The organism is Pseudodesulfovibrio halophilus DSM 5663 (assembly GCF_059568665.1).
In genome coordinates, this window is sequence record NZ_JCANTV010000012.1 from 57,672 (window position 1) to 173,014 (window position 115,343).

98 protein-coding genes and 3 tRNA genes (1 of these 101 only partly in view) are annotated in these 115,343 nt (G+C 62.5%); 51 read left to right on the plus strand and 50 right to left on the minus strand.

All coding sequences use genetic code 11. From position 1 onward, the window contains the following. Positions 1 to 1,081, plus strand: partial view of a glutamine--tRNA ligase/YqeY domain fusion protein gene (locus BR24_RS10990; protein WP_496541531.1) — the 3' portion only. 683 nt of this gene lie to the left of the window's left edge; 1,081 of the gene's 1,764 nt are visible here — the last part of the coding sequence; the start codon falls outside the window, past its left edge; the stop codon is at positions 1,079 to 1,081. Between the two features lie 82 nt (positions 1,082 to 1,163). Here BR24_RS10990 and BR24_RS10995 read toward each other — a convergent pair whose 3' ends face one another. Beyond that, positions 1,164 to 1,370 (minus strand): hypothetical protein, encoded by a 207-nt coding sequence (locus tag BR24_RS10995; RefSeq protein WP_496541532.1) that lies wholly within the window; start codon positions 1,368 to 1,370, stop codon positions 1,164 to 1,166. A gap of 136 nt (positions 1,371 to 1,506) precedes the next feature. Here BR24_RS10995 and msrB point away from each other — a divergent pair, with 136 nt between their 5' ends. Continuing rightward, positions 1,507 to 2,628 (plus strand): peptide-methionine (R)-S-oxide reductase MsrB, encoded by a 1,122-nt coding sequence (msrB, locus tag BR24_RS11000; RefSeq protein WP_496541533.1) that lies wholly within the window; start codon positions 1,507 to 1,509, stop codon positions 2,626 to 2,628. 322 nt (positions 2,629 to 2,950) lie between these two features. Here msrB and BR24_RS11005 read toward each other — a convergent pair whose 3' ends face one another. Then, the gene (locus BR24_RS11005; RefSeq protein WP_496541534.1) at positions 2,951 to 5,230 is read right to left on the minus strand and encodes a cysteine synthase; all 2,280 of its coding nucleotides are present in this window, start codon (positions 5,228 to 5,230) and stop codon (positions 2,951 to 2,953) included. Between the two features lie 175 nt (positions 5,231 to 5,405). Here BR24_RS11005 and BR24_RS11010 point away from each other — a divergent pair, with 175 nt between their 5' ends. The 5 genes from BR24_RS11010 (at position 5,406) to BR24_RS11030 (ending at position 10,398) form a co-directional block, all read left to right on the plus strand. Further along, positions 5,406 to 7,169: a motility associated factor glycosyltransferase family protein gene (locus BR24_RS11010; protein ID WP_496541535.1), complete on the plus strand. Its 1,764-nt coding sequence runs from the start codon at positions 5,406 to 5,408 to the stop codon at positions 7,167 to 7,169. Between the two features lie 103 nt (positions 7,170 to 7,272). Further along, the gene (locus BR24_RS11015) at positions 7,273 to 7,470 is read left to right on the plus strand and encodes a hypothetical protein (RefSeq protein WP_496541536.1); all 198 of its coding nucleotides are present in this window, start codon (positions 7,273 to 7,275) and stop codon (positions 7,468 to 7,470) included. Between the two features lie 15 nt (positions 7,471 to 7,485). After that, positions 7,486 to 8,091 (plus strand): phosphatase PAP2 family protein, encoded by a 606-nt coding sequence (locus BR24_RS11020; RefSeq protein ID WP_496541537.1) that lies wholly within the window; start codon positions 7,486 to 7,488, stop codon positions 8,089 to 8,091. Positions 8,092 to 8,094: 3 nt separating this feature from the next. Continuing rightward, positions 8,095 to 9,735: an ArnT family glycosyltransferase gene (locus BR24_RS11025; protein ID WP_496541538.1), complete on the plus strand. Its 1,641-nt coding sequence runs from the start codon at positions 8,095 to 8,097 to the stop codon at positions 9,733 to 9,735. 27 nt (positions 9,736 to 9,762) lie between these two features. After that, a complete protein-coding gene (locus BR24_RS11030; protein ID WP_496541539.1) occupies positions 9,763 to 10,398 on the plus strand; it encodes a BON domain-containing protein in 636 nt (211 codons plus the stop codon). 77 nt (positions 10,399 to 10,475) lie between these two features. Here the strand turns inward: BR24_RS11030 and pheT are convergent, their stop codons facing one another. The 7 genes from pheT to BR24_RS11065 all read right to left on the minus strand — a co-directional run bounded on the left by pheT (position 10,476) and on the right by BR24_RS11065 (position 17,317). Next, entirely contained in the window at positions 10,476 to 12,872 is a 2,397-nt protein-coding gene (pheT, locus tag BR24_RS11035; protein ID WP_496541540.1) for a phenylalanine--tRNA ligase subunit beta, read from the minus strand. Between the two features lie 93 nt (positions 12,873 to 12,965). Next, on the minus strand, positions 12,966 to 14,021 hold the full coding sequence (gene pheS, locus BR24_RS11040; RefSeq protein WP_496541541.1) for a phenylalanine--tRNA ligase subunit alpha: 1,056 nt from the start codon (positions 14,019 to 14,021) through the stop codon (positions 12,966 to 12,968). Between the two features lie 2 nt (positions 14,022 to 14,023). Then, on the minus strand, positions 14,024 to 14,377 hold the full coding sequence (gene rplT / locus BR24_RS11045) for a 50S ribosomal protein L20 (RefSeq protein ID WP_018123816.1): 354 nt from the start codon (positions 14,375 to 14,377) through the stop codon (positions 14,024 to 14,026). Between the two features lie 72 nt (positions 14,378 to 14,449). Further along, positions 14,450 to 14,647, minus strand: a complete 198-nt coding sequence (gene rpmI / locus BR24_RS11050) for a 50S ribosomal protein L35 (RefSeq protein ID WP_018123815.1) — start codon at positions 14,645 to 14,647, stop codon at positions 14,450 to 14,452. Positions 14,648 to 14,697: 50 nt separating this feature from the next. Further along, positions 14,698 to 15,246: a translation initiation factor IF-3 gene (gene infC, locus BR24_RS11055; RefSeq protein ID WP_083909142.1), complete on the minus strand. Its 549-nt coding sequence runs from the start codon at positions 15,244 to 15,246 to the stop codon at positions 14,698 to 14,700. Continuing rightward, entirely contained in the window at positions 15,236 to 17,167 is a 1,932-nt protein-coding gene (gene thrS, locus BR24_RS11060; RefSeq protein WP_496541542.1) for a threonine--tRNA ligase, read from the minus strand. Before thrS ends, infC begins: the two co-directional genes overlap by 11 nt. A gap of 75 nt (positions 17,168 to 17,242) precedes the next feature. Next, positions 17,243 to 17,317, minus strand: a tRNA-Val gene (locus BR24_RS11065). Between the two features lie 156 nt (positions 17,318 to 17,473). On the opposite strand from BR24_RS11065, the gene BR24_RS11070 reads away from it, so the two are divergent. Beyond that, positions 17,474 to 20,647 (plus strand): putative bifunctional diguanylate cyclase/phosphodiesterase, encoded by a 3,174-nt coding sequence (locus BR24_RS11070; protein WP_496541543.1) that lies wholly within the window; start codon positions 17,474 to 17,476, stop codon positions 20,645 to 20,647. A gap of 97 nt (positions 20,648 to 20,744) precedes the next feature. Here BR24_RS11070 and BR24_RS11075 read toward each other — a convergent pair whose 3' ends face one another. From BR24_RS11075 to BR24_RS11115, 9 genes are all read right to left on the minus strand, one after another. Next, positions 20,745 to 21,140, minus strand: a complete 396-nt coding sequence (locus tag BR24_RS11075; protein WP_496541544.1) for a hypothetical protein — start codon at positions 21,138 to 21,140, stop codon at positions 20,745 to 20,747. Between the two features lie 306 nt (positions 21,141 to 21,446). Next, entirely contained in the window at positions 21,447 to 21,926 is a 480-nt protein-coding gene (locus BR24_RS11080; RefSeq protein ID WP_496541545.1) for a GDYXXLXY domain-containing protein, read from the minus strand. After that, entirely contained in the window at positions 21,919 to 22,872 is a 954-nt protein-coding gene (locus BR24_RS11085; protein WP_496541546.1) for a DUF4401 domain-containing protein, read from the minus strand. Before BR24_RS11085 ends, BR24_RS11080 begins: the two co-directional genes overlap by 8 nt. Continuing rightward, positions 22,869 to 23,795: a DUF2157 domain-containing protein gene (locus BR24_RS11090; RefSeq protein WP_496541547.1), complete on the minus strand. Its 927-nt coding sequence runs from the start codon at positions 23,793 to 23,795 to the stop codon at positions 22,869 to 22,871. The genes BR24_RS11085 and BR24_RS11090 overlap by 4 nt, the downstream gene beginning before the upstream one ends. 210 nt (positions 23,796 to 24,005) lie before the next feature. Further along, the gene (locus BR24_RS11095; protein WP_496541548.1) at positions 24,006 to 24,695 is read right to left on the minus strand and encodes a DVU0298 family protein; all 690 of its coding nucleotides are present in this window, start codon (positions 24,693 to 24,695) and stop codon (positions 24,006 to 24,008) included. Positions 24,696 to 24,729: 34 nt separating this feature from the next. Continuing rightward, positions 24,730 to 25,350, minus strand: a complete 621-nt coding sequence (locus tag BR24_RS11100) for a tetratricopeptide repeat protein (RefSeq protein WP_496541549.1) — start codon at positions 25,348 to 25,350, stop codon at positions 24,730 to 24,732. A gap of 16 nt (positions 25,351 to 25,366) precedes the next feature. Beyond that, positions 25,367 to 25,723, minus strand: coding sequence for a hypothetical protein (locus BR24_RS11105; protein ID WP_018123808.1), 357 nt, complete (start codon positions 25,721 to 25,723; stop codon positions 25,367 to 25,369). Positions 25,724 to 25,732: 9 nt separating this feature from the next. Beyond that, positions 25,733 to 26,566, minus strand: a complete 834-nt coding sequence (locus BR24_RS11110) for a YkgJ family cysteine cluster protein (protein ID WP_496541550.1) — start codon at positions 26,564 to 26,566, stop codon at positions 25,733 to 25,735. A 225-nt stretch (positions 26,567 to 26,791) separates the two neighbouring features. Continuing rightward, a complete protein-coding gene (locus BR24_RS11115) occupies positions 26,792 to 26,980 on the minus strand; it encodes a ferredoxin (RefSeq protein ID WP_496541551.1) in 189 nt (62 codons plus the stop codon). Positions 26,981 to 26,993: 13 nt separating this feature from the next. On the opposite strand from BR24_RS11115, the gene BR24_RS11120 reads away from it, so the two are divergent. The 3 genes from BR24_RS11120 (at position 26,994) to BR24_RS11130 (ending at position 30,465) form a co-directional block, all read left to right on the plus strand. After that, positions 26,994 to 27,200, plus strand: coding sequence for a hypothetical protein (locus BR24_RS11120; protein WP_496541552.1), 207 nt, complete (start codon positions 26,994 to 26,996; stop codon positions 27,198 to 27,200). 91 nt (positions 27,201 to 27,291) lie between these two features. Then, complete coding sequence (locus tag BR24_RS11125; protein ID WP_496541553.1) at positions 27,292 to 28,494, plus strand: aminopeptidase; 1,203 nt, start codon at positions 27,292 to 27,294, stop codon at positions 28,492 to 28,494. 18 nt (positions 28,495 to 28,512) lie between these two features. After that, positions 28,513 to 30,465: a molybdopterin biosynthesis protein gene (locus BR24_RS11130; RefSeq protein ID WP_496541554.1), complete on the plus strand. Its 1,953-nt coding sequence runs from the start codon at positions 28,513 to 28,515 to the stop codon at positions 30,463 to 30,465. Between the two features lie 21 nt (positions 30,466 to 30,486). Here the strand turns inward: BR24_RS11130 and BR24_RS11135 are convergent, their stop codons facing one another. Together BR24_RS11135 and argS are read right to left on the minus strand one after the other, a co-directional pair. Continuing rightward, the gene (locus BR24_RS11135) at positions 30,487 to 31,197 is read right to left on the minus strand and encodes an SPOR domain-containing protein (protein ID WP_496541555.1); all 711 of its coding nucleotides are present in this window, start codon (positions 31,195 to 31,197) and stop codon (positions 30,487 to 30,489) included. 15 nt (positions 31,198 to 31,212) lie between these two features. Next, complete coding sequence (argS, locus tag BR24_RS11140; protein ID WP_496541556.1) at positions 31,213 to 32,856, minus strand: arginine--tRNA ligase; 1,644 nt, start codon at positions 32,854 to 32,856, stop codon at positions 31,213 to 31,215. Between the two features lie 186 nt (positions 32,857 to 33,042). Between argS and BR24_RS11145 the strand changes: the two genes are divergently transcribed. Next, positions 33,043 to 34,017 (plus strand): ABC transporter substrate-binding protein, encoded by a 975-nt coding sequence (locus BR24_RS11145; protein ID WP_496541557.1) that lies wholly within the window; start codon positions 33,043 to 33,045, stop codon positions 34,015 to 34,017. Next, positions 34,017 to 34,802 (plus strand): ABC transporter permease, encoded by a 786-nt coding sequence (locus BR24_RS11150; RefSeq protein ID WP_496541558.1) that lies wholly within the window; start codon positions 34,017 to 34,019, stop codon positions 34,800 to 34,802. The genes BR24_RS11145 and BR24_RS11150 overlap by 1 nt, the downstream gene beginning before the upstream one ends. Positions 34,803 to 35,220: 418 nt before the next feature. Here BR24_RS11150 and gltX read toward each other — a convergent pair whose 3' ends face one another. The 6 genes from gltX to BR24_RS11180 form a co-directional block, all read right to left on the minus strand. Next, positions 35,221 to 36,624, minus strand: coding sequence for a glutamate--tRNA ligase (gene gltX, locus BR24_RS11155; protein ID WP_496541730.1), 1,404 nt, complete (start codon positions 36,622 to 36,624; stop codon positions 35,221 to 35,223). 86 nt (positions 36,625 to 36,710) lie between these two features. Further along, positions 36,711 to 36,935 carry a NifU family protein gene (locus tag BR24_RS11160; RefSeq protein ID WP_496541559.1) on the minus strand — a complete coding sequence of 75 codons (225 nt, stop codon included), beginning with the start codon at positions 36,933 to 36,935 and terminating at the stop codon, positions 36,711 to 36,713. Positions 36,936 to 36,990: 55 nt separating this feature from the next. Further along, complete coding sequence (locus BR24_RS11165; RefSeq protein ID WP_496541560.1) at positions 36,991 to 38,067, minus strand: HDOD domain-containing protein; 1,077 nt, start codon at positions 38,065 to 38,067, stop codon at positions 36,991 to 36,993. A gap of 67 nt (positions 38,068 to 38,134) precedes the next feature. Further along, positions 38,135 to 39,529, minus strand: a complete 1,395-nt coding sequence (locus tag BR24_RS11170; protein ID WP_496541561.1) for a sigma-54-dependent transcriptional regulator — start codon at positions 39,527 to 39,529, stop codon at positions 38,135 to 38,137. Further along, a complete protein-coding gene (locus tag BR24_RS11175) occupies positions 39,526 to 41,364 on the minus strand; it encodes a two-component system sensor histidine kinase NtrB (protein ID WP_496541562.1) in 1,839 nt (612 codons plus the stop codon). Before BR24_RS11175 ends, BR24_RS11170 begins: the two co-directional genes overlap by 4 nt. 263 nt (positions 41,365 to 41,627) lie before the next feature. Continuing rightward, entirely contained in the window at positions 41,628 to 42,137 is a 510-nt protein-coding gene (locus BR24_RS11180; protein ID WP_496541563.1) for a Spy/CpxP family protein refolding chaperone, read from the minus strand. Positions 42,138 to 42,426: 289 nt separating this feature from the next. Between BR24_RS11180 and BR24_RS11185 the strand changes: the two genes are divergently transcribed. Further along, the gene (locus tag BR24_RS11185; RefSeq protein WP_496541564.1) at positions 42,427 to 42,666 is read left to right on the plus strand and encodes an FmdB family zinc ribbon protein; all 240 of its coding nucleotides are present in this window, start codon (positions 42,427 to 42,429) and stop codon (positions 42,664 to 42,666) included. A 99-nt stretch (positions 42,667 to 42,765) separates the two neighbouring features. On the opposite strand, the gene BR24_RS11190 is transcribed toward BR24_RS11185, so the two are convergent. After that, on the minus strand, positions 42,766 to 44,037 hold the full coding sequence (locus tag BR24_RS11190; RefSeq protein WP_496541565.1) for a (Fe-S)-binding protein: 1,272 nt from the start codon (positions 44,035 to 44,037) through the stop codon (positions 42,766 to 42,768). Between the two features lie 226 nt (positions 44,038 to 44,263). Here BR24_RS11190 and BR24_RS11195 point away from each other — a divergent pair, with 226 nt between their 5' ends. Together BR24_RS11195 and glpB are read left to right on the plus strand one after the other, a co-directional pair. Beyond that, positions 44,264 to 45,847 (plus strand): FAD-dependent oxidoreductase, encoded by a 1,584-nt coding sequence (locus BR24_RS11195; RefSeq protein WP_496541566.1) that lies wholly within the window; start codon positions 44,264 to 44,266, stop codon positions 45,845 to 45,847. Between the two features lie 2 nt (positions 45,848 to 45,849). Further along, on the plus strand, positions 45,850 to 47,121 hold the full coding sequence (gene glpB / locus BR24_RS11200) for a glycerol-3-phosphate dehydrogenase subunit GlpB (protein WP_496541567.1): 1,272 nt from the start codon (positions 45,850 to 45,852) through the stop codon (positions 47,119 to 47,121). Here the strand turns inward: glpB and BR24_RS11205 are convergent, their stop codons facing one another. From BR24_RS11205 to BR24_RS11230, 6 genes are all read right to left on the minus strand, one after another. Beyond that, a complete protein-coding gene (locus tag BR24_RS11205; protein ID WP_496541568.1) occupies positions 47,122 to 48,147 on the minus strand; it encodes an HD-GYP domain-containing protein in 1,026 nt (341 codons plus the stop codon). Between the two features lie 136 nt (positions 48,148 to 48,283). Next, positions 48,284 to 49,384, minus strand: a complete 1,101-nt coding sequence (locus tag BR24_RS11210; protein ID WP_496541569.1) for a hypothetical protein — start codon at positions 49,382 to 49,384, stop codon at positions 48,284 to 48,286. 19 nt (positions 49,385 to 49,403) lie between these two features. After that, positions 49,404 to 50,339: a tetratricopeptide repeat protein gene (locus BR24_RS11215; protein ID WP_496541570.1), complete on the minus strand. Its 936-nt coding sequence runs from the start codon at positions 50,337 to 50,339 to the stop codon at positions 49,404 to 49,406. Between the two features lie 109 nt (positions 50,340 to 50,448). Then, the gene (locus tag BR24_RS11220) at positions 50,449 to 51,120 is read right to left on the minus strand and encodes a hypothetical protein (protein ID WP_496541571.1); all 672 of its coding nucleotides are present in this window, start codon (positions 51,118 to 51,120) and stop codon (positions 50,449 to 50,451) included. After that, positions 51,104 to 51,664 (minus strand): isoamylase early set domain-containing protein, encoded by a 561-nt coding sequence (locus BR24_RS11225; protein ID WP_496541572.1) that lies wholly within the window; start codon positions 51,662 to 51,664, stop codon positions 51,104 to 51,106. Before BR24_RS11225 ends, BR24_RS11220 begins: the two co-directional genes overlap by 17 nt. Continuing rightward, entirely contained in the window at positions 51,654 to 52,199 is a 546-nt protein-coding gene (locus BR24_RS11230) for an RNA polymerase sigma factor (RefSeq protein WP_496541573.1), read from the minus strand. The genes BR24_RS11225 and BR24_RS11230 overlap by 11 nt, the downstream gene beginning before the upstream one ends. A gap of 148 nt (positions 52,200 to 52,347) precedes the next feature. Between BR24_RS11230 and BR24_RS11235 the strand changes: the two genes are divergently transcribed. The 14 genes from BR24_RS11235 to BR24_RS11300 all read left to right on the plus strand — a co-directional run bounded on the left by BR24_RS11235 (position 52,348) and on the right by BR24_RS11300 (position 62,915). Then, entirely contained in the window at positions 52,348 to 52,866 is a 519-nt protein-coding gene (locus BR24_RS11235; protein WP_496541574.1) for a nitroreductase family protein, read from the plus strand. Next, a complete protein-coding gene (locus BR24_RS11240) occupies positions 52,867 to 53,487 on the plus strand; it encodes an MBL fold metallo-hydrolase (protein ID WP_496541575.1) in 621 nt (206 codons plus the stop codon). Between the two features lie 63 nt (positions 53,488 to 53,550). Next, entirely contained in the window at positions 53,551 to 53,757 is a 207-nt protein-coding gene (locus tag BR24_RS11245; protein ID WP_496541576.1) for a hypothetical protein, read from the plus strand. A gap of 4 nt (positions 53,758 to 53,761) precedes the next feature. Continuing rightward, positions 53,762 to 54,370, plus strand: coding sequence for a flavodoxin family protein (locus BR24_RS11250; RefSeq protein ID WP_496541577.1), 609 nt, complete (start codon positions 53,762 to 53,764; stop codon positions 54,368 to 54,370). Beyond that, on the plus strand, positions 54,367 to 55,098 hold the full coding sequence (locus BR24_RS11255; RefSeq protein WP_496541578.1) for a ComFC family protein: 732 nt from the start codon (positions 54,367 to 54,369) through the stop codon (positions 55,096 to 55,098). The genes BR24_RS11250 and BR24_RS11255 overlap by 4 nt, the downstream gene beginning before the upstream one ends. Before the next feature lie 78 nt (positions 55,099 to 55,176). Next, positions 55,177 to 55,488 (plus strand): 50S ribosomal protein L21, encoded by a 312-nt coding sequence (gene rplU / locus BR24_RS11260; protein WP_496541579.1) that lies wholly within the window; start codon positions 55,177 to 55,179, stop codon positions 55,486 to 55,488. 18 nt (positions 55,489 to 55,506) lie between these two features. Then, positions 55,507 to 55,776, plus strand: coding sequence for a 50S ribosomal protein L27 (gene rpmA / locus BR24_RS11265; protein ID WP_496541580.1), 270 nt, complete (start codon positions 55,507 to 55,509; stop codon positions 55,774 to 55,776). Between the two features lie 290 nt (positions 55,777 to 56,066). After that, positions 56,067 to 57,146 (plus strand): GTPase ObgE, encoded by a 1,080-nt coding sequence (gene obgE / locus BR24_RS11270; RefSeq protein ID WP_496541581.1) that lies wholly within the window; start codon positions 56,067 to 56,069, stop codon positions 57,144 to 57,146. Beyond that, positions 57,124 to 58,278, plus strand: a complete 1,155-nt coding sequence (gene proB, locus BR24_RS11275) for a glutamate 5-kinase (protein WP_496541582.1) — start codon at positions 57,124 to 57,126, stop codon at positions 58,276 to 58,278. The genes obgE and proB overlap by 23 nt, the downstream gene beginning before the upstream one ends. A 9-nt stretch (positions 58,279 to 58,287) precedes the next feature. Beyond that, positions 58,288 to 59,733: a sensor domain-containing diguanylate cyclase gene (locus BR24_RS11280; protein ID WP_496541583.1), complete on the plus strand. Its 1,446-nt coding sequence runs from the start codon at positions 58,288 to 58,290 to the stop codon at positions 59,731 to 59,733. Positions 59,734 to 59,807: 74 nt separating this feature from the next. Continuing rightward, positions 59,808 to 60,968, plus strand: coding sequence for an MFS transporter (locus BR24_RS11285; protein WP_496541584.1), 1,161 nt, complete (start codon positions 59,808 to 59,810; stop codon positions 60,966 to 60,968). After that, the gene (locus tag BR24_RS11290) at positions 60,965 to 61,909 is read left to right on the plus strand and encodes an Lcl C-terminal domain-containing protein (RefSeq protein ID WP_496541585.1); all 945 of its coding nucleotides are present in this window, start codon (positions 60,965 to 60,967) and stop codon (positions 61,907 to 61,909) included. The genes BR24_RS11285 and BR24_RS11290 overlap by 4 nt, the downstream gene beginning before the upstream one ends. 44 nt (positions 61,910 to 61,953) lie before the next feature. Then, the gene (locus tag BR24_RS11295) at positions 61,954 to 62,100 is read left to right on the plus strand and encodes a hypothetical protein (RefSeq protein WP_496541586.1); all 147 of its coding nucleotides are present in this window, start codon (positions 61,954 to 61,956) and stop codon (positions 62,098 to 62,100) included. Positions 62,101 to 62,189: 89 nt separating this feature from the next. Then, the gene (locus BR24_RS11300; protein ID WP_496541587.1) at positions 62,190 to 62,915 is read left to right on the plus strand and encodes a tetratricopeptide repeat protein; all 726 of its coding nucleotides are present in this window, start codon (positions 62,190 to 62,192) and stop codon (positions 62,913 to 62,915) included. 16 nt (positions 62,916 to 62,931) lie between these two features. Here BR24_RS11300 and BR24_RS11305 read toward each other — a convergent pair whose 3' ends face one another. Beyond that, complete coding sequence (locus tag BR24_RS11305) at positions 62,932 to 64,683, minus strand: chloride channel protein (protein WP_496541588.1); 1,752 nt, start codon at positions 64,681 to 64,683, stop codon at positions 62,932 to 62,934. A gap of 181 nt (positions 64,684 to 64,864) precedes the next feature. On the opposite strand from BR24_RS11305, the gene BR24_RS11310 reads away from it, so the two are divergent. The 5 genes from BR24_RS11310 (at position 64,865) to BR24_RS11330 (ending at position 70,960) form a co-directional block, all read left to right on the plus strand. After that, on the plus strand, positions 64,865 to 65,383 hold the full coding sequence (locus BR24_RS11310) for a hypothetical protein (protein WP_496541589.1): 519 nt from the start codon (positions 64,865 to 64,867) through the stop codon (positions 65,381 to 65,383). A 1-nt stretch (position 65,384) separates the two neighbouring features. Then, positions 65,385 to 66,698 carry an L-cysteine desulfidase family protein gene (locus BR24_RS11315; protein WP_496541590.1) on the plus strand — a complete coding sequence of 438 codons (1,314 nt, stop codon included), beginning with the start codon at positions 65,385 to 65,387 and terminating at the stop codon, positions 66,696 to 66,698. Between the two features lie 407 nt (positions 66,699 to 67,105). Next, positions 67,106 to 68,710, plus strand: coding sequence for a SulP family inorganic anion transporter (locus BR24_RS11320; protein WP_496541591.1), 1,605 nt, complete (start codon positions 67,106 to 67,108; stop codon positions 68,708 to 68,710). 510 nt (positions 68,711 to 69,220) lie between these two features. After that, complete coding sequence (locus BR24_RS11325; protein ID WP_496541592.1) at positions 69,221 to 69,652, plus strand: hypothetical protein; 432 nt, start codon at positions 69,221 to 69,223, stop codon at positions 69,650 to 69,652. Positions 69,653 to 69,718: 66 nt separating this feature from the next. After that, positions 69,719 to 70,960 (plus strand): molybdopterin molybdotransferase MoeA, encoded by a 1,242-nt coding sequence (locus BR24_RS11330; RefSeq protein ID WP_496541593.1) that lies wholly within the window; start codon positions 69,719 to 69,721, stop codon positions 70,958 to 70,960. Here BR24_RS11330 and BR24_RS11335 read toward each other — a convergent pair. The 4 genes from BR24_RS11335 to BR24_RS11350 all read right to left on the minus strand — a co-directional run bounded on the left by BR24_RS11335 (position 70,957) and on the right by BR24_RS11350 (position 75,470). Then, entirely contained in the window at positions 70,957 to 71,904 is a 948-nt protein-coding gene (locus BR24_RS11335) for an NADase-type glycan-binding domain-containing protein (RefSeq protein ID WP_496541594.1), read from the minus strand. The genes BR24_RS11330 and BR24_RS11335 overlap by 4 nt on opposite strands. Positions 71,905 to 71,973: 69 nt before the next feature. Beyond that, the gene (locus BR24_RS11340; protein WP_496541595.1) at positions 71,974 to 72,894 is read right to left on the minus strand and encodes a YitT family protein; all 921 of its coding nucleotides are present in this window, start codon (positions 72,892 to 72,894) and stop codon (positions 71,974 to 71,976) included. A gap of 191 nt (positions 72,895 to 73,085) precedes the next feature. Beyond that, the gene (gene ahcY, locus BR24_RS11345) at positions 73,086 to 74,513 is read right to left on the minus strand and encodes an adenosylhomocysteinase (protein WP_496541596.1); all 1,428 of its coding nucleotides are present in this window, start codon (positions 74,511 to 74,513) and stop codon (positions 73,086 to 73,088) included. Between the two features lie 48 nt (positions 74,514 to 74,561). Then, positions 74,562 to 75,470, minus strand: coding sequence for an ArsR/SmtB family transcription factor (locus BR24_RS11350; RefSeq protein WP_496541597.1), 909 nt, complete (start codon positions 75,468 to 75,470; stop codon positions 74,562 to 74,564). Positions 75,471 to 75,648: 178 nt separating this feature from the next. On the opposite strand from BR24_RS11350, the gene BR24_RS11355 reads away from it, so the two are divergent. The 7 genes from BR24_RS11355 to BR24_RS11385 all read left to right on the plus strand — a co-directional run bounded on the left by BR24_RS11355 (position 75,649) and on the right by BR24_RS11385 (position 81,414). Further along, the gene (locus BR24_RS11355; protein WP_496541598.1) at positions 75,649 to 76,542 is read left to right on the plus strand and encodes a universal stress protein; all 894 of its coding nucleotides are present in this window, start codon (positions 75,649 to 75,651) and stop codon (positions 76,540 to 76,542) included. A 66-nt stretch (positions 76,543 to 76,608) separates the two neighbouring features. Beyond that, positions 76,609 to 77,094, plus strand: coding sequence for a DciA family protein (locus tag BR24_RS11360; RefSeq protein ID WP_496541599.1), 486 nt, complete (start codon positions 76,609 to 76,611; stop codon positions 77,092 to 77,094). A 31-nt stretch (positions 77,095 to 77,125) separates the two neighbouring features. Next, positions 77,126 to 77,473, plus strand: coding sequence for a hypothetical protein (locus BR24_RS11365; RefSeq protein ID WP_018123755.1), 348 nt, complete (start codon positions 77,126 to 77,128; stop codon positions 77,471 to 77,473). A gap of 60 nt (positions 77,474 to 77,533) precedes the next feature. Then, positions 77,534 to 77,608 (plus strand) — tRNA-Gln (locus BR24_RS11370). A 6-nt stretch (positions 77,609 to 77,614) separates the two neighbouring features. Continuing rightward, positions 77,615 to 77,692 (plus strand) — tRNA-Glu (locus BR24_RS11375). Positions 77,693 to 77,893: 201 nt separating this feature from the next. Continuing rightward, positions 77,894 to 78,571 (plus strand): formyltransferase family protein, encoded by a 678-nt coding sequence (locus BR24_RS11380; protein WP_496541600.1) that lies wholly within the window; start codon positions 77,894 to 77,896, stop codon positions 78,569 to 78,571. Between the two features lie 392 nt (positions 78,572 to 78,963). Then, positions 78,964 to 81,414: a bacteriohemerythrin gene (locus BR24_RS11385; protein ID WP_496541601.1), complete on the plus strand. Its 2,451-nt coding sequence runs from the start codon at positions 78,964 to 78,966 to the stop codon at positions 81,412 to 81,414. A 72-nt stretch (positions 81,415 to 81,486) separates the two neighbouring features. On the opposite strand, the gene BR24_RS11390 is transcribed toward BR24_RS11385, so the two are convergent. Continuing rightward, complete coding sequence (locus tag BR24_RS11390) at positions 81,487 to 81,891, minus strand: hypothetical protein (protein ID WP_496541602.1); 405 nt, start codon at positions 81,889 to 81,891, stop codon at positions 81,487 to 81,489. 79 nt (positions 81,892 to 81,970) lie between these two features. On the opposite strand from BR24_RS11390, the gene BR24_RS11395 reads away from it, so the two are divergent. The 5 genes from BR24_RS11395 to BR24_RS11415 all read left to right on the plus strand — a co-directional run bounded on the left by BR24_RS11395 (position 81,971) and on the right by BR24_RS11415 (position 87,628). Beyond that, on the plus strand, positions 81,971 to 83,308 hold the full coding sequence (locus tag BR24_RS11395; protein ID WP_496541603.1) for a helix-turn-helix transcriptional regulator: 1,338 nt from the start codon (positions 81,971 to 81,973) through the stop codon (positions 83,306 to 83,308). Between the two features lie 78 nt (positions 83,309 to 83,386). Continuing rightward, positions 83,387 to 84,028 (plus strand): molecular chaperone TorD family protein, encoded by a 642-nt coding sequence (locus BR24_RS11400; protein WP_496541604.1) that lies wholly within the window; start codon positions 83,387 to 83,389, stop codon positions 84,026 to 84,028. Next, positions 84,006 to 86,258: a molybdopterin-dependent oxidoreductase gene (locus tag BR24_RS11405; protein WP_496541605.1), complete on the plus strand. Its 2,253-nt coding sequence runs from the start codon at positions 84,006 to 84,008 to the stop codon at positions 86,256 to 86,258. The genes BR24_RS11400 and BR24_RS11405 overlap by 23 nt, the downstream gene beginning before the upstream one ends. 12 nt (positions 86,259 to 86,270) lie before the next feature. After that, entirely contained in the window at positions 86,271 to 86,831 is a 561-nt protein-coding gene (locus BR24_RS11410; RefSeq protein WP_496541606.1) for a 4Fe-4S dicluster domain-containing protein, read from the plus strand. A 2-nt stretch (positions 86,832 to 86,833) separates the two neighbouring features. After that, on the plus strand, positions 86,834 to 87,628 hold the full coding sequence (locus tag BR24_RS11415; RefSeq protein ID WP_496541607.1) for a dimethyl sulfoxide reductase anchor subunit family protein: 795 nt from the start codon (positions 86,834 to 86,836) through the stop codon (positions 87,626 to 87,628). 113 nt (positions 87,629 to 87,741) lie between these two features. On the opposite strand, the gene BR24_RS11420 is transcribed toward BR24_RS11415, so the two are convergent. Then, positions 87,742 to 88,263 (minus strand): ferritin-like domain-containing protein, encoded by a 522-nt coding sequence (locus tag BR24_RS11420; RefSeq protein WP_496541608.1) that lies wholly within the window; start codon positions 88,261 to 88,263, stop codon positions 87,742 to 87,744. Positions 88,264 to 88,341: 78 nt separating this feature from the next. After that, positions 88,342 to 89,793 carry a catalase gene (locus BR24_RS11425; protein ID WP_496541609.1) on the minus strand — a complete coding sequence of 484 codons (1,452 nt, stop codon included), beginning with the start codon at positions 89,791 to 89,793 and terminating at the stop codon, positions 88,342 to 88,344. 350 nt (positions 89,794 to 90,143) lie between these two features. Between BR24_RS11425 and BR24_RS11430 the strand changes: the two genes are divergently transcribed. From BR24_RS11430 to BR24_RS11440, 3 genes are all read left to right on the plus strand, one after another. Next, positions 90,144 to 90,488 (plus strand): PAS domain S-box protein, encoded by a 345-nt coding sequence (locus BR24_RS11430; RefSeq protein WP_496541610.1) that lies wholly within the window; start codon positions 90,144 to 90,146, stop codon positions 90,486 to 90,488. A gap of 6 nt (positions 90,489 to 90,494) precedes the next feature. Then, entirely contained in the window at positions 90,495 to 92,936 is a 2,442-nt protein-coding gene (locus BR24_RS11435) for a PAS domain S-box protein (RefSeq protein ID WP_496541611.1), read from the plus strand. Positions 92,937 to 93,079: 143 nt separating this feature from the next. Next, the gene (locus BR24_RS11440; protein WP_496541612.1) at positions 93,080 to 95,179 is read left to right on the plus strand and encodes a methyl-accepting chemotaxis protein; all 2,100 of its coding nucleotides are present in this window, start codon (positions 93,080 to 93,082) and stop codon (positions 95,177 to 95,179) included. Positions 95,180 to 95,281: 102 nt separating this feature from the next. Here the strand turns inward: BR24_RS11440 and BR24_RS11445 are convergent, their stop codons facing one another. From BR24_RS11445 to pyrR, 3 genes are read right to left on the minus strand one after another with little or no spacing between them, the layout of a single operon-like run. Further along, on the minus strand, positions 95,282 to 95,881 hold the full coding sequence (locus tag BR24_RS11445; protein ID WP_496541613.1) for a hypothetical protein: 600 nt from the start codon (positions 95,879 to 95,881) through the stop codon (positions 95,282 to 95,284). Then, positions 95,878 to 96,414 (minus strand): homoserine kinase, encoded by a 537-nt coding sequence (thrB, locus tag BR24_RS11450; protein WP_496541614.1) that lies wholly within the window; start codon positions 96,412 to 96,414, stop codon positions 95,878 to 95,880. The genes BR24_RS11445 and thrB overlap by 4 nt, the downstream gene beginning before the upstream one ends. Then, positions 96,411 to 96,959 carry a bifunctional pyr operon transcriptional regulator/uracil phosphoribosyltransferase PyrR gene (gene pyrR / locus BR24_RS11455; protein ID WP_496541615.1) on the minus strand — a complete coding sequence of 183 codons (549 nt, stop codon included), beginning with the start codon at positions 96,957 to 96,959 and terminating at the stop codon, positions 96,411 to 96,413. The genes thrB and pyrR overlap by 4 nt, the downstream gene beginning before the upstream one ends. A 149-nt stretch (positions 96,960 to 97,108) precedes the next feature. Between pyrR and BR24_RS11460 the strand changes: the two genes are divergently transcribed. Further along, entirely contained in the window at positions 97,109 to 97,432 is a 324-nt protein-coding gene (locus BR24_RS11460) for an IscA/HesB family protein (protein ID WP_496541616.1), read from the plus strand. A gap of 156 nt (positions 97,433 to 97,588) precedes the next feature. Here the strand turns inward: BR24_RS11460 and BR24_RS11465 are convergent, their stop codons facing one another. The 6 genes from BR24_RS11465 to BR24_RS11490 all read right to left on the minus strand — a co-directional run bounded on the left by BR24_RS11465 (position 97,589) and on the right by BR24_RS11490 (position 115,300). Continuing rightward, positions 97,589 to 100,756 (minus strand): beta-phosphoglucomutase family hydrolase, encoded by a 3,168-nt coding sequence (locus BR24_RS11465; RefSeq protein ID WP_496541617.1) that lies wholly within the window; start codon positions 100,754 to 100,756, stop codon positions 97,589 to 97,591. 31 nt (positions 100,757 to 100,787) lie between these two features. Then, positions 100,788 to 101,999, minus strand: coding sequence for a trehalose 6-phosphate synthase (locus tag BR24_RS11470; RefSeq protein WP_496541618.1), 1,212 nt, complete (start codon positions 101,997 to 101,999; stop codon positions 100,788 to 100,790). Positions 102,000 to 102,009: 10 nt separating this feature from the next. Continuing rightward, a complete protein-coding gene (locus BR24_RS11475; protein WP_496541619.1) occupies positions 102,010 to 103,362 on the minus strand; it encodes a DUF4139 domain-containing protein in 1,353 nt (450 codons plus the stop codon). Between the two features lie 242 nt (positions 103,363 to 103,604). Further along, positions 103,605 to 111,674 (minus strand): CHAT domain-containing protein, encoded by an 8,070-nt coding sequence (locus BR24_RS11480; protein WP_496541620.1) that lies wholly within the window; start codon positions 111,672 to 111,674, stop codon positions 103,605 to 103,607. Next, positions 111,674 to 112,255, minus strand: coding sequence for a DUF1318 domain-containing protein (locus BR24_RS11485; RefSeq protein WP_496541621.1), 582 nt, complete (start codon positions 112,253 to 112,255; stop codon positions 111,674 to 111,676). The genes BR24_RS11480 and BR24_RS11485 overlap by 1 nt, the downstream gene beginning before the upstream one ends. Before the next feature lie 3 nt (positions 112,256 to 112,258). Next, positions 112,259 to 115,300 (minus strand): AsmA family protein, encoded by a 3,042-nt coding sequence (locus BR24_RS11490; RefSeq protein WP_496541622.1) that lies wholly within the window; start codon positions 115,298 to 115,300, stop codon positions 112,259 to 112,261. Positions 115,301 to 115,343: the final 43 nt, after the last annotated feature.

The following is a 115,343-nucleotide window of genomic DNA, read 5'->3' on the forward strand; positions in this document are numbered from 1 at the left end:
CATCACCCACTCCATCTGCACCCTTGAGTTCGAGAACAACCGCCCGCTCTACGACTGGGTACTCGACACGCTCATCGAATGCATCGACTCCGAGACCTGCGGCGAGAACGAAACCGAAGTCTTCGGTGGGGGCGCCACCCCGCAGGAGCGTCCGTACCAGTACGAATTCGCGCGACTGAACATTTCCGGCACCGTGCTCTCCAAGCGCAAGCTCATCCAGCTGGTGCAGGAGGGACACGTTGACGGCTGGGATGACCCGCGCATGCCCACCATCTCCGGTTTCCGCCGTCGCGGCTACACGCCCGAGTCCATCCGCGACTTCTGCGACCGCATCGGCGTTGCCAAGGCGGACTCCATGGTGGAATACGCCCTGCTCGAACACTGCGTGCGGCAGGACCTGAACGAACGCGCTCCGCGCTACCTGGGTGTACTCGATCCCGTGAAGCTGATCATCGAGAACTACCCCGAAGACGGAGAAGACGTTTTCGAGATGCCGCTGCATCCCGAAGACGAATCCGTGGGCACCCGCACAGTCCCCTTCGGCCGGGAACTGATCATCGACCGTGCCGACTTCATGGAGGACGCGCCCAAGAAATACTTCCGCCTGACGCCGGGCAAGGAAGTCCGGCTGCGCTTTGCCTACTACGTGACCTGCACCGGCTGCGACAAGGACGAGGACGGCAACATCACCGCTGTTCGCTGCACCTACGATCCCGCCACCCGCGGCGGATGGTCCGACGACGGCCGCAAGGTCAAGGGGACCATCCACTGGGTCAGCGCCGCGCACGCGGCCAAGGCCGAAGTGCGGCTATACGAACGACTCTTCTCCGAAGACAGGCCCGGCAACCCCGGCGAAGGGCGCACCTTCATCGACTGCCTGAACCCGGACTCCAAGGAAGTGCGCACCGAATGTTTCGTTGAACCGGCACTCGCCGACATCGAACCCGGCACCCACTTCCAGTTCGAGCGCACCGGCTACTTCATCGCCGACGCCAAGGATCACGCGCCGGGCGAAAAGCTGGTCTTCAACCGCACCGCCACCCTGCGCGACAGCTGGGCCAAGATCGCCAAGAAAGGCTAACCCGACGCCCTTCAGAGAAAACGAAAGCGGCCCCGCCGGATACGATCCGGCGGGGCCACTTCATTCGGAGCCTTTCTCGAAACTAGGCGGATCCAAGCGGGGATACCGCCGACTGTACGAGATTGGCTTCGGCGTTGTAGGTTGCGGTGGCCTGAGTCTTGACCAGCTCGCTGGCAACGGTCGGGTCCTTGAACACCTGACGCTGCATACGCAGCTTGGCAAGTCTCTTCATCTGTTCGGCCATATCCGTACCCTGATTACTGGGTGCTGCGATAGTGGTACCTTCCATGATGGTCTCCTTGCTTTTTTACCTTGCCTTACACGTCCCATCGGACGATACGCATTTTTCTTTACCCCCGACGTTGACTTGCGCCCGTATCCGGTTACTCTGTTTATGTGGTAAAAATTCTCAACTGGGAGAATCCATGAACAGACATACAGCCCTCTCCTTCATTGCGGCTCTTGCTTTCCTGCTCACCGCCGGGGCCTTTTCCTTTCCCATGGCGAAACAATCGGAGGCACGCATGCCCGGACAACAAAGTGATCTTTCCGTAGCCACCCTCGCTGGAGGCTGTTTCTGGTGCGTCGAAGCGGATATGGAAAAACTGCCCGGAGTCGCCAAGGCCGTCTCCGGCTACGCGGGCGGCGATCTCGAGAACCCGACCTATGAACAGGTCAGTTCCGGAAGCACCAAGCATCGCGAAGCCGTACAGGTGTACTTCGATCCGGGAGTGATCGACTACGAAACCATCCTCCAGTCATTCTGGAGACATCACGACCCCACCGACGAAGGCGGATCCTTCGGCGACAGAGGCTTTCAGTACACCTCGGCCATTTTCTATCACGACGAAGACCAGAAACGCGTCGCGCAGGAGTCCATACAGGCCCTGAACGAATCCGGTCGGTTCGACAAGCCCGTAGCCACGAAGGTTCTGCCCTTCTCCACATTCTACGAGGCTGAACAGTATCATCAGGACTACTACAAGAAGAACCCTGTGCGCTATAAGACCTACCGCTTCTTCTCCGGACGGGACCGCTACACGGAGAACAAGTGGGAAGGCGAGGAATCCGTCAGCGTCACCAAGCCCGAACAGCCCGAGAAAAAGGGGCAGTATACCATCCCGTCCGACGCGGAGCTGAAAAAGACGCTCACCCCGCTCCAGTACGAAGTGACCCGCAAAGACGGCACCGAACCGGCCTTCAACAATGAGTACTGGGACAATCACGAGCCCGGAATATACGTGGACATCATCTCCGGGGAGCCGCTCTTCAGCTCCACGGATAAGTTCGATTCCGGTACCGGCTGGCCCAGCTTCACCAAACCGCTGGTTGACGAGAACGTCACCGAACACGAAGACAACTCCCTGTTCATGCGCCGCATCGAAGTCCGCTCCAAGCACGCCGACTCACACCTCGGCCATGTGTTCAACGATGGACCGGAGCCAACCGGCTTGCGCTACTGCCTGAATTCCGCAGCCCTGCGCTTCATTCCGGCGGACCAGCTGGAAGAACAAGGCTACGGGGAGTTTTCACACCTTTTCAGGTAGCATTTAGAGTGTTTATTATAATAGCCTAAGGCGTAAAAGATCGGAGTATGTACTTGCCAAGGGCGAGTTTGTACGATAGCCTTGTATCTACAAGTCGATATGCGGCTTTACCGTGCAAACCGTCGCGGGATATCCGTCCGATCCATATCCCGCCAGGACAGCATGGCGTCATCTCGGTGCCCCTCACCCCCTCGTGGGGCACCCACAGGAAAACGGAGCCACTTCGGCGGCTCCGTTTTCTCTTGTCCTAGAGACCATCATTCATACGCCAAAGAGGCCTCCGGCGGGCAGGGCGCGCCCCTGCCCCCCCGGAGGCATTGCCTTAAATCCGGTATACTCTGGGGCCTTGGTTTGAGTCTTCCACTTTGAATCCCTTGGTGGCCAGCATGTCTCTGATCCGATCGGATTCGGCGTATTTTTTTCCTGCTCTTGCTTTCTGGCGGTCGGCAACGAGCCCTCGTACCTCTTCGGGGAGTTGCGAGAGCGAATACGGCAGGGCGTCATTGTCGAGAATACCGAGCACCTGGTCGGCGGACTGAAGTGCTTCGAGCAGCATCCGGGCGGTTTTTCCCGAAAGCTTTTTCTCTGCCGACAGAGTGTTGATGCTTTTGGCGAAGGTAAAGAGTGCGGGCCAGAAGTGATGCAGGGCCAGGTCGTCGTCCATGGCTTCGCGCAACGCGGCATTGAGGTCAAAGACCATCTGTTCTGCGCGGTCGTCGGTGTCGTCGCCGGGGGCGTCCTGCATGGTGGCGAGGGTGGCGGCGGCGTCCTGAACGCGGTGCCAGTTTCGGGCCCACATGCGCAGGTTTTCTTGGGTGGCTGTCAGGGGCTTGCGGTAATGGGTCGAGAGCAACCACATGCGGGCGGCGTGGGCGGAGCCTAGGGTCTCGATGAGTTGGGTCACCCCGTGGAGGCTGCCGCTGCCGGTTCTGTTGGCGACCATCCATGCCTGCACTTCGCGTCCTGCGCTGCTCCAGATGGCGCGCAGGTTTTCGAGATGCGGGAACCGATGGGATTCGCTGCCTATGAAGATATCGGTGCGTCCGGTGACATCCGTGGCGCAGGCGGCGTGCTGCAGGAACCAGCTCGGCCGGACGTTGCCCCACTCGGTTTCAAGCACATCGCCGAGTTTGAGATCCAGCAGAGTGGCTCGTTTGAGCAGGGTGAAGTCGAATGGATTGTCCTTGACGTAGGCGTCGAGATCAACGGTCTTTCCGGCGGAGAGATGTTCCGGGTCCTGCAGGCCGAAAGCTCCGTAGCGGGGGTCTCGGAATATGTCGAAATAGACGCTGCGGAGCTTTTCGTAGGCCAACCCTTTGCCGAGCATCTTGCGGCACAGGTCGAGGGCGGTTCCTTCGCTGTGGCCGGTCAGGGGGAAAAGCATGGTTTCCGAAACACCGAGCTCTTTTGCGGTATCCAGAATCGTCCGTCGGGTGCGATCGGCGAATTCGGCTCTGGATGCGTCTCGGGCGCGGGCCGCGGCGAGGGTGCGGTCGTCCATGTCGGACAGGCCGGCGACCGGGGTCACGTCCACGCCGCGCAGGGCCAGATGCCGGGACAGGACGTCGGCCACGAGAACACGCCGCCACGAATCCAGACCGCCCGGATTGTCAAGGCTCGGCCCCATGGTGTAGATGCCGGTGCCCTGCTCGGTCCTGACCAGCTCCTTTCCGGCGCGGGCCACGTCGTATACGCGTACGCCCTGCCGGGTGCGAGGCGCGAAAAGCGGGGTTGAGAGATAGCGTTCGCCGCCGTCCGGGAACAGGACCACGATGGTACCCTGCTCCATGTCTTCGGCCAGCCGAATAGCGCCGCCGAGGGCTGCACCGGAACTCATGCCCGCGAAAATGCCTTCTTCGGACGCCAGTCTGCGGCAGAGATCGAAGGCGGTCTCGTCATCCACGCGCAGCACGGCGTCCAGTTCGGACTTGTCATAAATACCGGGCGGGTAGGACTCATGCATATTCTTGAGGCCCTGAATCCGGTGGCCCTCATATGGTTCCACCGCGGCCACGAACACGCCGCCCATCTCGTGCAGGCGGCGGGCCATGCCCATGGCGGTGCCGGTGGTGCCGAGGCAGGCAACGGCGTGCGTCACCTCACCGCCGGTCTGTTCCCATATTTCGAGGCCGGTGCCGTCGTAATGCGCCTCGACGCAGGCGGGATTGTTGTACTGATCGAGCAGAACGTACTTGTCCGGCTCTTCACGAGCCATGCGGTAGGCCAGCTCGATGGCTCCGTCCGTGGCGAGATGGCCGGGGGTCAGCTCGATCTCCGCGCCGTAGGCCCGCATGATCATCTTGCGTTCCTCGCTGGCGGTCTCGGGCATGATGAGCCGGATGGGATAGCCCTTGACCGCGGCGACCATGGCCAAGCCGATGCCGGTGTTGCCGCTGGTGGCCTCGATGAGAATCCTGCCCGGCTTCAGCTCGCCGTTTTCCTCGGCCCGCCGGATCATGGCCCACGCCACGCGATCCTTGACCGAGCCGCCGGGATTGGCGGTTTCCAGCTTTGCCAAAATCCTGACGCGCGGATTGGGATTGAGCCGCTTGAGTTCCACGAGCGGCGTGTTCCCGATAAGGCCAAGGATGCCGTTTTCCATTTTATTCCCCCGGAATCATGAGCATTTCAGGCACGTTCAACGCGAGCACAATAGGCCAAAATCCGGCACGGCGCAACTGGCATGCTATTTGTAAACAGTGATGCGAGTTGTGGTGACGCGTGTTGATGCGGCGAGCAGAGACACAGCCCGGCAAACGCAAGCAAAGGACCTTAGGATGATCGGATTTCCGTTTCTGAAGGACAACATAGAAGGGTTCAAGGAAATGTGCCCGCCCGTGTATATGTGGCTCTCCGGCCAGAACTACGAGGCCGACGAACTCAACGAGCGGCTCTTCGAGAACTCGCACGGCATCCTCGACTGGCGGCTGGACGGTCTGGAAAAGGGCATGTTCGACGAGATGACGCCCAACGTGCTGTACCGGGACTGGATTCCTCAGAACAAGCCGCACACCAGCGCCACGCTGATCGTGGGCTGCAACGTGGGCTACGGACTCAACCACGTGCTCTCCAACTCACCGGATTCGCACAAGGTAATCGTTCTGGAACCGCGCCCCGAGATGCTGCTCGCCTGCCTGGGGCAGACCGACTACCGCCCCTTCGTGCGCTCCAAGAAGCTGCATTTCTGTCCGCCGGACGAAAATTACCTGTACGAGGTCATCAAGAACCTCGACCTGCAGTTCATCTACGGCAACATCCACCTGCGCTCGGACACCGCCAGCAGACAGCTCGGCCCCGAGTATGCCAAATGGGCCCGCATCTGCCGCGACAAGCTGGAAAACTTCTCACTGGAGCTGACCACCCTGCGCTATCGGCAGGACGTCATGGTCGGCAACGAGCTGCGCAACTTCCGCCGCGCCATGAGCGAAGGGTCTCTCAAGCCCATGGAAAGCCGCGGCACAGGCGTCGGCGCGGTTATCCTCGGCGCCGGCCCGTCTCTGGCCGACAACGCCCCGGCTCTCAAGGAAGAGCGTGGTCACGCGCTCTATACCACGGCTTTGCAGACCATGCCGGTACTCCAGCGTTACGGCCTGAAACCGGACCTGTGCATGGCGCTGGACTTCGACGGCTCCATGCGCAAGATCTACGATCGGCTCGATCCGGAGTTCGCCCGCGACGTACCGCTCATTTACTCCACCAAGGTGGACCCGTATGTGCTGGAGCACTACCCCGGCCCCACCATCCCGCTCTGGACCGTCGGCGGCCTCGGCACGTATCTGATGAAGGGACGCGAGCTGGTTCTGGACGCGGGCGGTAACGTTTCCCTGACGCTGGCCCGCCTGCTGCGCTGGCTGGGCGTCGGCCACATCACGCTCGTGGGGCAGGACTTCGCGTGGATCAATCAGCGCTCCCATGCCGAAGGCCACCACGCCACCAACCGGAATTTCAAGTTCAACCCCGCCAAGCACCAGAAGCTGCGCAACATGGACGGTCAGGAGATCATCTCCACGCCGCAGTACCTCAGCGCCAAGCGCGACCTCGAGGAGGACCTCAAGAAAGCTCCCTTCCCGGTCTACAACGTGTACGGCGGCGGCGCGCCCATCGCGGGCAGCCGCAGGATGACGCTTCAGGAAGCGTGGTCGCAGGGCGCTTTTTCTTCCGCCCCCGGCTCGGTGGAGCGCTTCATGGACGAGCTGTATCAGTGCCGCGCCATGAATCACACCATGCAGATACGGCCCGAGAGCCACGAGTGGTCCAACTCGCTCAGGCACATCGAAAAGCGCCTCGGCAAGCTCTTCCGCAACTGCAACAACAATCAGCAGGAGATTCACAAGGCGCTTCAGGAAGTGGATTTCTTCGTGAAGCAGAACCCGGTGTACCTGCCGTATCTCTTCAACGAAACGCTGAACCTCGCCGGGTTGACCCGCGCCAAGGCGAAGTACGAACCGCGCGACTTCGGCGAGTTCAAGCGCATCTCCAAATCCATCATCAAGAAGGTGCGGGAAGTGGATCGCTTCGTCTGCGGCACGCAGGCCGCGTAAGCATTCGGCTTGATAGCGAAAGCCCCGGCACGGAACGCCTCCTGCCGGGGTTTCGCTGTTTGCATCTTGAATTCCGGGCCGTTTCGTGAAATGGTCCCGACCCATGGACACTGGCAAACCCTACCTCGATGAAGACGGCGACCTCGTGATTCCTTTCGAGTGTGCCGAGCACGAGTACAAGTACTGGAAGAAGGAAGGCCGCGAACTGCACGACATCCTGCAGGAGCTCGGCGCTTCCCGCGAAGTCTGGGAACGCTACACCTGGGAAGCCTTCCCCGAAGGCGAATCCGGCACCGAATAACCCCACGGACAATCAATGAATCGCGCACGCCCTCTCGTCGACTGGCTGCTGACCTCGCTGCCTCTGCTGGTTGCGCTCGCTGCCACGGTGACACTGATCGGCACCGAAGCGGAAGTGGTCTCTTTCTTTTCCAGCTTCCGGGCCGAACACCCCGAAGTGACCCAGTTCATGAACTTCGTGACCGACTTCGGCAACCCGTTCTTCTACGCGGTCTTTCTGACCATGCTCATCGTTGCGTGGAAGCGCGGCGATGCGAGGACGAAGCGGTTCGTCTTCGTCTACATCATCGTGCAGTTGCTCATCGCATTGATAACCGTACGGTTCCTCAAGATGACCATCGGCAGACCACGCCCCGGAGAAGGAATGTTCTTTGATCCGCTCACCAACAGCGGCGCGAACCACTCGCTGCCGTCGGGACACACCACGGAGATTACCGGCGCGGCCGGGGCTCTCGCCCTGTTCTGCGGACGCCACTGGCTCAGTCTCGCCCTCGGCGTGGGTATCGGCCTGGTGGGCTATTCGCGCATCTACCTCGGCATGCACCACCCGACCGACGTCTTCTTCGGCTGGCTGCTCGGCTCCGTGTCCATTGTCGCAATCCATACCTTCTCACGGAAATAAGGCATGAAAAAACTGACCGCACGCATCTGGAACGCCTGCGAGCGCCACCCCTGGCTGGTCATGACCCTCACGGTCCTTGCCCAGACCTTTCATTCGCTCAACAATCGCGCCTTGTGGTTTTCGGACGAAGTCCGCTACGCCGACGCCTACCGCAACCTCGTCGTGAAGGGCGACTGGCTCGTGCTGGCCCTCAACGGCCAGCCCTACCCCGACAAGCCACCGGTATACTTCTGGTTCCTCTGGGTCATCGACAAGGTGACCCCGGCGGACATGCCCACGGTCTTTTTCATCGGCGCGGCCCTTTCGGGCCTACTGTTCGTTTATGCCGGCTACCTGTTGGCGCGGACCATCGGCGCGGGACGCGGCACCAGCCTCGGCAGCGCCCTGATCCTTCTCAGCTCGCTGTTTCTGTGTGCGCTGTTCCACTACTCCCGCATGGACCTGCTGTTCGGGGCCTTCATTCTCGCCTCGCACGCCGCCTTCTTCAAGGCCTACTCCACTGACAGGCCGGGGCTCTGGCCCGTGTGGGGCTTTCTGCTCGCGGGCGTGGCAACGCTGATCAAGGGGCCGCTCGGCTTCCTGTTCCCGCTGCTGACCACGCTGCTTTTCCTGCTCTGGAGCGGCAACCTGAAACGCTTCTTGCATCGCAACACGCTCATCGGCTTCGGCGCCATGCTCGGGATGCTGGCCCTGTGGCTGGGCGGCGTGGTCTGGGTCATGGGCGGCTTCGACTACCTTTTCGATCAGGTTCTGGGCAAACATGTGCTCAAACGCGCCACCAACACCTTCCATCACAAGGAAGGCTGGGAATACTACTTCATCGCCCTCCCTGCCGCCTGGCTCCCGTGGACGCTGGCACTCGCCGGGGCCCCTTTCCGCAGACTGCTCAAGGGGGCGTTCTGGGGCAACATCTGGCAAAACCGCAACAGCGCGGGACATCTGGCATACAGCTGGATCATGGCCGTAAGCATCTTCGTGTTTCTTTCGTCGCTTTCCGGCAAGGTGCTGATCTACATCCTGCCCATGTTCCCGCCCATGGCGATCATCACGGCGGACGCTCTTTCGCGTTGGTCGTCCGACAGGATTCGGCGCGTCTGGCTGGCATCGGCCGGGCTGTTCGCCCTGCTCGGAGCCGTCCTGCTTTTCGGCGGCGACCTGTTTCCGCTCCCGACCCAGCTCAGGGGCGCGGGCATCGCCGGGAGCGTCCTGCTGGCGGCAGCCGGCGCGCTCTGGTATGTCGCAGACAGAGGCTGGAAACCGGGACTGCTGCTCATGCCGCTCGTGGTCACCCTCTGGCTGTTGCCCGTGGGGACGCTTGTGGCCCCGTCCCTGGACAACGCCCTGAGTCCCAAGCGGCAGGCGCTGATCCTCAAGGACTATGCCGAGCGTGGCTATGAACCCATGGCTTACAAAATCTATTCGGGCATCTTCTCTTATTATTCTCAGCACGAACTTTTCGAATCCCACAACTGGGAGACGATCGAGGCGGAGCTGGAAGCCAACGACAAGGCCGCGCTCATCATTCGTGAGAAGCACTGGGAAGAGATCGACCCGAAACCGGAGTACCTTCTGCCTGTGGACAGGCAGATGATATCCGGCCAACGGTACCTGCTGTTCCTCAAGGACAGCCCCGAGCTGAACTAAACACCGCACGAGGTTGCGATGTCCGCCATGTCCAGACTGTTCGCCCTGCTGACCGCCTGCATCCTGACCGCATGCGCCACCCCTGCGCTGCAGATGGCCGGGATGGGCAAGACCGGGTACGACGTCGCAGTTCTGATTGACGAACATGCCCCGAGAGGACGCGTGGACTTCGACAGCAACTACGGCTGCATCGACGAGACTTTGGAGCGGCGTGTCCGGGAACGGCTGCGGATGAACGGCTACCTCGGGCTAACGGTTCATGTCTACAACGCGCACGGCTACCTCACTGGCCCGGCTCCGGACAGGCAATGGGCGGACAGGGCCATACGCATTGCCAGCTCCGTGCAGGGGCTGAAGCGCCTCACCTGCCGCTTTTTTCCGCCCTCGGACAACCCGATCCAGAACCGCGACCGCACGCGGAAGCTCGAATCAGCTCTGAACGACGCTCCGCTGCTGGAAGCACAGCGTATTCACGGCGGCGTTTACGGTGATACGGCTGTGGTAACCGGCCTCGTCAGGTCCGAAGAGCAAAAGCGCGCGGCACTCGACAAAGCGCGCGACATCAAGGGCGTTACTATGGTGGTGGATTACGTCAAAGTGGCCGTTCCGAAGGAATCCGATCCCGAAGACAATACTTCTGACAACGAGACAGTCGCCAAATAAACAAACACGCACTTTTGCATAGGATAAAAAAAGACCCCGCTTCGGCGGGGTCTTTTGTATTGATATGGATCGGAACGTTACACGCTGACCGGAAGCTTCTCGACCAGCTCGTCCACGAGACGTTTGTGCTGTTTGTCCACTTCCTTGTCCTTGAGTGTCTTGTTCGCATGACGGTAGGTCAGGCGGAAGGACAGGTTGCGGCGGTCTTCACCTTCGGGGATGAACTCGGCAACAAGCTCCACGGATTCCAACAGCGGCAGCTTCATCTCGTTGATGGTGTCCACCACGGTTCCTGCGTTGAGGTCCATTGGGCAGACGAGGGTCACGTCGCGGCGGCTCGGCGGGAACTTGGGCAGTTCGTTGAACTTGATCACGTGTTCGTCGCGAAGCTCTCGCAGCGCCTGTGCATCCACGTCGGCCAGCCAGACGTCCTTGCGGGCATGGTAGAAGTCCGCGATGTCGTCCTTGACGCGGCCCATGAAGCCAACCGAACGGTCGCACACGCGAACGTCCACGCAGGGTTCGAGGTAGGCGTGCCCTTCCACGAGGCTGAAGCAACAGGCGGGCAGCTTGAAATGATTGTCCAGCAGGTGCTCCACATGCCCCTTGAGGTCGAGGTAATCCGCATCCTCGGAGGGCCACGGCCATTCGTTGGCGTGGCGGGCACCGTACAGCAGAATGCCGAGGCGGAGGTTTTCGCGCGTCTGCGTGTCGGACTCGCTGTCGGCGATGAATTTGCGGGCCACCTCGAACACGCGGATGTGCGTGTTGCCCTGCGCGAGGTTGTGCTTGAGCGTGTTGAGCAGCCCCGGCGCGAGGTCGGAACGCATGACGTTCTGGTCCTCGGAGAGCGGGTTGGCGATGGGCACGCGGCCTTCCTCGGGCAGGTTCAGGCGGTCGAGGTCCTCGCCGCCCACAAAACTGTAGTTGATGGCTTCGTTCAGCCCCACGCCCATGCCCCAGTACTTGAGGGCCTTGACGAAGCCGTACTCGGTCTCGGCGGTGACGGTACCTTCGAGACTTTTGGCAACGCGGGGCAACTTGGCCTCGATGCGGTCCAGCCCGTAGACGCGACCGACTTCCTCGTACAGGTCCACCTCGCGTTCAAGGTCGAGGCGATGGGACGGGGTGTCCACCTTCCAGTTCGCGGGGTCGGAGTCGTCCACTTTGCAGCCTTCAAGGGTGAAGACCTTTTTGGCGAAGTCCTGATCGAGGTCCAGACCGAGCAGGGACATGCACTTGTCATGGCGGTACCCGAGGGTACGGTCCTGCCACGGCTTGGGCTCGTTCTTCGCCACGCCGGACATGACGCTTCCGCCGGCGACCTCGGCCATGAGCTGCGCCGCGCGGTTCATGGCGAACGAATTCATGACCTGATCCACGCCTCTCTCGAAGCGGTAGGACGCGTCGCTGGGCAGCGCCAGCCTGCGGGCGGTCTTGCGGATGGTGCCGGGACGGAATACCGCGGACTCGAGCAGTACGTTGGTGCTGTCGCTCTGCATCTCGGAGTTGAGTCCGCCCATGACCCCTGCGAGGGCCACCGGCTTCCTGCCGTCCCAGATGAGCAGATCACTGGAAAGCAGCTTGCGTTCCTGCCCGTCGAGGGTGGTGAAGCTCATGCCGTCTTCCGCCGGGGCCACGCGGATGGTGGCGTCTTCGATGCGGTTCAGGTCGAAGGCGTGCAGAGGCTGACCCAGCTCGAAAAGAATGTAGTTGGTGACGTCCACGATGTTGCCGAGGGGACGCTGTCCAACGGAAAACAGGCGGAAGCGCATCCAGTCCGGCGATTTGCCGACGGTGACGTTGTTGAGGACACGCGCCTGATAGAGCGGGCAGAGCTCGGGGTCGTCGATGAGAATTCTGACCTCATCGGCGGCGTTGCCGCCTGCTTCCTGCAGATCCAGCTTGGGCATGGTCAGCGGAAGGTCGAAGGCCAGCGCGGTTTCGCGGGCGAACCCGAGGATGGAAAGGCAGTCGGCGCGGTTGGGCGTGATGTCGAAGTCGAGGACGGTGCGCTCGAGGTTGAGCTCGTCCACGAGCTTGGCGCCGACCTTGAGGTTCTCAGGCAGCACCCAGATGCCTTCGTGATCGTCGGAGAGGCCGAGTTCGCGCTCGGAGCAGATCATGCCGAAGGATTTGACGCCGCGGAGCTTGGCCTTCTTGATCTTGAGGCCGTCCGGCAGCGTCGTGCCGACCTTGGCGACGGGAACGAGCTGTCCCTTGTCCACGTTGGGAGCGCCGCAGACGATGTCCACGGTCTCGTCGCCGAGATCCACCGTGCAGACCGAGAGTTTGTCAGCCTCGGGGTGCTTTGCGCACTCCACCACGTGGCCGACCACAATGTCCTTGATCGACTCGAACGGATCCTCGATGGAATCCAATTCAAGTCCGAGCATAGTCAGGCGATCGCCCAACTCCTGAGCTTCGCCCTCGAAGGGCACGAACTCACGCAACCAATTGAAACTGACAAGCATAGCTACACCGTAGAGCCTTGAAATATTGCAAACATGAAAGCGCGGCCCGGACGCCCGGGCGGGCAGGACCGGGCCGCGACTGATAGTCTCTCGCTAGGCGAACTGTTCCAGGAACCGGACGTCGTTCTCGAAGAACATGCGCAGGTCGCCGATGCCGTACTTCAGCATGGCAACGCGCTCGATTCCCAGCCCGAAGGCGAACCCGGTAAATTCCTCGGGATCGTAGCCGACGGACTTGAAGACGTTGGGATCCACCATGCCGCAGCCGAGAATCTCGACCCAGCCGGTGCCCTTGCAGACGCGACAGGTGCTGCCGTCCTTGTTGCTCCCCTTGCCGCTGCACATGACGCAGGAGATGTCCACTTCCGCGCTGGGTTCGGTAAAGGGGAAGAAGCTGGGACGGAAACGCACCTCGGTCCCGGTGCCGAACAGCTGCCGCACGAAGGCGGTCAGGGTGCCCCGAAGGTCGGACATGCTCACGCCCCGATCCACGAGGAGTCCCTCGATCTGGTGGAACATGGGAGTGTGCGTCAGGTCCGAGTCGCGGCGGTACACCTTGCCCGGGGCGATGACCGCCACGGGAGGCTTTCTGCCGAGCATGCTCCGGACCTGCATGGGAGAGGTGTGCGTACGAAGCACGATGCTCTCGGACACATACAGGGTGTCCTGCATGTCGCGCGCCGGGTGCTCGGGCGGGATGTTCAGCGCCTCGAAATTGTGCCAGTCGTTCTCGACTTCCGGGCCGCTTGCGTGCTCGAAGCCGAGTCCGGTGAGGATGTCGCAGATCTCGTCCATGACCAGGGTCACGGGATGAAGTGAACCGGCCCAGGGCTTGCGCCCGGGCATGGAGGGGTCGAAACGCTTGAGCTTTTCGGCGGCCTCTGCGGCCTGCAATTCGGCCTGCCACTGCTCCAGCATGCCGGCGATACGTTCCTTGACCTCGTTGGCCTTGCGGCCGGCCTCGGGCTTGAGGTCGTTGGAGAGCTTGCCGAGCACGCCCATGTTGGCGGCCAGCTTGCCTTTGCGGCCGAGGTACTCGACGCGCAGTTCCTCCAGTTCCTTCAACGAACAAGCCTGACCCTTGCGTGCTTCGCACTCGAGGGCCAGGCTTTCGAGACCTTCGACAAAGGTCTTCAGATCTTCATTCACGGTTAGCCAACCTGTGCTTTGGCGGCCTCGGCGATCTTCGCGAACGCTTCTTTGTCGCGAACGGCCATGTCGGCCAGGACTTTACGGTTCAGCTCGATTCCGGCCTTGGAAAGGCCGTTCATGAAACGGCTGTAGGAAAGGCCGTGCAGACGCGCGGCAGCGTTGATGCGCATGATCCACAGCTTGCGGAACTCGCGCTTTTTGCGCTTGCGGTCGCGATAGGCGTTGGTCAGGGCCTTTTCAACGCGCTCACGCGCGGTGCGGTACAGGCGGGAGCCTGCGCCACGGTAGCCCTTGGCCATCTTCAAATATTTCTTGTGCCGCTTGTGAGCGGGCACTCCGCGTTTCACTCTCATCTGGATACCTCCATCGCTTAGTACCCTCCGGGTCGGGAGCGACTCCCCCCGGCAGGGCGGATACGGTGCCTGCTAGCCGTTGGGCAGCTGGCGGCGTACGGCCTTTTCGTTGGTCTTGTCCACGGTGGTGGACTGGCCGAGGCGACGACGCCTCTTTGCATTCTTCTTGGTAAGAATGTGCCTCAGGTTCTTGCGGCGACGCTTGAACTTGCCGCTGCCGGTCTGGCTGAACCGTTTGGCTGCGGCGCGTCTGGTTTTGATCTTGGGCATTATGATCCTCCTGTATGTTAACCGGACCGAGCGAGCCCCGAATTCTTCGCCTAGCGCTTCACCGGTGCGAGCATCATGGTCATGGTGCGACCTTCGCTCGTCGGCTTGCTTTCCACCTTGGCGATATCCTCGGTGTCCTGCTGCACTCTTTCCAGCACCATGAGGCCGCGGTCCTTATGGACGATTTCGCGACCCCGGAAAAATATGGTCACTTTGCAGCGGTCTCCACCCTCAAGGAACTTGCGGATGTGCTTGAGCTTCGTATTGTAGTCGTGGTCGTCGGTCTTGGGACGAAACTTGACTTCCTTGATCTGGATGACGCTCTGGTTCTTCTTGGCTTCCTGCAGACGTTTCTTCTGCTGGTAGAGGAACTTCCCGTAATCCATGAACTTGCAGACCGGCGGGTCTGCGTTGGGAGCCACTTCCACAAGATCGAGCCCGCGCTCCTTGGCCTGAGCCAAGGCTGTACGGGTTTCCAACACCCCGAGCTGCGTTCCCTTTTCATCGATCACCATGATCTTGGGAATCCGAATACGCTCATTGCGCCGGGGGCCTTCATCTCTCCTGCCGCGACCGCGGTCATTACGCTTAAAAGCTATAGCTCATCCCTCCATTTTTGAATGGTTCCTCGGATGCATCCGTGATCAGGGCCGCCGCTTCTTCGAGCGAAAGCAGCCCGGGATCGTCACCGCCCCTCATACGAACATTGACGCATCCGGCTTCAACTTCCTTGTCCCCGATGACAAACATGTACGGGATCTTCTCAAGTTGAGCCTCGCGAACCTTGTATCCAAGCTTCTCATTCCGAAGATCCGCTTCGATGCGGATGCCTTTTTCCCGGAAGAATTGCAAGACTTTTTCCGCAAATTCCTTCTGATCATCGGTAACGTTCAGTATTTTGGCCTGCACCGGGGCAAACCAGACCGGGAACGCACCGGCATAGTGCTCAATGAGAATTCCCAGGAAGCGCTCCACGGATCCCATGATGGCGCGGTGCACCATGACGGGCCGGTGCCGCTCGCCGTCGTCACCCACGTATGTCAGGTCGAAACGCTCCGGCAGGGTAAAGTCCACCTGAATGGTGGAGCACTGCCATTCGCGACCGAGGCAGTCGGTGACCTTGACGTCGATCTTGGGGCCGTAGAAGGCGCCGTCGCCCTCGTTGATCTCGTAGGGCAACCCTACGGACTCCATGGCTTCCTTGAGCGCGTCGATGGCGCGATCCCAGTCCTCTTCCGATCCGATGGACTTTTCCGGGCGGGTGCTGATCTCCATGGAGTAGGAAAAGCCGAACAGGCCCATGAGGTCCTGCACCCACTTGATGACGCCCTTGATCTCGTCCTGCAGCTGGTCGGGGCGGCACAGGATGTGCGCATCGTCCTGAGTGAAGGAGCGCACGCGCAGCAGGCCGTGCAGCACGCCGGATTTCTCGTGGCGGTGCACCACGCCCAGCTCGAAATAACGCTGCGGCAGGTCGCGGTAGCTCATGAGCTTGCGATTGTAGATGAGCATGTGCGCGAGGCAGTTCATGGGCTTGACACCGTAAGCCTGCTCGTCGATCTCCGTGAAATACATATTCTCACGGTAGTTCTCGTAGTGGCCCGAGGTTTCCCAGAGCTCACGCTTGAGAATCTGCGGTCCGCGCACCAGCTCGTAGCCGCGCTTGATCTGCTCCTTGGTCACGAAATCTTCAAGGATGGTCCGGACCAGCGCCCCCTTGGGATGCCAGTAGACCATGCCTGCGCCGCCCGCTTCCTGAAAGCTGAACAGGTCCAGCTGGGTGCCGAGCTTGCGATGGTCGCGCTTCTTGGCTTCCTCGAGCTGATGCAGGTACTTCTTGAGCTCCTTGGGGCTGCCCCAGGCGGTGCCGTATATGCGCTGCAGCTGCTTGTTTTTCTCGTCGCCGCGCCAGTAGGCGCCTGCAACGCTGAGCAGCTTGAAGGCCTTGAGCATGCCGGTGCGGGGCACGTGCGGGCCGCGGCACAGGTCGGTGAATTCACCGTGCTGATAGATGGAATAGTTGTCTTCGCCCAGCTCGTCGATGAGTTCGAGCTTGTAGTCCTCGCCCTGCTCCTTGAACTCCGAGCGGGCCTGCTCGGCCGGAACGACACGGCAGGAGAACTCCTGATCCGCGCCGACGGAGCGCTGCATCTCCTTCTCGATGGCCTCCAGATCGTCCGGGGTGAAGGGACGCTCGTAGTCGAAGTCGTAGTAGAAGCCGTTGTCCACGGAGGGACCGATGGTCACCTTGGCGGTGGGGAACAGCTTCTTCACGGCTTCGGCCATGAGGTGGGCGGTGGAATGGCGGATGACATCCAGCCCTTCGGGCGAGTCGGCGGTCACCGGCTCAAGGGCGGTGCAGTCGGTGGGCACGGTGGTGGAAAGGTCCAGCAGGGTTTCGCCGCACCTTGCCACGACGACGTTCTTGAACTGCTTCTTGGAAAGGCTCTCTTTCAGAACCTCGCCGCAAGAAGCGCCCTCTGCGACTTCCACCGGCTTGCCGGCCACTTCGATCTGCATGGCTGTCCTCCTCCCGAGGCGTTTTGATATACATAAAAAAATAAGAGGGAGGCATGGCCTCCCTCTTTGATTTTCTGGTAGGCACGAGCAGATTTGAACTGCTGACCCCTTGCGTGTCAAGCAAGTGCTCTCCCCCTGAGCTACGCGCCTTCGTCGTTGACGAGGACGAATTTCTATACAGCACCCCCTCGATTGTCAAGCAGGAATTTTAACTTTTTTCATTTTTCCTCTCTACGGCACGCAACCATGCGCCATCATTCAAACCAACCGCTGGACAGCCCGCCTGCCATGAGGCAGAGTTCCCGAATGGCAATATCAGCCCACAGGCATCGCAAGCCCCCCACCCTCTCCACCCCGAAGCGGCTGGCCCTTGTGGCCCTGATATTCATGCTGCCCATCGTCGTGCTCTCGGTCTTCATGGAACTGAACTTCCGCCACGACGTGAACATCGCCCGCTCGGAGCTAGCCGGGACGGATGCCATTCGCGAGGCTCTGGAAACCCTCGGCGCGCTCCAGCGCCTTCAGACGCTTGAAGGACGCGCCCGACGGGGTGACACGGAGGCCAAACGCGTAATCCCCCCTCTCCAGATGGAGGTCGATCACCACATCGGCCGACTGGAAGAGAAACTCTCCGCCCCCATATTCACCTCGTTCCGCAATTCTTCCGGCTGTCCGACCACCACAACGCTTCGCAGCGCCTGGCAAAAGCATCTCCGCAATGCGCCCGGAGGACTCAGGCCGGTCATCGACGAGCTCCTGACCCTTTTCGAGAAAACCGCGAACTGCAGCAGGTTGAGTCTCGACCCGGCACTTGACAGCGCCATGCTCGCGTGGGCGACGATTCCCACGCTGCCGCACAACGCCGCCTTTGCCGGCGATGTCGAACATCTGGCGCGTAAGGCCATGCACAGCGGCGAGGCCTTCCTGTCGCGCTCCGTGCTGGATGAAAGCCTGTTGCTGCGCTCGGCCCGGACCAGCGATCTGCTGAAACGGTCACGGACCGCCATAGAAGCCGACCCGCTCTATTACGGCAAGAGCGCCTCCCTGAGCGGAATATACGCTGAACAGCTGGCCGAATACGTCAGACAGGTAGAGATTCTCATCAACGAGCTTGAGCGGTGGCAGCAGGGCGCCCCCGTATGGGACACCATGGCCGGTCAGGCCCGCGAAGTTCGCCGTGGAAGCGTCCAGCTGCTCTCCCGGGCCATGGATGAAATGGACAGGCTCATCCGCAAGCGCATCGACTCGTACCAGCGCTGGCGCATCATCGGCGCCGGCCTGAGCGCGCTGGCAACGCTCATCGCGCTGGGCTTTCTCGCCCGGACCGCCCGCGGCATCACGCAGGGCATCCGTCATGCGGTGGATTACACCCACCGCGTGGCCGGGGGAGACTACGACGCCGAGCCGAACTACAGCATCATGGGCCCGGGCATGCGTCGCCTGACCACGGATGCCGTGCACATGGTCACGGAGCTCAAGCACAAGATCGGCCACCTCAACGGCATTCTCCAAGCCATTTCCGTCCCCTGCCTCGCCGTGGACACCGAAGAGCGGCTGACCTACGTCAACCGCCCCTACCTCGACCTCTACGAGCGCGAGGGCGAGCCCGACGACTATCACGGCATGCACCTTGCCGAATTCTTTTACGGTGACCCGGCCAAGAGCACCATCGCGGGCCGGGCCATGGTCGAGGACCGCCCCTTCCGCAACCTGCATCTGGACACGCTCTCCGCGCGCGGCAACCGTGTTTTCGTGCGCTACGACGTCTCCCCGCTGCACGCCCTCGACGGCGAGACCATCGGCGCGTTCGCCGTGGTCATCGACCTGACGGAAATCCGCGAACAGCAACAGGAGATTTCCCGGCTGGCGGCCTTCCCGCGCGAATCGCCCGAACCCGTCATCTCGGCTGGCCCGGAGGCGGAGGTCGTCTACGCCAACCCCACGGCACAGAACCTGACCCGTGAAATCGGCGGAGATATAAGCCGCCTCCTGCCCGGCAACCACCGCGAGTTGGTCGCACGTTGCATCCGCACGGGCGAAAACCGCATCGGCGTGGAGAGCATCGCCGGGGAACGCATCCTCTCATGGACCTACCATCCGCTTCCCGAGCAGAATACCGTCCACATTTATGCCTCCGACATCACGCAGCGCAAGCAGGCCGAAGAACAGCTGCTGCACGACGCCTTCCACGACAGCCTGACCGGCCTGCCCAACAAGGCCCTGTTCGTGGACCGCGTGGGACAGACCATGCGCCGCGCCCGCAAGAACGGCCAGCCCTACGCCGTGCTCTTTCTGGACGTGGACAACTTCAAGGCCGTCAACGACTCCCTCGGCCATGCGGCGGGCGACTCCATGCTCATGGCTTTCGCCTGGCGCGTGGGACAGATCATCGGTCCGGAAGACACCCTCGCCCGCCTCGGCGGCGACGAGTTCACGCTGCTGCTGCCCACGCTTCAGTCCGCGGAGGAGTCACTCTCCATCGCCGAGGAAATCCGCGACGCCCTCACCGACCCGTTCGACGCGGACGGGCAGGAGGTCTTCCTCACCGCCAGCATAGGCATCGTCACCGGACCGGGGCAGTTCTCTTCCGCCGGGGACCTGCTTCGCGACGCGGAGACCGCCATGTACCGGGCCAAGGCGCGCGGCCGCGCACGGTCCGTGGTCTTTGACGAAGACATGCACCGCGACGCATCGGAGCGGCTCAAGCTCGAGACCGATTTGACCAAGGCCGTGGACAACGGCGAGTTCGTGCCCCACTACCAGCCCATCATCGACCTGCACACAGGACGCGTGCACGGCTTCGAGGCCCTCATCCGCTGGGAGCACCCCACGGAAGGGCTCGTCTCGCCGGGCGCCTTCATCCCGCTCGCCGAGGAAACGGGTCTCATCGTGCCCATGGGCGAATTCATGCTCGAGGCTTCCGCGCGACAGCTGCGCATCTGGCAGGAGCGCTATCCCGCATTCCACAACCTGACCATGAGCGTGAACCTCTCGGTCGAACAGATGAAGACCGAAGGCATCGTCACCCGCCTGAGCGACATCATCGACCGCTCCGGCATCCGGCCTGAGCTTATCAAGATCGAGGTCACGGAAAGCGGCATCATGGAGAACATGGAATACGCGCTGGAAGTCCTGAGAGAGTTCGAGGATCGCGCCTTCCACCTCTCCATCGACGATTTCGGCACGGGATATTCCTCGCTCTCCCACCTGCACCGGTTCCCCTTCCATTACCTGAAGATCGACCAGTCGTTCGTCGGAAACATGGAGCAGAAGCGCGAGAACATGGAGATCGTGCGCACCATCGTTTCGCTGGCGCACAGCCTCGGGAAAAGCGTCATCGCCGAGGGCGTGGAGGAGGAGTCGCAGCTCAACGTGCTCAAGGCGCTGGGCTGCGAGTACGGACAGGGATACCACTTCTCCAAGCCCCTGCCTCACGCCGAGGCCGAGGCGCTGCTCAGCGAGGCTCCCGTCTGGAAATAACCCCGGTCCGGCGTTGCTCCCCGACAGCATCAGCGGAGAGCCTGCCCTCGCGCACCGAAACACAGCCCTGCGGAAGCGGCACGCTCGCCGGTGCGGCTCACTCCTCGTCGGCGTGTTCCATACGGGCGATATCCACCATGTCGTAGAAAATGATGCTCAGGATGGCCGACCAGCCGACGCCATGGAACAGAATGTTTCCGGTGGCGTCCAGAGAGGTCTCGATGGTGTTCAGCACCGCGCTGATGAGAAAGACGGAACAGCTCAGCAGCAGCACCCCGAGCATGTGGCAGGCCAGATACATGACCCGGCTCCGCTGCTCCCGGTAGCTGATGGCCGTCCACATCTGCATCATGGTCGCCCATATGATGGGGATGGCCACGAAAAAAAGGAGCAGGTTGTTTTCATCCGGCAGCCTGACATCCAGCCAGAACTCGAAGAACCACACCCCGACCACGAAAATGAGAAGATCCCTGACAAGGACAAATGCTATCATGCGCGAAGGCTAATTGAGATCGAAGAGATGGGCAAGTCGCGCGATTTCACCACCGCCGGAGAGCGCTGCAACTGCCGGGGCTGACTTTCTCCGGCATTAGCGCGGCACATTTCCGGTTTTCATTTTCGTACGGATGCCCCTATGGACCGGTCCAGAGCTTGCCGCGGCGAAATGAGGTCGCTGGGGAAGAGGTGCCGTCGCACTCTCTTTTGCGGGTGCGGGAAAAACGATTGTAGAACAATTCGCCAACGAGACGCTCGTTTCGCATCATGCACACGACGAGCCGAAGACAAGTCGCAGGCGGACCTAGCCCCCGAGCGGATTGCCTTCGGCATCCAGCAGCCGCACCAGCACCACGGAACCGTCATCGGCCACGCGGAACTCGCCATATTCGGCTCCACTGAACTCGCCTGCCCTCCCCTCCTCGAAAAAGAACGCGTCCGGGCCGAGCCTGTACGACCGGTGATCCCTGCGGTAGCGGATGCGGTATTCACCCTCGGCAAGCGTTGAACCGTCGTCCACCCGGACCATCCGGCCAACGCCGTCGGCATCGTCCTTCATGACGACAGCGCCTTCGTGCGGCAACTCGTCGATCTCGCGGAGCGCGGAGGCCGCGTCGTAGGTCAGGCGCATGTAATCGCCCTGCATCAGAGAGCGGGGGTCGCGCGGCCCGAGTTCCAGCACCACCCGTCGGCCGCTCTCGATGAGTCGCTCCTTGCGCACGACAGCCATGACCGCCACCGCGACGATGATCGTCAGCCCCAGAAACACGAGAAGTTTACGCATGGACGCGCCTCCGCCGGAGCACTTGCCGGACACCGAGCAGCAGCAACCCGGCACCCATGAGCATGAGCGATTTGGTCAGGAGGCCGTAGCCGAGCCAGTAGTAGAACCAGGATACGAAAACCGGGACCCAGAGCAGCCCGACGCCCTCGAGCAATCTGTTGGCGTAGGCGTGGCCGAGAACGGCCAGCGCCGCGCCGAATCCGGCTCCGGGCGCGGCCAGGGAGAGAGCCGTGATGCACAGGGCTCCCAGCGCGGTCGGTGTCCTCCTCCAGCCATGCTCGCGCATGAGCAGCAGGACCGTCGCAAGCCCGAAGACTGCGGCAACCCATGAAGAGGCAGTCAGCGAGGCCGTGCTTTTCATCATGAAGAGAGCCCCCGGCCCCGCGAACGCCATGGCGTATCCGAGCGGACGCAAAAATCGCCGCTCCCGCCAGACGAAAAACGCGGCAAGAATACAGGTCGAGGCCACGGCCATGATCGCCGGAATGACATGGGCGACATCGTGAAACCGCACCAGCCATGTGCCCATGACCGCCAGCGAGAGGAGAAAACGGAAGAAGCGCCTGCGGACGAGGACGTATGCCGCCGCCCCGGTTCCGGTCACGTTGAGCGGCAGGGCCGCCCCTTCGACACCGGTGGCTTCGACGAGGGCCACGTTGACCATGGCGAACCCGAGCAGGGCCGCGGCGAGGGTCAGCTGAGAGAGAAACACTTCCCCCTTCTCCGGCATGACGGCCGCACCGATGAGCAGCCCCGCGCCCACAAGGCCGATGACGAGCATACTGTCTGGCAGAAAAGTGAATATGGGTGACAGAAACATGCCGGCGGCAAACCACGCGCCGATGCCCTGCATGGCCGCATAGTACCACGGGATCGGGGAAGTATCCGCACCCGCCCCGTCGGAAAGACCGTGCTCATGCAGATATTGCTTTCGGGAGATGCTCACGCCTCCCCCTTTTCCTGAACAAAACTCTTGATACGTATGATGCCGATGACCGGAATGGAAAGGCTGATCATGCCAAGCAGGCTGTTGGATATGGGGTCGAGCCCCATCTGCTTGACCATGTACAACACCCCTGCCGCAATGCAGAGATTCCAGAAAGCAAAGAGACAGAGCGCCATCCCGGCGGGGTCGCGACGCAGGACAGGCGTGACCAGACACCCGGCCAACAGCGGGACGAGCGCGGCAAACAACCAGTCGGTCTGCCCGGAGACCGCAACCCACGAGCTCCAGCATATCCAGAAAAGCGGCAGGGCGAGGAAAAGATACTGCCACCCGCGCCACCGGCCATAGTCGGTCCGGTGCCGACCGAAAAAGTCCATGAGCAGATAGCAGACGAGACAGGCCGAGGCCGCAACGACCGAAAACCAGTCGCGGTACATGAGGTAGCCTTCCTTCACCAGCCAGAGCATGGCCCATGTGTTGCCGAGCAGAATGACGAGGAGCCAGAGGGCGGAACTGCGCCCGACCAGCGCCCATGGGAGAAGCAGCAGCGTCCAGATTCGGAACATCTCCCATGCGTCCGCGCCGGTCTGATAAATCTGGCCGAACACGGCAAAGAAGACCCCGACGAGCACGCCGCCGCCAACCAGCAACGCCCGGCCTGCGCGTGAATCCATGTCCATGAAGACAGACAGCCCCGTGCAGCCGATGACGCCGCCGAGCACCAGCCCCAGCTTGAGGAAACGGTGCATGTCAGCCCAGTTCCAGGCGAAAAAGAAGATGATGCCGGAGAGCAGAAGCCCTGCCCCGGCGACAAGCAACAGAACGTCGAGCCAGCGGTGCCAGCGCGGCTGCCAGCCCGCCAGTGCCAGATCCTCCAAGCGTCGGGCGTGGGATATTGCGCCGCGCTGATACAGCGCGTCCACGTCACTTGTGGTCAGCGGCCTGTCGGCTGCATGCGGTGATGCTGATTCAGGGATCGTTTCTTCCTCCGATTATCGCGCAACTATCACAGGGCGGAAACCGGCGCAACGCAACCTTTTTGGCAACCTGCCGGGAGAACATCTGATTCGTACAACAGAAAACCGGGAACCCGCTGTGCGGATTCCCGGTCGGATCAGTTCACGGCGAACAGTTTAGTCCAGTTTGTCCATGGCTTCACGGGCAAGCGACGCCACCGTGGCGTCCTCAACTTCGCCGTCACGGAATATCTGGAGTTGCCCCGTGTCATCGAAGAGCGTTCCAAGCGCATCACGGGCCTCCTCGTACTGAAGAATACCCAGTGTCCAGGCGGCGAGCCCGCGGTTCCATGCGTCGGCGTCGCTCAAGGCGGTCATGAGGAACCGCGCATGGGGACGGACGTACTTGGGCCGCTCCTGAGCGAGTCTGCCCAGCGCCCAGAAGACGCCGCGCCGCAATTCGGGATGATCGAGATAGTTGCCGTCGCACTCTTCGTCGCAGAAGATGTATGAAGCGAGGATAGAGGCGAATTCGTCGGCGAGACGCTCGTCCTGCACCATGGCCTCGGCCATGGCCTCGGGCACGCCCCAGCCGAGGTTGCCCGACTCCTCGTTCATGTACCACATGAAGGTGCGCATGAGCACACGGGCCTTTTCCATGCCTGCGTCAGCCATGCGCTTTGCCACCAGCCCGAAGGCCCTTGCCGTGCGCCAGCGCACGCTCTGGTCCTTGTCGAGCCGAAGCGAAAACAGCGGGCCCACCAGCTGTCCGGGGGCCCACTGGTTCAATTCATCAAGTCTCGACTCCCATTCGGGGGAGGCGAGAATCTCCCTGACCGATTTCTTCGTCTGGCGGAAACGGGACATGTACTCCCTTCCTTCCGCCGGGACTTCCGGCGGGTTACAGGTTGGACTCGACTTCCTTCCGAAGATCTTCGGGCGGTTCGAATCCGGTTTCGGCGGCCTTATCGAGGCAGTCCTTGGCCTTTTTCCACTCCCCGTGATGCACGTTCACAATGGCGAGATTGTTCCAGGCCGGGCCGAATTTTTCATTGAGCTGCAGGCACTTGTCGAGATTCTTCTCGGCTTCTTCGTAGTCGCCGATGGCGATGTAGGCGCTACCGAGAGTGGCCAGCACCTGCACGAACTCGGGGTCGTACTTCAGGGCGCGCTTGAAGGTCTGGATGGCCTTGTCCACTTCGCCCTTTTCGAGCTGGATGTAGCCAACGTTGCCCCACGGCACGGCGAAGAAGGGACGAACCTTGGTGGCCTGAATGTTGTAATTCAGGCAGCCGTCGAGGTCGCCGCGCTGCAGCGCGATGCCGCCGAGCTGGACATAGGCCTCGGCCATGCGCGGGGATTCCGACACGCAGTCGAGGAAGTAGCGTTCGGCGTCCATGAACTCGCGCTTGGAGAGCAGGGCCACGCCCAGGTTGTACATGGTATTGGCGCAGCCGGCGTTCTTCTCCAGCTTGGCCTTGAGGTCGGCGATGTAATCGTCGAGATTATCGAATTTCTGCATGTTCCCGTCCTTGAAGTTATGGCTTGATGCCGCGCTTGCGGGTCAGTTCCTCGTACCAGAGGCAATACTCGTATATGGGTCGAACCTTCTCGAAGTTCATGACCAGCATGACGTTGAATTCGTTGATCGCGTCCACGAATTCCTGATTGAGCTGCGCACCCTTGTCGCGCAGGAACAGGTGCGTAAGCTGATGCGCCGTGTGACCGGTGGCGTCCGTGCGCAGATCGATGGGATCGAACGGCTTCTCGAACGGGTCCCACTTGTCGAAGCCGATGCGGTCCACGAACTTGCGCCGCCGCGGCGACATCTTGTCGTACATGAGCCGCTTCTGCTCTTCGCGCTCTTCGGGCGTGAGGGTCGCTTCCTGAATCATGGGGTCCCCCTATTCGTCGTCGCCGCCGAGCACGATGGAGAAGGAGTTCTCCTTGCAGCTGGCGCAGAGCGACTTGTCCGAGTCACAGGTGTTGCAGGCCTCGGAAGGGGCGTCCTCCATCTTGGGGATGGACGCTCCGGGGGCCTGAGGCTGCGGCGCGGGTTCTGCGGCTTCCGGCTTGGACTCGTCGCCGGGTTTGCGTACACCGAGGTAGTCCTCGTTGTAGTCCGTGACCAGCGCCATGGAGAGAGGCACCAGCATCTCGTGGATGGCCTTGTACTTGGAGCCGATGTGCTCGGCGATGTCCCGGCTGATGTCCATGAGGCGTTCGTGGATCATGTCCACGTGCACGGTGGGATATTTCTCGCCGCCCTTGAACCCGGACTTGGCGCAGGTGTGTCCCCTGCCTTCGATGGCGGTGGGGACGCCGTAGAGCCGGCAGGTGATGGGGCGCTTGTCGTACATGACGCAGAGGTCGCCCTCGCCGAGCATGGGACAGCGCATGCGGGTGCGCGCGACGGTTTCGAAAATTTCCTCGGTGGATTTGCCGGCCTGACTGGCCTTCCACAGTTCCCGCTTGAGGCGGAAGAGCTGGCGGTCGATGTCCGCCGCGCGTTCCATGATGTCGTTGCGCTCCAGTCCGGCGAAGCGTTCCCGGAAGTGGTGATTGACGTAGAGCGCTTCGACGAGGGAGAGGTCGAAGAGAGCGTAGCAACAGTCGCTACAGCCCTTTTCACAGCGGACCTGCTCCGGAAAATCGGTTTCGAATTTGTTGAAGACCGCGTCCACCTCGGACACGAGCGCTTCATACCGTTCAAAAAACTGGGTGAAATCCAAAGCCATGTATTTCGCTCCTTGGGCCGCCGAGGTGTCGTCTACGGCGTGTCGGTCTGGGATTTGACCAATGAAATAAGTCGTTGAGGCATATCGTCAACCCCGGCCCCGAGTAAAAAAAACCGCCCCGGAGGGCGTTGTCCCTGCCGTACGGGCGGCATGTGGCTTGTCGGGCGCAATAATACTGCCGGGGAGGCTGTCGCCGCCCCCGGCAGTTTGCGTACGATCCGAGGGCTAGTCTTCCTCGATGACGATGGCGTCCTGCTCGCAGACTTCCACGCAGGATTCGCAGCCGAGGCATTCTTCTTCATTCACGGCAACGGCCTTGCCGTCCTGAAGTTCGTACACTTCGGTGGGACAGACGTCGACACATTCGCCGTCGCCGTTGCACTTCTCAACGTCGATAGTAATCCTGTAACCCATGATTTCCTCCAAAATGAGTATTTTTCTTGATCCGCAACACGCACCGCTCTGCGGCGGCGCGTTGCAGGAGCATCCCTTAGCATTACGCTTCCGGCCGCGCAACACAAAACCCTTTGCGAAGGGCTTCGGGCACGCGCGCTTTGTGTCGGAATCGAGTTTTGCCAATAGCCCCAACCCCCGGCCCTGTCAAGCACCGACGCCTGTTTTCAACGGTTCATGATCGACAAACCGCTAACGCGCTGTTGAACTCCCTTGCCCGGTAGTCTATCCTGCCCGAACGACCTAAGAATCATTCAACACGGAGTTGCTCGATGTTCACGCCTGAAGAACTCAAGAAATATGCCCAGACCCTCTGGTGGGGGCTGGAAACCGCCCGCACCCGCCCGTACGAGAGAGGCGACATGGTCATGCTGCGCTACGACCTCGACGCCCTGCCTCTGGCCGAAGCGATGTTCGACCTGCTCATGGACAAGGGAGTCATCCCCGTCCCCCGCGCCAACCTCTCCACGAAGATGGAGAAGAGCTTCTACGGCAAGGGTGACGACCGGCAGATCGAGACCGTGCCGCCGGGCGACAAGCCGCTGATGGAAAACCTCAACGGCGTGATCTCTCTCATTGCCCCGGCCTCGCTCACTCACCTCAAGGACGTGGACCCGGCCCGACTGGGCAAGGCGGCCGTGTCCCGCAAGTTCCTGCGGGAGATCATGGAAGGCCGCGAGCAGTCCGGGGATTTCGCATGGACCCTGTGCATGTATCCCACGCAGGCCCTCGCCGACTCGGCGTCCATGAGTCTTGAGGAGTACAAGCAGGAGATAGTCAGCGCCTGCTTCCTCGACAAGGAAGACCCCGAAGCCGAATGGAACGTGATCTTTGAGCAGACCCTGAAGGTAAAGCAGTGGCTCAACGAGCTGCCCATCCGCCGCATCCGGGTCAAGTCCGAAAGCACGGACCTCGTGGTGACGCCCGGCGAAAAGCGTCGCTGGCTCGGCGTTTCCGGCCACAATCTGCCCAGCTTCGAGATCTTCACCTCCCCCGACTGGCACGGCACGGAAGGCGTCTACTACGCCGACCAGCCCTCCTTCCGCTCCGGCAACTACGTCAAGGGCGTGCGCCTGACTTTCAAAAACGGCCGCGTGGTCGAGTCCGACGCCGAGGAAGGCGCTGAGTTTGTCGCCAAGCAGCTCGCCATGGACGAAGGCGCTCCGCAGCTGGGCGAATTCTCCCTGACCGACCGCCGCTTCTCGCGCATCGGCAAATTCATGGCCAACACCCTCTTCGACGAGAACTTCGGCGGAGATTACGGCAACTGCCACGTTGCGGTGGGCGCATCCTATGCCGACACCTACGCGGGCGACCAGTCGGAGCTTGACCAGGACCTCAAAAAACAGCTCGGTTTCAACGACTCCGCGCTGCACTGGGATCTGGTGAACACCGAGCCCAAGACCGTCACCGCCGAGCTGGAAGACGGCTCCGAGGTGCTCATTTACGAAAACGGCGAATTCAAGCACGAATAACCGTCCGGGGAGGACGCCATGGGCCGCAACATATACCTGACCACCACGCCGGTGCCGGAAGCGCTCGAGCGTGCAAAGAACAGCCTCGACCGGGACGCCCTGTGCCCGCCCGAGACCATTGCCGCCCACGAGGCGGCCGGACGCGTCACGGCAAAGGCCGTCCACGCGCGCTGCTCGTCGCCCACGTTTCACGCCGCCGCCATGGACGGCATCGCCGTACGGGCCGAGGACACCTTCCCGGCGCGGGAGGACGCCCCCGTGCGGCTCACGCGCGGCGACGGCTACCATCCGGTCAACACCGGCAACCCGCTGCCGGGGGACCGCAACGCGGTCATCATGGTGGAAAACGTGGTTCAGGTGGATGACGACATCGTGGAAATCGAGGCCCCCGCCGCGCCGTGGCAGCACGTCCGGCGCATCGGCGAGGACATCGTCTCCACGGAGCTGCTCATTCCGCAGGGCAGGCTGCTCACGCCTTACGACGTGGGCGCCCTACTCTCCGCGGGCATATACGAGCTGGAGGTGCGCGGCAGAGTCGCGGCCCGCTTCATCCCCACCGGGGACGAAGTACTCGACTTCTCCCGATGCCCAGCCCCGCGTGCCGGACAGGTCATCGAATCCAACTCGCAGGTCTTCGTCTCCCTGGCCCGTGAATGGGGCTTAGAGGCCGAAAGCGTCCCAGTGGTGCCGGATGACCGGACCGGGCTCAAGAACGCGGTCACGGACGCGCTGGCCAACGGCTGTACCATCGTGGTGGTGGGGGCAGGCTCATCAGCAGGAAGCAAGGACTTCACGCGGGTCGTGTTCGAAGAGCTCGGCGAAGTGCTGGTCCACGGCATCAACGTCATGCCCGGCAAGCCGACTCTGCTGGCGGTGTCCAACGAGGCGTCCGGATACCCGGGCAGACTTCTGGTGGGCGCTCCGGGCTATCCCGTCAGCGCGGCGGTCTGCTACGAAGAGCTGCTCGGCCCGCTGGCCGCGTGGCTGGAACGCCGCCCTGCCCCCCGGCGCCCCGAGGCCGAGGCCGTCCTCACCCGCAAACTGCCGAGCAAGCCCGGCATGGAAGAAGTGGTACGCCTCGCCATGGGCCGCGTGGACGACCGCATCGTCGCCACCCCCCTCGGACGCGGGGCCGGCATGATCACCACTCTGACCAAGGCGCAGGGCTTCACCACCATTCCCGCCACCGTGGAAGGCCTGGAAGCGGGCGAAACCGTTCCCGCGCGGCTGTTGGTGTCGCCCGATGAAGTGGAGCGCGTCCTTGTGCACGTGGGCAGCCACGACAACATTCTGGATCTGCTCGCCGACGAGCTCATGGGCATGGACGAGCCGTGGCGGCTGGTCTCGGCCCACGTGGGCAGCATGGGCGGTCTCAACGCCCTGAAGGCCGGCTCCGCCCTGTTCGCGGGGTGCCACCTTTTCGACCCAAAGAGCGGCGACTTCAACTTTCCGTTCCTCGAAAAATACCTGCCGGATATGGACCTGAGCGTGGTCAATCTCGCCATCCGGCATCAGGGCCTCATCGTGCCAAAGGGCAACCCCAAGGGCATCACGGGGATCGAGAGCCTGACCCGCGAGGACCTGACCTTCATCAACCGCCAGCGCGGCGCGGGCACGCGCATCCTGCTGGACCACCACCTCAAGCAGGAGGGGATAACGCCCCACAGCGTGCAGGGATACGACAACGAGGAGTTCACGCACATGGCCGTGGCGGTGAATGTGCTGACCGGCGCAGCCGACTGCGGCATGGGCATCATGGCCGCGGCGCGGGCGCTTGATCTGGACTTTGTGCCGCTGGCACGCGAACGCTACGACTTGGCGATACCCACCCGGTTCATGGATGACCCGCGCATCGTCACGCTGCTGGACCTTCTGCGCTCGCACGCCTTGCTTGAACGAATAGAGAATCTGGGGGGGTACGAAACAACCCTGACCGGACGCCAGATGACCCCGGGGACGGGGTTGGGCTGATTTCGACTGAAGATGCGGAAGCTACCCGTCGGCCGCGACGGGTTCCTTCTGCTTCATGAGGGGCTTGTCGATACCGAACTTTTCCAGAACCGCCTTCATGGAGTCGGTGGATTCCGGCGTGCCGCGATGCAGGACCATGACCCGGTACCAGTTGCCGCTGCTGGTTTCGAACGCTTCCACCCGTGAAGTCAGCTCCGCCCTGTTGATCTTGGCGGCCAACTCCATGGCCATGTCGCGATCACGGAACGAGGCGGCCTGATACACGTAGTCGTAAACATTCTCTCCGACAGCCGGAGCAGTCTTCTTTTCCGGCTTGGCGGCCTGTTTCTTGTCTGCGGCCTTCTTTTCGGGCTTCTTCTCGGCTGGCTCCGTCTTTTCGGGCTTCTTCGGTTCGGGCTTGGCGGGCGCCTTGGAAAGCGTGTCGGGGTAGCTCAGGTCTTCCGGCTTGAGCACCTCGCGGTCCGAATCCTTTTCTGCCTTGGAACCGTGTTCGCTCACGGCCACGGGCTGTTCGGGCATCATGGCCGCAAGACGGGGGACCTTCTCCTCGACTCTGTATCCCCGCCCCACGAGCAGGCCGAGGATGAAGAAAAGGGTCAGGGCAAGCCCGGAAACCCCGATGCCGCATACCAGCCCGGGGACCGTCAGCCGTATGTTCCAGACCTTGGGTTCCTTGGGCACCTTGGGCATTCGCGGCGCCTGTTTGCTTGCCTTTCTGCCGTTTGCAGCCATGATTATCCTCGTTGGTTACATTCGCTCGGGCGCATTCACTCCGAGCAGGGAGAGACCGTTCGCCAACACGCGCGCCACGCTGTCAAGAAGCATGAGTCGTGCGGAGGCGACTTCCGGACCTGCCGAGAGGACATGAACTTTTGTATAGTACCTGTGAAGCGTTGATGCAAGTTCTTGCAGATACATGCTGATTATATGCGGGCTCTGCTGCCTCGCGGCGGACTCCACATAGTCGGGGTACTGGTCCAGACACTTGAGCAGTTCCATGTCCTGCTCGGTGTCCAGCAGCGCCAGCGACTGCGCGGAAGGCTCGGCCACGGAAACGCCTTCGCCCTCGGCCTTGCGCATCATGGAGCAGATGCGGGCGTGTGCGTACTGCACGTAGTAGACCGGGTTGTCCATGGTCTTCTGCTTGACCAGCTCGAGGTCGAAGTCCAGCCGGGAGTCGGACTTGCGGGACAGGAACATGAACCGCGAGGCGTCGGAACCCACCTCGGAGACCACGTCGGCCAGCGTCTCGAACTGGCCCGCGCGGGTGCTCATGGCCACGGGCTCGCCGTTCTTGAGCAGGTTCACGAGGTTCACCAGAATGACGCTGAGTTGCCCCGTGCGGCCGATGGCCTCGCAGGCGGCCTGCATCCGCGGTACGTAGCCGTGATGGTCCGCGCCCCATATGTCGATGACCATGTCGAAGCCGCGCTTGAACTTGTTGTCGTGGTAGGCGATGTCCGAGGCGAAGTAGGTGGTGTCGCCGTTGGACTTGCGCAACACGCGGTCCTTGTCGTCGCCGAACTGCGTGGAGCGAAACCAGAAGGCCCCGTCCTCTTCGTATCCGAGCCCGGATTCGCGCAGGTCGCCGAAGGTCTCGTCGACCATGCCGTCGTCCACGAGGCTTTTCTCGGAGAACCACACGTCGTGCCGCACGCCGAAAGCCTGCAGGTCGCGCTGGATGCCTTCGAGGATTTCGTCCTTGCCGTAAATCTTGCAGATCTCCACCGCCTCAGCCTCGTCCATTTCGGTGAGGTCCGGGTGCTTCTCCAGAACGCGTCCGGCGATCTCGGTGATGTATTCGCCCTTGTAGAAATCTTCCGGCTCGGCGGGGTTCAGGCCCTTTATCTGGCGGGCGCGGTACAGGATGGAACCGCCGAGGATGAGCATCTGGCGTCCTGCATCGTTAATGTAATATTCGCACTCGACGTCATACCCGGCCTTTTCGAGGATGCGCGCGAGGCTGTCGCCCAGCGCCGCACCGCGCCCATGACCGATGTGCAGCGGCCCGGTGGGGTTGGCGGACACGTATTCCACCTGAACCTTCGTGCCCTTGCCGGTCTCGACGTTTCCGTAAGATTCGCCCGCCTCGCGCACGACCTTCACGGTTTCGCGCCAGAAGTCCGGGGAGAATGTGAAATTCAGAAATCCGGGCCCCGCGATGTCCACCTTTTCGATGTTCGCGTCGCCGCCGAGCGCATCCGCGAGGTCCGCCGCGATGTCACGGGGCGACTTTTTGGCCTGTTTGGCGAGCATCATGGCCACGTTCGCGGACATGTCGCCGAATTGCTTGTCCTTGGGCGGCTCGATAACGGCCTTCTCGGGCCATTCCCAGCCCTTGCCTTCCACGGCTCCCTTCAGAGCCTCTTCAAGATATGTTTTTGCTCTCATGGCGCTTTATGATCTCCTTGGATAAGTCGTCGCGCCGCTTTATCACGTTTGCCCGCGAACTCCAAGTACATGATATGCCCCCCGGCCCGCGGCCAATCTCTTGCGATTTCGCAAAAGAGCGAGTAATTACGACCAAGTCAGTTTGGTATACATTTACGATTTCGTCACCAAAAAGGAGAGTGAGCGATGAAACGACTGAGCACAATGCTGCTTTTCACGGCCTGCCTGCTGCTGGTTGCCGGACCGGCCATGGCCTCCAAGACCAAGGTCCGCGTGGCCTTCGCCACCTGGGTGGGCTATGCCCCGCTCTACATCGCGCAGGAGAAGGGTTTTTTCGATAAATACGGCCTCGACGTCGACATCATGATCATCGACGACGAATCCCAGTACGCCGCCGCCATGGCCTCCGGCAACATCGACGCGCTGGGCAACGTGCTGGACCGCGAGGTCATCCACTTCGCCAAGGGCACCCCGGAGACCGTTCTCTTCGCCATGGACGAATCCTCCGGCGGAGACGGCATCATCGCCGCCGATGGCATCGATACCCTTAAAGACCTTCGCGGCAAATCCATCGGCCTCGACAAGAGCTCCACCTCCTACTTCTTCTTCCTCACCGCCCTGCAGAAAGCCGGGGTGTCCGAAGAGTCCGTGACCATCCACGAAATGGGGGCCTCCGACGCCGGAGCCGCATTCGTGGCAGGCAACCTCGACGCCGCCGTTTCCTGGGAGCCGTGGCTCTCCAAGGCATCCGAACGTGAAGGCGGCCACGTGCTCGCCTCCTCCAAGGAGTTCCCGCGCACCATCGTCGACGTCTTCGTCATGCGCTCCGACTTCGCCGAAGAAAACCCCCATGCCGCGGAAGGCATGACCAGAGCATGGTTCGAAGCCATAGAATGGTACCGCGCCAACCCGGACGAAGGGAACGCCATCATGGGCGAAGGACTTGGCGAATCCGCGGAAGCCATCGCCGACATGGCCTCCGGCGTGACTTTCTTCGGCGCCGAGGGCAACCTCGAATTCTTCGACCGCGACACCGAAAACGACATCTACGAAGTGGCGGAACGCGCCGGCAAGTTCTGGCAGAACAAGGGAATCATCTCCGGCGAACTGGCCACGGACTCCCTCATCACCGATAAATACATCAAGGAAGCCACCGAGTAATGGCCCTCGCCAAACGCATATCCAATAAAATCAAACCGGGAACGGGGCTGACCATGGCCTCGTTCCTGGTCATTCTCGGCATCTGGGCCGCGGTGGCCTACACCGGTTCGGTCAAGGAACTCTTCCTTCCCAAACCGCACAGCGTCTTTCAGGCCTTCGGCGAAATGTACAACGAAGGCATCCTGCTCATCTACGCATGGGATTCCACCTACCGCGTCATGGTGGGCTGGGCCATGGCCGTCGCCACGGCCGTCCCGCTCGGCATGGGCATCGCCACCAGCCGGCGCCTCGCCGCACTCTTTCAGCCCCTCATGGAATTCGCCCGCTACCTACCCGTCGTCGCACTGGTCCCCCTGACCCTGCTCTACTTCGGCATAGGCGACTTCCAGAAATTCATGGTCATCTTTCTCGGCACCTTCTTCCAACTCGTGCTCATGGTCGCCGACACCACGGCAGGCGTCCCCAAAGACCTGTCCAGAGCCGCAGCCACCCTCGGCGCAAGCAAATCCCAGACCTACCGCCTCGTCCTCATCCCCGGCGCTCTGCCCGGACTCATGGACGACCTGCGCATCACCGTCGGCTGGGCATGGACCTACCTCGTCGTAGCGGAACTCGTGGCCGCAAACTCCGGCCTCGGATACATGATCCTCAGAGCACAACGCTTCCTCGCCATCGACCGAATCTTCGCAGGACTCATCATCATCGGACTGCTCGGACTCGCCACCGACTGGCTCTTCCGAATCGCCACACGAGTCATCGTGCCGTGGAGCGACAAGAACGCGTAATCACGAAACCTCTTGGGGTTGGGGCAATTTTTGTCTCCGACGGGCAGGGGCGCTGCCCCAGCACCCCGCCAAAGGGGCGGCCCCCCTTTGGAATCCCTGGATTGTCAGCGGGGTTGCAGCTGCCGGGTTCATGCGACAGCACAACTCGCGTTCCAGCTGCAACTCCGCTGACGGGGACCCATGGCTATAATTTTTGAATAGACAGCTTGAAATTCTCTAGGCTGTTACCACCGTCAGCCCCGCCAAGCCGCCTACGAACCTCGACTTTCCGAAAGCTCCAGTGCGGCTTGGCAAGCCAAATGTTTTTGGGAGATTCTTAAGAACCCTTTTGCAAAAGGGTTCTTAAGCCGCCGGAGGCACAAAAAAAGTCCGCCGACCATATGGTCGGCGGACATTTTATCATCATCTCTGGTGAGCGCTACATTTCGAGTGCGCGGCGAATACGGGCGATGGTTTCTTCCCGTCCGAGCACGAGCATGGTGTCGTAGATGCTCGGGCTTTTGGTGGTGCCGGTGACAGCCACCCGCAGGGGTTGAGCGAGCACTTTGAATTTGAGTTCGCGTTCTTCGAGGACGGCTTTGCAGGCGGCTTCGAGGGAGTCGTGGGTGAAGGCTTCTTCTGCTTCGATTCGATCGAGAACGTCCTGCAGCAGAGGCTTGGCTTCTTCGGTGAGAAACTTGGTGACGGCTTTTTCGTCGTAGGGCAGCGAGGCGGCGCTTACGATGAAGGGGCGTGCCTGTTCGACCATTTCGGGGATGGCCTTGGCGCGGGGCTGCAGGTGCGGGACGAGGGCCAGCACCTTATCGCGCGGTGCGGATGCTGCGGCTTCCTCGCCAAGTTCGCGTCCGATGAAGTCCATGACCATGTCGGTCAGGCGTTCGGGGTCGGCTTCCTTGATCCAGTGGGCGTTGACCCATTCGAACTTCTTGAGGTCGAAAACGGACGGGGAATTGCCGAGGTTGGCGGTATCGAAGAGGTCGACCATCTCCTGACGGGAGAAGATTTCCTGATCGCCGTGGGACCAGCCGAGGCGCGCGAGGTAGTTGCAGGCGGCTTCGGGCAGGTAGCCCATCTTCTCGTATTCCATGACGGACAGCGCGCCGTGGCGTTTGGAGAGCTTCTTCTTGTCCGGGCCGAGGATCATGGGCACGTGGCCGAAGGTGGGAACTTCCCAGCCCATGGCCTTGTAGATGAGAATCTGGCGCGGGGTGTTGTTGACGTGATCGTCGCCGCGCAGGACATGGTTCACGCCCATGTCGTGGTCGTCCACCACCACTGCGAGGTTGTAGGTCGGGGAGCCGTCGGAGCGGCGCAGGATCATGTCGTCCATTTCCTCGTTGTTCACGGCGATGGGACCTTTGACCAGATCATCGTAGGCGGTGACGCCGTCGAGGGGGGCCTTGAGGCGCACGACGCGGTCCGGACCGGCTTCGAGTCCCTTCTCGCGACAGGAGCCGTCGTATTTGGGCTTGCGGCCCTCGGCGCGGGCCTTTTCACGCATGGCGTCCACCTGCTCCTTGGTACAGTCACAGTAGTAGGCGTGCCCTGCCTCGATGAGCTGGTCGATCACTTCATTGTGTCTGTCGGCGCGTTGGCTCTGGTAGGTAATCTCTCCGTCGTGTTCCAGTCCGAGCCATTTCATGGCGTCGAGGATGGCGTCGATGGCTTCCTGGGTACTGCGTTCGCGGTCGGTATCTTCTACGCGCAGCAGGAATTTGCCGCCCGCGTGGCGTGCCAGCAGCCAGGAGAACAGGGCGGTGCGTGCGCCGCCGATGTGCAGAAAACCCGTGGGACTCGGGGCAAACCGGGATACGATGGTCATGTCGGTCCTCTTCTTTGTCAGTAGCAACACGGCGCCTCCGGATTGACCGGGGACGCCTGTTCGTTGGTTCCGTGTGGGTGCGGAGGCTAGTCCGCGGGCTCCACGCCCTTCACTTCGGGGATGGCCTTGAGAATGGTGCGCTCGATGGCGTTCTTCAGGGTCACCTGAGACATGGGGCAGCCTTTGCAGGCTCCCTGCAGGCGGACCTTGACGATGCCCTGATCGGTGATCTCCACCAGTTCCACGTCGCCGCCGTCGGCCTTGAGCATGGGGCGTACCTGTTCGAGCACGGCTTCAACTTTATCGCGCATATGTAGTGCCTCCGATTGAAATCTGGTGCCGAAGTAAGCCCTTTGCCGGGGGATGTCAACGCGGCTCGGGGATCAGGATGCTGAAGGAGTCCGCGAGCTCGTCCTCGAGGCTGTGGATCATGTCTTCCAGCTCTTCCGGGGTCAGGCCCAGCGCGGCCCACACTTCGGGGTTTGGCGGCTGGACGTAGTATTCGCCGCTGGAGCCGATGCCCAATCCGGTGGTGATGGTCTCGGCGCAGTGCACGAGGGCCGGTTCGGCCTCTTTCTGGGACTTCTTGGGATTATGGTGTTCGAGCACGCCCGCCACGAGGACATAGGGAAAGTTCCATTTGCGAAGCAACATTCCGCCGAGAGTGGCGTGGTCGAATCCGAGCACGTCCTTTTCGGTCTTGGAGAGCAGTTCGCCGCGGCTTCTGGCCTCTGCCAGCAGCACTCCCGCCTTTTCGGGCATGGTCTTGAAGAAAAGCAGCTGACCGATGTCGTGCAGCAACCCCGCCACGAAGGCCCGTTCGGGCTGGCCTTTGCCGGTCATGATGCACAGCCGCCTCGCCACAAGGCCGCAGGTGATGGAGTGCATCCAGAACCGCTCCATGTCCACCACCTCGGGGGGAATGTCCTTGAAGAGATTCATGACCGAGGTTCCCACGGCCATGGTGGAGAGCTGTTTCACGCCGATGACGGTCACGGCGCGGGAGATGGTGTCGATCTGCATGGGCAGACTGTAGAAGGCCGAGTTGACCATGCGCAGCAGGAAAGCGGTGAGTCCGGGGTCCTGGCTGATAATGGAGGCAAGATCGTCCGCGCTGGTGTTGGGCGCGTTGATGGCCTGCTGAAGCTCCATGAAGACCTGCGGCAGAGACGGCAGCTGCTGCTCCTTGCGCAGAAAGTCGAGGGGGTCCACTTTTTCCGTCTCGAGTTCGACGGGCGCTTCGGGAGCGGGCTTGCTTTCGTACATCTCGGGTCGGGCGGCCATGTCCTTGGCCACATGGTCGAGCCCGAGACGGGCGAGCTTCTTCATCAGCGCGTCGGGCTGATGAATGTGCCGAAACCGGCGGGTCATATAGGTCTTCGCCCGTTCCCGAATTTCCGGCGAAACGTCAATCTGCTCAGTATTAAGCTGCTCTTCAGTCATGGGCGCTCCGGAGAAGGGTGTTCAGGGTCAACCTAAATCAAATGAGGCCGAACCGAAAGCCCTAATCTCAAGCCCGACGCGTCAGGCCGTATTTCTTGAGCTTGTACTGAAGCGTGCGGCGGCTGACACCGAGGGCCTCGGCGGTGCGCTCCCGGTGTCCCTGATTCTCTTCAAGCGCGCGAACGATTGCCATCTTCTCCGCGTCCTCCAGCGATGCCGGAGAGTGCGAGGCGGGCTCGTGCTCCTGCTCGGGAGTGCCCGCCCCCGTGATCATGGGGGGCAGCAGATCGGGGCCGAGGGCGTCGGAGCGTGCCAGTATGAGCGAACGTTCGAGGACGTTCTCCAGCTCGCGCACGTTGCCGGGCCAGTCGTAGCGGGTTAGCGCCTCCAGAAAGGCCGGGGTGACGGTGCGCACGTTCTTGCGGTTCTTCTCGCCGAGCTTGCCGAGCAGGAAGCTGACCAGCAGCGGCAGATCGTCCTTGCGATCGCGAAGCGGCGGGATGCGGATTTCGAGCACGGCCAGCCGGTAATAGAGATCCTCGCGGAAGCGGCCCGCCTCCACTTCGGCCAGCAGGTTGCGGTTGGTGGCCACGATGATCCGCACGTCGGTCTCGACTGTGCTTACTCCACCAAGCGGTTCCACGGTTTTTTCCTGCAATGCGCGCAGGAGCTTGGCCTGAAGGGCCGGCGGCATCTCGCCGATTTCGTCCAGAAACAGGGTGCCACCGTCGGCAAGCTGGAAGCGTCCGGGCTTGTCCTTCACCGCGCCGGTGAACGCGCCCTTGACGTAACCGAACAGCTCGGATTCGAGCAGGTCGTCAGGCAGTGCGGCGCAGTTGACTTTGATGAGCGGCTTGTCCGCGCGAAGGCTGGCCTGATGCAGGGCCTCTGCCACCAGCTCCTTGCCGGTGCCGGACTCGCCGAGCACCATGACGGTGGCCTCGCTGGGCCCCGCCTGCGCGATGAGCTCCCGCACCCGCTGGACGCCGGGGCTCGCACCGATGAAGTCCACCCCGCTGCCGGAACCCTTGCGAAGGCGTGTATTCTCCCGCAGCAGCCGATGATATTCGTGGGCCTTGTCGAGAACGGCCTTGAGCTCTTCGTTGTCCGCCGGCTTGGTGAGATAGTCGAATGCGCCCTTTTTCATGGCCTCCACGGCGGACCCCACGCTGCCGAACGCGGTCAGCAGCACCACCGGAAGACTGGGGCGGCGCATGTTGAGCTCGCGCAGCAGCTCCAACCCGTCCATGCCGGGCATCTTCATGTCCACGAGCGCAACGTCCGGGGGGCAATCCGCGGGATTGCAGCCGTCGGTCGCCAGCGCGGCCAGTTCCTCAAGAGCGGATTCGCCGCTGTCGGCCTCGGCCACGTTCCATCCGGCGTCCTCCAGAACGGCCCGGACCATCAGCCGGTGGCCGGGTTCGTCATCAACTATGAGTGCGGTCTTTCTTTCTTCGCTCATACGTCGTCCTCGATGTCGGGAAAGAACAGCTTTACGGCGGTGCCGTGTCCCGGTTCGGATTCTATTTCGACGCGGCCCTTGTGGGCGCGCATGATGTTTTGCACGATGGCAAGCCCGAGTCCGGTTCCGGACCGCTTGCCGGTGGTAAAGAACGGCTCAAGCGCCTGCTTGCGGGTCTCCTCGTCCATGCCCGCGCCGTTGTCCTCCACGATGACCCAGACCCCGCCCTTGCCGTGACGGGTGCGGAGCACCACCTGCCCGTTCTCGCGGTCGCCGATGGCGTCCAGCGCGTTGGTCACGAGGTTCAGCAGAATCTGGCGCAGCGCGTCTGCGTCCGCCATGGCGTGCGGCGCCTGAAAGTCGGTCTGCGGCGCAACCTGCCGGTGTTCGAGGTCGAAGTGCATCAGCCTGCTCAGGGCCTCTGCGGCCTCGGCGATATCCACGGGTTCGGGGGCCAGTGCCCGGGGGCGCGCCAGATACAGCAGGTCCGTCACCACCCGGTTCAGGCGGTCGGCCTCCTGCACCATGGTGGCGGCGTAGGCATCCATGGGGGCCTGCCCCTTGAGCTTCTCCGCAAAGAGCTGGGCAAAGCCGCGCAGCGAACTTAACGGGTTGCGAACCTCGTGGGCCACGCCTGCGGCAAGCTGTCCCACCGCGGCCAGCCGGCGCGCTTCGTCGAGGTCCTCCTCAAGACTCTTGATGCGGGTGCGGTCGCGGATCAGCACCAGACGGCGGCCGAACTCCTGAGCGTCGTCTTCGTCCTCGGTGAACGGGATGGAGAGGATTTCAAGGCGTCTTCCCTCAAGATCGTACTGACGCCAGTCGTAGCCGTCCCCGATCTCGCTGCAAGGGAACTCATTCCAGTTGCGCCCCAGAAGATTGGGCGGCTCGTCATCCTGCGGTCCGAGCAGCATCTTTGCGGACCCGTTCGCTGCGAGGATGGTGCCGTCGGAGTCAAGCGTGACCAGACCGTCGGGCATGTTGTCCAGCAGCCTGTTCTGGAACTGCTCCATGCGGTCCAGCCTGCGGCTCTGGTCGCGCCTTCTCAGATACGCGAAGGCCAGCGACCACAGAACCACGGCCGCGAGAAAAACATACCCGGTCTGCAGGATGGCGGCGCGTCGATACTGGCGAAACTGCGCCATGTGCTTGGCGGCGTTGATCCCCACAACAAGATAGGCCGCGGGCGGATTCAGGCGCTTGCCCTGTCCGCGCTCGCCATTCTCGTGCATCATGCCCCGGCGACCGTGCATCATGCCTCCGCCGCCGTGCATCATGCCCCGGCGCATGCCGCCCTCACCCGGCTGCTCGCAGTCTTCGCCCTCTTCACAGTCCAGCGCGGGCCGCTTGCCGCCGGCGATGAAGGCAAGCCCCGGCTGCATGAGCAGACCGGAAACCAGCACGTCGCTGCCCTTGAGCTCACTCAGCACATGCCAGGCACTGCCGGAGTTGATCACGGCCCCGTCGTCGGGGAGCTTCAGCCGGAGCCCGTCGCTGTCGGCTGAGGCGATAAGCGGTTTGCCGTCGGGATTGTAGACGCCCACGAAGGCGATGTCTTCGGCAGAGGAAAGTTCGGAAAAAAGGTCTGCCGCCACTGTGGGGAAAAGCGAGGTGACTTCGGGATTGCCCCGCATACCGCGCATGATGCGCATGAGATTGGCTTCCACGCCGCGCAGGATTGAGCCGCCTGAGAGGATCATGTGCTCGCGCACCAGCTCCTTCTGGCGGTCGATGCTGCGCCACGTAAGAAAAACGCTGCCGAGTCCGAGCACGATCAGCGCCAGTACGAGTGCCACCACCGGGCCGTGTTCGGATCCTATCGAACGTACTTCCATCGGAATCCTTGGTTAGCGGTCTCGACGCCCGCCGCCGCGTGCGCTGCGCGCGACCTTATGCCCGAAACCGGCCTTTTTCAAGGCCGCCCAGCCGCCGGACGCTGCGAAACGAGGCTCCGCACCCTTCCGGGGCACTTCACCCGATACCACGGCAAGAGCCGCCATGGAACCGGGGGAATCGAGATACGGGGCAGCGGCGCCCAAACCACTGCCCCGAATCACTACCGTTTTCGGTTGACTGTCTAGTGTCCTGTTACCGAAATCTACCAGCGGTTCATTCCATGACCGCGTTCGTAGCCGTGCGATCCGTGACCGCCGCCGCGAACGTCTCCGTCAAGGTAGGCGCAGTTGTAGCCACCGCCGCGGCGACCGCGCCCGTCGAAACGCAGCCCGGTCTCGGCTTCGATCTCCTCGGCCATGGCCGCACGGTTGTCCCGCATCTGCTCGCGGATGTCGGTCAGCTCGGCCACGAGCGCGTCGATGCGCTTTTCATCCGGGTTGCCGGAGTTGGCGAACGCTTCGAGCTTGATGTGCGCAGCGCGAGACTTGTCGCGAAGCTCGATCTGCTTGGCGCGGTACTTTTCGAAGATACCGTCAACCGCGGCCTGCTTTTCCGGAGTCAGCTGGCTGTAGAAGCCGTTGCCGTGTCCGTAGCCTGCGCCGCCCGGACCGCCGCATCCGCCGCGTCCGTAACCCGGACCGGCATACGCCATGGCGGCCATGGACAGCATTGCGATCGCAACGATGGAAAAGATGAGTGTCTTCCTGGTCATGAAATTCTCCTTTGCCTTATAGTGAGAGTGTGATGCCCCGGAGGGCCTTTTCGCCTTTCGCACTCTCATCAAAGCACCCGACGTGCCAAAGTTAACATTTCCTTCAAATTCAGACGATTACACTAATCACACCACCCTACAGCCAAGCACAGAGAAAGCCGCTGCGCAATATATTGCACTCTTTTTTGCACAAAAACCCTTCTTAAAGTGCAACACACCCGCTCTTGACAATCCGCCCTCGCGAACCAATCTTATGGAGCGCGCCAATACAATCCACAAGGAGCAAGCCATGCCCATCTATGAATATGAATGCCCCGATTGCCGGAAACAGTTCGAGGAGCTGGTTTTCGATCCCGACGAGACCCCGGAGTGCCCGTCGTGCGGCGGGAAAAACGCCGCAAAACTCATTTCGCAGGTGAACACGCGCGGCGATGTGAGCGTCGAGATTCCCGACTTCAAGAAGGCCCTCGGCGACAAGTACGGAGCGGGCGGCCCAGGCGGCGGATGCGGGTCCGGCGGCTTTTCCTGAGGATAGTTTTTCGTCCCCGGTCCGGGGACATGCACAAAGAAAGGCGGCAGGGTGACCCTGCCGCCTTTTTTGTGCACACATATTTTGGGTATGAACGAATCAAAGCCCGAGTTCGGCAAGGTCCTCGCCGAGGTAGGCCCGCTCGTTTTCGCCGAGGATGCCCAGCGAGAGGCAGATGAGGGTCCAGAGGTGGACCGTGTGCCAGCCCCCGCCGAAGTGGTCGGTGATGTCGTGAATCTGCGAGTGGCAGTTGTGACAGGGGGTGATGCAGTACGCGGCCCCGGTGGCCTCGATCTGCTCGAACTTGCGCAGCCCGTAGGTACGGCGTTCCTCGGGGAATCCGCCCTGAAGCGCCCCGCCGCCCCCGCCGCAGCAGTAGTTGTTGGAGCGGTTGGGGTGCATGTCGATGAAATTGTCCTCGCCCACGACCTTCCTGACCACGAAGCGCAGGTCGTCGGCCACATCGTCGCCCAGCGACTTGCGCACCAGCTGACAGGGGTCCTGCACCGTGAACTTCACGCCGGTGGTGTTCCAGTCGCTGTTCACGGGCAGCCGCCCTTCGCGAATCCAGCGCGCGTAGTGCGGGATGATGCTCTCCAGCCTGAACGAGGGGGTGATCCCGAATTTTTTCAGTCCGGCCCGGACTGCGTAGAATTCGTGGCCTCACTCGGTGTTGAGCCAGACCTCGCTGCCCAGCTCCTCCACCGCCCGAACCTTGGTGCGGACGATGTTTTCCCAGGCCTCCTCGTCGGCGGCGAACATGCAGTAGTTCTCGGCGGCCCAGCCCACGGAGCTGTACGTCCAGTCCGCGCCCACCACGTTGAGGATCTTCCAGAGCGGCACCATCTCGTCCGGCTCGGTCATGGGCTCGCGAGAATTCTGGTTCAGGAAAAACTTCGCGCCCTTGCGATTCATGGAAACGCTCAGGTCGGCCTGCGCGGGCTGGGTCTCCTTCACCTCTTCGAGCATGTCCTCCACAACGAACTCGAAATCCTCGGGGCGCGCGCCCATGGCGGAGCCGGTGTCGGTTCGCAGCGCCACGTCGCAGGAGCCGATGATGCCCTTGGGACGCTTTTCGCGCGGCCAGCGTGTTCTGGCGTGGTACACGAGCCGGGGAATGTCGATGTTCATGGGGCAGACGTGCGTGCAACGCTGACACATGGTGCACATCCAGACCCACGGGGTGGTTTCGAGCTGCTGCTCCATGTTCAGGGCGGCCATGCGCAGAAACTTGCGCGGGTCCATGTCCGCCAGCCCCGAGGCGGGACATCCGGACGAGCACAGGCCGCAGGTCAGACACATGTCGTAGTTGCCGTCGCTCGGCAACAGGGACTGCGCCTGTTCCTTGAAGGATTTTCCGTATTTCTTCATGGGATGAAACTCCGGTTTGCTGTGCGGGGCAAGGGCACCCGACGAGCCGCTCATACTGCATGCGCCGGTGGTGAGCAAGTATTTCGTCCCCGGCTCCCGGCCCGGTTGCACCGTCCTGTCGGAGCGGGCAGACTTGCGGGGCCGAAACAATTCCTATACACGAGTCGCGTCTTTTGGATACCATCCATGGACGTTCAACGCACTCCACACCTGCGAGGGTAACATTGTGGGCACAAGGAAAACAATCCAGACCCAGGTCCTGATCATCGGCGCCGGAGCCACCGGCACCGGAGTCATGCGCGATCTGGCGCTGCGGGGCGTGCACTGCGCCCTGGTTGACCGCTCCGACGTGAACGCCGGGGCTTCGGGCGGCAACCACGGCCTGCTGCACAGCGGCGGCCGATACGTCTCCAACGACGCGCACGCTGCGACCGAATGTCGCGAAGAGGGCGACATCCTCAAGAGGCTCGCGCCCCAGTGCGTCGAGGAAACCGGCGGTTATTTCAGCGCCGTCGCCGGGGACGACGAGAATTTCATCGCCGACTTCAAGGCCCACTGCGAAAAATGCGGCATAGACTGCACCGAAGTGGACCCCGCCGAGGCGCGTGAACAGGAGCCGCATCTCGCCGAGGACACCATTGCTGTCTACGAGGTGCCGGATGCCTCCGTGGACCCCTTCAAGCTGTCGCTCGAAAACGTGGCGCACGCCAAACTCCTCAACGGCAGCAAGTACCTGCGCCGCACCGAGGTGATCCGGTTCGACATCGAGAACGGCCGCATCCGCGCCGCCGTCTGCCGCGACGTGGACACCGGCGATGAGCTGCGCGTCGAGGCCGAACAGTACGTGAACGCCGCCGGGGCATGGGCCGCGGCCGTGGCCGGACAGGCCGGGGCGTCCATCGACATGCTCTACTCCCGCGGCACCCTGCTGGTCACTCAGGAGCGGCTCTCCAGACGGGTCATCAACCGCCTGCGCCCGCCTTCCGATGGCGACATCCTCGTTCCGGGCGGCACGGTTTCCATCCTCGGCACCACCAGCGTTCGCGTGAACGACCCCGGCGACGCGCGTCCGACGGTGGAGGAAGTGGACCGCAACGTTGAGCAAGGCCGGCCCATGATGCCGATCCTCGCCCACACCCGCTACATCCGGGCCTACGCCGGGGTTCGCCCGCTGGTGCTGCTTGGCGACGGGGAAGGCGACGGTCGCAGCGTATCCCGCGAGTTTTCCCTTTTCGACCATGAGGACGTAAACCTCTCGAACTTCTGCACCATCACCGGCGGCAAGCTGACCACCTACCGCGTCATGGCCGAAAAATGCGCCGACCTCGTGGCCGCGCGCCTCGGCGTGAGCGCGCCGTGCCTGACCGCCACCGAGCCGCTGGCCGAGGTCAACGCCTGCGAATGGACCGAACCGGGACGCGCCCCGAAGATTTGGGCGCGAAACCCCGACGCGGACGACCCCATCCTGTGCGAATGCGAGATGGTCCCCGCCAGCGCCATCGACGAGATCATGAACGACTGTTCCGAATTCATCCCGGACCCCGGGCTTCAGGCGCTGGGACTGCGCAGCCGCGTGGGCAAGGGGTCCTGTCAGGGCTCGTTCTGCGGCATGCGCATCGCCGCGCACCTCTACGACACCGGACGGTTCGACTCCCCCGACGGCCTGAAAAAGATGCAGGGCTTCTTCGCCCAGCGCTTCAAGGGGTTGCGCCCCGTACTGTGGGAGACGCAGCTCGTGCAGGCGGAGCTGGCCGAAGCGCTCCACTGCGGCCTGCTGGGACTGGAACAGATCGAAGGGGAGGACGACTAGTCATGGCAGACACCATCCATTGCGACCTCGCGATAATCGGCAGCGGCATTGCGGGCATGGCCGCAGCGGTCTTTGCATGCAACCGCGGCATGAGCGTGGCGCAGGCGGGCAACACCGGTTCGCTGGCCTACACCACCGGCTATTTCGACCTGCTCGGCGCGATTCCGGCCACGCGGGAAAACGACAAGGCCTCGCCCGTCAATGAACCGTTCAGCACACTGCCGGAGCTGCTGAAATCCTTTCCGCAGCACCCCTACCGCCTTGTCGGCGAAGCGGACATGCGCGAAGCGTTCACCGAACTGACGGAGTTCCTCTCCCGCTCCGGCCTTCGCTATGAAGGCGGCGGCGAGCAAAACCATCGCCTCCCCAGCCCTGCCGGGACGCTCAAGCGCACGTGGTTCGTGCCCGCAACCATGCGTCACGCGGAGGACATGCTGGCAGACGCCGAGGAGTGCGTCATCGTGGATTTCGCGGGCCTCAAGGGATTCAGCGCCTGTCAGATTGCTTCCAACCTCTCCGCGAAACGGGCGAACCTGCGCGCCGAGACCGTTCGGCTTCCCGGCCCGGGCGGCGAGGTCTACGCTGAAAACGTGGCCCGGATGCTGGAGACCGAACGCGGCCGCGAGAGCTTCGCCGCCGTGATTCAGCCGCTGATCGGCGACGCGGCGTGGCTCGGCCTCCCTGCCTGCCTCGGCATCTATCGCCCCGAGGACGTCCTCGCGGACATGGAGAAACGCCTCGGCGTGCGGATATTCGAGATTCCGACCATGCCTCCGGGGGTGCCCGGCATCCGCATCAAGGAAGCCTTCGAGGAAGCCTCTTCCGGCATGAACCTGCGACTTTTCCGTCAGCAGAGGATGGTCTGGGAAGGCGAGCACGACGGCCTTTACCGGCTGCGCGTCACCGGTACCAGCGTGGAGCGCGAAGTGCTGGCGAAAAACGTCCTGCTCGCCAGCGGTCGTTTTCTTGGCGGCGGGTTGGCCGGGGAACGCACCGGCATCCGCGAGACCGTCATCGGCCTGCCCGTGCAGCAGCCCGAGAGCCGCGAGGACTGGCACCGCGTCGATTACTTCGACCAGCGCGGCCACGAAGTGCATCGGACCGGACTGGTCTGCGACGATTCGCTTCGCCCGCTGGGCAGTGATGGACGGCCATTCGCGAAAGGACTCCACGCCGCGGGCTCCGTGCTCGCGGGGGCGGACTGGATGCGCATGAAATGCGGCGCGGGCGTGGCGGTCACCACGGCTCTGGCCGCCGTGAAGAGCATGAAATAATCAGCTTTTCGGGCCGGAGCGCGGTACGAACGGCAGGGGGCACGGCTCCTCCCGCCTGAGAACGAGCTGCTCCAGTAGCCCCGCAAGGCGACTGTCATAGGAAGGGTCGTCCGCAAACTGGCGGACGGCCTTTTCCATTTCCCGGGCTCCGTGATACGGACGCTCGCCCACCGACGCGCAAAAGGCGTCGGCAAGGCCGCAAATCCGGGCGTTCAGGCCGACGGCCTCGCCACGCAGCCTGCCGGGATAGCCGGTGCCGTTGACCCGCTCGTGATGGTGCTGCACGCACTCCTCCACCACCGGATCCTTCACCTTGAGCCGGGCCAGCATCATCATTCCCGTGTCCGGGTGCTTTTTCATGGACTGTCGCTCGTTGTGCATGAGCACGCCGGGCTTGTCGCGGATGAATCCGGGCACGCGGATCATCCCCACATCGTGCAGCGCCAGCCCGAGGGCGAGGCTGCCGAGCTCCAGTCGCTCAAGATCGCGCCACGCGGCCATGACCCGCAGGCCAAGACCGATGAAAATGGTGTTCACGGTGTGGATTTCCAGCGAGTATCCGTATCCCAGCGTGCGGGCCAGAAACCCTATTCGGCAGGGGTTCGTCCAGATGTACTCGCACAGCACGCCAAGGTCTGCGCGCACGCTTTTGAGGCTGTTGTGCGTGGGCTGATCGTAGAAGACGCCCATCTTTTCCACCAACGCCCGAAAGAACGTTTCGGCCACGTCCCGATTATCCAGCTCGTCCTCCACCAGAACGAGCCCGAGGTTCTTGCTGAGGTGCTTCGCGTAGGTGCGGTAATCTTCCCGATGCAGGAACAGCCGCCCCTCGTCACAGGTGCGCTCCGCCTCGCGCCGCCGGTCCGGGCTCATGGGCTTCTCGGCCTCGTGAAACAGGTCGATCCGCTCCAAAAGCTCGTTCCACTCGTACAGCCGTACCGGAGGGACATCCTCGGGAAACGTGGAAAGCAGATTCCTGCTGATCTGCAGGTACTGTTCGCGTAACTGCTCCGTCAAATCCGACATCGCGACCTCCGGGTTCGATGGTGGTGCGAGCATAGCGCGTTTCGGGCTTTTTTCAAAGCAGACGACCGCAGAGCATGAAAAAGGAGCGGCCCGCCTCTGCGGACCGCTCCTGCGTCTTCCATATGGAGGGACCGGGCTAATTGTTGCCGTTGCCGTTGCCGCGGCCCTTGCCCTTGCCCTTTCCGTTGCCTCCGGCCTTGCTGTTGCCGCCGGCTCCCTTGCCGCTGTTGCCGCGTCCGCCGGATGCGGATGCGCTGGAAGCGGACTCGGAACCCTTGGCGCCGCCCTTGGCCTTGGAGGAGGCGCGGCTCAGGCCGATGGCCTTGCCCTTGGAGTTGCCCTTGCCGCCCCGCACGCCGGGAGTCTTGGCGATACCGGTCTTCATGTTGCGGGATGTCCGGCGTCCCTTGGCGAGGCCCATGCCCTTCCCGCGGCCGTTGCCCGGTCCGGACACGGCTGCGGAGCGCTGGGTCTGCCCGCGGGCCTTGGTGTGTCCCATGCCGAGGATGCTCGGATGCAGGCCCAGTTCCTGAGCGATCTGCCCCCAGCCCATGCCCTGATCGCGCATGGAGCCGATGTCTCCGGCATCGAGGGATGCGGCTTCAGCCACGGCCTCGGCAGCGGCCTGTTCATTGGTCTGCGCCGCAGCCAGATCTGTTTCGGCTGCCGCAAGGCCGGACTCGGCTGCCGCAAGGCTGGATTCCGCTTCCGCAAGGTCGGCCTGTGCTGCTGCGAGGTCAGCTTCTGCGGCTGCTGCCGCTTCGTCGGTTTCCGCGGCCGCAAGGTCTGCCTCGGCGGCCTCGACATCGGCCAGAGCGGCATCGACAGCGGCCTGGGCGTCGGTGACATCGGCCTGCGCCTCGGTCACATCCGCCTGAGCGGCTTCCGTCTCGGCAGTTGCGGCGTCAAGATCACCCTGCATCTCGGCTGCGGCCTGTTCGGCTGCAGCTTCGGCAACCGTGGCGGCACGTTCGGCCTGAGTCGGATTGGCAAACGTCGATGTTTCCCCGGTCTCGTCGCCGGTGTCGGTTCCGGTATCAGTGTCCGTTTCGGTACCGGTGTCGGTCTCCGTTCCGGTATCCGTTTCCGTGCCGGGGTCGGTCTCCGTGGTGGTGTCGGTTTCCGTAACCGCGGTCTCGTCACCGGTGGCATCCGTGTCGGTCTGGGCCATGGCCGCGGGTGCGGCCAGCATCAGAACCAGCATGGACAGCAGTATATACTTCATGAAAATCTTCATGGCTTCATTCTCCAAGCGGCTACTCGACCACCGTGATGAACTTTACCGTCTCATCAAGGGTCATGGCGCCGTCTTCGGTTTCAACCTTTTCCCCCTGCCCGAACCAGCTCGGCTTGAGGCGGGAGGGATCAACTTCGGGCCACATCCTTGAAACGTAGTTGCGGATGAGCAAGGCCTTCCGTTTGGCTGCGTCCTCGCCGGATGCGTCGAACACGACGACGTGGACATCGAGCTTTCTGTTGTTGTCCAGCATGGCCCCCAGCACGGAGAGCGAGGGCTTGGACTCGTCGGTCAGCTTCATCATGGTGCTGCCCTGCTCGAAGCGGGGCACCCTGAGCGTAATCTTGCGCTGTCCGATGATGTAGTTGCGATACGTGTAGTCCCCGAGCGAGTTCAGGTTTTCCGTAGCCTTGAATCCGAGAACGCCGTCGGGATAGGCTTCCATGAATTCGAGCCAGGCCTGATGCGCCTCTTCCTTGCGTCCCAGCCCGTAGAGGGCCTCGCCCCGACTGTAGAGCGCTTCGGGGTTGAACGGGTCAAGTTCGAGAACGCGATCATAAAACGCCAGGGCCTTTTCCCATTCACCTCTGTCAAGGTAGTTGTGCGCGAGATAGAGATTCGCGGAGACGTGACGGGTATTGGCCTGAAGCGCGCGGCGGTAGGCCTCGCGCTCCTTGTCGAAGTTCAGAAGCGCCCAGTTGGCCACGCCGACCCAGAAGTGGTAATCCGAGTCTTCGGGTTCCAGCTTCGCGGCCTTCTCCAGATAGGGAAGCGCCGGCTCCGGCTCCTGCTTGGCCATGTACATCCTGCCGAGATAGTAGTTGGCCGCAGGATCGTTGGGATTTTGCGCAAGTTCCTGTCGCATGCTTCTGATACCTTCGTCGTATTCTTCCTGTTGCAGGTAGTGCGCCCCGGTGAGCGACGGTACGCATCCGGTGCAAAAGACCAGCAACATCAGCACAATTGCCGAAACAAAACGGCTTTTCACTTTCAGGACTCCCATGTGTTCGCGAACAAAGCGTCCTTGTTCTCATTTACGGATCAGGGGCCATGTGGTCACAGCCCTATTTCCTTTCTTCGAAAAGACCTCTTGATGTCAGCCCGAGCAGGGCCATGGCGTCACGCACGGTTCCGCCCTCGTTCAGGACCTCCACGGCAACCTTGGCCGCGGCCTCGTCCGAGAGCCCTCGCGACCTCGTCAACGTGATCACGCGGGAAAAATACCGCCACTCGCCGTCGAGCGTGCCGGACCGAAAGCCGGCCTCGAAGATGCGCATGGCGTCCCTCACCGGATACTCCAGCTCGCCGAACATGCCGAGCATGTCCATTCCGAGGGAGAAACGATCGAGCTGCTGGTCGGGGAACCGCTTGAAATAGACGCGCACGGCCTGTTCGGAAGCGCCGGAGCCGATGGCTTCGCCTGCGAGGACCTCCTTGTAGGGATCCCGCTCGCCGGGTAGATCGGACAACGCGGCGCGCGCCCTGAGGTAGCTGTCGAGGTGGGCTTTGAGCACGGCGGCCACGCGCACGGCGGGCACGCGCTTGGCGCGCCCCTCCATGGCCTTGGCCTCGAGCAGGGACGTGGGAAAGCGAAGCGCCTGCGCCTGCTCGAGAACCGCCGCCACCTGCGGGCTCCAGCTCTCGTGAGAACGCTGCAGGCCGTCGTCCGCGTTGGCGGAGACAGCCTGCAACGTCAGAAATGTCGTAAAGAGGATGACTCTACAAAGACTGTTCATGATCCCCTGTAAGGTACAGTAGCGAATTTCGATTCCCGAAACCGTCGTCGCGGCTCAACGGAGCCACAGGATCGGGCACGACGCGTTCGCCGTCCACGAGGAAAACGTATTCGTGCGTTCCGGGGGGCAGCTCAAGGTCGGCGACCCATGCGTCCAGCGACTTGTCATATCGCATGGCGGCTTCGTCCGGAGACCAGTTGTTGAAGGAGCCTATCACGGCCACCTGTCTCGCGTCGACATTCTTGCCGAGCACGAAGCGAACGGGAACCGACTCCGCACCGCCGGGAGAGACGGCCATGCGCTGCATGGGCAGGGCCAGCACCACCAGAAGCGCGGCTACTGCCATGGCCGGGACCACTCTGACCGGCGTTATCCGGATGGTGATCGGCCTGCGCATCCACAACAGGAACCGCTCCCACAGGGTCGGCCTGCGCGGCTCCAGAGAAGACATGACCCTGTCAGCGAACCCCTCCGGGACGTCTTCCCGGGGCATCTCGCGGATCATGCCGACAAGCATCTGATCATCAAAGCGTTCATTGGTCATGCTGTTCGCCTCCGAACCGTTTCCTGAGCATGCACAGCCCTCTGGAAACCCTCATCTTGGCGCCGCTCACGCTGATGGACAGCGCCTCGGCAATATCCTTCATGCTGCAATCCTCCCGAAAGCGCAACACCAGCGCTTCGCGGTAGGCTTCGGGCAGCCTCTCGATTTCGTTTGCCATACGCTGACCGTCCAGCCTTGTCTGCATGTCCACGGGCGGCACTCCTTCTCCGAGGCAATCCGGATCCAGCCCGGTGTATTCGCGCCCGGACTTGCGCATGTGATCCCTGAGCAGATTCATTCCGATGGCATACAGCCACGGAAAAAACCGCTTGGACGCGTTGAACCTGCCGATGGCGGCATAGGCCTTGGTAAACGTCTCCTGAGCCAGATCCGCAGCGGTTTCGCGCTCCATGCCGCTTCGAAGCATGAGGTTGTAGATCGGTCCCTGGTAACGCTCCACCAGAAACCGGAACGCCTCAGTGTCTCCGGACTGCACATCACGTATGATTTCCTTTTCCGCTTCGCTCTCGCTCAACCTCTCGCTCCGTCCGGGGCCCCGGTTCACAACTACGTTTCAATACCATATACGCCCGAGCCCGCGTCCGGTCACAGGGTTTCGGCACTTGCTACGTCCAACCGCATAATGTACCCACAAAGGCTAACCCAAAACTACCGGAGTTGATATGATTGAAATGGACACTCCAGTGCTGAAGGCAATCAGAGAACGAAGAAGCATCCGCAAGTTCACCGAGGAGGCGGTCTCCCGGGAAGACATCCTGACCATCCTCGAAGCGGGCCGCTGGGCTCCCAGCGGACTGAACAACCAGCCGTGGCGTTTTCTCGTCATCCCCGCGGGCGACCCGCGACAGGAGAAGCTGGCAGAATGCACCAAATACGCCCATGTGGTCCGCCAGAGCGCGGCGCTTATCTGCGTCACGCTCGACAAGGAGCGCATGTACAGCGAGATGAAGGATCATCAGGGCGCGGGCGCCTGCATCCAGAACATGCTTCTGGCCGTGCACGACCTGAGCCTCGGAGCCGTCTGGCTGGGCCAGATCATCAACGACCAGGACGCGGCCCTCGAAGCGGCCGGCATCCCCGACACTCAGGAACTGCAGGCGGTGCTTGCGATCGGACAGCCCGCACAGGACGGCACGTCCTCCCGCCTCGAACTCGCCGACCTCATGCTGGAGGAATTCTAGATGACCGTTAAGACCATCCCCCTCGGCCCGCTCGAAACAAACTGTTACGTCCTGTCCGACGGCGGCCGGGCCGTGGTGGTGGACCCCGGCGGAGACCCGGGGCCGCTGCTCGGCTACCTCGAAGAGCAGGGGCTCGAAGTGGACGCGATTCTCAACACGCACCTGCACTTCGACCATACGCTGGGCAACAAGGCCCTCGCCGACGCCCTCGGCAAGGACATCCTCGCCTCCGAGGACGACCGTCCCCTGCTGGATACCGAGCTCGGCGGCGGCGGAATGATGGGCCTGCCCGAAGTTCCGGCGTACGATTTCAAGCCGCTTACCCCCGGAGAAACCGAGTTTGCGGGAATGCGCTGCCGCATCTTCGCCACGCCCGGCCATTCACAGGGCAGCCTGACGTTCTACTTCCCGGACGCCAGGTGCGCCTTTGTGGGCGACCTGCTGTTCTACCGCTCCATCGGCCGCACCGACTTTCCGGGCGGAAGCCTCGACGTGCTGAAGAAGTCCGTCGAGGAGAACATCTTCCCCCTGCCGCCGGAGACGGTCCTGTATCCGGGGCACGGCCCCGAGACCACGGTGGGCGACGAGAAGAACCACAACCCCTTCTTCACGGGACTCTAGGAGGCAGCCATGAGCGAAGAAGTCGTCCGCGCCGACATCCGCGGCAAGTGCTGAGGCCTGACCATGGAGATAGGTTGGTATCTCCGCTTCGCCAAGTCTGACAGAATCGAGCTGACGGCAGACCCCGGCGCCGTGCCGCAGATTTTCTACGTGCTGGACATCCACCCCGAATGGGACGTGGACATCGAGAACGTCGAGGATCACGTGGTGGCCCACTATCGGCGCAAGGAGCCGGTATGGTCCCGGGCCGAGGCCGCAGGGCAGGAGTAACCGCGTGAGCTTCGCCGCCATATTCGCATGCAGCCACCGCAAGGGAGGCAACACGGACCACGCCGCCGAGCTCATGGCGCAGGGCGTCATGGATGCCGGGGGCGAGGCCCGAGTGTTTTACGTGCGCGACTACGCCGTGGAGCACTGCCTCGCCTGCGGGGCGTGCGAAAAGGCCGCCGGGCAGCCCCCGGAAAAGTGCTGCGTGCTCTCGCCTCGCGACGACTCCATGGAACTGTTCCGGCCTCTGCTGGAGGCCCGGACCGTTTTGATCAGCTCGCCCATATATTTCTACGCTCTGCCCTCGCGCTTCACCGCCCTCATGGACCGCTCACAGCAGTTCTGGGCCGCCCGAAATCGCGGTGAACCGTGGCTCGCCGGGCTGCCCGCCCGCACCGCCACGCTTGCCATGGCCGCGGGCCGTCCGCGCGGGGAAAAACTCTTCGAAGGCGCAGAGCGCTCCCTGAGATTCTTCCTCAAGGACTATGGGACCGAGATCGGACACTCGCTTCACTTCCGCGGCAAGGACGGCCCTGACGACATGCGGGCCGACGAGTCCGCGCGGGAGCAACTCCTGCGGGCCGGTCGCGAGGCGTGGGCCGGATCGGGATCGTGACGTTCGCCGGGCTGCTCCGACGCCTTGGCCTCGACGCGGGACGCTGCGCGCTGTGCCCGTCGCAGACATCGTTCGGGAAACTGTTCTGCGAAGACTGCGCCCGAAGGCTTCACCCTCGCGTCGGTGGATACTGCCCCCGATGCGGCGAACTCGCATCAAACCCGGACAGCACGCCGACCCTGTGCGCCATGTGTCGAATAGAGCCGCCGCCGTGGGAACGCATCCACTTTCACGGCGCCTACGACGACCTGCTGCGGGAGATGGTCCTGCGCCTGAAGTTTGCCGGAGGCATCCAGATGGCCGCGCCCCTGCGGGTCCTTCTCAGGCAGTCCCTGCGCGGCGAGGGACCTTTGCCGGAGCTCGTGGTTCCGGTCCCGCTCCACCCCGAACGGCTTCGCTGGCGCGGTTTCAACCAGAGCCTGCTGCTCGCGCGCGCCGTGGCGGCGGACCATAAGGGCATGCTGGCCCCGAAAGCCTTGCGCCGCATCCGGGCCACGCGTCCGCAGAGCGAGCTGGGGCCGGGGGAACGCAGAAGGAACCTTTCCGGGGCGTTTGCCGCCGGCGCAGAAACAGTGCGCGGCAGGAGCGTCCTGCTCGTGGACGATGTGTTGACCACGGGGACCACGATGCGCGAGTGCGCGCGGGTCTTGCGCAGGGCCGGTGCATCGCGTGTGGAGGCCCTTGTGCCGGCGGTTGCGGACGCCTCGGACCAGCCGCATAAAAAGTAAAAAAATGCATCGTCGGGTCTTGACTTTCTCGACCCTTTGGAGATAGGTTGCCGCTCTCTGACCAGATGGAGGTAGACAATGTTTGCAATTATCGAGACCGGCGGAAAACAGTACCGCGTAGAAGAAGGTCTTGAACTCAACGTAGATCTGATGAAGGTCGAAGCCGGGGAATCCCTCAGCATCGACAAGGTGCTTCTGGTGGACAACGACGGCGACACCAAAGTAGGTGCTCCCTACGTCGAAGGCGCTGCCGTGGAATGCGAAGTGCTCGGACACAATCGCGGCAAGAAAGTCGTGGTGTTCCACAAGCTGCCGAAAAAAGACGCCCGCAACACCAAGGGCCACCGCCAGGACTACACTCAAATCAAGGTCAAGGCCATCAAGGCCTAGCCCTGCCAGGAGGACATCATGGCTCATAAGAAAGCTGGTGGTAGTTCCAGGAACGGACGCGACAGTGCCGGACAAAGACGGGGCGTAAAGCGCTTCGGCGGTCAGGAAGTCGCAGCAGGCAACATCCTCGTGCGTCAGCTCGGCACCAAGGTGCATCCGGGCAACGGCGTCGGCATGGGCAAGGACTACACCCTGTTCGCCCTCGTCGACGGTACCGTCGAGTACGAGAAGTTCACCCGCAAGAAAGCCGTAAAGACCCGCGTAAACGTGGTTCCCGCCGAGGCCTAGGCCCGGCGCCCGGTCTTAAGGATTTCCCTTCGGATGGGAGGCGTCTTTCAGGCGCTTCCCATCCGTTTTGGTGTTTGAAATCCGAGTCCCGCCCAGCGGGGTCTTCCCGCGTATGCACCGCCGGCCGGGCCTACCCGGAAGGCGTCCCGCCGGAGGATGTGAACAGCTCGCATCGAACAACTTCGGCGTTCCATTTTCCGCAGGTTTCGGCATAATGCCGGAACAGCGCAGGGCGTGAAATCATCTCATCGGCACGGATATCACGCCTGCCTCACGACCACGGAGACATCATGCGATTCGTAGACGAAGCGACCATCAAGGTAATCTCGGGCAAAGGCGGCAACGGCTGCGCCTCCCTGCTGCGCGAAGCCAACAATCCCAAGGGCGGCCCCGACGGTGGCGACGGCGGACGCGGCGGCGATGTGATCCTGCGCGCCAGCTCCCGCCTCATGTCGCTGTACGACTTCCGCCTCAAGCGCAAGTACGCCGCCAGAAACGGCCAGCCCGGCATGGGTCGCGACCGTTACGGCAAAGCCGCGGACGACCTGTACATCGACCTCCCTACCGGCACGCTGATCTTCGAAGTCACCGAGGACGAAGACGGCAACGAGACCGAGCGCCTCGTGGCCGATCTGGTGAACGACGACACCGAAGTGGTCATCTGCAAGGGCGGTCAGGGCGGACGAGGCAACCTGCACTTCAAATCCAGCGTCAACCGCACCCCGCGCTATGCCGAGGAAGGCAAGTCGGGCGAGGAAAAGAAGCTCCGGCTCGAGCTCAAGATTCTCGCTGACGTTGGCCTGCTGGGACTGCCCAACGCCGGAAAATCAACTTTCATTTCACAGGTTTCCGCAGCCCGGCCCAAGATCGCGGCCTACCCGTTCACCACCCTCGTACCCAACCTCGGCGTGGTGGAGGACGAGTGGTTCAACAAGATGGTGATCGCCGACATCCCCGGCCTGATCGAAGGCGCGAGTCAGGGACAGGGCCTCGGCCACACGTTCCTCAAACACGTGGAGCGCACCCGCTTCCTCGTGCACATCCTCGCGGCCGACGATCTGGATCCGGAGAATCCGCTGGACGGCTACTCCATCATCGACGACGAACTGGCCGACTACAACCCCGAGCTGGCAGACAAGCCGCAAATCCGGGTCATCAACAAAATCGACACCCTGGACCAGGATACACTGGAAAACCTCAGGGAGAAATGTCAGGATTCCGGCGTGTTCTTCATTTCGGCACTCAACGGTGACGGAGTGGACGAGCTGCTCGACGCCATGTGGAACAGGCTACACGAACTGAACAGGGCCGAAAAGGAAGCCGAGAACAAGGCCGGAGATCCGGACGATGACCAGAGAGAATCCGCGTAAAGGGCTGCTTCAGCAGGCACGCCGCGTATTGGTGAAGGTGGGCAGCGCCGTGCTGACCCGCGAGGAAGGGCTCAACCGCGAGGCCATGATCCGGCTTGCCGGACAGCTTTCCCGCCTGCACGACAGGGGGATGGACATCATCCTCGTATCCTCGGGCGCCGTCGCCGCCGGGCGAAAGCGCATGCGCGAGGCCCACAACGGCCAGATGCCCGACATGGACGACCTGCCCGCGCGTCAGGCTGCATCGGCCGTGGGCCAGGGCCGCCTCATGCACGACTACGACGAGGCCTTCGGCTGGTTCGGCAAGACCACCGCGCAAATCCTCATCACCCGCGACGGCCTGAGTGATCGCCACCGCTTCCTCAACGCGCGCAACACGCTGGAGCGCCTGCTCTCGTGGGGCGTCATCCCCATCGTCAACGAAAACGACACCGTGGCGGTGCAGGAACTGGAGTTCGGTGACAACGACACGCTTGCCGCCATGGCCCTCGGCCTTGCCGGGGCGGACCTTTTCGTGAACCTCACCAGCGCGGACGGCGTGTTCGACGCCAACCCGGACAGCAACCCCGACGCCAAATGCCTGCGCATCATCGAGGACATCTCGGCCCTCAACTTCGAGACCATGTGCGACGGCAAGACCAACGTGGGCTCGGGGGGCATGTACTCCAAGCTCCGGGCCGCGCACCGCGCCGCACAGCTCGGCGTGGCCACGCTCATCGTCTCGGGCAAGGGCGAATTTTCCATTGAACAGGCCTTTGAGGACGAAAGCCACGGCACCTTCATTCTGCCGGTGGAAAACACCGTCTCCAGCAAGAAATTCTGGCTGGCCTACCACGAAGACCCCGCAGGCACCCTCACCGTGGACGCCGGAGCCGCCCGCGCCCTGACCGAAGGCGGCAAGAGCCTGCTCCCGGCCGGGATCAGAAAGATCGAAGGCTGCTTCCCCCGCGGAACGCTGGTGCGGGTCGTGGCAGGCGACGAGATGCTCTGCGTCGGCCTCTCCAACTACTCCTCGGACGAGCTGCACTCCATCGCCGGGAAAAACTCGGCGGAGATCGCCCAGAGCATCGGCCCGGTTCCCTTTCAGGAAGCCATCCACCGCGACAATCTGCTCATGGACGCGGCTATCTAGGTATCGACGATGAAGCACTCCGACGGCACACACAACGGCATCGACGCAAGCGCGTTGCTTTCCGCCGTTGCCGCCGGAGCCGAAGACCTCGTCAACGGACAGGGCTGGCCGGGAGGCGTGGACACCGTGCTGGCCGAACTCGGCCGCGTCACCGGCGTGAGCCGTGTCTGGATATTCCAGACCATCCGCGTGACCGAAACCAGCGTCGTTCAGGATTACATTTTCGAGTGGGCCTCCGCCAAACGGTATGCCCAGATCGGCATGCCGCAGTTCTCCATGTTCAGCAGTTCGCTGGAACTTCCCGAATACCGGGCCGTGGTGGATGGCCGCATTCGCGGTGAAGCGTACAAGACCCTGCCCCACGCCATGGAAGACTCGTGGCTGCGGGAAACGCTCGTCCAGCAGGGCATCCGCTCCATGCTCACCATCCCCATTCTGGTTGAGGGAGCTTGGTGGGGGACGCTCGGCTTTGACGACTGCGAACGCGAATACGACTGGTCCGAGACCGAGATAGCCCTGCTCAAGACCGCGGCACAGCTCATCGCCAGCGCGGTCATCAGGCAACGGCTTTCGGAGCGGCTCCAACAGTTCGACATCCTCAAGGTACTCACTGACAGCGCCGCATGGTCCTGCGACCTGCGCACGGGCCGCGTCTGGTACACCACGGAACTGACCGCGCCGGAAAGCACGGGAACCGTCTCCTGCAACATCCGGGGGGCCCTGGCCTTGCTGATGCCGGAGCACGCGCGGGCAGTGGCGGCACGCGCGCGGGAGCTGGCCGACTCGTACGCGACCTCTTTCCGCATGGACGTGCAGCTTCGCTCCCGCAACGGGCAGGGGCGCTGGGTGGAGCTGATCGGCAACGTGAACCGGGATCGGAAGGGCAAACCCACGCACCTCTCAGGCATCGCGGTGGATATCCGCACCCGAAAGGACCGGGAAAACCGGCTGCTGGAACAGGCGGAGACCGATGCCCTCACCGGATGTCGAAACCGGCACGTCTTCGAGAAGGCGTTGAGCGAGTCCTTCGAAAGCTCCCGGATTACCGGATCGGACCTCTCCCTTCTCATGGTGGACATCGACCACTTCAAGCAGGTGAACGACACCTACGGCCACCCCGTCGGCGACTGCGTCATCCGGCACCTTGCAGACCTCATGGGCAGCATCTGCCGTCGGCAGGACCTGCTCGCGAGAGTTGGCGGCGAGGAGTTCGCCGTGCTCATGCCGGACACCGGCATGGAGGAGGCGGCCACCGTGGCGGAACGCCTGCGCTCCACCGTGGAGTGCTCGGTCATCCCGTGCGAGCCGGACTCCCTTCGCATAACGGTGAGCATCGGCTTTGCGTCTCTGAGCTCGCTGACCGAAAAGACACCCACGAACCTCTTTCACGCCGCAGACAAAGCGCTCAACAGCGCCAAGCACGACGGCCGCAACCGCATCCGCCGCCCCCGCTGACGCTGCCGGGGTTTCCTTCCGGACCGAAACCAAGTACATTCCCCCCTTCATTACTCATCGGGACGGAAACACCCTTGCGCAAACTCTACCTCGACAGAAACCTCCAGTACGTCTTCAGCGTGACGCTCATGGCAATCCTCGGCGTCTCAAGCATCATCCCCGCCCTGCCGGACATCATGCACGGCCTCGAGATCGGTCCCGTGGGGATCGGTCTGGTCATCTCCGTCTTCACGCTGCCCGGAGTCATCTTCTCGCCGCTGGTGGGCATTCTGGCCGACCGTATGGGCCGCAAGCGTGTCCTGATTCCTTCACTCTTTCTCTTCGGCATCTCCGGCGCTGCCTGTTTCTTCGCCCCGAATCTGCACTCCCTGCTGATTCTGCGATTCCTGCAGGGTAGCGGGGCGGCCCCGCTCGGTGTGCTCTACGGGACCATCATCGGCGACCTTTATGAAGGGCGGGAACGGGCCGCGGCCATGGGCTACAACGCCGCCGTGCTCTCCATCGGCACCGCCGCCTTCCCCGCCGTGGGCGGCCTGATGGCCATGATCGGCTGGCGCTGGCCCTTCCTGCTGCCGCTGCTGGCCATCCCCGTGGGCCTGGCCATCGCCTCGGGCATGAACACCCCGGAACCGCGCACCAAGGAGAAGCTCGCCAGCTACCTGAAAAACGCCCTGAGCCAGATGCGCTCGCGCAACGCCTTCGGCCTGTTCTGCTGCACCCTGCTCACGTTCACCGTCCTCTACGGTCCCATAGTGACCTACCTGCCCATTCTGCTGGACCACCGCTACCACGCCTCCCCGGCCGCCATAGGCATGATCTTTTTCGCCTCGTCCATGATCACGGCGCTGGCCTCTTTCCAGATCGGCAAACTCTCCGACCGGTTCGGCCCCCGCACGCTCATCGCCGCCGGCGGCGTCTGCTACGCCGTGTCCATGCTCGGGCTGCCGCACATGCCGGGCTTCTGGCACAGCATCGCCCCGGTGACCTTCTTCGGCCTCGCGCAGGGGTTGACCATTCCCACCGTCATGACCATGCTCTCCAGCATGGCAGGGATAGAACAGCGCGGAGCGTTCATGGCCGTCAACGGAACCATCCTGCGTACAGCGCAGACGCTGGCCCCCATGCTCATGGGCGGCATCTTCGCGGCCTTCGGCATGGAAGCCGTGTATCTGGGCGGGCTGCTTTGCGCGCTGGGCATCGTCATACTGGCAGTCTTCGTCATGAGGAAGCTATGAAGTACCTGAACACCGGACAGACATTCTGCGCCGACGAGAACGGCGCGCCCGTGGACTGCGACGGCTCCGGGCAGGACGCCGAGTTCGCCCCCGGCCGTCCGTGGCCCGAACCGCGCTTTGAACGCGACGGGGAAACCGTCCTCGACAGGCTCACCGGCCTGACATGGCTTGCCAATCCCAATTTCACCGACTTTCCTCTCACTTACGAGGAGTGTCTGGAGGCCGTGCGCGAGCTTGACGCCTCCCGTCCCGGCGGATGCAGCGGCTGGCGCATGCCCAACCGGCGCGAAATGTTCTCGCTGATATCCTTCAATGACCGTAAACCCGCCATCCCGGCAGACCACCCTTTCGACAAAGGGCCGCTCGGCTGGTACTGGACCTCCACCCCCAGCGCCATGCAGCCCGGATACCAGTGGTACGTACACACCGAGGGCGGGCGCATGTTCTACGGCAGGCGCGACGGCTACTGCCTCGTCTGGCCCGTGTGCGGCACGAGCGACGCGCTCGCCGACACCGGCGCGGACGACGCCGCCACCGGAGCCGTCTGGCCCGAGCCACGATTCAAGCCGCAGGGCGACACCGTGCTTGACGAACTTACCGGGCTGGTCTGGACAGCATCCGCCGACCTGACAGACGGTCCCTGCTCGTGGAAAGAGGCCCTCGCCGCAGTCAGTACCCTTGAGACGCCCCCCCCCGAAGGTCACTCCTCCTGGACCCTGCCCACCATCCGCGAGCTCGAATCTCTGGTGGACGCGTCCCAACACTCACCCGCCCTTTCACTCGGGCATCCTTTCGACGACACGCGCGAGGCCTACTGGTCCTCCACCAGCAGCTCCTTCGAGCGGGACTGGGCCATGTGCCTCTACCTGCACAAGGGAGCGGTCGGCGTCGGCTTCAAGAAGGACGCCGGGTTCCACGTATGGGCAGTCTCCCGACCCTAATTTCCCCGCTCCGCCTGCCGATAAGAAGGAAAAGGGAGGCCGCCATGAACACCATGCGCTCACGTCTGCAACATCGGCTGAATCCGCTGCACGTCTACTGCAGGCTGCGAGATTTCGGCATCTGCGACCCTGCCGCCCACCGCATCAGCATCTGCTGGGAACGCCTGATATACCGGCTGGTGCTGGCCTGAGACATTCCCGCACGCGCCGTCGGAGCTTGACAGACCAGCCCCGTATGCGTCTAATCGGTATTTGACACAATTGCACCCGGAGGAAACACGTGTCGGAATACCCCAGGATACTCGGCGTCTTTTCCCGCAGTCAGGCTGAAGACATCGGCAGCGGCGGCACCCAGCGGAAGCATGAGGGCCAGACCTTCTGGTACGTGCGCCGTCTGGACGAAGAGACCTTCGAGGTTCAACCGCTCAATGCCAGCCACGTCCCCTCCGGCGTGAAGACCATGGTCCCCCGTCTGGAATTCCTGCATCATTACACTCCGGAACCCGACTACTACCGCATGCACACCGTGCCGGCGCTGGAATCCCTTGCCCGCAAGCTGCGCGAGGGGGAGCGCTACTTCAGCCTCGGGATGCTCGACGAGGCCGAGCTCAAGTTCGTCAAGGCCCTGATGATCGACGACCTCAACGTGGACGCCAATTACGGCCTCGGCAAGGTGTACTCGGAAAAAAAGGACTACGAGAAGCTGCGCAAGGTGGTGAACACTCTGATGGGAATCGAGGGCGCCTTCAGCTTCGAGCACCGCAGACAGCTCAACGAGTTCGGCATGAACCTGCGCAAGAACGGCCACTTCGACGAGTCCATCCGCTATTACTCCAAAGCGCTGGAACACAACCGGGAAGACGAGCACCTGCTGTTCAACCTCGCCCGTGCCCACTGGGACCGTGGCAACACCATAGAAGCGCAGGACGCCCTGGAAAACGCGCTCAAGCTCAACCCCGAGTTCGCGGAAGCGAAAAAGTTCCTGAACTACTGCCGCAGACAGTGACCCGCACGGCCACGCATCAGCCCTCCTCGGAAAGCTCCTGCCGCACCAGCTCCTGCCCGTAGGCCGAATTGATGGCGCTCTCCGTGAGAGAGCCGATGAGCCTGCCGTCCGCATCCACCACGGGAAGCTGCGAAACGCCCTTTTCCGTTATGAGGTCCAGCGCGGTCTGAAGCGTATCCTCCATGTGAACCGTGGCAAGGCCGGTAGTGCAGATGTCCTTGGCTATGAGCAGGTGCAAAAGCCCTTCCTCGTGCAGCACGGGCCGGATGTCGCGGAATGAGATTATGCCCTTGAGCATCCCTTCTTCGTCCACCACGTGAAGGTAGGACGCGTTCTCCGTCTTGAAAGTCCAGACGATGGACTCCAGCGTTGCCCCCTCGCTCACGGTGACCACGTCCTCGCTCATCATTTCCACCACCAGCATCTTCCTGAGCACGTTGCGCACGCGGCCGCCCGTCAGATCTATGCCCTTCCTGAGCAGCTTGATGGTGTAGATGCTGGCCTTGCTGATGGACGAGTTCAGCACCAGCGCCGTGATGCAGGTCAGCATCAGCGGGAGAATAATGGAATATGAGCCGGTCATCTCGAAAATGATCAGGATCGCGGTGATCGGCGCATAGGTTGTCCCGGCCACGAGACCGCCCATCCCCACCAGCGCGTAGGCTCCGGGCGATGCGGTCACGCCGGGGAACATCATGTTCATGAGGCTGCCGAAGGCGCCGCCGGTCATGGCCCCGATGAACAGCGAGGGGGCGAAAATGCCGCCCGAGCCGCCCGACCCCAGCGTCAGGGACGAGGCCAGAATCTTGACCCAGATGAGCGTAAAAAGCATCACGAAGCCCATCTGGTTGGTCAGCGAAAGGTTCATGGCGCCGAAGCCCACACCGAAGCTCTCGGGGCAGAAAATGACCAGCACGCCGAGCATGGCGCCGCCCACCGCGGGCTTGATCCACTCCGGCATGAACCGCAGGCCTTCGAAGCCGTCCTCGAAAGCGTACAGAATGCGCGTGAAGCTCAGGGCTATCAGCCCGGACGCCACGCCGAGGAACGGGTACATGAGGTATTCCCACGGGGACACGACCGCGTAGTGCGGAATCTCGAAGGCCGGGAAATTGCCGAAATAATAGCGGGAGATTGCCGTGGCCGTCACCGACGACAAGACCACCGGAGAGAACGAGGTCATGCCCCAGTCGCCGATGATGATCTCGAGCGCGAACAGAACGCCGGCGATGGGCGCGTTGAAGGTGGCCGCGATGCCCGCCGCCGCGCCGCAGCCGATCATGGTGCGCATGTGTCGGCTCGGGACCTTGAACACCTGCCCGATGCTCGAGCCGATGGACGAGCCGATCTGCACCATGGGCCCCTCGCGGCCAACCGAGCCACCCGACCCGATGGTCACCGCCGAGGCGAAAATCTTGGCGGCCGCCACGCGCTTTCGGATGACGCCGCCGCGCAGGGCGATGGCCTGCATCACCTCCGGCACGCCGTGTCCCTTGGCTTCGCTGGCAAAGAAATGCACCACCAGCCCCACGATCAGCCCGCCGAGCGCAGGCATGGAGATCTTGGCCCACATGGGGATTTCATGGGCGTACTCGAGAAACTCCCCGGAGTGCTGATAGAACAGCCACTGCATGGACTTGAGCAGATACTTGAAGAGAATCGCCCCGTAGCCCGAAAGCACGCCGATGAGAATGGCGAGCATCAACTGGGTCAGGTCACGGTTCAGAAACGGTTGCTTGCGCTCGGTCGGTGAAGGGACGTTCGTCATCCGGCCTCCGGTTCGGTTCTCCCTGCCGGCGGAAAAGGACGAGACAGACTCATCCCTCCGGCAGTATTTCCCTTTTACCCGCTCCGGCCGTTCATTGCAACGCACGCCTGTAAACCTTGTGCCACGGTGCCAAAAAAGGTAATCAGGCTCCGACAAAACAACGCACACAAGGAGAACGACCTTGCCGAAATACGAAATGGAAAAACTCGAAGCCACGCCGGAGTTCGACTTCTTCATGTTCGCCGAACTGACCGGCGAGACCCGCATCGATCAGGACCTGCTTGACGAATTCGCTCCGCGCTGGGACGACTGGGTCAAGAAGCTCAACGCCTACAAGCTCACCAACACCGAAGGGGATAACGGCTACATTCTCGTTTTCCTCGACTCTGACGTGGACGAAGAGATCGACTACATCTGGAACGACTCTCCGGCATTTGCGCTTTCCTTCCACAACCTCGCCGTCTGCATGGTCATGACCGCCGCACGCGGACTGGTGCCCGAACTGGAGCAAGGCGCCTGCGCCCCGCTGCCTCGCGCTCCGGAAGGCGTCAAGGATGCCACCGGAGAACTCGGCATCGAGTGGAAGGACGACAACACCATCAACCGCAAATACGCCGTGTTCACGCCGTTCCCCTACTCCGGAGGCTGCGCCGTGTGCACCATGAGCGAGACCTGTCCCAACTCCACCGTGAGGCAATAGCATGGGCTACACCGTCAAGGACCTCCTGCGCCTTGAAGTGGTGCCCGCCCTCGGCTGTACCGAGCCGGTCGCCATCGCGCTGGCCGCGTCCGCCGCGTCGTCCCTGCTGCCCGAACCGTGGCGGCGGCTCGAACTCTGGCTGGACCCCAACGTGTACAAGAACGGCCTCGCTGTCTCCATTCCCGGTACGGACGGCCTTTCGGGCCTCGATCTGGCCGCGGCGCTGGGGGCCTCCTGCGGCCTCCCCGAGCGCAGGCTGGAGGTCCTTGCCGAAGTTGATGAGGACTGCGTCGCCGCAGCCCGCGAGGCCGCTGCCGACGGCCGAGTGGACGTCACCCTCATGCCGGACGTCCGGGGCCTCCATGTGCGCGCAAAAGCCATCTCGGCCAACCACGAGGCCGAGGCCTTCATCGAGGGCCTGCACGACAACATCGTCGCCCTCTCCCTTGACGGAAAGGAAGTGGAAAGCCCGCTCATTGTCCCCGGCTGCACCCCCGGCGGCTCGTCGCGCATCGACGAACTCGAGAGCTGGCTGAAGACGCTGTCACTGCGCGAACTCGTGGCCCTGCTGGACCAGCTCGACGACGAAGACTTCGACTTCCTGCAAGAGGGCGTGGACATGAACCTCGCCCTTGCCGAACAGGGCCTCAAGTTCGGCATGGGGCTCGGCGTCGGCAAGACACTGGAGCGTCTTGTACGCCAGCAGCTCATCAAGAAGGACATGATCCTCGCCGCGAGGATGCTGACATCTTCGGCTTCCGACGCACGCATGGCCGGAGCGCCCCTGCCGGCCATGAGTTCCGGCGGCTCGGGCAACCACGGTCTCACCGCCATCCTGACCATCTGGGCCGTCAAGGACTACCTCGACGTGACCCCGCGGCAGGTACTGGAAGCCGTGGCCCTCTCCCACGTCATCACCGCCTACGTCAAAGCGCACACCGGCAGGCTCTCCGCCGTCTGCGGATGTTCGGTGGCGGCAGGCGCCGGAGCCACTGCGGGCGTGACCCATCTCCTCGGCGGTGACGTGCGCCATATCGCCGGAGCCATCAAGAACCTCATGGAAGACCTCGCAGGCATCATCTGCGACGGGGCCAAGGCAGGCTGCTCCCTGAAGCTCGCCACGGCTGCCGGAACCGCCGTGCAGGCCGCACTCTTCTCCCTGCAGGGCGTCAACGTCCACTTCACCGACGGCATCATCGGCCAGTCGCCCGAAGACACCATGCGGAACGTCGGCACGCTCTCCACCGAAGGCATGATCGCCACAGACCGGACCATCCTCAACATCATGCTGGAAAAGAAATTTACCGACGTCTGATCCACCAAGGCACAGCTCACCAAAAAGGCGTCATCTCTCGAGATGTCGCCTTTTTTGGGTTCTCACAACCAGAAAACGAATCAAATTGCGCCCGGCAGCCCTCCTGCGCCGAAATGTCGCCAAGACCACCGCCCGGCCTCGGCCATCCTCCAGCCGAGTTATGTGTTGACGCCGTCCAATATATCGGTCATTAGAGTCGCCGCCTGAGATTTCGTCATATTTTATGGCCCAGTTCGAGGTTCCTGCTTTCAGCCCTTCGTCCGACTCCCCATAATATACGTCCCCGTTTCAGCCGAGAGCCCTCACGGCTCCCCCTTATGCATTCGCACCGGGTTATTCCCGGTGCCTTTCCTGGTGTCGGAAGTTGCCGACATCGCGACCTCTTTACTGTTTCTCAAAGGATTTTCATGGAAGCGAGCCCCTCTTTTGTTGCCAAGTCCGAAGGCAGCGCCCTGACCGATATCTTCTCCGGATCCGCAGTCGCTCTCGCCCTTATTCCCGAAGCCGTCGCCTTTTCCTTCGTCGCCGGCGTCTCCCCCATGGTCGGCCTGTACGGCACGTTCATGATGTGTCTGATCACCGCCGTGCTGGGCGGACGTCCGGGCATGATCTCCGGCGCCACGGGCGCCATGGCGATTGTCATGGTCGGCCTCGTTCAGGAAGGCAACGCGCTTGGCGGAGCCGGCTCCCATGCCGGATTGCAGTACCTGTTCTTCACGCTGCTGCTGGTCGGTGTTTTCCAGATGCTCGCAGGCATTTTCCGGCTCGGAAAATTCATACGCATGGTGCCCCGTTCCGTCATGATGGGCTTCGTCAACGGCTTGGCCATCGTGATCTTTCTGTCCCAGCTGGAGATGTTCAAGTCCGGCGGCGAGTGGATGCAGGGGCAGCCCCTGTGGACCATGGCCGCTCTCGTAGCCCTGACCATGGTGCTCATGTACGCCGTGCCCAGAATCTACAGCAAAGCCCCCAGCGCCCTCATTGCCATCCTCTCTGTCTCCCTGCTCGTCATCTTCACTGAAATCGACACCCAGACCGTCCTTTCCTACATCCAGTCCAACGGCGGCACCGGCATCGAGGCAGGACTCCCGACCTTCGCCCTCCCTGTCGTTCCCTTCACATGGGAAACCTTCGTATTCATAACCCCGTACGCGCTCATCCTCTCGGCCATCGGACTCATCGAGTCGTTGATGACGCTGTCGCTTATCGATGAATTGACGGAAACCCGAGGTTCCGGAAACCGGGAATGTCTGGCACAGGGAATCGCCAACTTCGTCAACGGCCTGTTCGGCGGCATGGGCGGGTGCGCCATGATCGGACAGAGCATCATCAACATCACCTCCGGCGGTCGCGGCCGCCTCTCCGGCATCGTCGCGGGCTGCGCCCTGCTGGTTTTCATCCTCTTCGCATCACAATACATAGAACAGGTCCCCATCGCCGCCCTCGTCGGCGTGATGTTCATCGTTGTCATCAAGACATTTGCCTGGAGCACGTTCAAAATAATGAACAAGATTCCCAAATGGGACGTACTGGTGATCGCGCTGGTAACCGCGCTGACCGTCAAGTACGACCTCGCCATCGCCGTCATCTGCGGCGTCATCATCTCGGCCCTGATCTTCGCCTGGAAAAACGCCCTGCGCATCCGCGCCCGCAAGGTGATCGATGAACACGGCATCAAACACTACCAGATATACGGGCCGCTCTTCTTCGCCTCCACGGAACTCTTCCTCAGCAAGTTCGACGTCGCCAACGACCCGGACGAAGTCATCATCGACTTTGAGGAATCCCGAATCATGGATCAGTCCGCCATCGAAACCATCAACAAACTGGCAGCCCTCTACGACAGAGCCGGAAAATCCATCCACCTCTGGCACCTGAGCAAAGACTGCATCAGACTCATCAAAAAAGCGGAAAAAATCTGCGTCGTGAACGTGCTTGAAGACCCAGACTATTTCGTCAGCATCGACGACTACCGACAATATCAAGAAAAACTCGCCTCCGAAGCCTTGTAAACGAGGGCACCTCCGGGGTGCAGGGGCTCCGCCCCTGCACCCCGGCAAAGGGGCGGGACCCTTTGCAATCCCCGGGTTGTCAGCGGGGTTGCAGCGCAAGGGTCATGCGGCCGCATACACCGCATCCATGCTGTAGCCCCGCTGACGGGATTTTGGTGCCGTGCGTCTCGGCTAACGGACGCCCTTAGCCATGGTCAGTCCCCTTGAAGTTTCGTCAGCCCATGCACGACTGCCCCCTGAATTCCCAGCAAAGTGCTTTCTCCCGTCTACCAAGTACCGCAGCAACTGCCGATCGAGGCATAGAGGCACTCGCCGAGCATAGCGATGGCCCAAAAGCGCAGTTTTTGTCTTCTTGTATCTGCGCAGCAGAGAGGGAGGACGGCCGACAGGCCGCCCCCCGCAACTCGGGCGAAGAAAAAATCCTCCGGCAGGCCGCCACCCGACGAAATCTTGACGGAACGTCAACGGAAGGGCATGAAGGCGTGACCTCGAAATCACAAGGGAGATTCCATGTCCGAAAAGAAAACCAATCCCCGTTCCTACGAGGATACGATCGCATCCGACATCTTCCACGCGCTGGAAGCCGCCCGCGAACAGGGCACTGACATCGATGCCGGCTTCGACCACTCGCCCATGGGGGTCGGCGGCGCCGAAATCTATTATATGTTCTACTCCAAAAAGGCGCTGAACGAGACCAAGATGCCCACGGCGCTCAAAAAACGGCTCGGCCTGTACAACGTGCTGGCTTCCATCATGCACGGCGACAAACCGCTTGGCGTTTTCCTCGTATGCAGCCTTCACGTGAAGTTTTCCGAGATCAAGGAAGAGTCGCAGATCCGCAAGGCCATCCAGAAGAAGGACGTCTATCGCTTCAAGGACATGTTCGCGGATATCGTGCGCCAGAACATGCAATACCAGCCGGGCACCGAACCGACGCAATAACGGTGCGACATCAAGGGCAAAAGCCTTTGTGTTGCATTTCCATCCCCGCAGGGCAGGATCGGCGGCATGAAACACGGTTTTTTCGATATGATCAGCCGCGAGGCTTTCGAGCGACTGCTGCTCGCCTTTCCGAAGCTCGGGACCGAGTCCGTCTCTCTGTACGGGGCTTCCGGGCGGATTCTGGCCGAACCGCTTGTTGCGAGTCATGACTGGCCGCTGACCGACCGCTCCTGCATGGACGGGTTTGCTGTCAATGCGCGTGACGCCTTTGGCGCGTCAGAATCCAACCCTGCCTATCTGGAGTGCGTGGCAGAGCTTTCCGTAGAGGAAGAGCCGACCGTCACGCTTGAGCGCGGCGAATGCGCACGCATCTCCACCGGCGGCAGTCTGCCCGCCGGAGCCGATGCCGTGGTCATGGTGGAGCACACCCTGAGCATGGAAGGCGGCACTATCGAGATTCACAAGGTCGCCGCGCCGGGACTGAACGTGATGCGCAGGGGTGAGGACGCCCGGGCCGGAGCGACCGCGCTTCAGGCCGGGACTCCGCTTCGCGCGCAGGAAGTCGGCATGGCGGCGGCGCTCGGTTTCGAGAGTGTGTCCGTCGGCCTTCCCCCGCGAGTCGGCATCCTATCCACCGGCGACGAGCTCGTGGCTGTTGCCGACACCCCCCGGCCCGGTCAGGTTCGAGACGTGAACAGCTCCGCGCTGGCAGCCATGAGCGAAACCTGCGGCGCGACCTGCACATGCTACGGCATCATCCCGGACGACCTCGATTCGCTGACCGAAGCGTTGAAACGTTCCGTGGCGGAAAACGATGTGACACTGCTCTCCGGCGGCAGCTCCATCGGCGTTCGCGATTACACGGTGGGCGCCATCGAGGCCCTGCCCGAATCCACCCTGCTGGCGCACGGCGTCGCCATCAGCCCCGGCAAACCGGCCATTCTCGGGCGCGTGGGCGATCGCGCCGTGCTCGGCCTGCCCGGTCAGGTGGCCTCGGCGCAAGTGGTGATGGCGGTGCTGGTACAACCGTTCCTGCGACACCTGCAAGGACACGCCGCCGCCTTCGACCGCTCCGGCTGGGCGTGTGTCCATGCCGAGTTGGCGCGCAACGTGGCCTCCAAGCAGGGTCGGGAGGACTATGTGCGGGTCCGTCTGGAGGAGCGCGAAGGGATGCCGCCGCTGGCGCACCCCGTCCTCGGAAAGTCAGGGCTGCTTCGCACCATGCTTCGGGCGGAGGGGCTGGCCGTCATTCCGGCCGAAGCCGAAGGGCTCTACAAGGAGTCGTTGATAAAAATTTTGACACTTTAATTGTCTGAATTTATTAATCTTCGATTCAAATCGCTTGTTTCTCGCGGCATCTCGCCGCTGATTTTCCAGTCTTCACCGGCAAACAGCATCTCAAAGTCGCTGTCCACCGGCGCCGAGGCGGTTCGGTTGCCGGATTCCACGACCATTTCGCCTTGTGCGTGAATGATAGCCGTGGTGTCAGTCCTGCTGACCACCTCGAAAGTCATCTCGGTCGCATCCACGCTTGCCGAGCGCAGCATCTCGAACGTGCCCAACTGTTTCTGGAACTCCTGAAATACATACAGATTCATCCGCTCCTGCCTGCGCAGGCTTTCCGGGTACAGCAGCAGGACATCCTCGTCGAGGCGGGTGTTGAGCACCAGAAAGCTGCGGATGACCGGTGCCGTGCGATCCAGCAGCTCCTGATCGCGCCGCGCCTGCCGCTCGGCTTTCATGTCGGCTTCCGTCTTGGGGATGGCGCTCAGGTAGAGCTTGATTTCCGAGACGGCCACCCCGCGATGCTCGGCTTCCGGTCCCCGAGGCGTCACTTCGTCCACCAGCAGTCTGAACGATGCGACCGGTTCACCGCTGTCGCAGGCAACGCTCTGTTCGCCGCCGGTGTCGTCCAGCGTGAAGGGGAACTCTGCGCCGTCGGGGTACACCACCCTTCCGCGGGCAATGCGATTGCGCAGCCCGAACTTTCCGGTCCCCTGCTTTCCGTTGAATATTCCCAGACGGACCACGCGGGCGGGGCGGTCAAACTTCACGGTGACCGACTCCCCGCTGCCGTCGCCCAGCGAGACCCATGCAGTGGCGGGATCATTGTCCATCAGGTGGCCGGGAACATGCGTCGCCAGCACGTCGGGCTTGAAGCTCGAGACCACCACGCGCGCCTCGAAGGCATGAGCGACGGAGACAAGCAGAGCCAGACATGCGGCGAGCGAGAGCAGGCGAAGCGTTTTCATGCGGCAGACCTTACGTGGGCGGATGAAGCGATGTAAAGCGCGGAGACCGCCTTTTCACGCAGGAACAGGTCAGTCCTTGTTCAGCTTCAGATTGCCGAAGCCGCCCCACGCCTGTTGCACCACCCCTATTATGACCAGCGCGTCCGGGTCGATCTGCGAGACCATATATCGCAAATCATTCACTCTGGAACGCATGACCGTACAATAGAGCATGGTGCTGGGTTCCCGTGTATAGCCACCCGTGACTTCCCACATGGACACGCCGCGGCGCATTTCGTTCACCAACGCGTAGCGCATCTGGTCCGGCTTTTTGGTGATGATGATGGCGGTGCGCAGCTGGCTGACTCCCTCGAGCGTGAAGTCGGAGAAGATGCCGGTCATCACGAGGGTGAACAGCGCGAGCATGGCCATCTCCCAGCTGAAGGTCAGCCCGCCGAGGCAGATGACGCCGAGGTCGGTGAACAGGTAGACCTGACTCATGGGATAGCCGGTAAAGTTATGAATGATCCGCGCGGGGATGGACGTACCGCCGATGGTGGAGCCGAAGCGAAAGATGATCCCGTTGCCGAGGCCGAACAGCACCCCGGCATAGAGGCAGGCGAGAAACTTGTCGTGAGTTATGGGATACGGCGAGAGCGCCTGCGGCAGCGTGTTCAGGAACAATTCGATGAATGAGGAAAACGCCACGACCGCCAGGATGGACGATGCGATGAACCGCCAGCGGCCCAGAAAGAAGTATCCGAGGATAAGCAGCGGCACGTTGAAGAGCCAGATCAACACACCTTCGGACATGCCGGTATAGTGGTTGATGATAATCGCCAAGCCGCTGACCCCGCCCGCGGTGATGTTGTACGGGATCTGGAAGAGCACGAACCCGAGCGCTGCGAGGGCGGCCCCGAACAGCACCATGAAGTTGCGGATTATGAGCCGACGTATCCGCACCTGCATCGGCTGGTGGAGTTTGCGTTCGACCTTATTTGAAATGCCCATGTGTCTTGCCTTTTGCTTGCGTTTTGACCGACGGCGCATCGCCGTCTTTGGGTGGGCTATCACAGCCGGAATCTTCGTGACAAACAAAAGATTGGTTTACCGGCGGCTCAATCATGCGCATGACAGACGAAAGCCCCGCAGGCCGGAGCCTGCGGGGCATGATTTTTGGTCGGGACGTCAGGAGAAGCGGACTAGTAGCGGTAGTGATCCGGCTTGTAGGGACCTTCCTGCGGCACGCCGAGGTAGTCGGCCTGATCCTTGGAGAGGCTGTCCAGCTGCACGCCGAGGCGTTCGAGGTGCAGGCGAGCCACTTCCTCGTCCAGCTTCTTGGGCAGGATCATGACGCGCGGCTCGTACTCGTTCTTGGCGAGGTCGAGCTGTGCCAGCACCTGGTTGGTGAAGGAGTTGGACATGACGAAGCTCGGGTGGCCGGTGGCGCAGCCGAGGTTCACCAGACGCCCTTCGGCCAGCACGATGATGGAACGGCCGGACTCGAGGGTCCACTTGTCGACCTGCGGCTTGACCTCGTCGCGCTTGCACTTGGGGTTGTTTTCCAGATAGGCCATGTCGATTTCATTGTCGAAGTGGCCGATGTTGCAGACGATGGCCTCGTCCTTCATGCGCTCCATGTGCGCGCCGCTGACGACCTTGAAGTTGCCGGTGGCGGTGACGAAGATGTCGCCGATCTCGCAGGCCTTTTCCATGGGGATGACTTCGAAGCCCTCCATGGACGCCTGCAGAGCGCAGATGGGGTCGATCTCGGTGACGAGTACGCGTGCGCCGAAACCGCGCATGGACTGGGCGCAGCCCTTGCCCACGTCGCCGTAACCGCAGATGACCACGACCTTGCCCGCGATCATCACGTCGGTGGCGCGCTTGATGCCGTCGGCCAGCGACTCCCGGCAGCCGTAGAGGTTGTCGAACTTGGACTTGGTCACGGAGTCGTTGACGTTGATGGCCGGGAACAGCAGGTCGCCGTTGCGCTGCATTTCGTACAGGCGGTGCACGCCGGTAGTGGTCTCCTCGGAAACGCCGCGAATGTTTTCAGCGATCTTCTGCCACTTGGTGGGGTTGGCTTCGCAGGAAGCCTTCAGGCGGTTCATGACCAGCTGAAATTCGGGATTGTCGTACTTCTTTTCGGCCAGAGACGGGTCTTTCTCCACCTTCACGCCCTGATGCACCATCATGGTGGCGTCGCCGCCGTCGTCCACGATGAGGTCCGGGCCGGAGCCGTCGGGCCATGTCAGGGCCTGCTCGGTGCACCACCAGTACTCTTCGAGGGTCTCGCCCTTCCAGGCAAAGACCTTGGCGGAGCCCTTCTTGACGATGCACGCGGCAGCGTGATCCTGCGTGGAGAAGATGTTGCAGGACGCCCAGCGGATGTCCGCGCCGAGGTCGTGCAGGGTCTCGATGAGCATGGCGGTCTGGATGGTCATGTGCAGGGACCCCATGATCTTGAGTCCCTTGAGCGGCTTCTCGGTGCCGTACTTTTCACGCAGCTGCATCAGGCCGGGCATTTCCCGCTCGGAAAGCTGAAGTTCCTTGGTGCCCCAGTCGGCAAGGGAAATGTCGGCGATTTTGTGGTCCAGTTTCGGATCCACGGGCTGAACATTGCTCATGATTTCCTCCATTTGAGGTTTGAATTCAAGGTTGCGGGCAAAGGCCCGTTAGCGGACGGCCCGGTAAAGGATGACCGTCAGTCCCATGTTTACGGAAAATTCATCGGCCCGCTCCAGACGGAACCCCGCGTCCGCGAGCATCTGTTCCATCTCCTCCCGGTCGATGCCGAGAAGGCGGTCGCCATAGTCGGAGCGCATGACCTCGTTCCCGTGGCTGTCGAACTCCGCGACGACCAGCGAGCCGCCCCGCCCCAGCACCCTAGCCGCCTCTCCCAGCGCCTCCGCAGGATTCGCCAGATGGTGCAGCACCAGCGAGAGCACCGCGCAGTCCGCCTCGGCGTCGCGAAGCGGCAGGTGCGACAGCTCGCCGATGCGCAGGCTGACCCTCGGATCGGACTCGAAGCGTTCGGCTGCAAGCTCGAGCATCTTCGGTGAGTTGTCCACGCCGATGACCGAGTCGGTAGCCTTCGCCAGCACGGAAAGGATCTCCCCGGAACCGCAACCGAGATCGGCCACGATACCGCAGTTACCCAGACGCGAAATGATTTCCGCATGCAGATCGAGTCCGCCCAGGACATCCTCTCGCAGCTTGCGCCAGTCGCCGGCGATGGCGTCGAAGAAGCGGCGGGTCTCGACGGTGCGGTCTCGGACCACGGAATCCGCGCGCGCCATGTCGCGGCTGAAAACCGCCTCGTCATCGAAGAGCGGCTCCACACCCTCAAGGAAAATGCGTCCGTCCCCTTCGCGCGCAGCACGGTAGAAGGCCCACAGGCCGTCCCGGCGACACTCCACCAACCCGGATTCGGCCAGAATCTTCAGATGGCGGGAGATACGCGACTGTCCCATCTCCATGACCTGCACCACCTCGCCCACGTTGAGCTCGTGCTTCAACAGCACATTGATGAGGCGGGCTCGCGTCTCGTCGCCAAGCGCCTTGGAATATTTGAGAATTTTCAACAACCACTCCTAAATATCAATATATCTTGATATACGATGCTCCGTACTTAGCCGTTTCCTTGGCGTTGGTCAAGCACAGCGGGAGGCATGATAATATTTGCCTTACCGGGTGGACACGGCGTGGATTTTTCGGGATACAGAAAGTGAGAATTCATATTCCGCAACCAGGAGGGCCCCCATGTATCGCAAGATCATACTCGCAGCCACATCGCGCGGCGAAACTGACCATGCCGCACAGGCGGCCTTCGCCCTTGCCCGCAGGCACGGAGCCGAGCTTGTCATCTTCCACGCCTGCCGCCTGCCGAGCGAGGGGTGGGGCACGCTGGACCGGCTGGTCTCCAGAGACGAACTCGTGGAGACCACGCGAAAGGACATCATTGACAACTACTCCGGCCGCCTTGAAGGCATCGAATACACCACGCACGTGGTCTGCGGCGACCCGGCCGAAGAGCTGGCATGCGTCGCCACGCGAGAGGGTGCGGACCTCATCGTCATGGGCCCGCACTGTCGCACGGGAACCTGCCCCGGCAACCGCATGTGGGGCCATGTGGACTCCACGGTTCAGCGGGTGACATCCCTCGTGGTGGCGCCGGTGATGGTCGTGACGCGGCCCGCCTCCATTCTGGAGTACGAGCCCAAGACCATTCTGGTGCCCACGGACATGAAGATACCCTCCGAGAACGCGGTGTGCCACGCCTCCAGCATCGCACAGGAGACCGGCGGAAAGATCATCCTGTTCTCCGTTCTCGACATCGGCATGAGCTACCCGAACCCGAGGTTCTACCAGCGCGACATGGAAGACTTCATACAGGACATCATGACACGGATGGAGCAGAAGTATGGCAAGCTGCTCCGTCACGTCGACCACGAGTTTCTTGCGTGGGAAGGCGTGCCCTACACGGAGATTCTCAAGGCGGCGCGCTGGAAGGAGGCCGACATGATCGTCATGGCCCGGCACTCGTCCATCAAGGAGTCACATCAGGTGCTCATCGGGTCCACTGTGGCGCAGGTGGCGCTCTCGCCGAGCTGCCCCACCACGGTAATCAACTACCGGGCCAAGGCCTGCATGTGATCCGCTGTTGCGAAGCGCCCGCTCATACTATATGTAATGCGCGCGGCCGTGCCGCAGGGAAGGATCATGTACGGATACTGGGGAAAGGACCTCAAGAACCGCAAGCGTAAAACGCGCGACATGCGTAACGCCATGCCCGAAATGCTGAAGGAGCTCGACTCCGACGGCAGCCTCAGGCTGGTGCGCGTCTGGCGGCAGTGGGACGAAATGCTTGGCGAATTCGCGAGCATGGTGCGTCCTCTCGGCCACCGCGGCAAGACGCTCATCCTCTACGCCGAGGACCCCATGATTGCGGCCGAGGCAGCATACTTCTCCCAGATCATTACGGATCGCATCAACAGCCATTTTGGTGAAGAAATCTTTGACAAGGTACGCTTCGAGCTGTTAAACGGCAGAGTTCCTTTGGGCAAGCCCTCCGCCACCGCTCGGCGGGAGGAACCCTTGAGATATAAAAAGCCAAAGGTTCTCGGGACCTTGAATGACCAGATAGATCCGGAAAGCCCTGTCGGAAGGTGCTACCGGGCCTACCAGAAAATTTTTGACGACGAGTGATAAAGCCCGGCTTTCAGGGCAGGAGGACACCATGAGCGACGCAATCGAAATTTCCTTTGAGGATCTGGGACTGACCAAGTCCCTCGACAAGATGACCGCGAAAGAGCTTCGCGAACTCTGCATCAAGAAGCTGCCCATGGTTCAGGGCGCATCTTCCAAGAGCAAGGAAGAGCTCATCGCGACGATCCGCGAGATTTTCGGCTTCACCGAAGAGGGCGGAGTTTCCCCGTACAAGGATCAGATCCTGACCATCAAGCGCGAGATTCGTGATCTGCGCGCCGAGAAGGACAAAGTGGAAGACCGCGCCAAGCGCGACTACCTGCGCAAGAAAATCAACAAGCTGAAGAAGCGCACCCGTCGTCTGGCGAACGCGGTCTAAAAAAATTCAACAAAGAGGTTGACATCCCGGCAGGGAGTCTATAAATCCTCTCTTCGTTGTTGGGCTGTCGTTCAATTGGCAGGACAGCGGATTCTGGTTCCGTCAATCAAGGTTCGAGTCCTTGCAGCCCAGCCATAAAACGTCCCCATCGTCTAGCCCGGTCCAGGACGTCGGCCTTTCACGCCGATAACAGGGGTTCAAATCCCCTTGGGGACGCCAACGAAATCAAAGCCTTTCGCGAAAGCGGAAGGCTTTTTTTCGTGTTTTCTTTGCTCGCGAATATGGCTACAAATGCCTTTGGTACATGAAATCCGCTGGCGATACGGGTAGACGGGCGGCGATCGTGCTAATCGAAGCCGACTGGATGCAGTGGTGAAACGGAGTGCTTCTTCGCATGAAGAGCACAAAGGGAGAGTCCTCATGAGCAGAAAAGAGTGTTCCGTGTTGTTCCTCGGAAAACAGAATGACGAGCACGTTGAAAAAGCGTTGGCGTTCTGCCAGCGGAACCTCTCTGATGTCACGGCCCACCTCGGTGGATGGGGGGACCCTTTGCCGGAGGATGTCGAGTCCTGGGAAGGCGACTACATCATCAGCTACCTGTCCCGCTGGGTCGTTCCCGAAGCCCTGCTGAACAGGGCCAAGGTCGCCGCCATCAATTTTCACCCGGCGTCTCCGGACTACCCCGGCATCGGTTGCAACAACTTCGCCCTGTACGAGGAAGCAAGCGAATACGGCGTCACCTGCCACCACATGGCCCCACGAGTGGATACGGGGTCGATTGTCGCCGTCAGGCGCTTTCCGGTATTCCCGGAAGACAACGTGGCCTCTCTCCTTTCTAGGACCTATGATTATCAACTCGTCCTCTTCTATGAAGTCGTCAACCACATCCTGCGTGGAGACGACCTTCCGACTGCCGAGGAAAGCTGGACGCGGAGCCCCTTCAGCAGAAAGGAATTCGACGAGCTGGGGCGGATCACGCCTGACATGTCCGAGGATGAGGTCGCCAGACGGGTAAGGGCCACAGACTTCGGTAAATGGAAACCAACCGTGGAATTGCAGGGTTTCGTCTTTGAACTGAAGCCAGGACAGGACGACTGACCTGCACCAGCCTGCGTCATTGACAGAAACAGCCATGGAAGCGGTTTCATGGTAATGGCTCGCATCCATCGAGTTGGGGAATGACGCCTTCGGGAACCTCCCCTCGCCCTTCCCCTCTCCTGATACACCTCCTTGTCAAGGAGCCCCCACCACATCCAAGCCTTTCGCCAAAGTGATAGGCTTTTTCATCCTGCTCTCACCGCGCATACCTGCCTCTGACATTTGCCCACTTCCCACGCTCTATTTATAAACCAACCTATCGCAGCATTTTATAATTTGATCAGGAACGAATCTCACTAATCTTTCCTGATATGCCCCAGCGTCCCTTGCGGGACAGACGAGCGGGGGAAACAGGCCGGTTTCATACAGGATTTCATGACGCAGGAGCGTACATGCGACATACGACTCTCAACGGATTCATTCTCCGACGCCTGCTGCTGATAACGGTGGTCATCATCGGTGCCTGCTTCGGCATCTATCACTACAAGAATGCCGGCATGAGCGAAAAGCTCCTGAGAACCACCGCGACGGAGCTAACCGAATCTCTGGCACAACGCATTGAAAAAAAAGTTGATGTCGGCATCACCAACGCGATCTCCATAACGAATTCGGGCGTCCTCCCCGATCTCGTGGCCCGGAAAGACCGCGCAGCCATGCAGGGATTGCTCGACAGCCTCGGTGACGTTTTCAGGCAGCAGTCTAACTTCAAGGGCATCAAGGTCCACATACTGGACCGGGATGGCAGCACGCTCCTCAGAAACTGGGCACCGGCCCGCTTCGGAGACGCGCCCGCGTCCCTCGCTCCATTATTGCGCGAGGCCGAAAGCACCGGAAAGGCCGTGGCGAATTTCGTAGCGGATGCCGACGGGCTGTTTCTGCGCGGCACGGCCCCCATACGCAGAGACGGTGAGCTAGCAGGCTTTCTGCAGTTCCTTCAGGGAGTGGGCAGCATCTCGCGTGACTTCGAGGCGGAAGGGCGTCTGTATATGCTTCTCATTGATCCGCAGGTCGCCTCCGGCATTCCCGCCATTCGGGAAAATACGCGCATCGGTGAGCACTACTCCGCTAACGACAGATGGTTTTCCGACGAGGTGCTGGATTATTTCCGCGGGATCAATCCTTCGCTGGTGGCCGAAAACTCGCATGTGACCAGAGATGGATACTTCGTCACCTCGGCCCCGTTGCGGGACGCAGACGGAGACGTCATCGGCATGCACCTCCTCGCGGAGCCCGAGCAGGCCGCTTTCGCCGAGATCGACCAATCACTGGCGGCCTCGCAGTTCCTTCTCGGCCTGACCGTTACCGCCCTGACCCTCCTCATTCTCAGCGTCTGGCTCATCGTGAGGGGCAAGGTAATCGGGCCGGTGAACCAGAGCAAGCGGTTCGCGACCACCATGGCCGAAGGCACCTTCAGCGGCAGTCTCGACATTGACCGGAGCGACGAAATCGGCGCGCTGGCCGCGGCGCTGAATACCGTGACGTCGGAAGTCGGCGGCAGGGTCGGGCATGTCAGAAGGGCCGCGGACGAGGTCGCCATGAGCGGCGACAGCATGTCAGACACGGCGGCCGACCTCGAGTCCTCGGCGACGGTTCAGGCGACGAGTCTGGAGAAGATATCTTCGGCCATGGAGGAGATGGCCGTCTCCATTGAACGCAACACGGAAAACGCCAACAACGCGAGCGAACGCTCGCAGCAGCTCTCGCAGGACGCCGAGGAAAGCGGCCGCGTGGTCGGCGACGCAGTGTCTTCCATGAAGGAAATTGCCGAACGCATTACCGTTGTCGAGGAAATTGCCCGGCAGACCAACCTGCTGGCCCTCAACGCCGCCATCGAGGCGGCGCGGGCCGGAGAAGCCGGCAAGGGGTTCGCCGTGGTCGCCTCCGAGGTGCGCAAACTGGCCGAACGAAGCGGCGAAGCGGCGGCCGAGATCAACGAACTTGCCGGCTCCACGGCAAAGCGAGCCAACAACGCGGGCAGCCGGCTGGAAAAACTGATTCCGGACATCCGCAGCAACTCCGAGCTGGTGCACGAGATCGCCGCCGCCTCCACGGAGCAGAGTACCAGCGCCACCGAGATCAACGGCGCCATCCAGCAGCTCGGTGACATCGTCAACGACAACATCGGCGCCGCCGAGTGCCTTACCTCCCTTTCTCATACGCTCTCCGACAAGGCCCATGCGCTGCAGGATGTCATGGAATTCTTCAAGGTGAATGACGACGCTTCCCGCACGGACGCCGGCAGCAGCGCGAGAACCTGTGCCATGCCTCCGCGTTCCGCACCGCCAGCCCCCGATTCGAGGACCACCCCGAAGCCCGAGCGTGCGGCGCAGCCTCTCCCGCAGCGCCGGACGTCACCGGCCCCTTCGCGCCAGTCCACGGCCGTTTCGACGGGCAACCCTGATGCCGAATCGGACCTCGGCGACTACAGAAAGCTCATCGAGTGGGACAACTCGTTTTCGCTGGGCATAGACGCTGTCGACGAGCAGCACAAGGAGCTGGTCAATCTGGTTAACCGACTCAACGGGGCCATGAGCCAAGGCAAGGGGACGGTGGTGCTCGGCCGAATTTTCGACGAGCTGAAGCAGTACACCCTGAACCATTTCAAGCTGGAGGAAGACCTCTTCGACAAGTACGAATACCCCGAAGGCGACGAGCACAAGCAGATTCACGCAAACCTGCTCAAGAAGGTGCTGGAACTCGAAGAGCAGTTCAAGAGCGGCAAGCTCTCCCTGAGCCACGAGATTCTCAACTTCCTCAAGGACTGGCTCACCAATCACATAAAGAGGGAAGACATGAAATATGCTCCGTTCATCATCGAGGCTACGCAGCAGGATTCGGCATGAGGTCTCGCCCACACCCACAGAAACAGGGAAGGCTCCGTTTTTCGGCGGGGCCTTTCCTTTTGAGCCAGAGGGCTATTCAATGGTCAGGGTTCGCGTCTCACGGACCAGCGGTACGGCCTCCGCACCGCCGCAGCTGGACTTGCTGACGCGGCTCAGGATGAAATCCATCACGTACGTCCCCGGCTGATGAAACGTCAGGGTGGATTCCGGGTACCCCGGGAGCACCGTCGGTTTCTCTCCCTGCGGCCCGGACTTCACGCGGATATTGATTGAGGTGTAGGCCCCGCGCGGAATCTCGTAGCCCCCGAGATCAAAGACCGCGGTAACGGGCAGCCCCGCCCTCATGACGCCTTCCAGACGCAGCGATCCTCCGGGACCGGTGCCGCTCTCCTGCGCCACGGCCGGAGTGACCGAAAGCAGGAGGATGAGCAGCACCGCCGCGAGGCCATAGCCGGGGTGGAGATTTCTGTTCTGCATGTCTTGATAATAAGCCTTCCTGCGAATATGACAATAGCATTGGGTAGCGGATGGGTAGCGCATCAACAGCGAGGTTCTCATGTACGACGCGACGCAGGCCGGGCACGGCCACATGGCCCTTCTCGAAAGACTGCAGGACCACGAGGAGCTGTATTTTCAGCGATGGTCGGAACGCATGCGCAGCGCAGGCTATCTGGAACACACCACAGCCAAGCGGGTGGACTGCAAGCAGGCGCTCAACGACTTCATGACGCCGCTGCTCGCCCATGCCGAGGCCGGTGTGGACGAGCCAGACTTCCCCTGGCTCACAAGCCATGAGTCCCATTGGGGGCAGCCGCTCGTGGAGTCGGCCAGACGCCACCGCATTCGCGGCATCACGGCGGACATGTTCCTCGGCTGCTTCAAGACCTTCATCCACGCCCTGCTCGATGTCGTCGACGCCATGCCGGGTTTCGGCAAAACGGACAGGGCCCGGGCGCGAAGGCGCATCCAGCTATACGGAGACGCGCTGGAAGTGCTCTTCGTCCAAGACTGGACGCAGACCCTTCCGGACCTCACCAAGCAACGGCTCGACGAGGCCAACCGCCTGCTCACCCTTGAAAAGTGCCGCTTCGAGAACATCCTGAACGCCAGCTCGGACCTCATCCTCGTGGTGGACTCCAGCGGGACCGTCACCGAGACCAACGCAGCCGTGAAGGACGCCGTCTCCACGGACGACCTGCCGGGCAGCCCGGTCTGGGAGGTGCTCGACCTTGAAGCGCAGTCCATGAGCGAGCTGCTCAAATACTACCCTCCCGGCATCTCCTGCGAGATGAGCCCTTTTCCCGACGAGCGGATCTATCGCATGCAGGTCACGCCCCTGAGCAGCGTCAGCCTTGCCAGCGACCAGTACATGATCATGCTGACCAACATCACCGCGCAGGCCAGCCAGCGGGAGGTTCTGGAAAAGGTCGTGGCCGAAAAGACCGACGCCCTTCGGCAGGAGAAGGAACAGCTCGAAGGCATGAACATCACCCTGCGCAATGTCCTGCAGAACATCGAAAAGGACCGCAACGAACTCTTTGACGATGTTTCGGTGAAGATCAACAGCCTCGTGGTGCCCGCGTTGGAACGCATCGAGAACGAGGACGACGCCTCCATCCGCAAGGGCTACGTGACGGTCGTCCGGGACCAGTTGCGACGCCTCGCACCGGGCAGCGGCAAAGCCGATCCGCAGCTGCTCAAGCTGACCCACATGGAAACCAAGGTGGCCCAGTTCATCCAGTCGGGATACGCCTCCAAGGACATCGCCACCAGCCTGAACCTCTCCGTGGAGACCGTCCAGACCCACCGCAAGAACATCCGCGGCAAGCTCGGCCTGCACGGAAAGCGCGTCAGCCTCTACAGCCACCTCAAGACCGTGGGCCTCACCGGATGATTGGGTAATTCACGCTACCCAATCTGACCCCTCTTTCCCGTCTGTCACACTCAACGAGGGTTATAATATCGGTAATACATGAACAATGTATCACTGGTAGACATGAATCTTTGTCACATACCCGATCATCTCGGCGGCCTTCAGGCGCTCAGGGATTTCTTCGCGGCCACAAATTCCGAAGAGCTGCGCGCCGCTTTCGAGGGCGTTGCCCGGTATTTCGGCGTACCCTTCCGGGACGACACTGACTGGGTCGAGGTCGAGTACGATTTCAACCGGCTGTTCGTCGGCCCTGCAGCGCTGCCCGCCCCGCCGTATGCATCGGCCTACGGAATGGAACCCACCCTCATGGGCGCCCCCGCGCTGGAGGTGCGCGACCTGTACCGCCGAATGGGCTTGGCCGTGCCGGATCAGGGAAGCGTCCCGGACGACCACCTCGCCTTCGAGCTGGACGCGGCCCTCGGGCTGTCAGTCATGGAAGCATCGGACGGCGAACTGGCAGCGGACGCCGCCATGCGCCAATGGCTCGTGGATCGGCACATGTCCGGCTGGGTACCCAAGTTCATCCGCGCCGTGAAGAATCAGCAGGATGTGAGCGCGCCCGTGCTCACGGCCGTGACCATGCTTGAACAGTGGCTGGACGAATCGCGGACGCGAGCTCATGTGAATCAACACATGGAACCATCATCAGGAGAGGAGGATGTCCATGACGAAACAAGGTAACAGTCTGAGCAGAAGGCGGTTCCTGCAGGGGACGGCCGCCGCGAGCGCCGCGGCGTTGCTTCCGTGCAGCCTGCTCGTTCCGGACGAGGCCATGGCGGAAGCGTTCAAGGCCGGCGAGTTCGCCACGTTCCGCAACGCATGTCCGCGCAACTGCTACGACACGTGCAGCATCAAGACATACGTCAAGGACGGCGTGGTCCAGTTCATCGAGGGCGCGCAGGAGTCCACCTTCACCCATGGCGGGCTTTGCGTGAAGGGCTACTCATACCCCAGAAAGCTCTACAGCCCGGACCGGGTCAAGTACCCCATGGTGCAGGACGGCCGACGCTCTGGCAAGTGGCGCCGCATCTCGTGGGACGAGGCCATGGAGCGCATCGCGGGCAAGATTCTCGAGATCAAGGAAAAGGACGACAGCCTGCTGGGCCTCGGCCTCACCAAATACTCCGGACACTTCGGAATCACCAACTATGTGGTCGAAGGCATGATGTCCTCGCTGGGCTACACCACCCGCTTCGTGGGAACCCCGTGCTGGCCCGCGGGCATCGACGCCCAGAACTACGACCTCGGCAACATGTGGTGCAACGACCCCGAGGACATGGTCAAGGCCAAGTACATCATCATCTGGGGCGCCAACCCGGCGTGGTGTTCCGTGCACACCATGAAATACATCATGGAAGCTCAGCGGCGCGGCGCCAAGGTCGTGGTCGTCGACCCGGTCTTCACTCAGACCGCTGCCAAGGGCGACGTGTTCTGGCAGCCCGAGACCTCAAGCGACGGCGCGCTGGCGCTGGGCATGGCCCGTCACATCCTCGACAAGGGCATGGTGGACCGCGACTTCGTGAACAGCCACTCCATCGGCTTCGACGACTTCGCCGAGTACCTGCGCAACAACGTCACGGTCGAGTGGGCCGCCGAAAAGAGCGGCATCCCCGCGGATCAGATCCGCAAGGTTGCCGAGGAGTTCGCCTCCGCCGACCCCGCCACCGTGTGGATCGGCTACGGGCTGCAACGTCACGTCAACGGCGGCGCCACGGTCCGCTCCATCGACGCCCTCGTGGCCATGACCGGCAACGTCGGCAAGGAAGGCGGCGGCGCGCGCTACGGCCATCTCCAGACGTGGGGATTCAACTACCACGCCATGATCCAGAGCCCGCCCGAAGGCTCCAAGGGCTTCGTGGGCGGTGCCGCCAAGGGCGAGTTCGACTTCACGGAAGGCGACGCGGCCAGCTACAGCAACCGCACCGTGAACATCAACAAGACGGCGCAGGAAATCCTCGACACCAACGACCCGCCCGTCAGGATGCTCTGGGTATCCTGCAAGAACCCGTTTGCGCAGGACTTCGACCGGCCCAAGCTGGAAAAGGCCTTCGACAAGCTGGAAATGGTGGTCTCGGTGGAGCAGTTCTTCACGGAGACGGTTGCCAATTCGGACATCGTCCTGCCGGTCACCACCATGTTCGAGGAGTGGACCGTGAACGTCTCCTACTGGCACTACTGGCTCGGCATCAACGAGCAGGCAGTCAAGCCGCTGTACGAGAGCAAGTCCAACCTCGAGATCGCCGCCCTTCTCTCCAGGAAGATGAACGAGCTGTCCCCCGGCTCCTGCACCTTCCCGCAGGAACTGGACACGCGCGAGTGGATGGCCAAGGAGTTCAACAAGGGCATCTACGACTACTTCGGCATCAACGACTGGACCGACCTGAAGAACGGCCCGGTCAAGGCCAGACTGACTTCCAGCGCGGCATGGAGCAACTACGAGTTCGGAACCCCCTCCGGCAAGTACGAGTTCCGCTCCGAGCAGTGCGCCGCCAACGGCCACAAGGCGCTTCCGGAGTATAAGGAAAGTCGCAAGAGCTACGACGAATTCCGGCTGCTCACGCCGCACACCAAGTTCGGCATCCACTCCCAGTTCGTGAACCTTGACTGGATGCAGGAGTACTACCCGGAGCCGTTCGTCTACATGCACCCCGACGCGGCCGCCGAAAAAGGCATAGCCGACATGGACATGGTCCGCGTGTTCAACAAGGTGGGCGAGCTGAAGGTGCGGGTCAAGCTGACCACCAACGTGGCGAAGAACTGCCTCATGATGTACGAGGCCTGGTTCGGCAGGGGCACCGACTTCAACGTCCAGAACCTCGTGGACGACGAATCGGCCGACATGGGCGCCTTCAAGGCCGGAGCCCCCGGCGTGGCCATCCATGACCAGTTCGCCAACGTGGAAAAGGCCTAAGGAGTGATGATCATGAAAAAACAATATGCATTCCGCGTGGACGCTGATCGCTGCATCGGCTGCTTCACCTGCGCCATGGCCTGCAAGAGCTATTACCAGCAGGTGGACGGCGTCATCTGGCGTCAGGTCTACCCTCTCGACGAAGAGATCTATCCGCACCGGGAGCGGGCCTTCCTTTCGCTGGCCTGCAACCATTGCGAGAATCCCGCCTGCCTCAACGTCTGCCCCGTGGTGGCCTACACCAAGCGCGACGAGGACGGCGTGGTGGTCCACCATCAGGAAAAATGCATCGGCTGCGGCAACTGCATCCGGTCCTGTCCGTACGGCGTCCCCAAGTACAACCCCGTTGAAAAGCGGGCCGAGAAGTGCAGCTTCTGCCACGAACGGCTCGACGCGGGGCTGGAGCCGGCCTGCATCATGGCCTGTCCCACCGAGGCGCTCCAGCTCGTGGACCTCGCCAAGCTGGAAGTGACCAACGAAGTGCAGTACCCTGCCGGATATCCGAAGATGGAGCGTCTCAATCCCTCCACGCGGTTCATCCTGCCCAAAGCCCCCAAGATGGTGAGGAGGTAACCATGCAGCAGTCAATGGAACTTCCGCTCGTATTGTTCACGGTGCTCTCGCAGGCGGCCGTCGGCATCGCCTTCATGCGCGCCGTCAGACAGCCCGCAGGGACCGCGGGCGGCGACGCACGCAACGAATGGCGCATGGTCGCCGGGCTGATGCTCGTGGGCCTGATCGCCTCTCTCTTCCACCTCGGCCACCCCACAGGCGCACCAACCGCCCTGAAACACCTCGAAAAGGCATGGCTCAGCCGCGAAGCCCTGTCCGCGGGACTCTTCGTGGGTCTGGCCATTCTCGCCGCGCTGGCCTCCGGCAAGGAAGGCAAGCCCGTGTTCGCATGGGGCGGCGCGGTCCTCGGCGCGGTGGTCATCCTTTCCACGGGCATGACGTACGCGCCCCCGGCGTTCCCGGCCCTGAACAACGCCCTGCCGACCATCTTCTTCCTCATCTCGGCGGTCATGCTGGGTTCCGGCTTCGCCAGCTGGTTCGCGGGCAAGAACCATCAGCCGCTGCTGGCCCGGATATTCACCTCCGCCCTTGTGGTGGGGCTGGTGATCCATCTTGCTGCCCCGTGCATCTGGCTTTCCGGCAGCGAGGTCATGCGCCTCACCGCGCAGGAATGGCTGGGTTCCGGCTTCTACTGGAGTCATATCGGCATCATGGCCGCCTCCCTGCTGGTGATCTGGAAGACCCGGACCATCCCGGTCTGGCTGCCGGTACTCGTGCTGCTGGGCGAACTGCTCGGGCGCGCGGGCTTCTTCGCCGACACCGTCCATACGGCTGCCAACATGGGCGGACTGTACTAAAGACGCCCGGCTCCGGTAATCCGGAACCTGTACCCACCGCAACAAAGGGCCCCGGGAGCGATGCTCCCGGGGCCCTGTCGCGTTGATCCGCACAGTCGCTGCGGAAACGGTGATCATTCCCCCATGATGAAGCCCTTGGAGGGGGCTCCGGTGGAGGCGGACGTTCCGGCCACTTTGGAGAGATAGGTGTCGCCGAGGTTCCTGATGTGCCCGCCCACGTTGTCGAAGTGGTCCGAGTGCTCCTGCTCTTCCTCGATGAGGGTCTCGAAGAGCTTGGCGCTGATGCTGTCGCCCATCTCGCGGCAGGTGTTCAGGAACTGGTTGTAGGCATCCACCGTATCGTCCTCGACCTCTGCGTCGAAGTCGAAGATTTCGCCCACCTTCTGTCCCTTGCGGACTTCGTCGGCCAGCTCGGTGGTGGGTTCGCCGCCGAGGTCCTTGATGCGCTCGGCCAAATCCTCTGCATGGCGCATCTCGTCGATGGCGATGAGCTTCATGTTCTTGGCAAGCTCGCCGTAATCCATGGCGTCCAGCGCATAGTGCTGAATCATGTACTGCGAGATGGCGTAGAGTTCCATGGAGCGTGCCTTGTTCAGCACCTCGATTACCTTCTTGCGCCTTTCTTTCTTGTCCATTGGTCCGTTTCTCCTTGATGCTTGGTATCGCGTCGAATCGGTCCGGTCGTTTCAATACCGTTCGAACGAGCGGTTCAGCTACCTGCCCAGTTCCTTGGCGATGCGGTCGCCTGTCTCCTTGTCGATGTTGCGCCAGTACTCAAGGGCGCGTTCCAGCACGGGCTCGGTGACGCCCTTGCTGAGATGCCCCGCCACGTTGGAGACCAGACGGTCGCGCTGGGCGTCGTCCATGATCTCGCGCACGAGGGTTCCCGCCTGACCGAAGTCGTCGTCATCCTTGCGCAGGGTGTAGGCCGCGCGGACGAAATCCCCGCTTGCATTCCACGTGGCCACTTCAGGGTACCGCTGCGGATCAGCCTGAGGCCCGCCCTTGGAGTTGGGGGCGTAGACCGGATCGGAGACGTTCTCGACGCGCATTGCGCCGTCCTTGCTGTAGCTGTGTACCGGGCTCTTGGGACGGTTGACCGGGATCTGCTTGTAGTTGACTCCGAGTCTCGCGCGGTGCGCGTCGGCGTAGGAGAACAGGCGGCCGAGCAGCATCTTGTCCGGGCTGGGGCCGGTACCGGGAACAAAGCTGTTGGGCTCGAACGCGGCCTGTTCTATCTCGGTATGGAAGTCCGTGGGGTTGCGGGTCAGGGTCAGCCTGCCCACCTCGTGCAGCGGGTAGTCGCCGTGCGGCCAGACCTTGGTGAGATCGAACGGGTTGAAGCGGTAGGTCTCCGCGTCCTTGAAGGGCATGATCTGCACCTTCAGGGTCCAGCTGGGATAGTTGCCTTCCGCAATATTGTTGAACAGGTCGCGGCGATGGTAGTCGCCATCTTCGCCTGCGATGCGGTCCGCCTCTTCCTGCGTGAGGCATTCGATGCCCTGATCGGTCTTGAAGTGGTACTTGACCCAGAAGCGTTCGCCTTCCGCGTTCACCCACATGTAGGTGTGACTGGAGTAGCCGTTCATGTGGCGCCATGTCTTGGGGATGCCGCGATCGCCCATGAGCCACGTCACCTGATGCGCGGACTCGGGCGAGAGGGTCCAGAAGTCCCACTGCATGTCGTGGTCGCGCAGGCCGCTGTCTGCCCGCCGCTTCTGGGAGCGGATGAAGTGCTGAAACTTCATGGGATCGCGCAGGAAGAAGACCGGCGTGTTGTTGCCCACGAGGTCGAAGTTGCCTTCGGTGGTGTAGAACTTCAGGGCGAAGCCGCGCGGGTCGCGCCACGTGTCCGGGCTGCCCCGCTCACCCGCCACCGTGGAGAAGCGGATCAGGGTATCGGTCTTCACGCCGGGCTGGAAGAGCGCGGCCTTGGTGTACGCGCTCACGTCCTGTGTCACCTCGAAGTGACCGAACGCCCCGGAGCCTTTTGCGTGCGGCTGCCTTTCGGGAATCCGCTCCCGATTGAAGTTGGCCATCTGCTCGATGAGGTAGTGGTCCTGAAGCAGAATGGGCCCGTCGGGTCCGACGGTCAATGAGTGTTCGTCGCTGGAAACGGGAATGCCCGCGTCGTTGGTCGTGTATTTGGTTTCATCGTTTGCCATTTCAGTCGACCTCCTTTGATAGCGGTGTTTTTATCCGCAATCGATTTATGGCGGGTTCTGGTTATTATTTCCTGCGTATCATTCTCACAAGAATATGGTCAAACGAATCAGAATACATTTCCTCGCAGCGGCCCTGCCGCAAGCTGCAGATACCTCTTAAACCCCCATAAAAAAAGAATCCCCAAATAAAGTTTCTTAGCCTGCGGAACCCCCTCCCCGCAGGAGTTCTTCTCCAGCCACCCTCTCCCGAGCAGGTTCGGAAAGCGTTTATCATTATAACATCATTTTTTTGCCAAAGCCCCTGTGGTAATGGCGATACAAGGAAAACTGGCCACAACCCGGGAGGACGCATGCATCTGGAAGAAATGATCCGGACAACCAATAAGCCGTTGATCATTGTCGATTCCGAAGGGATCGTCACCCACATAAACGAACGGTTCACCGCCGCATTCGGCTGGCGGGCCGAGGACCTCGCCGGTTCAATGCTGGTCCGTATCATTCCCGAAAATTTGCGCGACACGCACCTCATCGCGTTCTCAACCTACGTCTCCACCGGCAAGGCCAATATTCTGGACACCCCGCTCGACCTCGCAATCCGGCATGCCGACGGAACCGTGACCGAAGCCGAGCACCGCATCATTGCCGGCATGATAGACGGAGAGCCACATCTGGCGGCAACCATAGAACCCAAGTAAGATACCATGAGCAGCAGGGAACAGGCAGTCGTTCACGAGCTCCGCAACTCGCTGACACGCATCGAGAGCATGCTCGCCTCCATCGAGGAGGCCATGCTCTGGACAGACGACACCGGCTCCATCCGATGGTGCAACGAGGCGTTTGTCCGTCTGGTGGGCCGCCCGCGCATCAGGCTGCTGGGAGAACCCGTCGCGAGCGTCCTGCCGCTGCATCTCATGGGACAGCCCGTCCCGGAGCGCAGGCATCCGGTTCGCCGAATTCTGGACGGGGAATCCTCGGTGCATGGCGATTATGAATTCAGAAAAGAGGAAGTCCCGCTGCACATCGCGGCAACCGCCGTCACCGGCTCGGACGCGCTGCGCTCCGCAGCCCTGACCATCCGCAACCGCAGCAGAGACCTGGAGCTGGAAGAGCACCGCATCCAGCGCAAGGCGCTTGAAGCCGCCGACGACGCCATTGTCATCATGGAGTCGGACGGGTCGGTTCTCTGGACAAATCCGGCATTCACCTCCCTTACTGGATACCCCCGCGAAGAGGCCATCGGCCGCGATCTCAGGCTGCTCAATTCGGGAACACACCCTGCGGATTTTTTCGAAGGTCTCTGGCAGACGGTGCTTTCGGGCGAATCATGGCAGGGGGAACTCGTCAATCGGCGCAAGGACGGGACGCTCTACCACGAACGGCAGAGCATCACCCCCGTGCGCAACAGCGCGGGTGACGTCACGCATTTCATCGCCATCAAGAGCGACGTGAGCCAGATCGTCGAGGCGCGCCGCACGCTGGCGGACCGTGAGGCCAGACTCCGGGCGCTGGTGGAAGGCGTGGTGGACGCCATTATCACGGCCGACTTTCGCGGCACCATCGAGAGTATCAACCCTGCCGCCGAACGAATCTTCGGTTACGATCAGGGAGAGCTGCTGGGTCAGAACGTGCGGGTCCTCGTGCCACCCGAGATTCGACATCTCCATGACGGATTCATGCGACGATACCTCAACACCGGCGAAGCAAAAATCATAGGCATCGGCCGCGAGATCGAGGCGGTCCGCAAAGACGGCTCGCGCTTTCCCATCGAACTGAGCATCAACGAAATCAAGGTCGACGCCACAATCCGCTTCACGGCCATCATCCGCGACATCACGCTTCGCAAGCGTCAGGAAGAGGAGCTGCAACGGCTCAACGAGAAGCTGGAGGAGCGGGTCAGACTGCGCACCCGCGACCTGTCGCGGGAAGTGGCGGAGCGGCGGCAGGCCCAGCGGATTTCGCAGGAGCGCGGCGAACTGCTTCGCTCCCTTCTCGAAGGCATCGGCGCGGCGTTTCTTGTCGTGGACCCGGAGACAGGAGGCATCGCCGAAATGAACGGCGTGGCCGCCGAGCTGCTCGGAACCTCACGCGAGGACGCGCTCGGACAGGACTGTGCGGCCGTCACCTCCCGCCTGCCCGAGACGGAGTTCCTCTGCCCGCCCTCCTCGGCGGCGGAGACCTACCGGGAAGGGCTGCTGACCATGGAGGACGGCCGCAAGCGCCCCGTATCGCGTTACGTCTTTCCCACGAGCGTAAACCACCGCGAACACGTGGCCGTGGTCTTTTTCGACATCGCCGAGCAAAAACAGCTCGAACGCAAGCTGAACATGGACGAAAAGCTCAAGTCCATGGGCCAGCTCGCGGCCGGCATCGCCCATGAAATCAACAGCCCCATCCAGTACATAGGCGACTCCCTCCACTTTCTGGAAGAGGCCAATCAGGACCTCGAGCGCATTTTCCGGACCGTGTTCGACATCACGGAAAAGGCCCGCTCGGAGAACCTCTTCCCCGAGGAATTGCGACAGCTCGACCGCGTGCTGGATGAGGCGGATTTCGATTTCCTGCGCGAGGAGATGGGACCCGCGGCGGAAAAGGCCATGGAAGGCGTCAGCCGGGTCACGGACATTGTGCGGGCCATGCGAAACTTCTCGCATCCCGGCGGTGAAGGTCGGCAGGGGGTGGACATAAACGAGATGCTGGAAACAACGATCACGGTCAGCAGAAACGAATGGAAGTACGTGGCCGAGGTGAAGACCGATTTTCAGGAACTGCCGACGGTCATGGCCTATCCCGGCGACCTGAACCAGTCCTTCCTGAACCTCGTGGTGAACGCTGCCCATGCAGTGGAAGCCGCGCAGGGAGAAGGTGGCGACATGGGTACCATTACCATTTCGTCGCGCGACCGCGGCGATCACGTCGAAGTGTGCATAGCCGACACCGGCACCGGCATCGCCCCGGAATACCGCGACATGATTTTCGATCCATTCTTCACCACGAAAAAAATGGGACGGGGCACCGGGCAGGGCCTGACAATCGTCCATTCCCGCATTGTGGAAAAGCACGGCGGGACCATCGACGTCGAGACCGAGCAGGGGCGTGGAACCACGTTCATCATCCGCCTGCCGGTGGGTGAACCGTCCGAATAAGCGATCGTTTCCGTAAAACGTCGGACATGTCGCGGCCCGGTGACATGCAAGCAATATCATTTACTTGCCGGAGCAGTTATGCTTTGGTTTCATAGCAAGGCGCTGCAACCAGTGAACATATGCACCTGAACGGGAGGGACTGCATGCATTTCAAGGACTGGAGCCTGAAACTCAAGATTCTGGTTCCCACATTCACCATTATTCTCCTCGTGCTTGCGACCAGCACCTGGTTCATGACCTCGAAGGCTCAGGACATCGTGGTGGATCAGGCGCGGGAGCTGGCCAGAGACAAGGCCCGTGGCTACGGTCTGGAGATGGGCAAGACGCTCAACCTCGCCATGGACGTCACCCGCACGCTGACGGGCATGTTCGAGAAGGGTGCGGAGTACCGCCCCATCCCCGACCGGGAGTTTCTCGACTCCGTGCTCATCGACGTGCTTGAACGCAACGAGGAGCTCTCCGGAGCGTGGTGTACGTTCCTGCCCGAAACCTACGACGACCGCGAAGAAGAGTACCGGGACACCTACAAGGGCGCATACCGCAACTGGTATCACCGCGAGGGTTCCAAAATCGTTCCGAACTTCGCCGGAGCCGAGAACATCGAAGGCCAGGCGTGGTTCGAGGAGCCCATCCGACAGGGACACGAAATTCTCGGCCAGCCCTACCCGTGGGAAGCTCAGGGCAAAAAATACTGGCTCGCCTCCACAGGCGCCCCCGTGAAGAAGGACGGAAAATTCATCGGCGTCGTCGGGGTGGACTTCTACCTCGACGACCTGCGTGAGGCCGTGCTGAGCATCAAACCCTTCGAAACCGGCTACGCATACCTCGTCACCGAAACCGGATTCATCGTGGCCCACCCGGACGAGAGCCTCAACGCCAAGCAGCTCGACGCGATCATCGACGGCGAACACCGCGACCAGATCATGCGGGCAGTCAAAAACGGAAACGCTCTCTCCCTGACCATGGCCGCCGACGGTGACGGCTCAGGAAACTACGTTGCCTTCGCTCCCATCGAAATCGGCAAGAGCGGCTCTTCGTGGACACTGGCCGTAAGCATCCCGCTCTCCAAGGTCAACGCCAAGGCCAACTCCATCGCCATGATCGGCATCTGGATCGGCATTGCCGCCGTCATCTTGCTTTTCATCGTCCTTTACATCATCGCTGGCATCATCACCAAGCCCGTCAGCAAGGGCATCGAGCTGGCCGAGGGGCTGGCCGAAGGCGACCTGACTCGCGACATCGACGTGCATCAGAAGGACGAGGTGGGACAGCTCGCCGAAGCGCTGCGCTCCATGACCACACGGCTCAAGAACGTCATCGGCGACGTGCAGTCCGCGGCGGAGACCGTGGCCACCGGCAGCGAGGAGCTCTCCTCGTCGGCCATCAGCATGTCGCAGGGGGCCACCGAACAGGCCGCCAGCGTGGAAGAGGTCTCCTCCTCCATGGAGCAGATGACGTCCAACATCCAGACCAACGCGGAGAACGCGGTGGAGACCGAACGCATGGCCCGCTCCGCCGCCAAGAGCGCGGAAGAAACCGGGGGCGCCGTAACGCAGGCCGTCACCGCCATGAAGGACATCGCCGAAAAGATCACCGTGATCGAGGAGATCGCCCGACAGACGAACCTGCTCGCCCTCAACGCGGCCATTGAAGCGGCCCGCGCCGGGGAGCACGGCAAGGGCTTCGCGGTCGTCGCCGCGGAAGTCCGCAAGCTGGCGGAACGCAGCGGCGGCGCCGCGGGCGAAATCAGCGAGCTGTCCTCCTCCACCGTCCACGTGGCGGAGAAGGCGGGCGAACAGCTCGGTCAGCTCGTGCCGGACATCCAGCGCACGGCTGAGATGATTCAGGAGATCTCCACGGCCACCAACGAACAGAACTCCGCGGTGACCGAGATCAACAGCGCCATCCAGCAGCTCGATACGGTCATCCAGCAGAACGCCGCCTCCTCGGAGGAAGTCTCCTCCACCTCGGAGAACCTCTCCGCAGAGGCCGTCCAGCTTCAGGAGGTGCTGCGCTTCTTCACCACCGGCGCAGGACACGCCCGCTCACAGGCGAAGGTCACATCCTCCAGGCCGCAGGGACAGCAGAAGCAGAAGCAGACGAACAAGCCCAAGGCGGCAGGATCCGGCAACCAGCTGCCGCCCGCAAAGGGCAAGAAAAAGCCGGAAGACAAGAGCCCGGAAAGCAAGGGCTCCGGCGGACTCGACCTCAACATGGACGATGACGAGTTCGAGCGCTTCTAGCTCCCGCAGAGTGCGATGCCTTGAAGTCTGCCGCAGAAGAAAACAAAAGCGGGCCGCCTCCTCAGGGAAGCGGCCCGCTTTCATCTTGAAAGGTCTTGCCCGTCAGCTGAACTTCGGTGGCCCGATGAGGATCATCTCGGCGATGGTGTGGTCCACCTTGGGCATCTGCTGAAGCCTCTTGCCCACGAACTGCATCTCCAGCTGGGCCAGCTCCTTGAGCATGGGCGTGCGGTTCAGAGTGGGGAGACGCTCGGGCTGGTCCCCTGCAAGCTCCTGCGTGCGCCAGCATCCCGGAAACGACGACACGCGGCCGTCGGGCCTCACGAGGATGTTGGGCACCCCGTGCATGCGACAGGTCATCAGGCGGTACTCATAGAGCCCGCACAGGCCGTCCTCGCGGATGAGCGGGCACATGGCCGCCGGTCGTTCGCCTTTCTCCAAAGCGATGCGGGCTTCCTCGAGGTACGCCTCGGCACGCTGGCGGATGGCTTCGCGTTCGGCCTCCGACAGGGAGTTCAGCCCCTCCCAGAGGTAGGCCCACTCGACATAGGTGTGGTGCTGAAAGTAGCTCCGGCAGCAGTTGTCGTTGCAGCCTTCGCAGGTCAGCCCCACCGCGCCGGCCACGTCGGAGTATTCGTCGGCCATGCGTTTATACAGGGCCGCAAGTTTGCGGTACGCGGCCTTGGGAGTCAGCTTTTTCATTCTCTTTCCACCTTTTCCAGAATCTCGCTGACGCACTCCTGCGGCGTACAGCGGTCGGTGCGCACCGTGATGTCGGCGGCGGCACGGTACAGCGGCTGGCGCTCTTCGAAGAGGTCGCGCAGCGTCTTGCCGGGAGCGATGGCCAGCCCCCTGCCCTCGGCGTCACCCACGCGCTTCTCGAAGGTCTCGGCGTCGATCTCGAGAAAGACCACGGAGCCGAGCTCCCTGAGGCGTTCCACGGCGCGTCTGCCGTACACGACGCTGCCGCCGGTGGAAATGACCGTGCGGTTCAGGAAGACCTCGCTCACCAGCTGTTCCTCGATGCGCAGAAATTCCTCCAGGCCGTAAGTGTCGAAGATATCCTGAAGGGGACGTCCGTAGAAGGCTTCGAGATGCCGGTCCGTATCCATGTGCTTCCAGCCCAGCGCCTCGGCCAGCATGGGGGCCAGCGTGGACTTGCCCGCGCCCGCCATGCCCACCAGCGTTATGCAGGGCTTCGGCTCGCTGTCGCGTTCGACTTTGGTGAATGTCATGTGTCGTCTTTTCCGCTCGTCAGGCAGACGCGGTCCTCGCCGTCGCGCTCGTTCACCAGCACGTTGACGTGTTCGGCGTCGCCGGTATCCACGCGCTTGCCCACGTAGTCGGCCTGAATGGGCAGCTCCCTGTGTCCGCGGTCGATGAGCACCAGCAGCTCCACGCGGCGGGGACGACCGTAATCCAGCACGGCTTCCAGCGCGGCGCGTGTGGTGCGCCCGGAGAACAGCACGTCGTCCACGAGCACGATGCTCTTGCCCTCGACGTCAAAGGGAATCTCCGTACAGTTGATGGAGGGCTGAATGTTCAGCGTGGTCCAGTCGTCCCGGTACAGGTTGATGTCCAGCTTGCCCAGCGGCACCCGACGCTCCAGCTTTTCGGTCAGGATGGCCTGCAACCGTTCGGCCAGATCCGCGCCCCGGCGCTGCACGCCGACGAGCGCCAGCGATTCGCTGTCGCCGCGCCGCTCGATGATCTCGGAGGCCAGTCGTTCCAGCGTCCGGGCCATTTCCTTGTTATTGAGAATGGTTCCGCATTCTTTCATGCTTTTGCCTCCGTTTCGGGGATGCCTTGGGATAATCCATGCTTCTCTCGCGGTCAACCGAACTTGGCCGGATGCTCCACAATGTATTTGACAAACCTATGGGTCATGCTTACCTGTTTGGTCCCCAGCCAATGACAAGGAGGACGTAGATGATCAATGTCAGCGAAGCCGCACAGAAGCAGCTGGAAAGCTACTTTGCGGATAAAGAAAAAGCTCCGGTGCGTGTTTACCTCGCATCCGGCGGCTGAGCGGGTCCGAGACTCACACTGGCTCTGGATGAGCCTAAGGACACCGACAATGTGACTGAAGTGGGTGACTTCACCTTCCTCATCGACAAAGAACTCGCATCCGAAACAGGCGAAGTGAAAATCGACATGACCTACTACGGTTTCACCGTCGATTCCGCCAACCCCGTAGGCGGTGGCGCCGGATGCTCCCCCGGAGCCTGCTCAAGCGGCTCCTGCGGCTGCTAGACCATACGGCCGACCTCAAGGCGCTCCCGACCGGGAGCGCCTTTTTTTGCGCCCTCTCACCCCGCCGCATAAAACGGGGCCGCCCTCGCGGACGGCCCCGAACCTTGTCTCAACCCTGCCGCGCACGGCAAGCGATCACTCCGCCACGGTTCGGTCCTATTCCGGGCCTCTGGGATTGGCTATCTCGACAGGCTCCGGGCCCACCTCGATGTTGGTTCCGTAAATGATGGCCTGAATCCTGCGCTCGCTTCTGGTCTTGGCCGAAACGCGCACGTAGGAGTGGTTGATCTCCACGTCATACCAGACCTTGCGGTGGCAGAAGCGGAAGGTAAGCGTCTTCCAGTGTCGCGGCAGATCCGGGTCAAGGGCGATGACCTTGCCCGAGAGATCCAGCCCCGCGAAGTCCTGCTTGACCACTTCCAGCGTCCCGGCCATCACGCCGGTATGGATGCCTTCGGGCGTGGTGCCGCCCTGCGTGTCGTAGATGTCGCTCTTCATGGCCTCCATGAACCAGTTCCAGGCCACCTCGCTGGGATAGATGTATCCCGCAAGCACGGAGTGGACGATCTTGGAGAGCGTTGAGCCGTGGCTGGTGCGCTGTTCGTAGTAGTCGTAGTTCCTTCGGAGCATCTCCAGCTTGTCGCCGGGATCGTACCCGAGCTGCTCGAGGATTCTCGCCACTTCGTCCAGCTCCAGCACATACCAGAGCATGAGCGTGTCCGCCTGCTTGGCAACCTTGTAGTTGTCCGGCGTGTCGCCTTCCGCCTTCAGGATGCGGTCCATGCGGTGGATGGAGTAGAACCGCTTGCGATACTTCTCCCAGTCCAGCTCCTTGAGATCCATGTAACCGTCAAACTGCGAGATGATGCCGTCTTCGGTGAGGATGACGTTCATCTTGGTGGTCATGTCGCGCCACTTCTGGATATCCTTGTCCTTGAGGCCGATGCGGCGCTTGATGGCGGCCACGGTCTTGGCGTCGAGCTTGTCGAGCAGCTTGAGCGACCGCTCCATGAGCCAGACCACCATGATGTTGGTGTACGCGTTGTCCTTGAGGCCGTGCTCGTCCGAGTCCGGAAGGGACTCGTGGAACTCGTCCGGCCCCATGACGCCTTCGATATGATATTTGTCCGTCTGCTTGTCGTATTCCGCGATGGATCCCCAGAACTGAGCGATGTCGAGCATCATTTCCGCACCCATGTTCTTCAGGAAGGCCGTGTCACCGGTCCATCGGGCATAGCGCCACGCGTTGCAGAAGACGGCGATGGAAACGTGCCGCTGTCTGCGCGAAAGGTCCGGGTCCCACTCCTTGGATTCGGGGTTGTAGTGGACCTCCTGCGTTTCCTCGGAGCCGTCGTCCGCGGTCTGCCACGGATACATGGCCCCCTTGTAGCCGTTCTCCCTCGCATACTCCCGCGCCGCGTCGAGCCGATTGTAGCGGTATTCGAGCAGCGCCTTGGAGATATCCGGGAAATGGCTGTCATAGAAGGGCTGAATGTAAAGCTCGTCCCAGAAGATGTGTCCGCGGTACGCCTCGCCATGCAGGCCGCGCGCGGGCATGCCCACGTCGCGTCCGACCGTGTTGGGGCTGGCGGTCACCAGCAGGTGGAAGATGTGCAGTCGGATGACGCGCTGCACGAACCGGTCGCCGTCCACGCGGATGTCTGCCTTTTCCCAGAGCTTGGTCCACTCGCGATAGTGTGGGGTGAACAGGGAATGGAACGTCTTGACGCGTCCGAGCCGCTCCATGGCCTGCGCCACCAGATCGGGCTCCGCGTCCTTGTCCAGCGAGGTCCGCACGCTGACGAATTTTTCCAGACTGTAGTTCACGTTCTCCTGAGCCATGAAGGACATCTCCTCCACGACCTTGGCCTTCTCCTGCGAGACCACCTTCTTGAGTTCGATTTCGCGTCCGTTCTCCAGCACGCGGCTCTTGGCCGCCATGACAATGTGATAGCGCGAGTGGGTGGTCTCCACGTGCAGGAAGGAGCCGTCCCCGAGGGCGCCCCCCGCCACACGGCACAGATGGTTCGAGGTCAACGAGCTGTAGCGAGCCACGTTGCCGTTGGTGACGTTGCCGTCCAGCGCGGAACGGAAGGTCAGCTTGCCGGAATAGTTCAACGGGGTCATCTCGAACTTGAGGGCGCACATATGCGGGTCGTGCATGCTGGCGAAGCGCTTGCTGGAGACGCGGGTTATGCGGCCCACCTTGTCCTTGACCACGATATGCCGTTCAACCACGGCCTCCTTCATGTTCAGGACATGGGCGTAACTGAGAATCTCCATGGAAAGCGGCGAAACATAGTCGCCCGAGCCGACCTTGAACTGCACCGGAAGCCAGTTGGGGCAGTTCACCAGGTCGTTGTTGTAGATGTCGCGCCCCTGAACCTTGCTCGGCACCTTGTTGTAGATGCCGGAGATGTAGGTTCCGGGGTAGAAATAGTAAGACGCGCACTCGCATTCGTATGCGCCGCGGACACCCATATAACCGTTCCCCACCGTGGTGAGGGTCTCGCGCAGCTTCTCGTCACCCGGCTCGAAGCCGTTGTACGACAGGCGCCAGTCGTCGGAGGCGAGTCCGGACGAGAACCACTCCCCGATATCCTCAAGGGTGATCTCGCCGAGGTCCGAGACCACGATGTCGGCCCCGAAGCGTTTGAGCATCTCGCCGTTGATGTTACGGGCGATGCCGAGCACCAGCCCGAAGTTGCCCGCGCTGCCTGCCTGCACGCCGGAGATGGCGTCCTCGACCACCACGCACTGGCTGGGATGCAGCCCCATCTCCTCGGCTGCGGTGACGAAGATGTCCGGCTCGGGCTTGCCCTTGAGCTTCATGCGCTCGGACACCACGCCATCCACGACCACCTCGAACATGTCGTCCAGTCCGGCCAGCTGCAGCACGAGTCGTCCGTTGCGGCTCGACGTTGCCACGGCCACGCGGATGTTGCGCTTCTTGAGCGCCTCCACCAGCTGAACCGAGGTCTCGAAGACCTCAGGCCCTTCGCGGCGCAGGATGTCCTGAAAGAGCTCGTTCTTGAGATTACCGAGCGCGCAGATGGTGTCCATGCCCGGTTCGTCCTCCGGCGTCCCCGGAGGCAGGGTCAGGTTGCGCGACTTCAGAAATGACAGCACCCCCTCGAAACGGGGCTTGCCGTCCACGTAGTTATGGTAGTCGTGGGTGCGGTCAAAGGGCTGGAACGCGACATTGTCCCGCTCCGCCACCATTTTCAGAAAATCGTTGAAAGCGCTTTCCCACGCCTGTGCGTGAACCCTGGCGGTTCTCGTGATGACACCGTCGAGGTCGAAGACCACTCCCCTGAATTCCATTATCTGCCTCGCAATGTTGGACTGTTTCGTTCTACTCTTCCAGCCTGCCGAGCATGGTCACGAGCATGTCCGGCTGCGGTACGATCACCGCTTCCGGGGTCAGCCCGCGCACTCTGGCGGCAAGCTCTTCCTTCTCCGTCACGAAGACGGTCCGCGTATTGCCGTTCATGCCCAGAGACGTCTCGAGCATGGGCACGTCGCTCGACGTATCGCCGCAGATGAGGTTCCGTCCCTCGAACATGCGGAAATCGAACTCCTCGTTGAGGAACCGTACGCCGTCACCCTTGTCGAAATCCTTGAGGCCGCTGTCGCCCGAAATGGTGAGAATTATCTCCACGTCGAGACCGGTGTCTTCGATGCGGAAATTCTCGCGTTTCGGGTCGATGGACGAGACCATTTCCTCCAGCGTGCGCAAAAAGGCCTCCGACTCCTCGGCCGGGACCGAGCCGCTGATGTCCTGCCGGGCCACGGTGGTCTGCCCGAACTTGAACTGAAGCCCGGAGCCGATGAGGGAAAACTTCTCGTATTCTTCCAGATGCAGCATGGCGGTAAGCTTTTCGTTGAGCGTCCGCAGAAGCTGCTGCTTATCCGGGTCGATGGGAAACTGGCGCACGCGCCCTTCGAGGTCGAGACACTCCCGCCCCTTGGAACCCGCGTAATACATGGAATACTCGGGGTTGACGCTTATCTCCACCAGCCCCACGTCCATGAGCGGCGCCGAAGTGAGCACCACGGGGTTATCCGCCATCCGCTGGGCGAAACGGGTCAGAAAGACCGCGTTGTAGGCCGACTGGATGGACGAGCGGTAACGGCCGCAGTAGTTGTTCACCGTGCCGTCGCGGTCGGTGACGAAGCTGTGGAACCTCCCGCCGGAGAGCGCTCTGACGCCCTCCTGCACATGCTCCTCGAAATCGGTGTGCAGCTCCGCGAGATATCCGAGCAGGGCCTTTTCGCCCTTTTCGAAATACAGCACGTCCTTGGCGCACTCGTTCACCTCGTAATCGAGGTCCAGCAGGATGTCCCTGTCACCGTCGAGAGAGAGCACTCGCTTGCCCTCGCGCTGCGTTACGGCTTCCAGCGAGGCCTGCGCGTTCCGAAGCGATTCCGTCAGCGCCTCGGGGACCTCCTTGCCGCCGAAGATCAGTTCAACGGCCCGATGACGGACCGCGCGGGTCCTGCCCATCAGCGCGTAGAAGTCCTTCAGCGTCTCAAGCGTCGTTTTCGGTATCGAAAGTTCGCTCATGTTCTCCTGCCTATTTCAGTTCCACCTGCACCCTGTAGGTGAGTTTCACAGTATCATTCTTCGGAACGTCCAGATCAAACACCAGCGTTCCGGCATCCTCGCGCCGGCTTTCCGCGCTGGACGAGAGCAGCTTCCACTGTCCGGGAATACGCTCTCGCACACGGACCGCTGCCTTCTCGCCGCGGGCGTTCTTCAGCGTAAGCTCGTACCCCGCGGAGAGGCGGTGCTTTCCGGAGCGGGAAAAATCCGTCTGCCTGCGCGCCATGGTGACATCAAAGGCGCGCCCAAGCCGCAGGTTCGCCTTGCCGCCCTCCGGCACGCCGGAGATCGCATCCTCGCCCGCGAACAGGGGCGTTCCGTCCGGTCCGGGCTCGAAAACACGCACCGTACCGGCGGGCATCGGCTGATCCGAATGCTCGTTGTCGACTTCAAGCCGCACCTCCAGCGGACGACGAACCGTCCCCGGACGGGGGGACACGCCGACACTGGATTCCGCCACAAGCCGTCGACGCACAGGCATGTCCGGCACTTCGAAAAGCAACACCTGCGTCACGGCTCCCTGCGGCAGCGAGAACCCTTTGCCCGCGTCATACAGATGCCACTGCCCGAACTCGCTGCGTGAGGGGACGCCCGGGGCCGCATCCATGACCATGGCCTCGGCCTTGAGCATGTTGCGGGGCACGGGCCTCTGCGCGCCGGAACGCACTTCTCCCGCCACCAGCCGCAGGCGGACGCTTTCGAAATTCCTTCCGCTCTGGTTTCGCATGGTGGCCCATGCCTTCAGGCTCCACCTCCCGCCGTCGCGACGGGTCAGCACCATGTCCGCGTTCCAGTCCATGCCGTCGGCCAGATAGGACAGCGCCACATCCTGCTTCTGCGGGCCGGTATTGCGGAACCGCCATGTCATGACCGGAGAGAGCACCGCGTCGGCAGGCGCACTTTCCAGCATCACGGCCTCATACGGCCCAATCCACATCCGGCCGTCTTCAAGCTCCAGCAGGGCGCGTGAACCTTCCACGCCAAGCAGCCGGGCCTCGGCCACGTTGCGCGAATCAGTGTCTCTCGTGTCCGGCAGGACCGCCTGCACCGTCTTGCCGATGCGTCGCTGCAGAATCTGCGACGAGGAAAGCCCGCCGGGTCTGAACTGCGACGAGAGCACCCGGAACAGCTTCGGCGCGGTCACGGATTCTGCCGTGAGCGTGCCCGGACGCAGGGAACGGGGCAACCCCATGACGGCTATCTCACCGGTGCCTTCGGGCAGCTCGAAGCCGCGAACCTCACGCACCAGCACGGTTCCGTTCTGATAAACGGTCAGTTCAGCGGGCGACGCGGCAACCGCCGGGAAGGCCATAAGAAGAAGCAATGCTGTCAAAGCCAGTCGTTTCACCATAACAAATCCATTCTCCACGGGTAATTGCATTGCGTTGTCGATACGTCTTTCCCCGAAGGGAAAAACGATCTTACCGGAGAGACTACCCGTTTGAGTGACTTTTTGCAAAATAATGTCAAAATTATCATGGGTCGCCGCGGGGATTCCATAAAAAACGGTCCCCTGACCGAAGTGGCCGGGGACCGTTTGCGGGCTGTCCGCAAGGCGCGCGGCGATCAGCGGTGATCGCCCGTGAGCGTGAAAGCGGCCCAGTAGCCGGGGTGCGGATACCGCTGACGGACATGCAGCATGGCCCGGCGCATGGCCTCGGACTTGGTCATGGTTTCGAGATTTCTGTAGAAGCTCTTCATGAGCATGGCGGAGGCGACGTCGCTCACGCGCCACAGGCTGGCGGCCAGCACATGAGTCCCGGCAAAGATGAAGGCCCGGTTCAGCCCGGTCACATCGTCCCCCGCCGAGACCGCGGACAATCCGGTCTGGCAGGCCGAGAGCACCACCAGATCGGCGGGCGTGCTCACCCCGAAGACCTCGGACGCGCTCAAATCGCCGTCTCCGCCCTGTCCGGGCGCGAGCCGAACCGTGGATAGCAGGGGATTCTCGCGGTCGAATTCGCCGTGAGCCGCGATGTGCACGATGCGGCTGCGACCCATGTCGCGGAGCACCTCCGGCTTGGCGGCCTCGCTACCGGTGAGCAGAGTGGCGTCCGGGAAATTGAAAGCCACCGCCCGGCCCTCCTTGCGCGCAAAGGGCAGCTCCAGCGCGGCGTCACCCAGATCGGGATCCGCGGCGATGAGCACTTCTCCCGCGCCCCTGCCCCGCCGCTTGAGCGTGTAGGCCATGACCGAGGCGCTCGGAACCCGGAACAGGGCGTGGCGGTCCACGAAATACTCGTCCCCGTCATCCAGCCCGGCGAAGGAGAGGTGATGCAGCACGCCGTGCGGCACGATGCCCACCGTCCCACCGGGAAGATCAGGCCTGCCGAGCAGCCGGTCATACAGACTGCGTGCAAGCCGGTCCTCCGGTTCCAGATTTTGCAGGGCGCGACGATAGTCAAGAATATCCTCGCCGAGCTGCGCGCGGTCGGCGGGCGTGCGGTGCAGGGTGAAGCCTTCCGGACGCACCACCCAGCAGAGGATTTCGTCATCCAGCAGATAGTAGACCAGAAGCGACACACCCTCGTCGAGCAGCTCGGAGACTTCGGCCAGATGCAGGGCGTCGGCCTCCACGATGTTGGCAAGCTCGGGGTTCTCATCTCTGGCCCGCAACAGCAGATCGGAATAGCGATCCTCGAGCAGCGCCAGATTCCGCGCATACACCTCCTGCTCGGCTTCCAGTTCGCTGCGTCCCAGCAGGGCCCGCTGTTCGCGGATGCGATCCCTGAGTGCCGTCAGAGAATTGTACAGCTTTGTGCCGAGCTCGTCGCGCATGCGGCGCGGCCCGTTTCCGAGCATCTCCACCAGGCTGCGGGCGCGTGAGCGCTCGGCCGCATGGAACGCGTCTCTCGGCCTGTCGAGGTCGGCCAGCACGCGCACCAAATCTTCATACGGCTCCATCCGGCCCACCGAAAAGCCGTCCCGCAGCTCCTGCATGGACACGGCGGCCCGCAACCCTTCGATGACTTCCACGGCTTCGCTGAACAGACCACGGGCGCGTTCAAGCTCGCCGTCGGCACGAGCCACGGAACCCAATCCGTGCAGCGCGCGCCAGCGCACTTCGGGCAACCCCACTTCCTGCGCCACAGTCCGCGCCGCCTCAAAGAGTTCTGCGGCCTCATCGCCGCTTCCCTGCTCCAGACGCACCGAGCCCATGACCACGAGCACCTTGGCCTCGTTGATACGGTTGCCGATGCGTCGCGTCAGCGCGAGCGCCTCTTCCAGAAGCGGCCATGCCGCCTCGGGGTCGCCCTTCTCCAGCATGGTGCGGGCCATGTTGCGCAGGGCATAGGCCTGTCCCCAGCGGGACCCGGCGCGACGATCCATGGCGAGGGCCTTCTCCAGCCGCTTCATGGACTCGTCAAGCCTTCCGGCCTCGCGCAGCACCAACCCCTGATTGTTCAGGATCGACGCGGCAATGTCCGTGCGGTTCTCCAGCTTGGCCGAAAGCCTGTAGGCCTCGTCCAGCTCGCGCAATGACCGCTCAACGTCGCCAAGCGTCCAGTGCAGCAGACCGGAGGTGTTGACGGCGAGGGTTTCCAGCATCAGGTCACCGGAGTCCCGCGCCTGTGCCAACACTTTGGCCAGAATATCGAAAGCGTCCTGATATCTTGCCGCAAACCACGCGTTATTGGCCCGCTCAAGATCAATGCGCGCCGCAAGCGCCGGGTCGTCGGTCAGCTCCAGCGCCCGGGCATACCGTTCCTGCGCGGCCTGCAGACTGCCCATGAGCCTGTCACAGCGGCCGATATCGAGCAGATCCTGTGCGGCCGCGCGGTCATCGCCCATGAGCTGATGAATTTCAAATGCCTTTTCGTACTGCCGCTTGGCGCGAACGTACTCATCGAGACGCAGGTCCAATATGCGCCCCATGTTGGAATGCTGGCGCGCCAAAAGCATGTCGCGACCGGCTTCGTCCGCAAGCTCTGCTGCGGTTTCGAACTTGCCCAGCGCCGCCGGGAAATTCACGGACTGTTCAAGCACGTTGCCGAACTGGGCAAGGGCCTCGGCATGCTCCTCAAGTGTTCCGGTCTCGGACAGGATGGCAGTACCCCGCTCCAGAGCCGGAACCGCCTCGCCGAAACGTCCGGACGCCGCCAGAAGCACGCCGTACTTGATCAGGGCGTCGCCGTGGCGCGGGCTGTCCGGCGCGGATTCCGCGAGGATGTCCACCAGCCTGCTTCCGAAACGGGCGGCCTCGTCATAACGCTGGGCCCGGTAGGCGGCCTCGCGGGCGAAAGACAGAGCCGCAGGAAGGTTGGAACGATACTGCGGAGTCTCGTCGATGATGGCCACGGCATCGGCAAATGATGCCAGCGCGGCCTCGTTGTTGCCGGAACGAAAATTCTCCTGCCCCTGCGTCACCAGTGTCCGCAGGCGGTCGCGCGCCAGCGCGGCGTCCTGCTCCGGCGTCAGGCCGGGATGCCCGAAAAGCGTTCCGCCGGACGAAGCCCCCTCGGGAGATGCCTCCGGCAGCGCGGCCAGATAGTCCTGCACTGAACCGGAATACATGGACGGCAGGCCATAGAGCGAGAAGAGATGCGCCATGGCATAGGCGTCTCCATCCGCAAGCGGCGCAAAGGCCGCCGAGGACAGGGACACGCCGTCGCGCGCATAGCCCGCCAGCGGAAGCCGCACCCCTTTGTTCATGGCCACCGGTTCCGGCTTCGCCCGCAGCCCCGGCCGCGCCGGAGCGGAATCGCGCACGCCACTCGGAGCCGTGACAGCCAGCGTATGCGCGGCGGCCGTGCGGTTGTCTCCCACGCCGTCGAAGAACTCGGGGATCACGGGCTGCGGCCCCACGGTCAACAGACGTCTCCGAAACGGCTTGAGTCCGTCGGCGGCCCGCAGGAAGTGCGTGAGGCTCAGGGCTGCCGCCCGGCCACGGGGCAGTTCCGCCGCTGCCGGAGCCACCGCCACATCTTCGGCGCCCCACTGAGGGACGGACTCCAATGACTGGACCGAGACATCGTCGGCGGTCACGAGGAACGAAAGGACGCCGCCCGCCCCGTCGGGGAAAAGCATGCGGATTTTTAGCGGCTGCGCCGGGGAGAACTGCACGTCCGCGACCTCCGCCGCACGCGGCAGGAACAGCTCGAGGGCTCCCGCGTTATCGTCGAACAGGGTCTCCTCAAGCGCCATTTCCACTGCGCTGTGATAGCTGTCGCGCGCCGCAGCGACCTTTGCCGCGACCTCGCCTCCCGGATTGCGCACGGCTTCCTCGGCCGCTCGGGTCAGGGCTTCATCAAGCCCCGTCAGCACGGTCAGCCAGCTGCGTTCGGTGCGGCTGCGCGCCAACAGCGCTACTCCGGGCAGGCGGTCGGCGTCCTCACCCAGTACCTTTTGCAAAATTTCTCGCTCCTGCTCCAGCAGTTCACGGGTCCGTCCTTCGGACTCCGCTTCCTGCTGTGCGAGCAACGAGCGTATCCGCAGCAGACGCGGCGCGGTCCGCACGAGGATATCCGCCTCGGCATCGGGAATCCGGGCATGAAACATCGGCCCCATGCGGTTCACGCGCTCAAGTTCCAGAATCCGTTCCGCAAGGTTGAGGGCATCTTCGGTGCGCCCCTCGTCCACCATATTCGCCACCATGGGAGCGAAGGTGGAGACAATTTCTCCCGCCCCGCACCCGAGACCGGACATGGGAACATCGCGGAGCGTGTCGAGCGCGACCTCAAGCTGCCCGAGCCCCGCCAAAGCGCGCCACTCGAAACGCGGCAACAGGCCCTTGCGGGAGACCTCCAGCGCGGCCCTGAAGAATGGTTTCGGGGCTGCCCCTGTCATGCGAGCCAGCCGCGCGCGGTTCAGCTCCGCCGCCGCCCGCAGGGAGAGCGCGGCGCGGTCGGGGCGCTGGATACCGTCAAGGCGATCCGTCGCCCGCAGCAGGTGACCTCCCGCATCGGCGAGCATGGCGGCGCGAAGGACCGCGTCCTGCAAGGAGTCCCCGCGCGGCGCGAGGCCCATGAGCATGGCGGCAAGCGTGTTGCGGCACTCGGCCTCTTCCGTGGCAAAGGCGCGTTGCAGGAGCCGTCCGGCCCGGCGCGTCAGCCGGTGCAGACGGTGCAGTCCGCCAATGCGCGATTCGCCGCGCACTTCGGCCAGGCAGTGCGCCATATTCATGAGGTTGACCATGGCCCCGGGACGACTCCCGGCGCGGATTGCCAGCTCGGTCGAACGGGCGAAGCGCTCGAAGGCCCGCTGCGACTGGTCCGAAGCGTTGTCCAGCAGGGCGGCCCGATGCTCCAGCACCGAGACCTCATACGTATCTCCCTGCTCCACGGCCCCGGAAGCCGCCTCGAGCTGCGGGGCGTAAAAATCGGCGGCCTCCCCCAGCCTGCCGCGTTCAAGGGCGATGCGCGCCAGAAACGTCTCGCAGATGCGGACTTCCTGCGCTGCCGAGAACCCCTGCGAGGCGCGCGTGGCCATGGCCTCGTCGGGCGAAGTGCTAATATTGATCGATATGAGCGCGCCGCCTTCCTTTTCACGCTTCGGCACACCGTGCTGTTTCACCAAATTGCGCGCCGTGCGGAAAAGCGCTGCCGACTCGTCAAGCAGCCGCTCACGCTCGCGCCCGGTGAATTCCCCGGCGTGTCGGAAGGCGTTGTACGCCGCGGCGCGGGTGAGCATGCCGTAATTCCGGACAACCCCGATGCGCCGGTTGACCTCAAGCGTAGCCTCGAAAGCGTCGCGGGCCTCGGCAAACCTGCCCGCATCCTGCAGGGCGAGGGCCAGCCGGTTGGCAAGCTCGGCCTCGGCTTCGGCCATGCGCAGCGGCTCCTCAAGAGATGTCATCGCCTGAGCGTGCAGGTGCTCAAACACGGCTCCCACGGAAGCATCCGGGGCGAGCGTCGCAGCGGCCCGCATCAGCTCGCCCTCCCGCTCCAGCAGGTCGGCGACCGCGTCCCGATACGCATACCACTGCGGCGAAGGCGGCGGGCCGGCCACGTCCTGCCCGGCATCGACCAGCGCCCGATCAATTTCGGCCTGACGGCGAGCCAGAGGCGTCGCCTTCTCCTTCAGCGAGGCGTCCTCCATGGCGGGACGCAACGCTCGGGCGCGCACGGCCTCGGACAGCTTGCCGAAGGCCTTGGAAGGCGCAAGGGGCGCGGTGCGCTGTCGGACCATGGTCAACGCCCTGCGGAACACTTCGACGGTGAGCCGGGGATCGTCCACGCGGAAGGCGGCCATGCCCAGATGGCGGTAGAACAGCAGCTCCGTATCCGGCGAGACGAACGGCTCGCCCGACTCCATGCGCTGCACGAAAAAACGGTACGCAGCGAGACTGCGGCCCAGAGCGAGGTTCACGTTGCCGAGGTTCAGGGCCGCGTCGGCCCTGTCCGCGCTGCCCTCCGGGGACAGGAACCATGCTCTTTCATATGCGGCGAGGGCGCGTTCATACCCGCCCTGCTCGCCGTAGGCCTTTTCCAGCGCCTCCTCCACATATCCGAGGGTCAGAAAGTTGTAGCGCGTGTTCCCGCCCAGCCGGATGCTCTGACGCAGGAGCTTCCGCGCCTCCCGAAGGGCCGGTGCGGTTTCGCGGTAGGAAACGGCAAGCCCCAGATTGTAGGTCGCCACCGGATCGGCGGGATTCGTCGCGACGGCTTCGCGATAACGCGACACGGCCTGCTTCAGTTCGCCGGATGCCGCGGCCGCGCGAATCCAGCCGCGATGCCCGGGCAGATAGGAGGCGTCGAAGCGAATGAGGTCGGCGAAAAGGCTGCTTGCCGCCCGGACCTCGCCGCGCCTCAGCAGGTCCTTGCCCGCGGCCGAGGTCTTCTCCAGATACGCCCGCCGCGCGAGACGATAGACATCGTCCTCCACGGCTCCCGGACCGAGCGCGCCTTCGTAGAGGTCCACCGCGTCCGCGTAACGGGCTTCGCGGTAAAGCAGCTCCGCGAGGGCCAGACGCGCGGCGGCGGCCGGTCGTCCGGATTCGGGATAGTCGGTCAACACCTGCCGGTAGACGCTTCTGGCGCCGGGTGTCTCGCCGCGTTTCAGCAACAGGTCTCCCACGCGATTGAGCGCGGCGGCGGCAAGGTAAGGCGTTCGCCCTTCACGGCGCTGGGCAAACAGCGTCAGGCGCTCGGTGGCGGACTCCGCGGGACCCTGAGCCTCCACAACATCCAGAACCCGTCTGGTGGCGACAGCAGCTTCGGCGGATTCAGGAAATCTCCGAACCACATTGACATAGGAATCCACCGCTGCCGAAGGCGTGAACTGGCGCACCAGCGCGGCTTCCAGCAGCGCGGCCTCGGCTCGAACGCCGGGACGCGCGGTTTCGGAATTGGCAGCCCTCCCGGCGAGGCGCAGCGCGTCGCGAAGCTGGACCGCACCGCTGCCGTAGCGATGCAACAGGGAGGCCGCCAGCAGGTCGGATACCGGCGAAGGCTTTCCGGACGCTCTCCGAACAGCGTCGATGCCATCGGCTAGCGCCGCCTGCCGCTGCACCGAACCGGAGATGTCCCGCACGGCCTTTATGTACGCGATCCGCGCTCCGGCTTCGTCGAAGAGGTCGTCTCGGCGCTCCGAGACCTGTGCGAAAGCCCTGACGGCTTCCTGCGCAAACCCTTCGTTCTGCAGCAGATTACCCAGCCGGATCATGGCGTAATCGCCCTCCCGGCTGCCGGGGAACCCGTCCTTGACCCGACGCAACGCCAAAGCGGCCAGCGGGAAATCTTCAGGGACAGCGTTCAATGCCCGCCGGGCAAGGGCCATCTGCCCGCCCGCATCATCGCCGAGCCGCACTTCTCCGGCTTCAGGCAGCCGGAACACATTGCTGCCGCCACCGGAAGCGGCCAGAAAATAGATGCTGCCACAAGCTGCTCCGGCACAGACCGAGGGAGCCTCTCCCCCACGCCCCGCCACGGTCAGCCGCGTCACCGCACCCGAGTCCGGGTTCAGCGACGCCAGCTGCGCACCGCGCTCACCTTCGCGAACAAAGAGAATGTCCCCGCCTTTCGTCCACGCCGGGTCTGACGCGCGCACGCCCTCCCGCGTCAGACGGCGAACCGCTTCCGTGCCGGTCTCGTAAAGAAACAGGGCTGCATCGTCCGCAGAGAGAAAAGCCACATGCCGTCCATCCGGTGAAATCACGGCCGAGCGCATGTCCTTTCGCGTGAAAACGGCTTGCGCCTCGCCGTCGGGAGTCAGTCGATTCAGCACCGTTTCCGGGTTGCCGGGGGTTCTGGAGAGAAACCAGACGGCTCCGTCCGGGCCGAAGGAGGGTGCGGAGTCCTCGGTCTCCGCTCCGGTCAGCCGACGCGGTTGCGGGCTCTGCTCGTCGGGTTTCAGAAGAAATATGTCTCCCTTGGCGTCGAGGGTGTCGGCGCGGTAGGCGATGGCGGTCCCGCCGGGGGAGAACGCAAGGTCCGAGTACCCTGCGGGCTCCGGAGCAAGCACGCGTGGCAGAGGGCCGGAAGGGTCCAAGGATGCGAGCGTCAGGCGGGTAAAGCCTGCATGGCGTACCGCAAGGACCAGCCGGGTCCCATCCGGGGAGAGGGCATAATCGGTCACGGCGGACGTGCTGAACGTCACCTGCCCGCGCTGCACATCCGATGGCGGAAGGGGCCGCTCCGCCCGTGCGGGCAGTGCGACGAAAAGAAGCAGGAACAGCGGCAGGAATCTTCGCAACATCACTTCACCGTCCATTGCCCGTCCGGGTCCTGTACGCGTTCGCCCGGAAGCGCGCGTCTGACATTGAGTCTGGCGAACACGGTACGGATTTCAGGGAAATCGGCCTCCGTGAAACGGTCATCCGTGCTGATCACGCGGCGCATGAGGATCATTCGCGAGGCATTGATCTCCGAGAGTACCGCGTCGAACTCGTCCTGCCCGTAGCCGGAAGCGAATCCGGCCAGATCCTCGGGCGCACCCTCGCGATTCATGGGGAAGCGGGCCAGCAGGCCGTCGTTGCCCTCGCCCACCCAGCCGAGGCGACGAAAGGCTTCGAGGTCGTCCGCGTGAAACGCCAGCGTCTGCACAGCGTCGAGGGCCTCCTGCCCGTCTGCGCTCAACTTCGGCGGACGCTCCACGTTGCCGAGCGGGTCCACGCCGCGCACCGAGGACGAGAGCATGGCACGCCGGGTCAGCGCGTTGTAGGAGCCGAGCACCTGCTTCTCCAGAGAGGTTCGCTCCCCGGCCACTTCCACGTTGACCTCGGCCAGCGTGCAGCCGCCCAAAAGCACGACAAGAAAAATCACCACGACACGTTTCATGATCTACCTCGCTGGCGAGTCGGCATGCCGCTTGGAGAAGCGGATTCCGTCATCTTCAAGAATTATGGCTGCGGCGCGCCAGAGCCGCGCCATTCGCCCCACCGAGCCGAGTGCTTCGGCGAACGGTTCCATCATATCACGCACCGGTAGGTCCGCAAGCGAAACCCGGCGCACGGGCGGCAGTTTCAGTCGGACGCCGAATGCCTCCACCTCGCCCTCCAGCGACAGGCGGCCGTTGCGCACCGTAATCACGAGGTTTCTCGGCCCGCCCATGGCAACCATGCGCCGCTGGGCAGCAATGGCGGGATCCGCCCCGTGCGGATCCATGGCCGCGAGCATGGCGTCCAGCGTGGACGGCCCGATTCGCGGAATGCGCGCCTCAAGCCCCACTTCCTCCAGAATGCGCCGCACGTCGGTCTGGACGGGCACCGTCATGCGCACCCGGCCGCTGACGCTTGCATCCCCGGCGGCCACCGGATCGTCCGGGGCCGCATCGAGCAGACGCGAGAAATCCAAGGATGTGAACACCGCCTCAAGCCGCGTATCGGGTTCCGGGCCGGAGTGCAGCAGCGCACTGCCGCGCACCGAGCCGCCGAGCAGGTCGAAGCCGAACCGCCTGAGGCCCGGAGTCGCCCCGAACTCCGGCACCAGCTCGCCATGACTCAGGGACAGGGGAACCGGAAGTTCGCTCATCTCAAGAACATCGAAATACATCTCCCCACTGCCCCGCGCGGAGGCGGCGTCGAAAGCCTCCGGCTTTTCGCCGCGTTCCAGCACCCTGCGGCTCAAACCTTTGTCTGCGGCCTGCGGCGGCAGCCCGTCCGTGACGAGCCGGAAGCTCCGGCGCAAGCGCGTCTCCCCGCGCAGGCCTTCAATACCGATCCCCCCGAACCGGCCGCCAAGCTCGTGCATGGACACGGTCAGCCCGCCTTCCAGCCTGTCGGCAGCCAGAAGGTCTGCCTCTGCGACCAGTTCAGCCTTGCCGGAGAGTTCGCTCCCGTTAAAGGCCGAAGAGCCGTCCAAAGCCACGCGGTGTCTCGTCCGGGCTGTAACCGTGGACAGCAGCGCCGAGAGCGGATCGCCCCCTCTTCGCAGCATCCGCGTCATGCCGCTGGCCGTGCCGCCGGAATCCACCTGAAGCGAATGCTCAGGCAGCTCGGTGCGCACGTTCCATTCCGCCTGATCCAGCTCCGTGACCACACCCGAGGCCCTGACACGGGCCGAGAACGGCAACGCGGCGCCGGAGACGTTCACGGGCAGCGAGAACCGGACGGCTTTCAGGCCGTCCCGCAGACGGATTTCAAGCGGAGCGGTGGAACTGAGCAGCGTGGCGGCGCGGGGAAGACGCACCTTGTCGAGCCCCATTCTCAACGTAAGGCTGCGGAGGAAGGCTGAAGCATCGAGGAGTCCGGATGCGGTCAGGGCTCCCTCAGGCAACCGGAGGACATCCGGGGCCGGCGCTTCGCCTTTGCCGTCAAGGACAAGGGTGATACGGCCAGAATCAGCGGGCAGTGAGAGGTATTCACCAAGAGTGTCCAGATCGAGCTCACCGCTGCCCGAGAACGAGAACCGACGCGCCACGGCTCCGGAAAGGTCGAGGCGCACGGCCCCGTCGTCCAGCGCCGCCTGCACCGAGACGTTCCGCACCGCAGGCATTGCGCTCAGGCCGCGCGCATCGATCCGCACACTGCCCGAGAGCGGCCGGGCAAACGCGGGGAGGCCGACCTCGCTCCCGCGCAGGCGCAGTCCCAGCACATCGGCCGCCGGGGCCGATTCGAGGCGCACCGCTGCCGAGTCCATTCTCCCGTCCACCGCGGCCGCCCGAAGATCACCCGGAAAACGCACCGCAGCGAGCGCGAACGCCAGCCCCTCCAGCGAGGCGGCCTTCGGTCCGTCAGCGTCGCCTTCCGCAATGAGCTCCCGCAGCTCCACGGAGCCGCTGGCGAGCTTCACTCCCTCGGGCACGAGCGGCGCGGCGAGGGTCATCAGCGTCGTAACATCCAGCCGCAGCCCGGATGCATTGGCCACCCAGCCCCCTGACGGATCGTACTGCGCCCGGAAAGCCGTTTCGACCCCCGGCAGGCGCAGACTTCCATCCTGCACCGCGAGCTCTCCCCGCTCATCCACGGACGCTTCGCACGAGAGTTCCACTTGATCCAGCTCCACGGGGAAAGGCAACTCGGGGCCGGACGCTCTCGCTCCCTGAAGCCCGGCCTGCACCCGAACCGTCACGCTCCGCTCCGGAATTGGACCGGACACGGACAGCCGCAGGCGGCCCGCAAGGGAAGGAAGTCCGGACGGCAGAAAAGGCGAGGCGAAATCCGTCAGTCGTCCAATATCCGACTCCAACGATGCAAGAAGCGAAGCGTCCCGGACCCCGGCGGAAAAAACGAGCCCCGGCAGCGAGGCTTCGACGGAGAGACGCTCCGGCAGCACTGATGCGGAGACTGCCACCGCTCCTTGCGGGCTCTCTGCCGTCAGCTCGACACCGGCTCGCTCCGACGCCCCCTCCACGTCGACTGCCAGCAGAGCCTCCGAGAGCTCGAATCGCCGTCCCGCGGCATCGAACTCCACGGCGGCTTCTTCCACTCGCGCATCGAGGGTGAGCCACGCTGGCACTCGAATCTGTTTCAGAATTGCGGGGACATCCGGTACCGCTTCAGCGCTCGCGGCGGCCTCTTCGGACTCCGCTCCTTCCGGCAACGCCGCCTTGAGCCGCACGCCCCGTCCCCGGACACCCGCACTCACCCTGCCCGACAGCAGGCCCATCCAATCGATTCGCACCGACAGCTCATCAAGAGCGAGCGAGCGCACCGGGGCCGGACCGTCGGCAGTGAACCCGCGAAGAGCGAGGCCGTCCGAATAGGAGAACCGCAGGCCCTCAAGCTCCATTCGCGCACCGGCGGCGCCGCCGGCAATCTCCACAGCCAGCTCTCTGCCTTTCTCCGTGTTCAGGGAGAATGGCACAATCGCCAGAAGGAGCAAAAGCCCGGCAGGCAGGAGAAGCCCCCACTTGAGCCATGGACGGATGCGGGAAGAAGCCACGTTATACCTTGAACCCGTTATATTATTTTCCAAATCTCTCGCG

Excerpts from the sequence above, each read along its gene's own strand:
- BR24_RS11445 (WP_496541613.1), bottom strand. The coding sequence starts at position 95,881 with ATGAAAAAGCTGACTCCCAAGGCCGCGTACCGCAAACTTGCGGCCCTG.
- BR24_RS11315 (WP_496541590.1), top strand. The coding sequence starts at position 65,385 with ATGGGCTACACCGTCAAGGACCTCCTGCGCCTTGAAGTGGTGCCCGCC.
- BR24_RS11220 (WP_496541571.1), bottom strand. The coding sequence starts at position 51,120 with ATGAACAGTCTTTGTAGAGTCATCCTCTTTACGACATTTCTGACGTTG.
- BR24_RS11110 (WP_496541550.1), bottom strand. The coding sequence starts at position 26,566 with ATGGCTTTGGATTTCACCCAGTTTTTTGAACGGTATGAAGCGCTCGTG.
- BR24_RS11405 (WP_496541605.1), top strand. The coding sequence starts at position 84,006 with ATGTCCATGACGAAACAAGGTAACAGTCTGAGCAGAAGGCGGTTCCTG.
- BR24_RS11305 (WP_496541588.1), bottom strand. The coding sequence starts at position 64,683 with ATGACGAACGTCCCTTCACCGACCGAGCGCAAGCAACCGTTTCTGAAC.
- BR24_RS11335 (WP_496541594.1), bottom strand. The coding sequence starts at position 71,904 with ATGAAAACGCTTCGCCTGCTCTCGCTCGCCGCATGTCTGGCTCTGCTT.
- BR24_RS11150 (WP_496541558.1), top strand. The coding sequence starts at position 34,017 with ATGGCCCTCGCCAAACGCATATCCAATAAAATCAAACCGGGAACGGGG.
- BR24_RS11185 (WP_496541564.1), top strand. The coding sequence starts at position 42,427 with ATGCCCATCTATGAATATGAATGCCCCGATTGCCGGAAACAGTTCGAG.
- BR24_RS11145 (WP_496541557.1), top strand. The coding sequence starts at position 33,043 with ATGAAACGACTGAGCACAATGCTGCTTTTCACGGCCTGCCTGCTGCTG.
- rpmI (WP_018123815.1), bottom strand. The coding sequence starts at position 14,647 with ATGCCCAAGATCAAAACCAGACGCGCCGCAGCCAAACGGTTCAGCCAG.
- BR24_RS11280 (WP_496541583.1), top strand. The coding sequence starts at position 58,288 with ATGAAGCACTCCGACGGCACACACAACGGCATCGACGCAAGCGCGTTG.
- BR24_RS11410 (WP_496541606.1), top strand. The coding sequence starts at position 86,271 with ATGAAAAAACAATATGCATTCCGCGTGGACGCTGATCGCTGCATCGGC.
- BR24_RS11240 (WP_496541575.1), top strand. The coding sequence starts at position 52,867 with ATGACCGTTAAGACCATCCCCCTCGGCCCGCTCGAAACAAACTGTTAC.
- BR24_RS11010 (WP_496541535.1), top strand. The coding sequence starts at position 5,406 with ATGATCGGATTTCCGTTTCTGAAGGACAACATAGAAGGGTTCAAGGAA.
- BR24_RS11015 (WP_496541536.1), top strand. The coding sequence starts at position 7,273 with ATGGACACTGGCAAACCCTACCTCGATGAAGACGGCGACCTCGTGATT.
- BR24_RS11355 (WP_496541598.1), top strand. The coding sequence starts at position 75,649 with ATGTATCGCAAGATCATACTCGCAGCCACATCGCGCGGCGAAACTGAC.
- BR24_RS11105 (WP_018123808.1), bottom strand. The coding sequence starts at position 25,723 with ATGATTCAGGAAGCGACCCTCACGCCCGAAGAGCGCGAAGAGCAGAAG.
- BR24_RS11360 (WP_496541599.1), top strand. The coding sequence starts at position 76,609 with ATGTACGGATACTGGGGAAAGGACCTCAAGAACCGCAAGCGTAAAACG.
- BR24_RS11430 (WP_496541610.1), top strand. The coding sequence starts at position 90,144 with ATGCATCTGGAAGAAATGATCCGGACAACCAATAAGCCGTTGATCATT.
- BR24_RS11165 (WP_496541560.1), bottom strand. The coding sequence starts at position 38,067 with ATGACTGAAGAGCAGCTTAATACTGAGCAGATTGACGTTTCGCCGGAA.
- BR24_RS11070 (WP_496541543.1), top strand. The coding sequence starts at position 17,474 with ATGGCAATATCAGCCCACAGGCATCGCAAGCCCCCCACCCTCTCCACC.
- BR24_RS11420 (WP_496541608.1), bottom strand. The coding sequence starts at position 88,263 with ATGGACAAGAAAGAAAGGCGCAAGAAGGTAATCGAGGTGCTGAACAAG.
- BR24_RS11290 (WP_496541585.1), top strand. The coding sequence starts at position 60,965 with ATGAAGTACCTGAACACCGGACAGACATTCTGCGCCGACGAGAACGGC.
- BR24_RS11330 (WP_496541593.1), top strand. The coding sequence starts at position 69,719 with ATGAAACACGGTTTTTTCGATATGATCAGCCGCGAGGCTTTCGAGCGA.
- BR24_RS11160 (WP_496541559.1), bottom strand. The coding sequence starts at position 36,935 with ATGCGCGATAAAGTTGAAGCCGTGCTCGAACAGGTACGCCCCATGCTC.
- BR24_RS11235 (WP_496541574.1), top strand. The coding sequence starts at position 52,348 with ATGATTGAAATGGACACTCCAGTGCTGAAGGCAATCAGAGAACGAAGA.
- BR24_RS11025 (WP_496541538.1), top strand. The coding sequence starts at position 8,095 with ATGAAAAAACTGACCGCACGCATCTGGAACGCCTGCGAGCGCCACCCC.
- BR24_RS11320 (WP_496541591.1), top strand. The coding sequence starts at position 67,106 with ATGGAAGCGAGCCCCTCTTTTGTTGCCAAGTCCGAAGGCAGCGCCCTG.
- BR24_RS11095 (WP_496541548.1), bottom strand. The coding sequence starts at position 24,695 with ATGTCCCGTTTCCGCCAGACGAAGAAATCGGTCAGGGAGATTCTCGCC.
- proB (WP_496541582.1), top strand. The coding sequence starts at position 57,124 with ATGACCAGAGAGAATCCGCGTAAAGGGCTGCTTCAGCAGGCACGCCGC.
- BR24_RS11295 (WP_496541586.1), top strand. The coding sequence starts at position 61,954 with ATGAACACCATGCGCTCACGTCTGCAACATCGGCTGAATCCGCTGCAC.
- BR24_RS11380 (WP_496541600.1), top strand. The coding sequence starts at position 77,894 with ATGAGCAGAAAAGAGTGTTCCGTGTTGTTCCTCGGAAAACAGAATGAC.
- BR24_RS11225 (WP_496541572.1), bottom strand. The coding sequence starts at position 51,664 with ATGACCAATGAACGCTTTGATGATCAGATGCTTGTCGGCATGATCCGC.
- BR24_RS11210 (WP_496541569.1), bottom strand. The coding sequence starts at position 49,384 with ATGAAGATTTTCATGAAGTATATACTGCTGTCCATGCTGGTTCTGATG.
- BR24_RS11425 (WP_496541609.1), bottom strand. The coding sequence starts at position 89,793 with ATGGCAAACGATGAAACCAAATACACGACCAACGACGCGGGCATTCCC.
- BR24_RS11395 (WP_496541603.1), top strand. The coding sequence starts at position 81,971 with ATGTACGACGCGACGCAGGCCGGGCACGGCCACATGGCCCTTCTCGAA.
- BR24_RS11325 (WP_496541592.1), top strand. The coding sequence starts at position 69,221 with ATGTCCGAAAAGAAAACCAATCCCCGTTCCTACGAGGATACGATCGCA.
- BR24_RS11435 (WP_496541611.1), top strand. The coding sequence starts at position 90,495 with ATGAGCAGCAGGGAACAGGCAGTCGTTCACGAGCTCCGCAACTCGCTG.
- BR24_RS10995 (WP_496541532.1), bottom strand. The coding sequence starts at position 1,370 with ATGGAAGGTACCACTATCGCAGCACCCAGTAATCAGGGTACGGATATG.
- BR24_RS11120 (WP_496541552.1), top strand. The coding sequence starts at position 26,994 with ATGAGTATTTTTCTTGATCCGCAACACGCACCGCTCTGCGGCGGCGCG.
- BR24_RS11125 (WP_496541553.1), top strand. The coding sequence starts at position 27,292 with ATGTTCACGCCTGAAGAACTCAAGAAATATGCCCAGACCCTCTGGTGG.
- BR24_RS11245 (WP_496541576.1), top strand. The coding sequence starts at position 53,551 with ATGGAGATAGGTTGGTATCTCCGCTTCGCCAAGTCTGACAGAATCGAG.
- BR24_RS11340 (WP_496541595.1), bottom strand. The coding sequence starts at position 72,894 with ATGGGCATTTCAAATAAGGTCGAACGCAAACTCCACCAGCCGATGCAG.
- glpB (WP_496541567.1), top strand. The coding sequence starts at position 45,850 with ATGGCAGACACCATCCATTGCGACCTCGCGATAATCGGCAGCGGCATT.
- BR24_RS11080 (WP_496541545.1), bottom strand. The coding sequence starts at position 21,926 with ATGCGTAAACTTCTCGTGTTTCTGGGGCTGACGATCATCGTCGCGGTG.
- BR24_RS11485 (WP_496541621.1), bottom strand. The coding sequence starts at position 112,255 with ATGAAACGTGTCGTGGTGATTTTTCTTGTCGTGCTTTTGGGCGGCTGC.
- BR24_RS11100 (WP_496541549.1), bottom strand. The coding sequence starts at position 25,350 with ATGCAGAAATTCGATAATCTCGACGATTACATCGCCGACCTCAAGGCC.
- BR24_RS11005 (WP_496541534.1), bottom strand. The coding sequence starts at position 5,230 with ATGGAAAACGGCATCCTTGGCCTTATCGGGAACACGCCGCTCGTGGAA.
- pheT (WP_496541540.1), bottom strand. The coding sequence starts at position 12,872 with ATGCTTGTCAGTTTCAATTGGTTGCGTGAGTTCGTGCCCTTCGAGGGC.
- BR24_RS11400 (WP_496541604.1), top strand. The coding sequence starts at position 83,387 with ATGAACAATGTATCACTGGTAGACATGAATCTTTGTCACATACCCGAT.
- BR24_RS11175 (WP_496541562.1), bottom strand. The coding sequence starts at position 41,364 with ATGGAAGTACGTTCGATAGGATCCGAACACGGCCCGGTGGTGGCACTC.
- gltX (WP_496541730.1), bottom strand. The coding sequence starts at position 36,624 with ATGACCATCGTATCCCGGTTTGCCCCGAGTCCCACGGGTTTTCTGCAC.
- thrS (WP_496541542.1), bottom strand. The coding sequence starts at position 17,167 with ATGCAGATCGAAGTGGCCGGCAAGCCGGTGGAAGTCGCAGAGGGCGCT.
- BR24_RS11480 (WP_496541620.1), bottom strand. The coding sequence starts at position 111,674 with ATGTTGCGAAGATTCCTGCCGCTGTTCCTGCTTCTTTTCGTCGCACTG.
- obgE (WP_496541581.1), top strand. The coding sequence starts at position 56,067 with ATGCGATTCGTAGACGAAGCGACCATCAAGGTAATCTCGGGCAAAGGC.
- rplU (WP_496541579.1), top strand. The coding sequence starts at position 55,177 with ATGTTTGCAATTATCGAGACCGGCGGAAAACAGTACCGCGTAGAAGAA.
- BR24_RS11385 (WP_496541601.1), top strand. The coding sequence starts at position 78,964 with ATGCGACATACGACTCTCAACGGATTCATTCTCCGACGCCTGCTGCTG.
- rpmA (WP_496541580.1), top strand. The coding sequence starts at position 55,507 with ATGGCTCATAAGAAAGCTGGTGGTAGTTCCAGGAACGGACGCGACAGT.
- thrB (WP_496541614.1), bottom strand. The coding sequence starts at position 96,414 with ATGACATTCACCAAAGTCGAACGCGACAGCGAGCCGAAGCCCTGCATA.
- BR24_RS11180 (WP_496541563.1), bottom strand. The coding sequence starts at position 42,137 with ATGACCAGGAAGACACTCATCTTTTCCATCGTTGCGATCGCAATGCTG.
- BR24_RS11075 (WP_496541544.1), bottom strand. The coding sequence starts at position 21,140 with ATGATAGCATTTGTCCTTGTCAGGGATCTTCTCATTTTCGTGGTCGGG.
- BR24_RS11115 (WP_496541551.1), bottom strand. The coding sequence starts at position 26,980 with ATGGGTTACAGGATTACTATCGACGTTGAGAAGTGCAACGGCGACGGC.
- rplT (WP_018123816.1), bottom strand. The coding sequence starts at position 14,377 with ATGAGAGTGAAACGCGGAGTGCCCGCTCACAAGCGGCACAAGAAATAT.
- BR24_RS11130 (WP_496541554.1), top strand. The coding sequence starts at position 28,513 with ATGGGCCGCAACATATACCTGACCACCACGCCGGTGCCGGAAGCGCTC.
- BR24_RS11470 (WP_496541618.1), bottom strand. The coding sequence starts at position 101,999 with ATGAGCGAACTTTCGATACCGAAAACGACGCTTGAGACGCTGAAGGAC.
- BR24_RS11465 (WP_496541617.1), bottom strand. The coding sequence starts at position 100,756 with ATGGAATTCAGGGGAGTGGTCTTCGACCTCGACGGTGTCATCACGAGA.
- BR24_RS11170 (WP_496541561.1), bottom strand. The coding sequence starts at position 39,529 with ATGAGCGAAGAAAGAAAGACCGCACTCATAGTTGATGACGAACCCGGC.
- ahcY (WP_496541596.1), bottom strand. The coding sequence starts at position 74,513 with ATGAGCAATGTTCAGCCCGTGGATCCGAAACTGGACCACAAAATCGCC.
- BR24_RS11440 (WP_496541612.1), top strand. The coding sequence starts at position 93,080 with ATGCATTTCAAGGACTGGAGCCTGAAACTCAAGATTCTGGTTCCCACA.
- BR24_RS11205 (WP_496541568.1), bottom strand. The coding sequence starts at position 48,147 with ATGTCGGATTTGACGGAGCAGTTACGCGAACAGTACCTGCAGATCAGC.
- BR24_RS11365 (WP_018123755.1), top strand. The coding sequence starts at position 77,126 with ATGAGCGACGCAATCGAAATTTCCTTTGAGGATCTGGGACTGACCAAG.
- msrB (WP_496541533.1), top strand. The coding sequence starts at position 1,507 with ATGAACAGACATACAGCCCTCTCCTTCATTGCGGCTCTTGCTTTCCTG.
- BR24_RS11215 (WP_496541570.1), bottom strand. The coding sequence starts at position 50,339 with ATGTTGCTGGTCTTTTGCACCGGATGCGTACCGTCGCTCACCGGGGCG.
- pyrR (WP_496541615.1), bottom strand. The coding sequence starts at position 96,959 with ATGAAAGAATGCGGAACCATTCTCAATAACAAGGAAATGGCCCGGACG.
- BR24_RS11415 (WP_496541607.1), top strand. The coding sequence starts at position 86,834 with ATGCAGCAGTCAATGGAACTTCCGCTCGTATTGTTCACGGTGCTCTCG.
- BR24_RS11135 (WP_496541555.1), bottom strand. The coding sequence starts at position 31,197 with ATGGCTGCAAACGGCAGAAAGGCAAGCAAACAGGCGCCGCGAATGCCC.
- BR24_RS11030 (WP_496541539.1), top strand. The coding sequence starts at position 9,763 with ATGTCCAGACTGTTCGCCCTGCTGACCGCCTGCATCCTGACCGCATGC.
- BR24_RS11390 (WP_496541602.1), bottom strand. The coding sequence starts at position 81,891 with ATGCAGAACAGAAATCTCCACCCCGGCTATGGCCTCGCGGCGGTGCTG.
- BR24_RS11020 (WP_496541537.1), top strand. The coding sequence starts at position 7,486 with ATGAATCGCGCACGCCCTCTCGTCGACTGGCTGCTGACCTCGCTGCCT.
- argS (WP_496541556.1), bottom strand. The coding sequence starts at position 32,856 with ATGAGAGCAAAAACATATCTTGAAGAGGCTCTGAAGGGAGCCGTGGAA.